The 115,343-nt window shown below is 36.1% G+C and carries 117 protein-coding genes, 1 pseudogene and 1 riboswitch (2 of these 119 cut by a window edge); of the genes and pseudogenes, 34 read left to right on the top strand and 84 right to left on the bottom strand.

Translation table 11 applies throughout. The features are described 5' to 3' along the window. Positions 1–1,494, bottom strand: partial view of a serine hydrolase domain-containing protein gene (locus tag SM124_RS06715; RefSeq protein WP_322445938.1) — the 5' portion only. It extends 90 nt beyond the left edge of the window; 1,494 of the gene's 1,584 nt are visible here — the first part of the coding sequence; its start codon is at positions 1,492–1,494; its stop codon lies beyond the left edge, outside the window. 194 nt (positions 1,495–1,688) lie between these two features. On the opposite strand from SM124_RS06715, the gene SM124_RS06710 reads away from it, so the two are divergent. The 4 genes from SM124_RS06710 to SM124_RS06695 all read left to right on the top strand — a co-directional run bounded on the left by SM124_RS06710 (position 1,689) and on the right by SM124_RS06695 (position 5,431). Further along, entirely contained in the window at positions 1,689–2,243 is a 555-nt protein-coding gene (locus SM124_RS06710; RefSeq protein ID WP_322445733.1) for a sigma-70 family RNA polymerase sigma factor, read from the top strand. Next, the gene (locus tag SM124_RS06705) at positions 2,233–3,621 is read left to right on the top strand and encodes a DUF4179 domain-containing protein (protein WP_322445732.1); all 1,389 of its coding nucleotides are present in this window, start codon (positions 2,233–2,235) and stop codon (positions 3,619–3,621) included. The genes SM124_RS06710 and SM124_RS06705 overlap by 11 nt, the downstream gene beginning before the upstream one ends. 82 nt (positions 3,622–3,703) lie before the next feature. After that, entirely contained in the window at positions 3,704–4,615 is a 912-nt protein-coding gene (locus SM124_RS06700; RefSeq protein ID WP_322445731.1) for a tetratricopeptide repeat protein, read from the top strand. Positions 4,616–4,747: 132 nt separating this feature from the next. Continuing rightward, positions 4,748–5,431: a YfjL-like protein gene (locus SM124_RS06695; RefSeq protein ID WP_322445730.1), complete on the top strand. Its 684-nt coding sequence runs from the start codon at positions 4,748–4,750 to the stop codon at positions 5,429–5,431. Positions 5,432–5,474: 43 nt separating this feature from the next. Here SM124_RS06695 and SM124_RS06690 read toward each other — a convergent pair whose 3' ends face one another. From SM124_RS06690 to SM124_RS06665, 6 genes are all read right to left on the bottom strand, one after another. Beyond that, the gene (locus SM124_RS06690; RefSeq protein WP_322445729.1) at positions 5,475–7,019 is read right to left on the bottom strand and encodes a hypothetical protein; all 1,545 of its coding nucleotides are present in this window, start codon (positions 7,017–7,019) and stop codon (positions 5,475–5,477) included. Further along, on the bottom strand, positions 7,012–7,569 hold the full coding sequence (locus SM124_RS06685) for a sigma-70 family RNA polymerase sigma factor (RefSeq protein WP_322445728.1): 558 nt from the start codon (positions 7,567–7,569) through the stop codon (positions 7,012–7,014). Before SM124_RS06685 ends, SM124_RS06690 begins: the two co-directional genes overlap by 8 nt. 353 nt (positions 7,570–7,922) lie before the next feature. Next, a complete protein-coding gene (locus SM124_RS06680) occupies positions 7,923–8,078 on the bottom strand; it encodes a DUF3934 family protein (RefSeq protein ID WP_322445727.1) in 156 nt (51 codons plus the stop codon). A 41-nt stretch (positions 8,079–8,119) separates the two neighbouring features. Next, positions 8,120–9,415 carry a serine hydrolase domain-containing protein gene (locus SM124_RS06675; protein ID WP_322445726.1) on the bottom strand — a complete coding sequence of 432 codons (1,296 nt, stop codon included), beginning with the start codon at positions 9,413–9,415 and terminating at the stop codon, positions 8,120–8,122. After that, complete coding sequence (locus SM124_RS06670; RefSeq protein ID WP_322445725.1) at positions 9,412–10,005, bottom strand: TetR/AcrR family transcriptional regulator; 594 nt, start codon at positions 10,003–10,005, stop codon at positions 9,412–9,414. The genes SM124_RS06675 and SM124_RS06670 overlap by 4 nt, the downstream gene beginning before the upstream one ends. A 123-nt stretch (positions 10,006–10,128) precedes the next feature. Further along, positions 10,129–10,839 (bottom strand): aspartate/glutamate racemase family protein, encoded by a 711-nt coding sequence (locus tag SM124_RS06665; RefSeq protein WP_322445724.1) that lies wholly within the window; start codon positions 10,837–10,839, stop codon positions 10,129–10,131. A 104-nt stretch (positions 10,840–10,943) separates the two neighbouring features. Between SM124_RS06665 and pdxR (SM124_RS06660) the strand changes: the two genes are divergently transcribed. Then, the gene (pdxR, locus tag SM124_RS06660; protein WP_322445723.1) at positions 10,944–12,341 is read left to right on the top strand and encodes a MocR-like pyridoxine biosynthesis transcription factor PdxR; all 1,398 of its coding nucleotides are present in this window, start codon (positions 10,944–10,946) and stop codon (positions 12,339–12,341) included. A 46-nt stretch (positions 12,342–12,387) separates the two neighbouring features. Here pdxR (SM124_RS06660) and SM124_RS06655 read toward each other — a convergent pair whose 3' ends face one another. The 7 genes from SM124_RS06655 to SM124_RS06625 form a co-directional block, all read right to left on the bottom strand. Continuing rightward, positions 12,388–13,533, bottom strand: coding sequence for a hypothetical protein (locus SM124_RS06655; protein WP_322445722.1), 1,146 nt, complete (start codon positions 13,531–13,533; stop codon positions 12,388–12,390). A 90-nt stretch (positions 13,534–13,623) separates the two neighbouring features. Beyond that, on the bottom strand, positions 13,624–14,889 hold the full coding sequence (locus SM124_RS06650; RefSeq protein WP_322445721.1) for an ABC transporter permease: 1,266 nt from the start codon (positions 14,887–14,889) through the stop codon (positions 13,624–13,626). After that, a complete protein-coding gene (locus SM124_RS06645) occupies positions 14,886–15,764 on the bottom strand; it encodes an ABC transporter ATP-binding protein (protein WP_322445720.1) in 879 nt (292 codons plus the stop codon). The genes SM124_RS06650 and SM124_RS06645 overlap by 4 nt, the downstream gene beginning before the upstream one ends. Continuing rightward, positions 15,765–16,526, bottom strand: coding sequence for a hypothetical protein (locus tag SM124_RS06640; protein WP_322445719.1), 762 nt, complete (start codon positions 16,524–16,526; stop codon positions 15,765–15,767). Beyond that, positions 16,501–17,073, bottom strand: a complete 573-nt coding sequence (locus SM124_RS06635; protein ID WP_322445718.1) for an RNA polymerase sigma factor — start codon at positions 17,071–17,073, stop codon at positions 16,501–16,503. The genes SM124_RS06640 and SM124_RS06635 overlap by 26 nt, the downstream gene beginning before the upstream one ends. A 195-nt stretch (positions 17,074–17,268) precedes the next feature. Then, on the bottom strand, positions 17,269–17,769 hold the full coding sequence (locus SM124_RS06630) for a hypothetical protein (protein WP_322445717.1): 501 nt from the start codon (positions 17,767–17,769) through the stop codon (positions 17,269–17,271). A gap of 26 nt (positions 17,770–17,795) precedes the next feature. Further along, on the bottom strand, positions 17,796–18,344 hold the full coding sequence (locus SM124_RS06625) for a hypothetical protein (RefSeq protein WP_322445716.1): 549 nt from the start codon (positions 18,342–18,344) through the stop codon (positions 17,796–17,798). Between the two features lie 84 nt (positions 18,345–18,428). Between SM124_RS06625 and SM124_RS06620 the strand changes: the two genes are divergently transcribed. The 3 genes from SM124_RS06620 to SM124_RS06610 are packed head-to-tail and all read left to right on the top strand — an operon-like array spanning position 18,429 to position 20,926. After that, on the top strand, positions 18,429–19,031 hold the full coding sequence (locus SM124_RS06620; RefSeq protein ID WP_322445715.1) for a TetR/AcrR family transcriptional regulator: 603 nt from the start codon (positions 18,429–18,431) through the stop codon (positions 19,029–19,031). Between the two features lie 32 nt (positions 19,032–19,063). Beyond that, positions 19,064–20,011: an ABC transporter permease subunit gene (locus tag SM124_RS06615; protein ID WP_322445714.1), complete on the top strand. Its 948-nt coding sequence runs from the start codon at positions 19,064–19,066 to the stop codon at positions 20,009–20,011. Next, the gene (locus SM124_RS06610; RefSeq protein WP_322445713.1) at positions 20,012–20,926 is read left to right on the top strand and encodes a peptide ABC transporter permease; all 915 of its coding nucleotides are present in this window, start codon (positions 20,012–20,014) and stop codon (positions 20,924–20,926) included. Between the two features lie 36 nt (positions 20,927–20,962). Here the strand turns inward: SM124_RS06610 and SM124_RS06605 are convergent, their stop codons facing one another. Genes SM124_RS06605 through SM124_RS06595 form a run of 3 tightly spaced genes read right to left on the bottom strand, consistent with a single transcriptional unit; the run spans position 20,963 to position 24,652 of the window. Next, positions 20,963–22,105, bottom strand: coding sequence for a Ger(x)C family spore germination protein (locus SM124_RS06605; RefSeq protein WP_322445712.1), 1,143 nt, complete (start codon positions 22,103–22,105; stop codon positions 20,963–20,965). Beyond that, positions 22,102–23,562, bottom strand: coding sequence for a spore germination protein (locus SM124_RS06600; protein ID WP_322445711.1), 1,461 nt, complete (start codon positions 23,560–23,562; stop codon positions 22,102–22,104). The genes SM124_RS06605 and SM124_RS06600 overlap by 4 nt, the downstream gene beginning before the upstream one ends. After that, positions 23,528–24,652 (bottom strand): endospore germination permease, encoded by a 1,125-nt coding sequence (locus SM124_RS06595; RefSeq protein ID WP_322445710.1) that lies wholly within the window; start codon positions 24,650–24,652, stop codon positions 23,528–23,530. Before SM124_RS06595 ends, SM124_RS06600 begins: the two co-directional genes overlap by 35 nt. 161 nt (positions 24,653–24,813) lie before the next feature. On the opposite strand from SM124_RS06595, the gene SM124_RS06590 reads away from it, so the two are divergent. From SM124_RS06590 to SM124_RS06575, 4 genes are all read left to right on the top strand, one after another. Next, a complete protein-coding gene (locus SM124_RS06590; RefSeq protein ID WP_322445709.1) occupies positions 24,814–24,969 on the top strand; it encodes a hypothetical protein in 156 nt (51 codons plus the stop codon). A gap of 77 nt (positions 24,970–25,046) precedes the next feature. Beyond that, complete coding sequence (locus tag SM124_RS06585; RefSeq protein ID WP_322445708.1) at positions 25,047–25,889, top strand: pentapeptide repeat-containing protein; 843 nt, start codon at positions 25,047–25,049, stop codon at positions 25,887–25,889. 258 nt (positions 25,890–26,147) lie between these two features. Then, entirely contained in the window at positions 26,148–27,293 is a 1,146-nt protein-coding gene (locus SM124_RS06580) for a glycosyltransferase family 4 protein (protein WP_322445707.1), read from the top strand. 63 nt (positions 27,294–27,356) lie between these two features. Then, on the top strand, positions 27,357–28,442 hold the full coding sequence (locus SM124_RS06575) for a YheC/YheD family endospore coat-associated protein (RefSeq protein WP_322445706.1): 1,086 nt from the start codon (positions 27,357–27,359) through the stop codon (positions 28,440–28,442). Positions 28,443–28,524: 82 nt separating this feature from the next. Here the strand turns inward: SM124_RS06575 and SM124_RS06570 are convergent, their stop codons facing one another. After that, the gene (locus SM124_RS06570) at positions 28,525–29,241 is read right to left on the bottom strand and encodes a glycosyltransferase family 2 protein (protein WP_322445705.1); all 717 of its coding nucleotides are present in this window, start codon (positions 29,239–29,241) and stop codon (positions 28,525–28,527) included. Positions 29,242–29,510: 269 nt separating this feature from the next. Between SM124_RS06570 and SM124_RS06565 the strand changes: the two genes are divergently transcribed. Then, entirely contained in the window at positions 29,511–30,605 is a 1,095-nt protein-coding gene (locus SM124_RS06565; protein WP_322445704.1) for a polysaccharide pyruvyl transferase family protein, read from the top strand. Positions 30,606–30,745: 140 nt separating this feature from the next. On the opposite strand, the gene SM124_RS06560 is transcribed toward SM124_RS06565, so the two are convergent. After that, positions 30,746–31,681 carry a phosphotransferase family protein gene (locus SM124_RS06560; protein WP_322445703.1) on the bottom strand — a complete coding sequence of 312 codons (936 nt, stop codon included), beginning with the start codon at positions 31,679–31,681 and terminating at the stop codon, positions 30,746–30,748. Between the two features lie 44 nt (positions 31,682–31,725). Beyond that, positions 31,726–32,049, bottom strand: coding sequence for a nucleoside triphosphate pyrophosphohydrolase (locus SM124_RS06555; RefSeq protein ID WP_322445702.1), 324 nt, complete (start codon positions 32,047–32,049; stop codon positions 31,726–31,728). Between the two features lie 465 nt (positions 32,050–32,514). Between SM124_RS06555 and SM124_RS06550 the strand changes: the two genes are divergently transcribed. After that, on the top strand, positions 32,515–35,244 hold the full coding sequence (locus tag SM124_RS06550; RefSeq protein ID WP_322445701.1) for a putative bifunctional diguanylate cyclase/phosphodiesterase: 2,730 nt from the start codon (positions 32,515–32,517) through the stop codon (positions 35,242–35,244). Between the two features lie 115 nt (positions 35,245–35,359). Here SM124_RS06550 and SM124_RS06545 read toward each other — a convergent pair whose 3' ends face one another. Then, positions 35,360–35,947, bottom strand: a complete 588-nt coding sequence (locus tag SM124_RS06545) for a vWA domain-containing protein (protein ID WP_322445700.1) — start codon at positions 35,945–35,947, stop codon at positions 35,360–35,362. A gap of 94 nt (positions 35,948–36,041) precedes the next feature. On the opposite strand from SM124_RS06545, the gene SM124_RS06540 reads away from it, so the two are divergent. Both SM124_RS06540 and SM124_RS06535 read left to right on the top strand, forming a co-directional pair. Beyond that, positions 36,042–36,542 carry a hypothetical protein gene (locus SM124_RS06540; RefSeq protein ID WP_322445699.1) on the top strand — a complete coding sequence of 167 codons (501 nt, stop codon included), beginning with the start codon at positions 36,042–36,044 and terminating at the stop codon, positions 36,540–36,542. Positions 36,543–36,615: 73 nt separating this feature from the next. Beyond that, positions 36,616–37,686 (top strand): Gfo/Idh/MocA family protein, encoded by a 1,071-nt coding sequence (locus SM124_RS06535; protein WP_322445698.1) that lies wholly within the window; start codon positions 36,616–36,618, stop codon positions 37,684–37,686. Positions 37,687–37,740: 54 nt separating this feature from the next. On the opposite strand, the gene SM124_RS06530 is transcribed toward SM124_RS06535, so the two are convergent. The 7 genes from SM124_RS06530 to SM124_RS06500 form a co-directional block, all read right to left on the bottom strand. After that, positions 37,741–38,286 (bottom strand): GNAT family N-acetyltransferase, encoded by a 546-nt coding sequence (locus tag SM124_RS06530; RefSeq protein WP_322445697.1) that lies wholly within the window; start codon positions 38,284–38,286, stop codon positions 37,741–37,743. Between the two features lie 290 nt (positions 38,287–38,576). After that, a complete protein-coding gene (locus SM124_RS06525; protein WP_322445696.1) occupies positions 38,577–39,011 on the bottom strand; it encodes a hypothetical protein in 435 nt (144 codons plus the stop codon). An 11-nt stretch (positions 39,012–39,022) separates the two neighbouring features. Further along, the gene (locus SM124_RS06520) at positions 39,023–39,997 is read right to left on the bottom strand and encodes an ABC transporter ATP-binding protein (protein ID WP_407691379.1); all 975 of its coding nucleotides are present in this window, start codon (positions 39,995–39,997) and stop codon (positions 39,023–39,025) included. After that, positions 39,990–40,985 carry an ABC transporter ATP-binding protein gene (locus tag SM124_RS06515; protein WP_322445695.1) on the bottom strand — a complete coding sequence of 332 codons (996 nt, stop codon included), beginning with the start codon at positions 40,983–40,985 and terminating at the stop codon, positions 39,990–39,992. The genes SM124_RS06520 and SM124_RS06515 overlap by 8 nt, the downstream gene beginning before the upstream one ends. A 26-nt stretch (positions 40,986–41,011) precedes the next feature. Continuing rightward, entirely contained in the window at positions 41,012–41,863 is an 852-nt protein-coding gene (locus SM124_RS06510; RefSeq protein ID WP_322445694.1) for an ABC transporter permease, read from the bottom strand. A 4-nt stretch (positions 41,864–41,867) separates the two neighbouring features. Further along, a complete protein-coding gene (locus tag SM124_RS06505) occupies positions 41,868–42,818 on the bottom strand; it encodes an ABC transporter permease (protein ID WP_322445693.1) in 951 nt (316 codons plus the stop codon). A 124-nt stretch (positions 42,819–42,942) separates the two neighbouring features. Next, positions 42,943–44,547 carry an ABC transporter substrate-binding protein gene (locus tag SM124_RS06500; RefSeq protein ID WP_322445692.1) on the bottom strand — a complete coding sequence of 535 codons (1,605 nt, stop codon included), beginning with the start codon at positions 44,545–44,547 and terminating at the stop codon, positions 42,943–42,945. 568 nt (positions 44,548–45,115) lie between these two features. On the opposite strand from SM124_RS06500, the gene SM124_RS06495 reads away from it, so the two are divergent. Further along, on the top strand, positions 45,116–45,898 hold the full coding sequence (locus tag SM124_RS06495; RefSeq protein ID WP_322445691.1) for a formate/nitrite transporter family protein: 783 nt from the start codon (positions 45,116–45,118) through the stop codon (positions 45,896–45,898). 30 nt (positions 45,899–45,928) lie between these two features. Here the strand turns inward: SM124_RS06495 and SM124_RS06490 are convergent, their stop codons facing one another. The 4 genes from SM124_RS06490 to SM124_RS06475 form a co-directional block, all read right to left on the bottom strand. Continuing rightward, positions 45,929–47,638, bottom strand: coding sequence for a methyl-accepting chemotaxis protein (locus SM124_RS06490; RefSeq protein ID WP_322445690.1), 1,710 nt, complete (start codon positions 47,636–47,638; stop codon positions 45,929–45,931). A gap of 196 nt (positions 47,639–47,834) precedes the next feature. Continuing rightward, positions 47,835–48,695, bottom strand: a complete 861-nt coding sequence (locus SM124_RS06485) for an aminoglycoside phosphotransferase family protein (protein WP_322445689.1) — start codon at positions 48,693–48,695, stop codon at positions 47,835–47,837. Between the two features lie 87 nt (positions 48,696–48,782). Next, entirely contained in the window at positions 48,783–49,379 is a 597-nt protein-coding gene (locus SM124_RS06480) for a GNAT family N-acetyltransferase (protein ID WP_322445688.1), read from the bottom strand. 168 nt (positions 49,380–49,547) lie between these two features. Beyond that, positions 49,548–50,129, bottom strand: coding sequence for a hypothetical protein (locus SM124_RS06475; protein WP_322445687.1), 582 nt, complete (start codon positions 50,127–50,129; stop codon positions 49,548–49,550). A gap of 326 nt (positions 50,130–50,455) precedes the next feature. Between SM124_RS06475 and SM124_RS06470 the strand changes: the two genes are divergently transcribed. Beyond that, positions 50,456–51,163, top strand: coding sequence for a YqcI/YcgG family protein (locus SM124_RS06470; protein ID WP_322445686.1), 708 nt, complete (start codon positions 50,456–50,458; stop codon positions 51,161–51,163). A gap of 28 nt (positions 51,164–51,191) precedes the next feature. On the opposite strand, the gene SM124_RS06465 is transcribed toward SM124_RS06470, so the two are convergent. Further along, positions 51,192–51,764, bottom strand: coding sequence for a cysteine hydrolase family protein (locus tag SM124_RS06465; protein WP_322445685.1), 573 nt, complete (start codon positions 51,762–51,764; stop codon positions 51,192–51,194). A gap of 145 nt (positions 51,765–51,909) precedes the next feature. Between SM124_RS06465 and SM124_RS06460 the strand changes: the two genes are divergently transcribed. Continuing rightward, the gene (locus SM124_RS06460) at positions 51,910–52,155 is read left to right on the top strand and encodes a DUF2164 domain-containing protein (RefSeq protein WP_322445684.1); all 246 of its coding nucleotides are present in this window, start codon (positions 51,910–51,912) and stop codon (positions 52,153–52,155) included. 62 nt (positions 52,156–52,217) lie between these two features. On the opposite strand, the gene SM124_RS06455 is transcribed toward SM124_RS06460, so the two are convergent. Further along, positions 52,218–52,928, bottom strand: coding sequence for a nucleotidyltransferase domain-containing protein (locus SM124_RS06455; protein WP_322445683.1), 711 nt, complete (start codon positions 52,926–52,928; stop codon positions 52,218–52,220). Positions 52,929–53,145: 217 nt separating this feature from the next. Here SM124_RS06455 and SM124_RS06450 point away from each other — a divergent pair, with 217 nt between their 5' ends. Further along, positions 53,146–54,396: an MFS transporter gene (locus SM124_RS06450; protein ID WP_322445682.1), complete on the top strand. Its 1,251-nt coding sequence runs from the start codon at positions 53,146–53,148 to the stop codon at positions 54,394–54,396. 88 nt (positions 54,397–54,484) lie between these two features. Further along, positions 54,485–55,891, top strand: coding sequence for a MocR-like pyridoxine biosynthesis transcription factor PdxR (gene pdxR, locus SM124_RS06445; protein WP_322445681.1), 1,407 nt, complete (start codon positions 54,485–54,487; stop codon positions 55,889–55,891). A gap of 33 nt (positions 55,892–55,924) precedes the next feature. On the opposite strand, the gene SM124_RS06440 is transcribed toward pdxR (SM124_RS06445), so the two are convergent. From SM124_RS06440 to SM124_RS06420, 5 genes are all read right to left on the bottom strand, one after another. Then, on the bottom strand, positions 55,925–56,173 hold the full coding sequence (locus SM124_RS06440) for a hypothetical protein (RefSeq protein WP_322445680.1): 249 nt from the start codon (positions 56,171–56,173) through the stop codon (positions 55,925–55,927). A gap of 179 nt (positions 56,174–56,352) precedes the next feature. Next, a complete protein-coding gene (locus tag SM124_RS06435; protein ID WP_322445679.1) occupies positions 56,353–57,309 on the bottom strand; it encodes a hypothetical protein in 957 nt (318 codons plus the stop codon). Beyond that, positions 57,278–57,814, bottom strand: coding sequence for an RNA polymerase sigma factor (locus tag SM124_RS06430; RefSeq protein ID WP_322445678.1), 537 nt, complete (start codon positions 57,812–57,814; stop codon positions 57,278–57,280). The genes SM124_RS06435 and SM124_RS06430 overlap by 32 nt, the downstream gene beginning before the upstream one ends. Positions 57,815–57,986: 172 nt before the next feature. Beyond that, positions 57,987–58,169 (bottom strand): hypothetical protein, encoded by a 183-nt coding sequence (locus SM124_RS06425; RefSeq protein WP_322445677.1) that lies wholly within the window; start codon positions 58,167–58,169, stop codon positions 57,987–57,989. 60 nt (positions 58,170–58,229) lie between these two features. Further along, positions 58,230–58,424, bottom strand: a complete 195-nt coding sequence (locus SM124_RS06420) for a hypothetical protein (protein WP_322445676.1) — start codon at positions 58,422–58,424, stop codon at positions 58,230–58,232. 177 nt (positions 58,425–58,601) lie between these two features. On the opposite strand from SM124_RS06420, the gene SM124_RS06415 reads away from it, so the two are divergent. Next, positions 58,602–59,030: a hypothetical protein gene (locus tag SM124_RS06415; protein WP_322445675.1), complete on the top strand. Its 429-nt coding sequence runs from the start codon at positions 58,602–58,604 to the stop codon at positions 59,028–59,030. 51 nt (positions 59,031–59,081) lie between these two features. Here SM124_RS06415 and SM124_RS06410 read toward each other — a convergent pair whose 3' ends face one another. The 8 genes from SM124_RS06410 to SM124_RS06375 all read right to left on the bottom strand — a co-directional run bounded on the left by SM124_RS06410 (position 59,082) and on the right by SM124_RS06375 (position 63,582). After that, positions 59,082–59,438: a group I truncated hemoglobin gene (locus SM124_RS06410; RefSeq protein WP_322445674.1), complete on the bottom strand. Its 357-nt coding sequence runs from the start codon at positions 59,436–59,438 to the stop codon at positions 59,082–59,084. A 123-nt stretch (positions 59,439–59,561) separates the two neighbouring features. Next, entirely contained in the window at positions 59,562–59,900 is a 339-nt protein-coding gene (locus SM124_RS06405) for a hypothetical protein (RefSeq protein ID WP_322445673.1), read from the bottom strand. Positions 59,901–60,475: 575 nt separating this feature from the next. Next, complete coding sequence (locus SM124_RS06400) at positions 60,476–60,892, bottom strand: GNAT family N-acetyltransferase (protein ID WP_322445672.1); 417 nt, start codon at positions 60,890–60,892, stop codon at positions 60,476–60,478. A gap of 156 nt (positions 60,893–61,048) precedes the next feature. Continuing rightward, entirely contained in the window at positions 61,049–61,294 is a 246-nt protein-coding gene (locus SM124_RS06395; RefSeq protein ID WP_322445671.1) for a hypothetical protein, read from the bottom strand. 56 nt (positions 61,295–61,350) lie between these two features. Then, positions 61,351–61,542: a YwbE family protein gene (locus SM124_RS06390; protein ID WP_322445670.1), complete on the bottom strand. Its 192-nt coding sequence runs from the start codon at positions 61,540–61,542 to the stop codon at positions 61,351–61,353. A 54-nt stretch (positions 61,543–61,596) separates the two neighbouring features. Continuing rightward, complete coding sequence (locus SM124_RS06385) at positions 61,597–63,039, bottom strand: DEAD/DEAH box helicase (RefSeq protein WP_322445669.1); 1,443 nt, start codon at positions 63,037–63,039, stop codon at positions 61,597–61,599. Between the two features lie 50 nt (positions 63,040–63,089). Then, positions 63,090–63,275, bottom strand: coding sequence for a hypothetical protein (locus SM124_RS06380; RefSeq protein ID WP_322445668.1), 186 nt, complete (start codon positions 63,273–63,275; stop codon positions 63,090–63,092). A 106-nt stretch (positions 63,276–63,381) separates the two neighbouring features. Then, positions 63,382–63,582 (bottom strand): cold-shock protein, encoded by a 201-nt coding sequence (locus SM124_RS06375; RefSeq protein ID WP_322445667.1) that lies wholly within the window; start codon positions 63,580–63,582, stop codon positions 63,382–63,384. Between the two features lie 324 nt (positions 63,583–63,906). On the opposite strand from SM124_RS06375, the gene SM124_RS06370 reads away from it, so the two are divergent. Next, positions 63,907–64,311 carry an SET domain-containing protein gene (locus SM124_RS06370; protein ID WP_322445666.1) on the top strand — a complete coding sequence of 135 codons (405 nt, stop codon included), beginning with the start codon at positions 63,907–63,909 and terminating at the stop codon, positions 64,309–64,311. A gap of 76 nt (positions 64,312–64,387) precedes the next feature. On the opposite strand, the gene SM124_RS06365 is transcribed toward SM124_RS06370, so the two are convergent. Beyond that, positions 64,388–65,578, bottom strand: coding sequence for a GGDEF domain-containing protein (locus tag SM124_RS06365; RefSeq protein WP_322445665.1), 1,191 nt, complete (start codon positions 65,576–65,578; stop codon positions 64,388–64,390). A gap of 89 nt (positions 65,579–65,667) precedes the next feature. Continuing rightward, on the bottom strand, positions 65,668–66,234 hold the full coding sequence (locus SM124_RS06360; RefSeq protein WP_322445664.1) for a competence protein ComK: 567 nt from the start codon (positions 66,232–66,234) through the stop codon (positions 65,668–65,670). A gap of 720 nt (positions 66,235–66,954) precedes the next feature. Between SM124_RS06360 and SM124_RS06355 the strand changes: the two genes are divergently transcribed. Further along, positions 66,955–67,131, top strand: coding sequence for a Spo0E family sporulation regulatory protein-aspartic acid phosphatase (locus SM124_RS06355; RefSeq protein WP_322445663.1), 177 nt, complete (start codon positions 66,955–66,957; stop codon positions 67,129–67,131). An 81-nt stretch (positions 67,132–67,212) separates the two neighbouring features. On the opposite strand, the gene SM124_RS06350 is transcribed toward SM124_RS06355, so the two are convergent. Then, a complete protein-coding gene (locus SM124_RS06350) occupies positions 67,213–68,190 on the bottom strand; it encodes a M20/M25/M40 family metallo-hydrolase (RefSeq protein WP_322445662.1) in 978 nt (325 codons plus the stop codon). Between the two features lie 367 nt (positions 68,191–68,557). Here SM124_RS06350 and SM124_RS06345 point away from each other — a divergent pair, with 367 nt between their 5' ends. From SM124_RS06345 to SM124_RS06335, 3 genes are all read left to right on the top strand, one after another. Continuing rightward, positions 68,558–69,049 carry a sigma-70 family RNA polymerase sigma factor gene (locus tag SM124_RS06345; RefSeq protein ID WP_322445661.1) on the top strand — a complete coding sequence of 164 codons (492 nt, stop codon included), beginning with the start codon at positions 68,558–68,560 and terminating at the stop codon, positions 69,047–69,049. Between the two features lie 277 nt (positions 69,050–69,326). Continuing rightward, the gene (locus SM124_RS06340) at positions 69,327–71,015 is read left to right on the top strand and encodes a methyl-accepting chemotaxis protein (protein WP_322445660.1); all 1,689 of its coding nucleotides are present in this window, start codon (positions 69,327–69,329) and stop codon (positions 71,013–71,015) included. Positions 71,016–71,193: 178 nt separating this feature from the next. Beyond that, a complete protein-coding gene (locus SM124_RS06335; protein WP_322445936.1) occupies positions 71,194–71,499 on the top strand; it encodes a DUF3784 domain-containing protein in 306 nt (101 codons plus the stop codon). A gap of 46 nt (positions 71,500–71,545) precedes the next feature. Here the strand turns inward: SM124_RS06335 and SM124_RS06330 are convergent, their stop codons facing one another. The 4 genes from SM124_RS06330 to SM124_RS06315 all read right to left on the bottom strand — a co-directional run bounded on the left by SM124_RS06330 (position 71,546) and on the right by SM124_RS06315 (position 77,972). Then, a complete protein-coding gene (locus SM124_RS06330; protein ID WP_322445659.1) occupies positions 71,546–73,249 on the bottom strand; it encodes a methyl-accepting chemotaxis protein in 1,704 nt (567 codons plus the stop codon). A 249-nt stretch (positions 73,250–73,498) separates the two neighbouring features. Beyond that, entirely contained in the window at positions 73,499–73,720 is a 222-nt protein-coding gene (locus SM124_RS06325) for a hypothetical protein (protein ID WP_322445658.1), read from the bottom strand. A 123-nt stretch (positions 73,721–73,843) separates the two neighbouring features. Next, positions 73,844–76,459, bottom strand: coding sequence for a putative bifunctional diguanylate cyclase/phosphodiesterase (locus SM124_RS06320; RefSeq protein ID WP_322445657.1), 2,616 nt, complete (start codon positions 76,457–76,459; stop codon positions 73,844–73,846). Between the two features lie 283 nt (positions 76,460–76,742). After that, positions 76,743–77,972 carry an MFS transporter gene (locus SM124_RS06315; RefSeq protein WP_322445656.1) on the bottom strand — a complete coding sequence of 410 codons (1,230 nt, stop codon included), beginning with the start codon at positions 77,970–77,972 and terminating at the stop codon, positions 76,743–76,745. A 110-nt stretch (positions 77,973–78,082) separates the two neighbouring features. Between SM124_RS06315 and SM124_RS06310 the strand changes: the two genes are divergently transcribed. Then, positions 78,083–79,882: an ABC transporter substrate-binding protein gene (locus SM124_RS06310; protein WP_322445655.1), complete on the top strand. Its 1,800-nt coding sequence runs from the start codon at positions 78,083–78,085 to the stop codon at positions 79,880–79,882. A gap of 275 nt (positions 79,883–80,157) precedes the next feature. Here the strand turns inward: SM124_RS06310 and SM124_RS06305 are convergent, their stop codons facing one another. The 9 genes from SM124_RS06305 to SM124_RS06265 are packed head-to-tail and all read right to left on the bottom strand — an operon-like array spanning position 80,158 to position 88,063. Then, complete coding sequence (locus SM124_RS06305) at positions 80,158–80,484, bottom strand: Zn-ribbon domain-containing OB-fold protein (RefSeq protein WP_322445654.1); 327 nt, start codon at positions 80,482–80,484, stop codon at positions 80,158–80,160. After that, on the bottom strand, positions 80,484–81,623 hold the full coding sequence (locus tag SM124_RS06300) for a thiolase C-terminal domain-containing protein (protein WP_322445653.1): 1,140 nt from the start codon (positions 81,621–81,623) through the stop codon (positions 80,484–80,486). Before SM124_RS06300 ends, SM124_RS06305 begins: the two co-directional genes overlap by 1 nt. Further along, positions 81,620–83,095 (bottom strand): class I adenylate-forming enzyme family protein, encoded by a 1,476-nt coding sequence (locus SM124_RS06295; RefSeq protein WP_322445652.1) that lies wholly within the window; start codon positions 83,093–83,095, stop codon positions 81,620–81,622. The genes SM124_RS06300 and SM124_RS06295 overlap by 4 nt, the downstream gene beginning before the upstream one ends. Further along, a complete protein-coding gene (locus SM124_RS06290; protein WP_322445651.1) occupies positions 83,095–83,571 on the bottom strand; it encodes a PPC domain-containing DNA-binding protein in 477 nt (158 codons plus the stop codon). Before SM124_RS06290 ends, SM124_RS06295 begins: the two co-directional genes overlap by 1 nt. Positions 83,572–83,593: 22 nt before the next feature. Beyond that, complete coding sequence (locus SM124_RS06285; RefSeq protein ID WP_322445650.1) at positions 83,594–84,361, bottom strand: SDR family NAD(P)-dependent oxidoreductase; 768 nt, start codon at positions 84,359–84,361, stop codon at positions 83,594–83,596. 9 nt (positions 84,362–84,370) lie between these two features. After that, positions 84,371–85,720: a TRAP transporter large permease gene (locus SM124_RS06280; protein WP_322445935.1), complete on the bottom strand. Its 1,350-nt coding sequence runs from the start codon at positions 85,718–85,720 to the stop codon at positions 84,371–84,373. Positions 85,721–85,725: 5 nt separating this feature from the next. After that, the gene (locus tag SM124_RS06275; RefSeq protein WP_322445649.1) at positions 85,726–86,202 is read right to left on the bottom strand and encodes a TRAP transporter small permease; all 477 of its coding nucleotides are present in this window, start codon (positions 86,200–86,202) and stop codon (positions 85,726–85,728) included. Between the two features lie 18 nt (positions 86,203–86,220). Beyond that, positions 86,221–87,240: a DctP family TRAP transporter solute-binding subunit gene (locus tag SM124_RS06270; protein ID WP_322445648.1), complete on the bottom strand. Its 1,020-nt coding sequence runs from the start codon at positions 87,238–87,240 to the stop codon at positions 86,221–86,223. After that, the gene (locus SM124_RS06265; protein WP_322445647.1) at positions 87,227–88,063 is read right to left on the bottom strand and encodes an IclR family transcriptional regulator; all 837 of its coding nucleotides are present in this window, start codon (positions 88,061–88,063) and stop codon (positions 87,227–87,229) included. The genes SM124_RS06270 and SM124_RS06265 overlap by 14 nt, the downstream gene beginning before the upstream one ends. Before the next feature lie 329 nt (positions 88,064–88,392). Here SM124_RS06265 and SM124_RS06260 point away from each other — a divergent pair, with 329 nt between their 5' ends. Continuing rightward, complete coding sequence (locus SM124_RS06260; RefSeq protein WP_322445646.1) at positions 88,393–89,409, top strand: bile acid:sodium symporter family protein; 1,017 nt, start codon at positions 88,393–88,395, stop codon at positions 89,407–89,409. Positions 89,410–89,453: 44 nt separating this feature from the next. Here the strand turns inward: SM124_RS06260 and SM124_RS06255 are convergent, their stop codons facing one another. After that, positions 89,454–90,041 (bottom strand): hypothetical protein, encoded by a 588-nt coding sequence (locus SM124_RS06255; protein ID WP_322445645.1) that lies wholly within the window; start codon positions 90,039–90,041, stop codon positions 89,454–89,456. A gap of 354 nt (positions 90,042–90,395) precedes the next feature. Between SM124_RS06255 and SM124_RS06250 the strand changes: the two genes are divergently transcribed. Together SM124_RS06250 and SM124_RS06245 are read left to right on the top strand one after the other, a co-directional pair. After that, positions 90,396–91,079 carry a 5'-methylthioadenosine/adenosylhomocysteine nucleosidase gene (locus SM124_RS06250; protein ID WP_322445644.1) on the top strand — a complete coding sequence of 228 codons (684 nt, stop codon included), beginning with the start codon at positions 90,396–90,398 and terminating at the stop codon, positions 91,077–91,079. 73 nt (positions 91,080–91,152) lie between these two features. Continuing rightward, positions 91,153–91,836 (top strand): CPBP family intramembrane glutamic endopeptidase, encoded by a 684-nt coding sequence (locus tag SM124_RS06245; protein WP_322445643.1) that lies wholly within the window; start codon positions 91,153–91,155, stop codon positions 91,834–91,836. A gap of 248 nt (positions 91,837–92,084) precedes the next feature. Here the strand turns inward: SM124_RS06245 and SM124_RS06240 are convergent, their stop codons facing one another. From SM124_RS06240 to SM124_RS06225, 4 genes are all read right to left on the bottom strand, one after another. Further along, the gene (locus SM124_RS06240) at positions 92,085–92,645 is read right to left on the bottom strand and encodes a hypothetical protein (RefSeq protein WP_322445642.1); all 561 of its coding nucleotides are present in this window, start codon (positions 92,643–92,645) and stop codon (positions 92,085–92,087) included. Between the two features lie 215 nt (positions 92,646–92,860). After that, positions 92,861–95,221 carry an FdhF/YdeP family oxidoreductase gene (locus tag SM124_RS06235; RefSeq protein ID WP_322445641.1) on the bottom strand — a complete coding sequence of 787 codons (2,361 nt, stop codon included), beginning with the start codon at positions 95,219–95,221 and terminating at the stop codon, positions 92,861–92,863. 337 nt (positions 95,222–95,558) lie between these two features. Further along, entirely contained in the window at positions 95,559–95,918 is a 360-nt protein-coding gene (locus SM124_RS06230; RefSeq protein WP_322445640.1) for a Na-translocating system protein MpsC family protein, read from the bottom strand. Between the two features lie 135 nt (positions 95,919–96,053). Then, positions 96,054–97,316, bottom strand: coding sequence for an L-lactate MFS transporter (locus SM124_RS06225; protein WP_322445639.1), 1,263 nt, complete (start codon positions 97,314–97,316; stop codon positions 96,054–96,056). A gap of 516 nt (positions 97,317–97,832) precedes the next feature. On the opposite strand from SM124_RS06225, the gene fdhD reads away from it, so the two are divergent. The 3 genes from fdhD to SM124_RS06210 all read left to right on the top strand — a co-directional run bounded on the left by fdhD (position 97,833) and on the right by SM124_RS06210 (position 100,110). Then, a complete protein-coding gene (gene fdhD, locus SM124_RS06220) occupies positions 97,833–98,621 on the top strand; it encodes a formate dehydrogenase accessory sulfurtransferase FdhD (protein WP_322445638.1) in 789 nt (262 codons plus the stop codon). A gap of 67 nt (positions 98,622–98,688) precedes the next feature. Beyond that, positions 98,689–99,711, top strand: coding sequence for a GTP 3',8-cyclase MoaA (moaA, locus tag SM124_RS06215; protein ID WP_322445637.1), 1,023 nt, complete (start codon positions 98,689–98,691; stop codon positions 99,709–99,711). A gap of 159 nt (positions 99,712–99,870) precedes the next feature. Next, entirely contained in the window at positions 99,871–100,110 is a 240-nt protein-coding gene (locus SM124_RS06210; RefSeq protein WP_322445636.1) for a hypothetical protein, read from the top strand. Between the two features lie 25 nt (positions 100,111–100,135). On the opposite strand, the pseudogene SM124_RS06205 reads toward SM124_RS06210, so the two are convergent. The 16 genes and pseudogenes from SM124_RS06205 to SM124_RS06130 all read right to left on the bottom strand — a co-directional run. Then, positions 100,136–101,124, bottom strand: a pseudogene (locus tag SM124_RS06205) (ornithine cyclodeaminase family protein). Between the two features lie 348 nt (positions 101,125–101,472). Continuing rightward, a complete protein-coding gene (locus tag SM124_RS06200) occupies positions 101,473–101,943 on the bottom strand; it encodes a 2-thiouracil desulfurase family protein (RefSeq protein WP_322445635.1) in 471 nt (156 codons plus the stop codon). Positions 101,944–101,982: 39 nt separating this feature from the next. Further along, positions 101,983–102,447: a GNAT family N-acetyltransferase gene (locus SM124_RS06195; protein ID WP_322445634.1), complete on the bottom strand. Its 465-nt coding sequence runs from the start codon at positions 102,445–102,447 to the stop codon at positions 101,983–101,985. Positions 102,448–102,533: 86 nt separating this feature from the next. Then, the gene (locus SM124_RS06190; protein ID WP_322445633.1) at positions 102,534–104,858 is read right to left on the bottom strand and encodes an ABC transporter permease; all 2,325 of its coding nucleotides are present in this window, start codon (positions 104,856–104,858) and stop codon (positions 102,534–102,536) included. After that, positions 104,855–105,538, bottom strand: coding sequence for an ABC transporter ATP-binding protein (locus tag SM124_RS06185; RefSeq protein ID WP_322445632.1), 684 nt, complete (start codon positions 105,536–105,538; stop codon positions 104,855–104,857). Before SM124_RS06185 ends, SM124_RS06190 begins: the two co-directional genes overlap by 4 nt. A 77-nt stretch (positions 105,539–105,615) precedes the next feature. Next, the gene (locus tag SM124_RS06180) at positions 105,616–106,872 is read right to left on the bottom strand and encodes a sensor histidine kinase (RefSeq protein WP_322445631.1); all 1,257 of its coding nucleotides are present in this window, start codon (positions 106,870–106,872) and stop codon (positions 105,616–105,618) included. Then, complete coding sequence (locus SM124_RS06175) at positions 106,869–107,567, bottom strand: response regulator transcription factor (protein WP_322445630.1); 699 nt, start codon at positions 107,565–107,567, stop codon at positions 106,869–106,871. The genes SM124_RS06180 and SM124_RS06175 overlap by 4 nt, the downstream gene beginning before the upstream one ends. Positions 107,568–107,746: 179 nt before the next feature. Continuing rightward, a complete protein-coding gene (locus SM124_RS06170; protein WP_322445629.1) occupies positions 107,747–108,229 on the bottom strand; it encodes a hypothetical protein in 483 nt (160 codons plus the stop codon). A gap of 151 nt (positions 108,230–108,380) precedes the next feature. Continuing rightward, the gene (gene queE, locus SM124_RS06165; RefSeq protein WP_322445628.1) at positions 108,381–109,097 is read right to left on the bottom strand and encodes a 7-carboxy-7-deazaguanine synthase QueE; all 717 of its coding nucleotides are present in this window, start codon (positions 109,095–109,097) and stop codon (positions 108,381–108,383) included. Next, positions 109,090–109,566 carry a 6-carboxytetrahydropterin synthase QueD gene (queD, locus tag SM124_RS06160; RefSeq protein WP_322445627.1) on the bottom strand — a complete coding sequence of 159 codons (477 nt, stop codon included), beginning with the start codon at positions 109,564–109,566 and terminating at the stop codon, positions 109,090–109,092. The genes queE and queD overlap by 8 nt, the downstream gene beginning before the upstream one ends. A gap of 3 nt (positions 109,567–109,569) precedes the next feature. Beyond that, complete coding sequence (queC, locus tag SM124_RS06155; protein WP_322445626.1) at positions 109,570–110,229, bottom strand: 7-cyano-7-deazaguanine synthase QueC; 660 nt, start codon at positions 110,227–110,229, stop codon at positions 109,570–109,572. A 52-nt stretch (positions 110,230–110,281) separates the two neighbouring features. After that, positions 110,282–110,324, bottom strand: a riboswitch (PreQ1 riboswitch). Positions 110,325–110,476: 152 nt separating this feature from the next. Then, positions 110,477–111,733 carry a hypothetical protein gene (locus SM124_RS06150; RefSeq protein WP_322445625.1) on the bottom strand — a complete coding sequence of 419 codons (1,257 nt, stop codon included), beginning with the start codon at positions 111,731–111,733 and terminating at the stop codon, positions 110,477–110,479. 19 nt (positions 111,734–111,752) lie between these two features. Further along, positions 111,753–112,472 carry a creatininase family protein gene (locus tag SM124_RS06145; protein ID WP_322445624.1) on the bottom strand — a complete coding sequence of 240 codons (720 nt, stop codon included), beginning with the start codon at positions 112,470–112,472 and terminating at the stop codon, positions 111,753–111,755. Positions 112,473–112,532: 60 nt separating this feature from the next. After that, positions 112,533–113,669: a M20 family metallopeptidase gene (locus SM124_RS06140; protein ID WP_322445623.1), complete on the bottom strand. Its 1,137-nt coding sequence runs from the start codon at positions 113,667–113,669 to the stop codon at positions 112,533–112,535. 14 nt (positions 113,670–113,683) lie between these two features. Continuing rightward, positions 113,684–115,021 (bottom strand): amidase, encoded by a 1,338-nt coding sequence (locus SM124_RS06135; RefSeq protein WP_322445622.1) that lies wholly within the window; start codon positions 115,019–115,021, stop codon positions 113,684–113,686. A gap of 143 nt (positions 115,022–115,164) precedes the next feature. Beyond that, positions 115,165–115,343: the final stretch of an ABC transporter substrate-binding protein gene (locus SM124_RS06130; protein WP_322445621.1), read on the bottom strand. Its footprint extends 1,462 nt past the window's final position; the window shows 179 of its 1,641 coding nt (coding positions 1,463–1,641); its start codon lies off the right edge, out of view — the gene reads right to left on this strand; its stop codon occupies positions 115,165–115,167.

The following is a 115,343-nucleotide window of genomic DNA, read 5'->3' as shown; positions in this document are numbered from 1 at the left end:
ACCAACATGGCCATATTCCTTTGTGAGAAACTGATTACTTAATATTGCTTGAGCTTCTATATCCTGACCTGTCTGATAGTCTTTAATCATTAAAGTTGATGAATCCTTTATCCATACCTTATATGTTTCTATTTCGTCACTATAAGCACCTTCCAAGTTCTCCCAATCACTAGGATTCGGTTGATATCCTAAGGTAATGATTGAACAGTTTCTACTGTTTATCATAACCACTTTTTGTTGATCTGGGGTCAGCTCTGGGAAACCTATGATAAACTTATGGTCTCCATTTTCATTGATAGCAATATAGCTATCATCATTAAATGGTATTAGTTCATACTTATTGTCATTATGTTTTAAATATCCATTAGATATCTCCATGATTCCCCAGTAACCATGTAAATAAGTGCCTTCAAAGTCTTTCCAAAGAAATCTGTCAGTTACCTGAATCCAGTCTTCTTTTTCAACCTTTTCATCCTTTAGTAGTTCATCAACGATATCGTAACCTAATTGAAATGCTTGATCTCCGTTTGCTAAAACGATAACAGCCATTCCTTTTTCCGGTACAAGAATGAATTGACTCGTAAAATTGTCATTAAACTGACCATAGTGCCAGAATCTTTTGATTCCATCCTTTACTTCTTGAAAGAAGGATATTCCACATCCACCATTTGTTTTGTTATACCATTTTGCTTGCATGGTTCTCATTTCTTCAATAGAGGATTCTTCAAGAAGTCTTTTCCCATTAAACAATCCGTTATTTAAATGCAGCATCGCAAAATTACTCAGGTCCTTAATAGACGAGTATGCATATGAGCATGGATAGTTGGATGTATTTTCATATAACTCGTGAATGATCTGCAGGTTACCTTCTGCATCTTTGTTATGTGGTAGTGCCAATGGATAGGTCGCAGCTTTTAATAGACTGTACGTAGTCTGTTTCATTTCCAAAGGTTTATAGATAAGCTCCTCCATCAATGTTGCAAAAGGTTTTTGCGTTACTGTTTCGGCTACAAAACCTGCAATATTTACTCCATGATTGCTATAAGAGTATGCCGTACCAGGATAAAAGTGTTGTGTTAACGTTGGGACAACTTCTTTCATATAAAGATAAAGACCCTTTTCATCTTTATAGCCACTTGGCAACCCTCCTGTCGGTAGACCTGTTGAATGGCATAAAAGCATTCTCATCGTTACTAGTTTGGAGTATTCCTCACTATCTGTTGTAAACCAAGGCACATATGTGCGAATAGGTTCATCTAAATCGATTAAACCCTTCTCCACAAGCATCATAATCATCGTTCCTGTAAGAAGTTTACTGACAGAAGCAATTCGGAACAATGTCTGTTCACTTACATCTGCTCCCCATTCTTCTACGTTTGTCTTCCCAAAGCCTTTTGATAACCAAACTTGCTTTTCTTTGATAATCGTTACAGCTGTGCCAGGCACTTGATTTTCTTGCATATATTTATTAATCATTGATTCTATATTTTTCACAGTCAAAATAAAACAGCTCCTTTTTCTATCTGTTTGCTTTATTATTTTACCATTAAATTCAAATTATATGGAGGATTTTTGATAGAATGTCATATGGAGTCAATACTTTTTAAATCTATTACTTTTTAAAAAATTGAATTCCTAACCTAATGTCTTCTCGTCTAAATAGTGAATTGATAAGGAGGGCATATCAAATGGAGACTTCATTGAATGAGGATGCTTTGATTGAAATGAACATAGAAGCACAGCTAGAAGCCATCATGATTGAGTATGGAACGGAACTTAGTCTATTGGCTTATACATATGTAAAAAATGTAGAGACCTCAAAAGACATTGTTCAAAATGTGTTTATTAAATGCTATAAACATCTACATTCGTTTCAAGGACATTCTACTGTTAAAACGTGGTTATATCGTATAACCATTAATGAGTGTAAAGACTTTTTAAGGTCTGCTTTTTTTAGGAAAGTGATTCCTATTGGACTGATAAAGGATGAACAAAAGCAGGCAACCAACACTCCGGAAACAGCTTTGATATATAAGAGTAATCAACAGGAGATGTTGAATACAATTCTACTACTTCCACCCAAATATAGAGAGGTTATCTTACTTTTTTATATACAAGAACTCTCCCATCAAGAAATCATTGAAACACTTGGAATCAATAGTAACACGTTAAAAACAAGACTAAGTAGAGCCAAGGCACGGTTACATACGATTATGGAGGAGGAGTTTAAACATGGACAATAAGCTAAATAAATTAAAGGAAGAATTAAATAATCCAGAGATGCGTCAAGCCCTTACTTTTACTCAGCAAGACCGTGATATGGTATTTCAAGTGATTAAACAAAATAATACAGTTACTCATAATCACCCAAGGAAAAACCATATTAATAGATTTGCTATACCAGCGGTTGCAGCAAGCTTACTAATGGTTGGTTCTGTATCCTTCTCCCCTAATTTGCAAGAAACGTTAGCCAAGGTTCCTGGAATGGATTATCTATTCGAACTTTTTGCTGATGAAGGTGTTCAAAAGGCAAAAAAGGAAGAGTTATTCTATAAACTAAATGAAAAAGTAACTAGCAACGGAATTTCTGTAACCATTAACGAATTATTATATGATGGCAGTCGATTAATCATCCGTTATACCGCTGAATCTGACACTAAAATAGTTAGCGGTCAAAATGCCGCACCAGGAAATATGCTTTTAACTATTAATGGAGAGGAAGATAATTATAGCTTAGGTTCCACTGGGCACCATGAACAATCATCTAATAGGGAAGAACTTTTACTTGAAGTAAGTACAAGTAAATCGTTGCCGGACCAGTTCGAGTTGGGGATATCCTTTTTAAAGATTGGTGAAACGACTGGTGATTGGACATTTGAAATTCCAGTTAAGAAAAATGAGAAGCTGACCCATACGGTTAAAACGGATATTTCAGCTAAATATAACGAAACAGATACTACAATGACAGTTCAAGAGGTCAATTTTTCTCCTACTGCTATTGCAATTAAAACACAAGTGAAAAATCCTATATATTGGCATGATAGCATTCAAAAAATGGTATCTAAAAATGAAATAACGGAAGGAGATCCATTTATTACTTTTGAAGTGATTGATGACAAAGGTTATGTATTACCATATATAAAGGTGGATAATCCACTCCATTCCCCTACTATCATGGTTATGCCTTATGAGGACCTTTCGTATTTACCTGAAACACTAACCGTTAAGACGATTATTCAGCGGGCTTGGGGAGCTGCGCTTGAAGGAACACCACATAAGTTTGAAAATAAAAAACCATTGTTATCAAAAATACCTTATTTGGTCGAGCAAGAGCAAAATGCTGGTTTAATTGTATCAAAGGTTGAGGAAATAAACGCTGAGATACATGTACACTATGAAATAAAAGGAAATATGCATCTTAAGAGAAACTCCATTTATCTCTTAACAGAACAAGACAACGAGAAGATTACACCATACAATTATTCAGAAATGGATTACTATAAAAGAAGTCATATAGCCAAGTTTAAGGCAAACAAACCATTAGAAAAGCTTTTTATTGGTACAATGAAGACCGATTATCGAGAAATTAAGGAACTAGAAATAACTATTCCGATAAAATAAGAACATGGAGGGAGAACGTATCCTCCCTCTTTCTTGTGTATGTTAAAATGAGCTATTAAAGTAATGAAGGAGAACACCATCTTTGAATATAAATCAAAAAGCGATTGAGTTGTTGGAAGATAACCGATATGAAGAATCTTTACAACTATTTAAAGAAGCGGTCCAACATTCTAGAGATGTTCAGTCTTTAACAAATCTTGCTTGGATTTACTGTTATGAGGAGTACTCAGACTTAGAAGCACTTCCATTGTTAGAAGAAGTCATTTATATGAAGCCTCTGAGTTATTTTCCATATAACTTATTAGGGGAAGTTTATTTAAGACTTGAAAAGTGGGAGCTTGCTAAGGATGTGTTAGAAAAATCGATATCTATCCGCCCCACTATGACCGCTTATAATAACCTAGGTGTTTCTCACTATTACTTAGGGAATTTTCAAGAAGCAGCTAAGTTCTTTCTTTTAGGATCAGAACCTTCTGATTTTGCCCTGTATAGTCATGTTCTTTGCCTAATTAAAACGGGTGCGGTGACCAAAGCGAGAAAAATTCTCGATACCTTTTCAGAACAAGATTCCGAGTTTATTGGAGAAGTAGATCTTGCTGATTTATATGTTGAGCTAGGCTGCTTTCAAGATGCCATTACATGGTTTAAAAAAGGTTGGGCTCATTATTATAAGCAACCCAGTTGGATTAATCGTTATGTTTATTCTCTTTTAAAGCTACAGTTAAAAGAGAAAGCCCAAAAACTTTTATTTGAAGTAATCAATGAAAAAGTGGCTGAATTAAAAGATGTAAAAGAAGAATGTTGTGATGAGACCTGGACAGAAATCGATAAACAAGAAATGATGGATGAGCTTGCTGATGAAATTAAAGTATACGAAATGATGATTCAAAAGATCTTGCCAGGCTATATTCCCGAATTTGTTTTTACTCCATCCATTAAAACTGCCTGCTATCTTTTTGGTTGTAAGCGACATAATTATCCTGAGTACAAGTGATAGGCCTCTTAAATGGAGGTCTTTTTTCATATATGTGGATTTTTTTTCAAAAAAATCTTGTAAGCACCTTCATTTTTGGTGTAATATTACACTATAAATATATAATTACCATTTCCCTGAGAGGTGTTAGTCGTGAGTAAATTAAAATGGGTAGGCTTAAGTTTTTTATCGCTGCTGCTTTTGATTGGTGGTTTTCTTTACTCCCAATTCTTTGGACTTCCTTGGGAGAAAATAAAGGCAGAAAAGATTCTTACTGAATATGTAGAAGAAAAATATGAAATTGATGTGACTGTGCAAAAGTCGTTCTTCAATTTTAAAGATGGAAGTTATGGGGTTCATTTTATTTCAGAGGATAACCTAGCTTTTACAGCTGATTATGGTAAACACCGCCCACAACCGATATGGGATTACTACCCTGAAGCCGTTTGGAATCAACAAATGGAAAGAGAATTAGGTGCTACGGTAAATAAACTTTTTCCTACACATGATCGTATAGTATTCAGTGGAGCATACGGGGTAGGTCATGATTTAAAAATAGGGAAAGAGATTCCACCATTTGATGAAGTTAATGCCGAGTTTGACCTGTATGTTGGTGAAAAGTCTCTTTGGAGCAAGGAAAAAGAAATCGAAGTGTATCAATCCCTTTTTGCCCTTGTTGAGATTTTAAAGAACAAAGAGATCGATAACCTAAATATGATGATATCCTTTCATACAGAGGAAGATACAAAGATGTCACACTATATTCATGTAAATTCTAAGGACTTAAATAAAATTCACACATGGGAAGATATTAAAACCCTTCAAAATGAACAGTAAAAAAGACTTCCTATATTAGAAGTCTTTTTTACTCGGAACAATATTACTTTGTAGGTTCAAACCATTTAAACAGTTCCTGATGTTCAGTAAGATTAATTTGTTGAGTTAGTACTTCATATACATAATCTCCTGATTGACCAATATAATGGATGTCTTCTTCCCCTCCGACTTTTAACTCGTAGCCGTCCCACTTGATTCCATTTGACTCAAATGAGACCATTTTATCTCCTCGTTCTGTGTTAAATTCATTCCAGGAGCTAACCACAGAGTCCTTATGATACATTCGAACATATAATAGCTTGGGTCCGGAATGAACTTCCTTTTTATCACGCTTATAACTATACGTTAAGTAGCCATGTCGGTAATCCTGATACTTATGGTAACTAGCTGAGAACAGCTCCATTTCAGGATGAGTGAACTCATATAAAAAGTCTAAGTTCTTGCGTAGCACATTTAGTACAGTTGGGACTTCTTCAGTAAAGCCATCTGCATGCGCTAGGATTTCAACTTCCTTTTCCTCTGGATTGTCAAACTCTTGTTGACTAGGTACGTCTTTTTCGTACCCCTCTAAATTAGGAGTAAACTCTTTTGAATCTAAAGGTATATTGATATCAAGCCATTCAGGATGAAGATAACACGTTAAATTCCCCTTTGCATCATATCCTTCAAATTTTAAAAGAATCCCTGTGTCTTTATCAACCCAAAAACGGAATGTATTCATTTTGAGCATTCTTTCAGTTTTAGGGTTGATTTTCCCTTTTAAGACAATAGTGTTGTGTCCTAAAACTTCTTCATTTTGTTTTTCAATTTCCCAAAGGTCTTGTTCTTTCGTATAATTTACAGTCATAACCTGTGGAAACAGCGTTAGTGCAGCGTTTCCTATAGGTGGGTGCTCCCTTAAACTCTCTTCAACAATTCCTTCTTTATTTATTTTATAGACATCATTCATTGTGATGGTGCCTTTTTTACGAGTGAATTTAAATTGCTCCTCTTGATATGATTTTCTATCGTCATGCAAGTACCATATTTTCCTATTATTAATATACATGCGCATCCATGCATTTCCATTTTCATCGAGACTATTTACATATCCCCCAATACCAATTCTTTCATTTAAGCTAATTTTGAATTCGGTCGTGCTATGGCTTTCAGAGTCATCATAGAAAACATTATGCCAATCAAATTTTCCTGAAGCCGTTTCGAAATGGTCAATCGAATTTAATAGTTTCGTTTGGACTTCATCTTTGGACATGTCTTCATAAGATTCTTCTTTTTTCGGAGGTGTAAAGGCTGTTTCTTTTTCATTTATATGGTTTTCCTCTTTTTTACTTTCATTTGGAGCAGCGTTCTCTTCTGTTTTGAGTAGACCTAGTTTTTCAATCGTAAAATAACCAATACCCATTAAAAGAAGGCAGGTCACACTCATGCTCAAAATGAAGTCTAACTTCGGTTTAATATGAAATCGATTTTTCTTTTCTTGTCTTTTAATTGATTGTCTGACTTTTTCTTTATGTTCTTCGTGAAAGTCGATATCTTTAAGGACTGTTTCATTCATCTTCTCTTTTAAGTTACTAAACATATCATTCATTGTCTCTACTCCTTTCCAGCAAGTTCTTCAACAAATGACGGGCCCTATGTAGTCTTGATTTAACCGTTGGCATGTTTAGTTGCAGCAAATCAGATATTTCATTGTAGGACAATTCTTCGTAGTAATATAAAATAACGATTTCACGATATTTAACGGGTAAAGATAATATTTTCTCCGAAATTAGTCTTCGATCCTCTGAATCTAGTAGCTCCGATTCCGGGGTACTATTCGTTTTTTTTGTCTTGGAAAAAAACTCAGTTACTAAAATATTTCGATAAGCCCAGCTTTTTAATTTGTCCTTACACAAATTGACCGTAATACGGTAAACCCACGTTTTATAGGAAGATTCATTTCGAAAACCGTCTAAATTTTCATAGCACTTGATGAACACTTCCTGAGCAACATCCTCTGCTAACTGCTTTTGCTTCATATAATTAAAAGCTAAACGGGTCACCGTCCGGCCATATTCATTCATTAACCATTCTAATCTTTCTTCTTTACTCATGTTTTCATTAATATGACTCATTTGCTCTCTCTTTCTTTCAATCATAGGCCCCCATCACATCCTTTCGAAATATTAGACGAAGAAGTTTTGGTTTGGTTTTAAAAAATTTAAAAACCTATTATCTTGTTGGATAATAGGTTTTTAACAGGTCCTTTATTTGTGTACGTTTTTATAAACACTATTTTTAATTGTATCACATCATAGCTTGATGTGAGTGAAGATGGTGATTCGCAAAATTAAATGGTTTTTCGCAAGATTATCTTGGTTTTCGCAAGATAATTTAGATTTTCGCAAAATTAATCACTTTTTCGCAAAAAAGTTAGATGGTTTCGCAAAAATAATATAGCGAGGCCACTACAGAGTGCATTTGGAGATAAATTAATACTGGATAATTAGTTTTACTTTTCATTTTCCGTTGCCACTCGGTTTTTTACGCCTTTACTTACGTATGGTTTAGCGCTTTTTGCTTTGTTTGCGCTTTTTTGCCAACGATTCCAGCCTTTTTTACCGGTACCTTTCCCGGTTCCGCCACCCTTACTTTGTCCTTTTGCCATACTTCATCCGTCCTTTAATTCCATTTACAGTACAATCTGTATTATCTCCTATTTCTCTCTAGAAAAGTATAGTTTGTTTCCACACCCGCACAATTTTTCACTTTTACTAGTAAAGGTTCTCCACTCTCATCTATTTCAAACGTGTATGTATCGTTTATAAATTCACTTTTACATACTATAGTTGTGTTCGTAGCATTGACAGGTGTTAATCCAAATCGATAAGGAACTCCGTACATTTTCGGAATCGTTGCAAATAATCTTCCATTTGAATAATCAACCTTAACTGGAGCATAATCACCCGTTAACAACTCAAGTGACAAAGGCTTCTCTATACGATTAAAGTCTTCCATTTCCACATACGGTTTACCCAACACTATATTGGCAAGGGTTTCGCTAATATGAGTTACTGGCGTAATGTTCAAGTTACTTAACACAATAACGGTTAATTCTTCTTCTACAAAAATGGTAAAATGGTTCACGAATCCGTTAATATCACCGAAGTGACTAACGATTTCCCCCTCTTCTTCAACAAACCAACCATAACTGTATGGCATTCCATTTGCATGAAACATTTTGGCCTGCAATTGAGCATCAACCAGTTTATTTGAAAGCAGCGCTTGACTCCAAACATATAAATCCTCAACCGTCGAATAGATTCCGTATGTTCCTAATGGAAAACTCATATCAATGAACTCTGTATGTATAATTTCCTCCTGAATCGTATGACCCGTTGCAAGGTTTGGCACAATCGTTCTGCCATTGTCTACCCCGGTATTTTTCAGACCAATTACGTTAATGATATGGTCCTCAATAAATTTTGCATAAGTTTGCCCAGATGCTTTTTCCACAATGAATGTAAGCAAATGATAATTAGAGTTGCTGTAATCCATCTCCACACCAGGTTCAAAATCCAGTTCCATCTCAACAATTTCACTAATGATGTTTTCCAGTGTATTAGGAAGTCTCATCTTATGAGTCCAATAATCAGGGGCCGAAGTAAAGTTAGGAATACCCGATGTTTGCATGACCAAATTTTCGATACTGATTTTATGTCCATGTTTGTACTCTGGAAGAAATGCGTCAATGGTATCTTCTATCGACAACTTACCTTGCTCGTGTAAAATCAAAATAGCCATAGCCGTGAATGCTTTCGTTAGGGAGCCTACTCTATATTTTGTCGTTGACGTGCTGGGGATTTGATACTGATATGAAGCTTGACCATACCCTTTACTAAACAAAACTTCCCCTTTATATCCCACTAATACACTACCATTAAAATATTGATGCTTATCTAACTGATTCATATAGTTGTGAAGAGTTTCTTTGATTAAGTTCATGTTCTCATTCCTATTCCTAAAATTCTTTCTGCACTAACTTTAAATTGATTCATCTGTTCACTTGAGACATTTTCATTAAAGGTGAGACTAATTCCATTTAAGAAGGAAAAATAAGACCAACATGTGAGGCGGACTTGATCATTATGAATCATCCCCTCTTCCTGAACCTTTTTCACAACTTCCTCCAGAACATCAATATATTGGTCGGTATAAGAGTAAATTTGATTCACAATAGAACGAAATCTCTCTTTTTGCCCGAACACATACTGAACGAGTCTTAAGTAATCTGCTTGTTTCATATAAAAATCCACATGTAAATGTACCATTTGCGAGAGTTGTTCTAGTGAATTACCTGTAGTCGATTGAATGAGTCCAACCTGCTTTTCATAAAACCAGTGTTGTGGACCAATAACGGCTTTTTCAAACAAATCCTCTTTGCTACTAAAATATAAAAATACGGTTGCATGGCTAATTCCAGCTTTTTTTGCGATGCTACTAATCGTTGTTTTCGTAAACCCTTCTTGACTAAAACACTCAATGGCTGCTTTTAATATGTTGTTTTCCGTTTCTGGGGATTTCACTCTAGGCATATTTTTACCTCACACATTAATAAATAACTAATCAGTCAGTTATTTATAGAATATAGCAATTTTCTAGTTATGTAAATCCTTTCCTTCAAATCAAATAAGAGAAGTCTTGGTGACTTCTCTCACTCATTCATTTCTCACCACTAAGCTTTCTAACGCGATTTCGGCTACTTTAGTCGCATGAATCTTAGTCGTATCAAACAACGGTATTTGCGTATCCTTCTGACTGATTAAAAGTGGAATCTCTGTACATCCAAGAATAATTCCCTCTGCACCTTCTTTGATTAGTTTCTCAATTATTTTTAAATACTCCTGCCTAGACTCTTCTCTAATTTCACCTTTACATAACTCATCATAAATAACATCATGAACGATTTGTCGATCGTCAACATTTGGTGTAATTACTTCAATTCTTTCCTTGTTCAATAGTTCCTTATAAAAAGGTTGTTCCATTGTAAACTTGGTTCCGAGTAGGCCCACTTTTGATATATTTTGTTCTTTGATTGCTTCTACTACACAATCCACGATATGAACTAAAGGTACTTTACAGGCTTGTTGTACTTCATCTGCCATTAAGTGCATCGTATTCGTACAGATTATGATCAGCTCTGCTCCAGCATTTTCTAAACCCTTTGCAGCTTCTACCATTCTATCTGTCGCTTCTTCCCATCTACCCTCCCGTTGCAATAGAGCAATTTCTTCAAAATTAAAAGAATGAATGATACATTTCGCCGAATTCAATCCTCCTAATTGTTGTTGAACATACTGATTGATATAAGAATAATAAACACTTGTTGATTCCCAACTTAAACCACCAATTAATCCAATTGTTTTCATATCCTACTCCTCCTTGTCTATAAAACTAAGTTATCATGTTATACTGGTCTTATATAGGTCCAAAAATAATTAATTTTTATAGTACCAGATTAACAGGAGGTTATATGTGGTTTCAGATTGATCGATCAAATGATAAAACGTTAACACAGCAGGTATATGAGCAGTTGAGGCAGTTTATATTAAACGGAGATATGAAAAAAGATGAAAAACTCCCTTCTACTAGAGAGCTAGCTTCATCACTTGGCGTTTCCCGGAATATTGTTCTTGAGGTTTATGATCAGCTAGTTGCAGAAGGTTATTTAATCGTTCGCCCGAGAGCTGGTACATTTGTGGCACCTGGTTCTCTTTTTCAAACTAGTGGTTCCAAAGAATCTCTACAAAAGGAAGAGTTCATACATAACAAAAATCAAGATATCATTGACTTTAGAGCAGCCACTCCAGCGATGGATCATTTTCCTCGAAAAACTTGGGGAAGGCTCGCGAAGGACATTTGCTTTGATGTGCCTGATATGATTTTCGGCTATCAATCTTCTGATGGTCTCCCAGAATTAAAAGAAGAAATTTCTAGATACATTTTGCGTTCAAGGGGAGTCGTGTGTCAGCCACATCAAATTATGATAACCTCTGGAGCTACTCAAGCTTTGTCCTTAATTACGGAAATATTAATGAGAGACAATCAAAACGTAGCGGTTGAAGACCCCGTGACAGATGAAATGCGGACCATTTTCTCTTATCGTGGAGCCCATTTATGTCCCATTCCGGTAGACGATAAAGGAATTCAACCTGAGTTTTTATCAGAAGAGAGCCCACCAGGATTTGTTTTCGTCCTACCTTCTCATCAATTTCCAATGGGTGTGACCCTTACTATTCAAAGAAGAATTCAATTAATCGAGTATGCTAGAAGATGTAACAGCTATATTGTTGAAGATGATTATGATAGTGAATTTACATATGAGGGAACACCTGTCCACTCGGTTCAAGGGCTAGATCCTGAAAGAGTGATTTACGTTGGCACCTTTAGTAAAATTTTATCCCCTGCTCTAAGGATTGGATATATCGTCTTACCAACTGGACTAGTTGATGAGTTTAAAAAGTTAAAATGGTATACGGACCGACACCATCCATCTCTTGAACAGTTAATTCTTACACGTTTCATCAGAGAAGGCTACTTAGATCGACATATTCGAAAAATGAAGAGAATATACAAACAAAGACGAGAAGCTCTCGTGAATAGTTTAAAAAGACACTTTCCCGGTTGTACTATTTTAGGACATGCGGCTGGCATGCATTTAGTTGCGGAGTTTCCAAATGTCTCTTTTACCCAACAAATAATAGATTGGGTTTGTAAGCATGGTGTAAAAATCTATTCCGCTGAACAGTATTCCTTACTAAAGGGTTCGCACGAAAATAAAATTGTGTTAGGATATGGAAGTTTGTCAGTTGAGGTAATTGAAGAAGGTGTCAGAAGGATCAAAGAAGCTATGGTTAGCTTTAGTGGATAAAATTCAAAAGCCAGTTTACAGCAATTGTAACTGGCTTTCTGAAGGACTAAAGGATATCCACTCTCTTTTCCTTCCTCATTCTTAAGAATATAACGACCATTGTTAAACTAACCAAAGCGATATAGCTCGTTGGGGTGACGAACTTCGGTATATGCATATGCCCCATTAAATCTATCATGTACTTGTACAGCACACCTACGATTAGGAATGCTAGGGGAACTTGAGCTCCTATTACTGTTATATAATTTGGTGTTACTCTCGATAAATACGCAACGATTAGTGTTGTCATCAGTCCAAGAACATAAATGGCTAAAACGGTTAAAATGATATATTGCCCAAATGTTATATTCATCCAATATTCATAAAAATTCATATTTGAATTAATTTTAGAAGAAAAAAACATATTGGTGTTATTTTGACTATATATTGTGAAGAAGATAATTAACTGAACAGAAATTATGATAAAGGATGCTAATAAACTAGCAACTAATTTTTTATTAAATAAGGAGCGCCCAATTTTTGATGTGTATTGTAAATACTCTAGTTTCTTCCTTTTATCTCGTAAAAAAATGGGTGTTGTCATGACCATGATGCTTAAAAGAATAAGTGTAGTTTCATTGACAATTAATTGATTGTAATTGTCAAAAATATTAGTTGGAAATATGGATTTCATTGTCCCACTTTCCTTTAATTCTTTAATCTGCTCTAATTGGGCTTGATTAATTGGGTTAATGCCTAATGTTTCACTTTCCATGGAAAAGTCTATATTTTCAATTAGGTATTCTCTTGCTTGTAATTCCCAGAATAAATCCACTTTCTCTTCGAACATAATTTTATCAGAAAGTTTCTTAATATTTTCATTCGTTTCTATATCAATAGAGCTAAATTCTTCATACGTTTTTATACCAGTGTTTTTAAAATCTTCTCTTCCTTGAAGTAATTGATCAGCCTCTTTTACTCTTTCGTTGTATATTCCCTTAAAGTCTAAGTACTCCTCATCTTCTAGGGTATGACCATAGTCCTCTATCATTTTCGTTGTTACTCGGTAAATATCTAAGTCTGGCCTTCCATTTGGAAAATGAGTAATGTGAAAACTTAGAAATAGCTGATACATGATAAAGCTTAAAGTGGCGATGATGAGGACAATCTTCCAATTAAATATTTTTCTTAATTCATGTAAAAGTACGTTCATGTTATGAATCTCCTTCATTTATAGCTGTTTTCATAATGATTGTTTTCATTGGTATAAATAGCCGATTTTTCCGTTGAGTGTATAAGCCAATTATAAACTTTGCCTATTAAAACTTTTCATTACCAAAAAGCATAGAATAGATAGCAACACCGTCCAAATCATAACCGTTCCATATTCGTAATATTTAAAGGTAGTGAATGCCCCACTTTCCATAAACCATAGAAATGGGTTTAATATTAATGAAAACGGTGTGAAGTGAGCGATAAAAATAAGACTTGAATTCGGTTCGATTATTGTTGGAATCATAATAGATAGACCTAAAACAATCATAAACATACAAAATACTATATAACTATTTTTAATAAAGTTTGTAATAACAAAGGTCATAGCAACAAATAAAATCTGACAAATGTATATTAATACAACAGACCACAATAAATACTCTAAGACGGATAAGTCCCACCAGGATATATAAGGTTTATTATATTCGGTGTTAAAAGCGCTACTAATGGGTACATTCCAAACTTTTGAATAATCAAACACAAGGAAGTAGAGGAACAATGTCGTCCCTACAATAATCGTTGTGACAATCATTGACGATAAAATGGATACTGTAAACTTATCTCGAATTAGTTTTCTTCCTCTTTTAGTCGAGTAAGTGACATGATGAGTTCGGTTTTCAAATTCGTAGTTTTGTATAAATCCAGTCATTAAAACCACTAAAATCATTAACTCAAAGAGAATGAATCGAAATAAATCCTTGAATAGTAAAGAGTGCATTCGGTAAGCTGTACCTAGGAAAAATAAATTCTTATGTTCTTCATTTTCAATCATTTCCTTGAACCTAACATCTAGTTTCTTATATTGGTTCCGAACCGTCTCTACGGCTGACCCCGATATCCGATGCATTTTAATTTGAGTCTCAGCCACCTCAAGCATATCCATCTTCCTGTAAGACTCATCAATTCCTTGAATCATGCCTAAATAAGATTCTGTAATGAGCAACTGAGAAATAAGATTGAGTTCCAACTCCGAAAAAGTATTTATTTTTTCATAATTGACGTTAAAATACTGTGTTAATTCGGTTCCATCTTGGAAGGTTGTTTTGAATTTCTCTGATGTTAATTCATTCACCTTTCTTAATTGGTCCTGATAAAACTGAACAAATTCAGTTTCCATCTTGTCATCTATTTGATAACCAAAACGGTCAATCAGTTTATTGATGATAGCAAGATCCTTTCGTACAAAGGAGTGTTCATACATTAAAAAGGAATTAAACCCGATAAACAATATCATTAGTGTAAGAATAATAGGAGCGGAGAACACTTTTTTTAGTTCAAAAACTTTTATGTTCATAGAACATCATCCGTCACCATGTCTTGATAGATATATAGAAATACATCTTCTAGGCTAGGTGAAACCGAATTCCACGCTGTATTTGGACTAGTCTTAGAAATAAATCGTAGTTTTAAAGAATTCCCCTCTTGTTTCTCTGACAATGAGAAATATTGTTTACGAAAACTTGCTGCTTCAGGGTAGTCTATATAGGTTTCATAAACCATCCCTTCAATCATTTGGCATATATTTTGAATGGTATCTTTATATAAAAGCTGTTGATCCTTTATCATGACGATTTCATTCGCAATGGACTCAACGTCTGACACGATGTGTGTGGAAAGGATAACAATTCGGTCTCTTGCTAAGTCTGTTAATAAGTTTCTAAATCTGACCCTCTCTTTTGGATCTAGTCCCGCTGTTGGTTCATCAAGTATCAAAATTTTCGGATCGTTTAACATCGCCTGAGCAATTCCCACTCGCTGAATCATTCCACCAGAGAACTTTTTCATTTTCTTTCCTTTTACATCCTCTAATGCTACCAATTTAAGTAGCTCTTCTACACGATCTTTTGCTTTCTTTTTGTCGATACCTTTTAAAGCAGCAATATAAAGAAGATATTGAGTTGGACTATAGTTGTTATAAAACCCGAAATCTTGTGGCAAGTATCCTAATAAGTCTCGATACTGCTCATCCATTTCAATAATGTTTGACCCATTATAGAGAATTTCTCCTTTTGTCGGAAAAATTAAGGTACTTAGCATTTTTATTAAGGTAGTCTTACCAGCTCCGTTTGGTGCTAGCAACCCGTAGACTCCATTAGAGAATTCCAAATTAATATCTTTAAGAGCACAAAAGCTTCCAAAGTTTTTCGTTACATTTTTCACGACTAACATTTATAACACTCCTTCTGGATCTCGATAGAAAATTAGATTTTTTAAATTTTTCATGTAGAAGTAACCACAAGTTAATATAATCATTAGGTGAACAATAAACGGTATGTGGCTTAAAACAATGGTATAAAAGGGTCCACTAAAGATACTTAACATGATATTAATCCCTACCCATCCAATCATGACTGCGATTCTCTTTACCTGTGAACGGCTCTTCATGAAGACATATAAGAATAAAGTAGCTGAAATACTTAACGATGTAATTGAGATCATTAATGCATTTATGATATTTAAATCTGGATGTACAGCAAACATGAAACTGAGGACAACTGTATTAATCAAGACAGAGACGACACTAAATACAAGCATTCGGAATGCGGCTAGTTGATACAAATTGTATTTACACACCATCTCGACCTCAAAGGTGCTTTTGTTTCTAAGATTGATAAAGAATAAGAATGCCATTGAAAAGTACACAATCGGTGAAAAGATAAAGATATAAGTGTAGGCACTTCCTTCGATCAATTCTCTTTGGTCAAAACCTTGTAAGCCAGTAAAAAGTAGAACAACAGTAGCCAATAGTAAAAAGAATAGGATTTCAGTTACATCACGAAATAGGTATTTAAAGCCTAGTTGTTTGTACATGTTCATTAAATATGTAGGGAAGGATTCCACTGGTTTTACACCCTTCGCTACAATCAATTGAATTTGATTTTGGATGGTTAAATCATCCGGGAAGTCAATTGGAAGCTTTTCTTTTTGCATGGTTATCCTCCTCAATGGTTGATTTAACTCTCTTTAGCATCGAGTAATATTTCGTTTTAATCGTTGCTTCTGGCAGCTGCAGTATACTAGAAATTTCGTTAAAGGTGTATTCAGCAAAAAGTTTTAGACGGAATATTTGTTGGGTGAAAGTATCTAACTTGCTAACCACTTCCGTTATCTTCTCCACCTCTTCTTTCCGTTCAATGGAAAGAGTAAAATCTTCTTCACTCTCTACTTCATAATCTTCAATCGATTCAGTGAGGCGATCACTTTTATAATTTTTGGATCGATACCAATCAATGACTCTATTTGTTGCAATTCTGTATATCCAAGTTTTAAACGAGGACTTAGATTCATCAAAATGCTGAATGGAATGTAGCATGCTAATAAAAATTTCTTGCGTTAAATCCATGGAAAGCTCTTTATTTAACGTTTGTTTATAGACATAAGCATAGATTTCTTTGTAATAGGAGGACACCAATTGATTGGCAGCTTCCTGACTACCCTTTTTCTTGATTAATTGAATCCACTTAAGCTCATCCTTCATATTTCACGCTTCTTTCTTGCTAGGCTAGCCTCTCAAATATGTATTCGTAATTAACATGTAAATAGTTTTAAAAAATATAATAAATTTCTAAATCCGATTTTTTCCATCCCTAATAATAAGCTAGTTTGATTGCATAAAAAAGCACTTTAACAATTCTAAGTTAAAGTGCATACAAATTTATTAGTTTCATATAAACTATTCAAATTCCATTTGTTCACTGACTATGAATACCTGGTTAAATTCTTCTCCCTCTTTAGAAGAGTAGGATATTTCAAAAATGGCCATTCCGAATGCGTCCCTGATTTCTTGTTCTGTTAATCCTTTTGAATATAACACGATTTCTCGACTATATTTAGCGTCCCTTCGTTCGTCCGAGAGTTGCTCAGTCCAGTTACCAAACATGAATCGTCCATCACCTAGAGAGTTAATCATTTCGTTCCAAGTATACTCGTCAGGTACTTTAATTTTTCTCTCCTCTATCCCTTCTGCATTCATTTCAAAATTTATTATCATCTTTTTAAAATCATCTATAGTAGGATTTTCAATTCCTTTTGTACCAACAGACTTATATTCCTCTTCACTTAGATTTAACACTTGTGCGGTAAAAGTGATGTTTGGTTCTAAATGTTTACAGCCCACCAATAAAATAGTCATAACTATGATAAGGATAAAAGCTATGCCATTCCTCATGTTCACCTAACTCCCCTCCTCCCAACATGCCTTTATCCCTTCAAACGGACGGTTTCTTTTTTCGGAAAAAGAGTGTAGCTAAAGCTTACGATGAAATCAACTGCCAAAATGAGAGCCCATAGTGACATTACATTGAAAAGCTCCTCAGTTCGTTCCTTATCTCCTACAATTAGGATCATACTTAAGAGCATGACATTACCTACAACCCAGCCTAAGGCGTGTCGATACCAGCCCTGTCTTTCTCTTTTTGCATGTTCTCTTCCATGCTTTATTTTCTCTGGCGGTTTTGGACCATTTGCAAACTTATAAGCAAATCGAACATCTGCCCACTGAATCATTCGTTTTCCAAATGCAATGGTCATCCCAATATAATAGGCAGCAACTCCATGGAAAAAGGTTGCAGTTGCTCCGTTCTTTAAATCAATCACTGTAGCAATTATCAGAAACAAATCAATGACTGGAGTACACAAAAGTAGAAAAGTACTTAATTTCACTTGTTTAAAAATATATCTCGCTACCAATCCTGCTAAAACAAATATCCAAAAACCAATCTCACATGCAAGAATAAACCAGCCTATCATGTAAACTCCCCTTTTTAATACGACTGTACTAAAAACAATGTAACATAATTGTAAAAAATAGACAATACATGATATGATAAATCTATGCCAAAAATTGTTAATCATGAAAAACTAAAAGTAAAAGTAGCTGAAGCCGCTTGGAGAGTTCTTCGAAGAGAAGGATTAGAAGGAGCAACCGTTAGAAAAATTGCCGAAGAAGCAGGGATTTCCCCTGGTTCCATGAGACATTATTTTTCGACTCAATCGGACTTGATTTACTATTCTATGAACCTTGTTTCTGAACGAGTTAAGAAACGGATTCAAAATCTCAAATTTACAGGAAATCCTTCTCATGATGCTTGCCTGCTTCTATTTGAATTTTTGCCTATTGATGAAGAGAAACGTGCGGAAATGGAGGTTTGGTTGATCTTTAATATGAAAGCACTGTCTGATCCAACTCTTCAAGAATTGGTTGATAAAGTTTACTTAGAAACGAAGCAAGGAATTGCATTTATCATAGATGCACTCATCCAACACGGAATAGCTAGAGAAAATATGAATAGGGACGTTGAAATTCAAGTTCTTTATGCTCTACTTGATGGCCTAACTCTTCAGGGGATTATGAAACCTGAGATTGTTACACCAGAGTTTATTAAGAGAACGATAAATCATCATATAGAATCACTGTGTATAAAGAGGGCTGAATGACGTCCCTCTCATTCTTCAAAGGAGGGTTTAAAATGCATTTCGGAATTAAACTTCTCGGTGGATTTTTGTTTTGGCTATTCATTTCTTTTCTATTAATCTTAATGATTATGATTCCACGAGAAGCTTCCTATCAAAAAGTAAAGAACAGTCACCATTATCAAGGCGGATATGAATATTCTTTTGAACAGCACAAGGAAAATGTTATTACATATTTTAAGACGGTATTTGAACAAAAATCATTAGGTAAGAGTTCAATTGATGCTCCTGTTGAAAAAGAGATGCTTCACTACTTTAAACGAACCTTAACCATTATAATTCCAGCCTTTTTGTTAAGTTCTATTTTTGGTGTACTAAAAGGGATATATGACTACCGTCAAAGTATGACATGGAAAAATTGGACAGGAAACGGTACAACATGGTTATTTCAATCACTTCCTGACTTTTTTATCATCATTGCGGTTCAATATGGGCTGCTTTCGTTAATGGATATCGGCTTTCCTCATATTGACTTATATGGGTACGAGCATTGGTATAATATTTTACTACCTGTCTTTTTCTTGACCATCTATCCCCTCTCTTATATTGCAAGGATCACCTCATCTGCCATTGGTGCACAAGAAGGGAAAGATTACATTACAACAGCAAAATCAAAAGGATTGTCTGAACGCATCATACTTTATAGACATATGCTTTGGAATTGTTGGCCACAGATTATTAGCCAATTTTTAACGATTATGTTAATACTAATCTCTAGTTCTATTATTGTTGAATATTTAACTTTTTACCGAGGAGCTGGAAAACATCTAATAGATGCATTACAGCTTAAAAAGAGTTTTTTAGTAGGTCAGCACTTTCCAGTAGATCTTCCAACAGTTTCCGGATTTGCGTTAGGTTTCATGTTATTAGTGCTGGTTTCATTATGGATTCAACAGTCCATCTCTCACCTATTAATTGGTTCTTCTAGAAAAGGAGGATTATAAGTGTACTCTAGAAAAAATCCTCCCTTTATCATTGGATCATTATTATTACTTATACTACTAATCATTACTTTCGTTGGACCCTTTCTGCCGTTTATTGATAAAGAGCTAACACAAACAGGATACCTGTATTCAGAAGACAAGAAGATATTACCACCTCCCTTCTCACCGGGCGAGGAGTTCAGTTTTGGCTCTGATCGTAAAGGTAGAGACCTCCTGAGCGTTCTTGTACTTGGAGCAAAAGAAACGCTAATGGTGGTCATTATTATCTCATTCCTATGTTTTCTATTTTCTCTTCCCTTTGGGGCTCTGGCCGCACAAAGTAAGAAAATCGATTTTCTATTAACATGCTGGAATGTTCTATTTTCAAAGGTACCTCCTTTATTCTTTATTATTTTGGTTGCTAGTAATCCTTTCTTTATATTTTCTGAGTATCGCTGGTACTGGATGTTAGGGCTTATTTTAGTACTAGAAGTGGGAAGAATCTCTCATTTATTTCAACAGCAGATTTTGGATATTAAACATTCAGAAGTGATATTATCCGGGATTTCTGTAGGAACTAGTCCATTTAAATTGTTTAAACGATATTATTTACCTGAACTATTTCCTCAACTATGTTTTTCGTTTATTTTACAGTTAGGAAAAACCATGTTCTTACTTGGGCAATTAGGGATATTCTCCATTTTTATATCTCAAGAATTCGTCATGACGGGTGGGATCATTGGAGGTCCACCTGAATATGAAATGAGAAACGCTTCCCTAGCCTGGCCCACTCTTTTAGAAGGAATTTTGATTGACATTCATCAAGCACCATGGATCCCATTTTGGACATCTGGTTTTATTGCCTTAACCATGTTAGCCTTTAATTTCTTTGGTGAAGGCCTAAGAATACAAATGAAGTTAAAGCGAAGAAGGTAGTAATATAATATAGGTCTAAGAAAACAAATCTTAGACCTACCTTTCATACTTATAAGTGTTAAAGTGAAATACCTGTATTTTTACATCTACCTTTTTCAAAGTATCCTTTTTTAAATAAAATTCCCCTGATTTCTGAAGTTCGCGATATTCTTGAGGATGTTTGCGATACCACTTCTCACCTATATTTAGAATATCAACTTTCTTGTCTACTCCCGTTTCATAGATGAAGGTAATATTATTTTTGATATCCTTAGCTATTAATTGTTTTAGTTTGTTTATTGATACATCATCTAATTTTTCCACTAAATCCGTCTGTGCAGAAACCTCCATTGTAAATTGAGGAAATGTAGTCCCCTCTTCATATTTAATTTTCCTTTTTGGTGTACTATACTCAACAACTGCTATTAACTTACCCTTATCTGTTATCTTTCGTGTCAAGGTACTGTTTTTTTCTAATAACCAATTGACATATAAGGCATCACTCCAAGACAATTTATCAATATACTTTTGTTTTTGAAATAGAGCATATCCGTCTGCGTAAATAATTGGATAGGCTTTATCCGATTGCCAGCTTTCTTTATCGATCTTTATATTAGGCAATTTTGCTACTTCCATTGGTTCATAGTAATCCCTTAGAAAAGTCATTAAGCTCGTAGGCTTAATCTCGTCTGTTGTCAATTCTTCTTTACTTCCTTTAAATAGAACTGTGTAGATAGCAGGATAATTAAACAATGCTTTAATTTTTAGTACATCTTCAATTTTTTCTTCCGTTGTAAGGACGCGCAAAGTATGACGTAAAGACCGATTTTTTCCAATTTCCTGCATCACTTCTTTTGAACGATGTGTCATTATACTTTTGCTCACCAACAAAGTCTTAACGTGGCCAAAAAATAACGGTGGCTCCGATTTACTGTATAATTTACTTACCGCAAGATTAAGGGTTTCTCCTTTTGCTGAAGCAATAAAAATAGGAATTGGCTCAGTTGGTAAGGGGCCCTCCTGTTTTGCTACATTCGCAAAATCCAATGCTTGTAAATACACAGTAAATTCTTTAGTTTCATCATCATAGTCCATACCAATCGCTACAATATAGGTTAAATCTTGAATATTTTTTGAACCTGTACATCCAGAGAGCAAGATCACAGCAGTGAAGGAAATAATATAACCTATTCTTTTCATGGCTTACTACCATCTCTTGTCGGGTCTTTAGGACTGGTTGATGATGTTCTTGTTCGATACAAAGAGCGCGGCCCTTTTGTAAAAGACTTAATCACTTCTTTCAGGCTAACGGGTGCTACGGACCCTAGATAAGGTGTGCCAAAAGATGTTAAAGAAGAAAAATAAACGACAAGTAAAATGAATCCGATAATGACTCCAAATAGACCAAAGATTGTCGCTAATAGAAGGATGGCAAAACGAATGACTGTAATTCCAGCACTAAGAACTTGATTGACTAACGTAAAAGAAGATATATAAGTGATAGCAGCTACAACTAACATCGTTGGAGACGTCAAACCCGCTCGAATTGCCGCATCCCCTACGATTAACCCTCCAAGTACAGCGACTGTTTGCCCAATTGCCCTCGGAAGTCTAATCCCAGCTTCATTAAATAGCTCGAATAATAATAAAATAACAAACATCTCAACTGGAGCGGATAAGGGTAAACCAAATCTGGATGTGGAAATGGTGGCTACAAGTGAGTATGGGATTTGTTCAATATTGTAAGCAGAAAACGCAATCCAAGTTCCAGGTAAGAATCCTGAGACTGTAATGCCGACCATTCTCATAATCCTTTCTAAAGTTACAAAGGCAAAACTAATATAAGAATCCTCTGGCGATTTAGTTTGTAAAAGAAGACTGACTGGCGCAATCGTCACAGTTGGATTTCCATCGACCATAACAGCAAATCTTCCTTGGTTTAATGCTTGTACTACAAAATCTGGTCTCCCTGTATAGTCTACTGTCGGAAATAAAGAATAAGGCCGGTCCTCTATATAAGTTTCCAGGTCATAAATACTTGTTAATATATCTAGCTCAAGGCTATTAAGTCTCTGATGTATCTCGTCTAAAATTCTTTGATCAATAACATCATGTAAATACAAGAGAACGACCTTTGTACTACTTCTTTTTCCGATTGTATACTTCTCTACACATAGCGAGGAGGTGTTTAGTCTTCTTCTAACTAAAGAAATATTTGTTTTAATATCCTCAACAAATCCATCTTTAGGGCCTCTTATGGATGTTTCTAGTGCTGATTCTTCCGGCTTTCGTTTAGGAAGATCCGCTACATCAATACTTAATAGCAAGTCCTTAATAAAAAATATAACCTTACCTTCAAATAGTAGCGTTGATAATTCTTTCATCTCTTTATCTGTAACATTCTCTGCTTGAAAGTATTGCTTAAGTCTTTCTTCAATGGATCCACCCTTTTGCATCCCAAGCCTTGGCAAAATATATTGGTCTAAATACTGCCCATTTATCAAGCTTTCAAAATAAAGTAGCCTAAAGGTTTCCCCTCCTGTTTGGTGTTCCTTACTCAAAAAATCTTGACTCTTTGTAAACTCAGCTTTTAATTCTTCTACTTTCTTCTGCGTACTTTGTTTAGGTTGTCGACTCCATTTTGTTATTTTTGGCATTATGTTCATCCCTTTTCTTTAGTACGAATACAATCAATGCTGCAAGGGCTGTTTGGGACAAAAATATCATCATGATTCCAGGTAGAAAATATAGATAAATAAATTTGTAAAAGTAATAGGTTTCTACTTTAATCAACAAGGAACTAAATAAAAGTAGGAACAAGACAGTGACAAGCTTGATATTTAAACGTTCTCGTTTGTTTTTGGCAAAAAATACACCTAACAAAAACATAAATAAACTAATTCGAATTAACCCCCCGCTAAGCCACTGATATAGAGCAAAAAAATCTAGATTAGAAATGTACTCACCAATATTCAGAATTCTCCACTGTTCGTAAGCCGGATATCTAAAATGCTTGGATTCTATCGGACCAAATTCCATAATAGACGCTGTTAAAGGTCCGAAAATTAACATCGTTAAGAAAGTTAATAAAATAAATAAGTGTTTAAATTTTATGGGTTCTTGTGCAAAAGGTTGGAGGAGAAGAACGATATAGACCTCAAATAAACCAGCTAATACGTACATGACACCCTTAACAACAGGTAAATATCCATCTGATATTACGGGAAAAAGTAAATTGGGATCCTTTACACTTGTATTAACAACAGCAATCATGATCCCTAGCAGTACAACTAATGGTAAAAGAAAGCCACTAGAAATAGCCATATATTTGATTCCAGAGAGAGTAATAAAGTAACAAGCTGAAATAATTAATAAATTAATAACAATTACAGGTGTCTCAGCTAAAAAATACGCACTCAACCATATCACCAAGTCCCTTACCGTAATATAGGTACTAGTAATGAGAAATAAGATGATAGGTGCAGTAAAGAGATATGAGACAACTCTTCCAAATCGATAACGGATCATTGGAAAGAAGCCACCATGGGAGCTATGTTTAATGATGTAGTGAAGGAGCCATATAAAGATGATAGCAATCGGATAGGCAATTAAAACACAAATCCAACTGTCTCTTCCTGATGCCTTTAACAAATTTGGAATTAAAATCACGTGATTTAGTAAGCCTGTTGATAAAACTAACAATAAAAACATTTGTCTTGGAATTAATATTTTAGTTAGATTTTCCATGTGTTCTCCTGGAATATTTGATATTTTTTCAATATTATTTCAATATTATTTCCAAGACCAGAAAAAACATGTTTTACTTATGAAATGTTGAAATTATTGTTGAAAAATAAGGAAATAGAGGTAGAATTTAAATAAACAGCAGAAATAAGGAGACAAAATAAGTGAATAAATCATTGATTAGTAGAATATGCCTTGCGTTAGCTTTACTCATAACAGTATATAACTTCTTTATAACCGACACCCCAACTAATAGTGCAACGGGTGTTGTCCTTTTACTCTTAATGATTCCAAACATTTTAACTGTATTAAAAAATTAAGAATTCATATAAAAAACTACTACTTATTGTAGGTAATATTTAATAGAATTTAAAATGTTTTAAAGGAAGTGTACGTTTTGACTAATCAAGTATTACATGTTGATTCTATTCCTAGTCATTTACGTTCGGATTGTGAGAACTGTTTTGGTTTATGTTGTGTGGCCTTACCCTATGCTAAGTCTGGGGATTTTGCCTTTGACAAAGACGGTGGTACACCTTGTAGGAACTTACAGTCGGATTATCGATGCGGAATTCATACAAAACTACGTGAGAAAGGTTTTAAAGGTTGTACCGTTTATGAATGTTTCGGTGCAGGTCAAAAGGTTTCTCAAGTAACATATAAAGGATTGGATTGGAGAGAAAATCCAGAGAGTTCAAAAGAAATGTTTGATGTGTTTCCCATTGTCCAACAGCTACATGAAATGCTTGTATATTTACAGGAAGCTCTTCAATTAGAAGTCACACACCCTCTTCATAAAGACTTACAAAGACTGTTTGAAGAAACGGAACAATTAACTGAACGAAGCGCTTCATCTATTCTGGCTCTCGATATCCCTACCCACCGAGCGAACGTTAGTGATTTACTTTCAAAAACTAGCGAGTTGGTAAGAGGCAAGGTAAAGAAAGATAAAAATCAAAAAACGATTAAAAAAGGAACAGCCCTTTTAGGAGCAAATTTAAAGGGTGCCTATTTGAGAGGCAGCAATTTCAGGGGTGGATTACTCATTGCATGTAATCTACAAAATGCGGATTTAAGAATGTGTGATTTTCTTGGTGCGGATTTACGAGATGCAGATATAAGTGGCGCGAATCTACAAGGAAGTATATTTCTAACTCAAGCACAAATCAATGCAGCTAATGGGGACAAGAATACGAAGCTTCCTAATTCTTTAAAAACTCCACAACATTGGTTGAATTAGATCATCGTAGTCTATTATTTTTGAAATAAAGCCTTGAATCTATGATGAATGGATTTAAACCTTTAATTTCATAAATAATAGACTCTTCTTTTTTTATTGCTTTTTGTAATACACAAATACCCAGTCAAATATTAAGTACAGTTAGTCTGAAACCTATTTTTCAATAAAATAGGTACAACCCCTAGTACTTATTACTTTATGAAACATATTGTTAATAAGGAGCAGTCTAATAATACTTACAAAAAGGAGGAATCGTTTTTGAAGATTGCTATCATTAGTCCGGGGTTGTATTCTGTTCCTCCTGTTATAGGAACATCCGTTGAACATGTCATACAACATGTTGCAGAACGACTAAAAAAAAATAACCATGTCATTGTCTATACAAAAAAGTGCCCTCAATATCCAGAGTCTACATCAGAAGGAAATCTCCTTTACAAACGCTTCCGATTTTATAGCCCGAGTCTTTATTTACAACAAGTGATTAAACATATCCAAGAAGTAAAACCAAGTGTAATTATCATCGAAAACCGCCCCTCTTATGTTATGCAATTAAAACGTGCTTGTCCTAAAATTCCAATCGTATTAAATATGCATTCAGATGCTTTTTCTTTGCCACCTCATATTCATAAAGAGGATATGATTGAAGTATCCCGGAATGTTGATGCACTCATAACCAACAGTAAAGCAATGGAAACATATTTTACGGACAAATATCCAGATTTTAAAGAAAAATCGCACGGAATTCATTTGGGAATTGACACAACGCCGTATGAAAAAGCAGGCACAGAGATAGAAGAGATTAGACGGTGGAGAGAAAAATTAGGATTATCGAGTGAAGATCCTACTTTATTGTTTGCTGGAAGAATAATAGAGAGAAAAGGAGTTCATTTGCTTCTAGAAATTATGCCAGCTCTGATTGAAAAAATCCCTCGTCTAAAGTTACTTATTACAGGAAGTCCTAAATATGGTCAGAATATTGATACATCTTATATGAAAAAGATTAGAGCAATGACAGAGCCTATAAGCAATCATATTGTGTTCACAGATTTTGTAAAGCCAAACCATATGCCTTACATTTATCAATTAGCGGATATTGTCGTGACTCCATCCATATTAAATGAAGCTTTTTGTTTAGTGAATTTGGAAGCAATGGCCTCTATGAAACCTGTTATATCCACTAATAATGGAGGTATACCAGAGGTAGTAAAGCACGGGGAAACTGGAATTATTATTCCTCTTGAACATCCTAAAGAAGATTTATATCATTCTATTCTCTCTTTGCTTGAATCAAATTCACTTAGAGAAAGGTTTTCTAAAAATAGTTTTGAACGAGCAAAAGAATTCTCTTGGGAACGAACGGCGATTCAATACCTACATGTATTTAAGGGTTTAACTACTTTTTAGAGTAATAGATTCGCTTTGATGTAGTTATTATGTCCAATTTCCCACAAAAATGGAGGTAATTATTTGAAAGATCCTAAAGTTGGTATTTTAATTGATAGTAACATGTATAGAATGTTGAAAACTGGAAAGGACTTCTATGAGAAGTTTTCTTTTTACGAAGAAGCCGCCAATGAAATAGATTTAGACATATGTTATTTTCGATTAGAGGATGTTAATTTTGACTCCTGTACAACAAGTGTTTTAATACGAAACAAGGCAGGGTTATTAGTAACAAAAGAAATTAAAATCCCAAAAGTTATTCATAACAGAGCGTTATTCTCTACCCGTTTAGCAAATGGGATAATAAACCTATCAAAAATGGGATACTGTATATTTAATGAAATGAATAAGATTGGTAAATGGAAAGTACATTCATTACTAATGAAAAATCAGGATTTGCTCCCACATCTTCCTGAAACGGTTTCTGCTAATCAAGAAAACTTAGTTAGAATGCTAGAAAAATATGAGAAAATCATTATTAAGCCCATTAACGGGGGGCTTGGTCGTGGAATTATAAGCATTAGCAAAAAGGAAGATCAAACTTGGATTGTTCATTATAACCAGCAAAGAGGTAAACCTTTTGAGGAAATCGTATTTTCCAATAAACTTCCGAAAATTATTACTGAAAAATTGAATCGCGGATATATCATTCAACAGAGAATCCCGTTGGCTACCTATAAGGGGAATCCATTTGACCTAAGAGTTTCCGTTCAAAAAAATGGACTGGCTATTTGGCAAGTAACTGGAATCGTAGCAAAAGTGGCTAGTCCTGGAGGGTATGTAACAAATGTAGCAAGAGGTGGAGAATGCATCAGTTTTTCAAAGATTTTAGAAGACTACCCTCATCTTGATGCAAAGACAATATTAAGTAGAATAGAAAGATTATCCGTTAAAGCAATGCAAGTTTTAAGCAGCCATTACTCTAACCTTGCTGATGTTGGTTTAGATATTGGCATTACGAATGAAGGGTTTCCAATGTTTATTGAGTGCAATGGACGAGATTTAAGATATTCCTTCGGGGCAGCTGGTATGCATGATGTCTGGAAGGAAGCTTATGCAACACCCATTAGATATGCCCAGTATCTTTTAAATATATCTGAAACGATGTAAAAGCTCGGGTAGATTTAATTATATGTAAAAAGGAGTTTGTTGCTGGAATGAACCCAGTGTGCAAACTCCTTTTTTTTAGATCTTATTCAAGAATATCTTTATCGACGATTTTTTTAAAGTCATCAGTAAAACCGATGTGTCGTGATGTTCTATTCAAATAGCTGCTGCGTGGCTTCCACGTATGATCGCTTGAGTCCCATCTAAAATACGTATAATTATATCTACTAGTCGAAAAAATACGATAGCCCTTTGCCCTTGCATTATCCTGAAATGTCACATCTTCCCCCAATGATCGATCAAGAAAAGGAACTTCCTCCATTACTGATTTCTTTGCAATAATGGTTCCTCCTAATACGATTCTAACCCGTTTAGATTCGTAACCTGGGAATCGTAATCTTAGTTCCTTTGTTTTTTGAAAATACATATAACCGGTTCTCTTCCCTATAATATCAGCATTTGTACGTTCAAACGCTTGTAAGGCTTCTTGTAGATATGCACTTCCATAATAATCATCATCGTCCCACTTAGCTACATAGCTTAGTCTCGCTTGTTCTCTTCCAAAGTTCAAACAATTTCCGAGGCTTGTTTCTTCTGGTAGTTGGAACACCCGGACATTTTTATACTCACTTGCCCTTTTCTTCCACTCATTAATATCTTGGGAATCATTGTTAAGAACAATAATTAATTCCTTTTCTTGTAATGTTTGATTTGCGTAATTAGCGAAAATATTGTCCATGTATTTCATTTTATTCGTACAAGCAACTATGGAAATGCCATGATCATTTTTCTCTTCCGTCATTTATTTGCTCCTTTCTAAGTATCGAAATCAAGAGCATGTCCTCTCTTTTATACTATTCAAGTTGCTAAGACTTGTTTGGTTGTTTACTATAGTTTTGCAAAAAATAGATTTATTTCTTAAAGATTCACAGTATCTATTCCAATAAAAAATAGTACTTAAAGTAAAGAAATTTTTCACTAATATGAATTGAATTCCATACTTGTCCAAACAAAAACAGTATTAGAGCCATATAATAATAAAGGATTACAAATGGTAAGGAGCGTGTAAGAGTGAATGTTTTGTATTTAGGTTGGCTTGGTTACAAAAATATTGGAGATGAGTTAATGTGGGATATTTTCCGCGAGAAATTCAATCAAAAAGTAGATATAACTAAGTACAAGTTAATTCCTTCCACAAGAATATTACAGGTTAGACTAAGAAATAACAAATACTATTTAAAGGATTTTGACAGTATCGTTTTAGGTGGTGGTTCATTACTTGTACCTGGTTATATCACTATTTTATATAATGCAATAAAAGTGAATAAAAATATTAATCTATTTATTTGGGGTAGCGGAATTGATTGGTTAGAAAAAAAGGAACTCGACAGGTTTTTATCAATTAACAGTGAGCAGAACAAATTAAAGAGGGAATTTAATCATTTTAAAGACAAACAATTCAAACATAAACTCCAAACTGTAATACAACATGCAAAATTCATTGGAGTTCGTGGTCATTTTACGTATGAATATTTAAAGTCACTTGGTTTACAATTAGATCATGTGAAGGTTACCGGTGATCCTGGGTTGTTAACCACAACGATCCCTGACAGTGTAGGAAATTTAAATTCAAAAAAAGTGGTTATCAATTGGGGAACGGCTAATCAAAATCTTTATGGAAAAGATGAAGAAGCTTTGGAGAATTCCATCGTGGATGTTGTTAACGAATTAATTACCAAAGGTTATGAAATCTATATTTACCCTATTTGGAACAAAGATATCGCTCCGTGTAAAAGCTTATATGAAAAAATAACCGATAAAAAAAATGTCCACTTAATTAATACTGTGCTCGACCAATATCAAATTCTTGAACTAATTAAAGATGCCAGATTTACTATCAACTTTAAATTACATGCAAATGTACTTTCTGCTGCTCGCGGCATCCCCTTTATTGCTCTTGGTTATCGATTTAAAACATTTGACTTTGCAAACTTCATCGGTTTGGATCAACTCGTCATCTCAACAAGTGACCCTAATTTTACGGAAAATATCTTAACGAAAGTTTCCTATATAGAAAATCAAGGGTCCTTACTTTTTAATGATATGTCCGCCATACAGCAAACGGTAGAGAATGATTTAGATCAAATATTTGAGTATTTTAGGTAGTCGTTTTTCTTGATTTCTTGATTGGTACTACACCCCATAAAAGTTAGAGTAAAAATCTAACTTTATGGGGAACTACCCTTCTATTATGTGAATCAAGACTTTTTTAATTTCTACACCTTCCCGGTAGATATGTATTTGTCTTAATAGGAAAAGATATCTTGAACGGTATTTTGTATCTGACCTATTTTAAATTCAATGATATGTTTTATCTCCTTTTCCGAGACAAACCCTTTAAAGTGTTTTTCCACTTCCCATGCCAGCATCATGAAAGTATGGTCCATGTATAGGTAATTAAAATCATCCAGATAATTTTCTTTTTCTATATGTATCCCTTTTTCAGTAAGTAGTTTGTAATAATATTCTTTAACGAATCTTATTAAATGAATATCATAGATATCTTGTAACAAGATAGTCATATCCCTTAATGGAGAGCCTAAAGCTGCCCACTCCCAATCAATTAAACAAACGGATTGATCATTTTTAATGAAAACATTGTCTAAATGGGGATCTCCGTGTGTTAGAACGGCTGGACATTTGACTTCATAATTTGAGTAAATTAGCTTAGATGCACTTTTCATTACTCCTTCCCATTCGTATTGAAACCAATCTAAATGTAAGGAACTTAATTTATCCAACTGCATGCAGCACCAATCATACCATTCTGTTGTCATTTGATGTTTTGGTAGTGTCGTAGTGGATAGATCTTGATGGGTCGAATGTAAATCTGATAGCGTATAGAGAATGTTCAGCAATGTAATTTTTTTATCTTCCATTGTAGATTGATGAAAGTTCTTTTTTAGAGAAGTGCCAAGGTCCTCCATTAAAATGGCTTCTGGTTCCATATTCCAAAGCTTAATAACCGGGACAAAGGAACTTAGTATAGGGAGGAGTTTACTGTAGATTTCAATTTCATTTTTTCGACCTGTTGAAAACTCTTTATAAATGAACTTTCTCACATGATTATTTTCATCCATGACTGAAATTCTGATTATATTACCCGCGTGTAAACCATTGATTATTTCTTTTCTTAATAATTTCCAGCGGAATTCTTTGAGTCTATTTTCTAATTCCGTCACATAGCCACCTCTTTCTAATGGTTACTTTTGGATATTCTCACTTCTCAGTCCTCAACTTCTAAAAGGTAAATTCTGTCCTTAAACCCACCTCTTTTTTCCGCTTTTTTCTTCCTAAACTCATCTACTTCATCAATACTTGAACCATGACTTTCAGCAAGAGCATGTAAAATCTCCAACAAGTCAGCTAATTCCCCTAAAGCTTCCTCACCAGTGGTAGCATTCAAGTATTCTTCAAGTTCTTCCTGACTCTTCTTCCTTAGTTCATAGAGAAATTCACTTTCATTTAGAATACTGGTAGTAAACCTTTTTCCGGATTTTTCAATTATTTCCGGGATACGGTCCCGAACTAGCTTGTTATAAACAGGCATATAAGTAATTCTCCTCCTTAAAAATACGAAAAATAGCTTTGAACTTCTACCCCAAGGCCATTTTATGACATCTTTATCTTCTTTTCACTACATAATTACAAGTTACGACACACAAGTCGCATATCATGTCAAGTCTTGCGCTTTCCCGAGAAATATTTTATTTCTCTAAAAATTCTAACAAATCCTTTGAGATAGTGGAAGGTTTTATAGTTTGTAGCTTTCTCTGATTCATGAGTTGTTGTTATTCTATTTCATTGCTAGTTTTCATTCAACTTTATTGTTCCGTTTGTTTTCGTAAAGTTTATAGTTTTCAACAAAATAGTCAGTCTACTCCCATTCCGTACCCATTATTATTATTATTATTATTATTATTATGATTAATTACCCAGACACCGTTGAAAGATTCCAAAACAGACGATAGAATAGTACTATATTAATAGAAAATATAGGAATTCGGGGATTACTATGAAACTTAATAAAAAAGCTCCCATTAATAAAATTATTATTAAATCGGGGATTGTTCTTAGTATTGTTGGAATTATTCTTATATCGATTTTTTATTTTACCGAACGGAAGGATAGGAATGAGAGGCAATGGCAAGAGGCTAATGCAATTGCGGACATAGTTAAACATTCCATTCAGACAAATACAGAAACGGTGAGACGCAATGAGGCTTTAGTAGATTTATCTCTTTATCATGTGTCTACTGCGATTGCTCAAGAGCTGGCGGGGAAATCTATTGAAGAGATTACAGATGAGCAACTAAGAGATTTAAAAGACAAATGGGATTTATATGATCTCTCTCTCTTTATTCCTTATAATGATCATTTTAGGGTAGCCAAGTCTACTGACTATAAGGAATTGGGTTTAAATACAAAGGACTGGGGATACTGGGATACTGCGTTACAACAGCTATATAACTTAAAGAGTGTAACAGTCAATAAAGGACGAGCAAAGAAGCATTTTTGGGTAGGACCCGTTTCACGCTCAGAAATCAATAACCAATTTTTTAAATATGCCTATTATTATGATGGAACGACAGACTTTATCATTAATCCTCTTAAATATGCTGGTGATTTAAACCGTTTTATATCCCACTCTAATACAAATAATTTGATTAATAAAATTATAGATAGCGAGCATCACCATGTAAGCGAAATAGCGATTATTAATAAACAAGCTTTTTTATTCCCGCAAGAAACCATCATTGAACCGGAAAAAGATTTAGCCATTTTAGGTGGTACCAATCATTATGCAATAAAAGAAGATAACCCAATTATTAGATCGATTTTAACCGAATCTCAAACGGTAACCACGGTAGTAAACGATAAGCCCATTAAAAAAGTTTATGTACCAATCACTAAAAATCAAGTTCTTACAATTGTATTAGATCTTTCTGAGGAAAGAGAAAGAGAAAAGAAATTCTTATCCATCTTAGTTACGATTTTTGTCTTTACCTCATTTACAGTTTATATCTTGTTACATTTAACAAATCGAAAAACATTGAGTGTACTAGAGTCAGATTTCGTTCGACTTCAAATTGCGGAAGAGTTTAAAAGAACAATTGAGATTTTACCTGAAGCGATCTTTAAATTAGAGAGAGATGATCAGCAGCGAATTTCAATGACCTATAGTGAAGGTAGGCTAATGGAGCAGCTTAATATTAGCACTTCTAAGGTTAAAGGAGTCGAACTAAAGAATCTTTTTAACGAGAGATTGTACCAGTCTGTTTTACCTAGTGTTCTCGAAGCCTTTGATGGAAAGCCAACTGAGACAACCATTACTTTTCAAAACCGTATTTACGACCTTGTCATCAAGCCGACTACTAGCTGTGATCAAGTGACAAGGGAGATTGCAGGCTACGCGGTTGATGTAACCGAGAAAAAAGATAGTGAACAGAAGATTGAATATCTTGCTTATTACGATGATTTAACGGGGCTACCCAATCGTAATCACTTCCAAATGAAAAGCGAGCAATTTTTAAATCAGGAGATGAACTTTGCCCTTTTCTTTATTGATTTAGATAACTTCAAGACTATTAATGATACACTTGGCCATAATGCGGGAGATGAACTGTTAATTTTGGTCGGAAAGCGCATTCAACAAGTGGTACCGAAAGAGTCCTCCTTCTTAGCTAGGATGGGTGGAGATGAATTCACGTTAATGATTGATTCTTTCGAGGACCGAAGTACCATTATTGGAATAGCTGAACAAATTATTGATGCCTTAAGGATTCCATTCATTTTTGATGATAAAAGCTTTTTACTTACCGCTAGTATTGGTATTAGCCTGTATCCAGAAGATGGTAGTGACTTAAATACCCTCTTAAAAAATGCGGATATTGCCATGTATAACTCAAAGGAAAATAACAAAAATGGATACTCCTTCTACCAGTTTTCTATGGGTGATGAGACGGAACGGAATATACTACTTGTAAATGATTTGCGAAAAGCAGTCTTGAAAAATGAGTTATTTTTACTGTACCAACCTCAATATCATATGTTAGGAAAACATATTGATGGAGTGGAAGCCCTTGTTCGATGGAATCATCCTAAGTATGGAGTTATTTCACCATTAGAGTTTATTTCATTAGCAGAAAAATACAATATTATTGACGAGCTCGGTGAATGGGTTTTGAAAACCGCTTGTATACAATTTAATCAATGGAAAAAAGATGGATTAATACTTGATAATATCGCGGTTAACCTATCAAAAAAGCAGTTATTAAATCCAAATTTGATTGTGAGAATAAGGGACATATTAAAAGAAACCCACTTCAATCCTGCTCACTTAACACTTGAAATAACCGAATCTGCAACCGTTGAAAATGTAGCTGAAATCACGGAGGTTCTACATAAAATCCGGGATATGGGCATTACGATAGCAATTGATGACTTTGGAATTGAGTATTCCTCTTTAAGTTACTTAAAGCTTTTACCAATCGATTATATTAAAATTGACCGAGCCTTTATTAACGAAATGGAGCAAAATGCAAAATCAGAAGGTATCGTAAAGCTAATTATCGAGTTTGCCAATCAGCTGAACTTGGATGTTATCGCAGAAGGTGTGGAAACGAAATATCAAGCCGATATGCTTAAGCAATTTGAATGTGAGAAACTTCAAGGTTACTATATTAGCCCACCTATTAAGAGTAGCGAATTGAAGGAGTTTGTTTTTGATAAAGTGAAAATATAAACAGGAAAGCCTACAAGAAAATGAGTCTTGTAGGCTTATTCTAGTCTGGAATCTCAGTGTTTCACCATATTGTAATTATAAACAGATAAGGCCAGCTCTTGCTGACCCTTTAGCATTATAATAAATTCCGCTTCTCCATCACCGCTTCACTAATCACATTATACATCTCCTCTACTCCCTTATTCGATGCTTCAAAGTGATATGCATTTTCTACTTCAATTCCAATTTGGTTCGCTTCTTTTGCGGCGTCTATATTTGCCCCCATAAAGATAAATTCCCAGCTGTATTTTTCTTTTTGGTGTTGGATGAGTTCTTTTATTTTTGTGTAGGTGAATTCTTGACTTGCATTTTCCATTCCGTCTGTTGTGATGACAAAGATCACTTTCCCAGGTCTCTCCTCTTCCTTTGTTTTTGACAATCTGTGACCAACGTCTAGAATGGTTTTTCCCACTGCGTCAAGTAAAGCGGTGCAGCCTCGAACATAATACTCTTGATCCGATAGAGTAACATTGTTTGCACTAACACCATTCCATAGTACCTCATATTCATCATCAAATAGGACAGTGGTAAGGATTGTTTCTCCCTCTAGCTTGCACTGCCTCACAATAAATGCATTAAAGCCACCAATTGTGTCGTCCTCTAGCCCTGCCATCGAACCGCTTCTGTCTAGTAAAAAAATGATTTCCGTTAACTGCTTATTCATGTTAATAAACCTCTCTCTTCGTTATGCTATAATATTAGCTAATATTAGCCATCATTTGGTCGCCTGGAAAGCGACATTTTTGGAGGTCATCAACTTGCTCGAAAAAAAGATATTGGAAGAATTAAAGAATTACATAGAGCGTCACCAATATATAGATGATCTTGTCGTTTATAAGTCAGCGGAAGAAATAAATTACTCTTTGTCCGAGAGTATTCAATCGATTGAATTAGAGGATTTTATTAATCATCATCGCAAGCCCACTTTGAAACATGTTTTGTTTCAGTTTATTGATGAAAAAGGTGCAAAGGATTCGGACATTTATAAGAAAGCTGGGGTTGATCGAAAGCATTTTTCTAAAATACGTTCGAATACTGACTATCGTCCTGGTAAAAATACCATTATCGCCCTAGCTTTAGCACTTGAATTGGATAAGGATGAAACGGATGAACTGTTAGGCTCAGCTGGATTCTCTTTGTCGGATAGCGACACGACTGATTTAGTGATACAGTTTTGTTTAGAAAGAAAGATTTATAACATTCATGATGTGAATCAGGCATTGGATTATTTTAGTTTGAAGCCTTTGACTAATTTTTAGAGGAAATCCAGACTGCACATCGAATATATTTAGAGAGTCGAAGTTTCTAAAATTAAATCGAGGTGTTACATAAATGGAAAACAAGAAGATTAGAGTAGGAATTATTGGGACTGGATTCGGTGCAAAGGTTCATGCCCCTATTATGCAAAGTCATCCTGGTTTTGAAGTAGTGGCTATTTCAAGCGTCCATCGTGGAAATGTTGAGGAGCTTAAGCAAGAAAACGGTATTGATGCAGTGTATGACGATTGGAGAAAGATGCTAGATTCAGAATCCATTGATTTATTGTCGGTTGCATCTGCTCCTTATTTACATCATGAAATGGTCATGGAGGGCTTTAAACGTAACCTTCATGTTTACTGTGAAAAGCCAATGGCGTTTGACGCTAAAGAGTCTCAAGAAATGCTAGACTTAAAAAATGAATCTGAACGTTTTGGCTTCATTAACTTTGAATTTAGATTTTTACCTGCTAGACAGAAAGTGAAAGGGATTTTATCAAGTGGAAAACTTGGTGAGCTTTTACATGTACATTATAAATGTAATTACACTGGCTATCTTTCATTGGCAAATCATAAACGCGGCTGGCTTGGCCAAGAGCAATTTGGTGGTGGGATGCTTGGAGCGATTGGTTCTCATATGTTTGATTCACTCATGTGGTGGACGAATGATGCAGTGAAGGAAGTTTATGGGCAGTTACCGATTCACGTTCCTTCCCCAAAGGATCAGTCTGAGGTTCGTACAGCTGAGGATTCATTCCAGACGGTTGGTAAACTAGGATCAGGAACATCTTTCTCTGTTGAGTTAACATCGGCTAGTCTTCATAAAGCAAATCAGTGGAGATTAGAAGTGTTCGGAACAAATGGTACACTCGTGATGACGGATGATCAGCATGTAGAATTAGCAATTGGTGATGATGAGTTAACAGCTGTGGAACTCTCTCCTCGTTTAGAAGAGCCTGCTGACCTTTCACCTAGAGCACTAGGTTATTATCAAGCTTTTTATCCAATGTTAGATGGAGTTTATGCGACGTTGACAGAACAAAAAGTGGCTCCACATGTTGCGACATTTGAAAATGGTCATCAAGTTCAATTAGTGTTGGATGCTGTTCGTTTATCTGCTAAAGAAGGTCGAAAGGTAAGTTTATAATTGGTGAAATCGCGGGAAAGCAGTCTTTCCCGCTTTTTTTATGTATGTGGGGATTTAATCATGATATCTTCCCATCATGATAGTGCTATAATAGTTACCGTCTGATAGAAGTTTGTCTCTCTTTAGTACGCCTTCAATTTCAAAGCCTAGTTTTTCGTATAATTGAATAGCTTTTTCGTTGGTTTCAAGTACAGCTAGGGAGATTTTCTTAATACTGTTCGAGTCTGCCCAGATAATTGTTTCTTTTAGTAGATTTTTGCCTATGCCATATCCCCAATAATCTTTTAAGACGCAAATTCCGAATTCAACTTTATGTGCTAGTCTTTTTAAATTGCTCCCCGCACATCTTGAAAAACCGACAATACGACCATCCACTTCAGCCACTAAAAATAAATTTGTAGGACTTTCCGAGTCAGTTTGAATAATTTGTTCAAAGCCGTGTACGTCTATAAAGCCTTCTCCCGCTTCCCGGTCCATGTTTTCCGTTTCCCCGTCGATTTTTACTCTAACTTTGGATAATTGTTCGGCATCTACATGGATGGCTGATCGGATAGTATAATCAAGGCCGTTTATATTGAATTTTTGTTGTTTTATGATCATAATGGACTCCTTTCATTGGTAAAATAAGCCGATTTCTAGGCATACTTGTTTTATTATAGTTTGGTAGATGAGTGGATACAATGGAAATTTGTTGATTTCGAAGATTTGCTAGCGTCTGAATTGACCGGGATCCCTTATATCCGCGTTTATTGCAATACATCCGCGAAAATCTTCATATATCCGCGCTATTTTACCTATATCCGCGAAAAATTAAATATATCCGCGTTCGTTTCATTATATCCGCGAAACGACAAAAACGCTGTTTATAACAGCGTTTTCAGATTCTATCACTATACAGGTTTAGTCAATTCAATTTTTATATGATGTTCCTCATCTACTACTTCTTTCTCAATAATCTTCCAATTGATTGAGATGAGTCCCTGTAGTTCAAATAATTGTGTTTTTGACAAAATAATTCCATCTAAATAAGTCCCGCAATCCTCGAAGTTCTCCACTCCAAATTTAATTCCTAGGAGTGACTTCAACGCCCCTTTTGTAAGGAAAGTAATTTGGTAGCCATGTGTAATCGCTCGTACTAAACGGTCTTTTTGGTTTTCATAAAATTGTATGAAGGTTTGCCAATCTGGAATTCCCTCTCCAAATTGATAAAAATTCTCTATCTTTCCTTCTTCTAATAGACCAAGAATACCTTCATTAGATAGTCCGTGTTTACGGATGATTTCGATCATAATTGCATGGTTTAAAGCTAACTTTGCTTTTTCCATCAAACTCACTCCTAGTTATCAAATAAGTGACAAGCTACTTGATGCCCACTTTCTACTTCGATCATGGATGGTACAACTTCAGCACAGATACTCATGGCATGTGGACAACGAGTTCGAAACTTACACCCCGATGGCGAGTCAAGAGGACTAGGTACTTCCCCTTTTAAAATAATTCTCTCTCGCTTTTCCTTTAAAGTGTCCGGTTCTGGTATCGCTGACAATAAAGCCTGTGTATAAGGGTGTAACGGATTCGTATACAGTTCATCGCTACTTGCAATTTCAACGATATTTCCTAAATACATCACTCCTATTTTAGTAGAAATGTGGCGTACCATGGAAAGGTCGTGAGCAATAAACAAGTATGTAACACCTGTTTCTGCTTGAATATCTTCAAGCATATTAATAACTTGAGCTTGTACAGAAACGTCTAGTGCTGAAATTGGCTCATCGCATAGAATAAAATCTGGCTTTACAGATAGTGCACGTGCAATACTCACCCTTTGACGCTGACCTCCACTAAATTCATGAGGATATCGATACAGGTGGTCTTCCTTTAAACCGACTTGATTGAGTAAATCTAGTATTATTTCCTTTTGCTCCTTAATAGACGGAGAACCATGAATCTTTAACGGCTCACTAATCAGTTCAAATACATTCATCGTTGGATTTAGTGAAGCATAAGGATCCTGGAAAACAGCTTGCATGCGGCGTCGATACTTTTTCAAGTCTCTTTCCTTTAATGTTGCAATATCTGTACCATCAAAGAAAATATTTCCGCTAGTCACATCATGTAGGCGGATAATACTTCTCCCAACAGTTGATTTCCCACATCCAGATTCACCGACGAGACCAAATGTTTCTCCTTTATTAATGGTAAAATTGACCCCATCTACAGCTTTCAAATGTTGCTGTCCTCTATTAAGAAATCCTGTTTTCATAGGATAATATTTTTTCAAGTCTTTTACTTCTAATAGGGTTTCACTCATGATTTGCACCATCTTTCTTGCTTTCATCCTGCAGCCAGCACATGGTCCGTCGTCCGATGCCCACTTCGAAGTATGGTGGCATTTGTTTTTCGCAAATAGACATGGTGTACGGACATCTTCCTGCGAACGGACATCCTTTTGGAGGATTTAATAGATCAGGAGGTGAACCTTGTATCGGAATGAGTCTTTCTTTTACCCCTTCTGATTGTTTCGGAAGTGAACCTAATAAGCCTTCAGTGTAAGGATGCTTTGGGTTTTGAAAAAGGTCTTTAACAGGCCCTTCTTCCATAATCATTCCGCCGTACATGACCATCACGCGTTCACAGTTTTGAGCAACCACCCCAAGGTCATGTGTAATCAGCAGTAAGGCCATGTCTGTTTTTTCCTTTAATTCATTCATCAAATCAAGAATTTGTGCTTGAATGGTGACATCTAGTGCTGTTGTTGGTTCATCCGCTATCAATAATTCAGGACTACAGCTAATTGCCATTGCGATCATGATGCGCTGCTTCATTCCCCCGCTGAGTTCATGGGGATACTGTCTTAAACGTTCTTCAGGTGAAGATATGCCCACCTGTCTAAGCAAATCCACAGCAATTTTGTCAGCTTCCTTTTTCTTCACTTTTCTGTGACGTATAATCACTTCTGTTAACTGCTTTCCGATTCGGACAACAGGGTTCAAAGCTGACATGGGGTCTTGTGAAATAAGGGCAATTTCATTTCCACGAATGGAACGGAGCTCTTTATCGGATTTGCCAATGAGATTCTCACCATGTAAAAGGATTCTTCCTTCTTTAATTTTTCCAGGAGAATGGATAAGAGACATGATGGATTTTGCCATAACACTTTTGCCACTTCCTGACTCCCCAACGATCCCACACACTTCCCCTTTATTCAGATGGAAGCCGACACCCCTTACTGCCTGGACTTCACCTGCCTCTGTAAAAAAAGATGTTTTCAGATTCTCAATTTCTAATAATTTGGTCACTTGATTCACTCCTCTCTATATCAAGTTTATTTCTGTCCGTTTGCTCCTTTTGGTTCAAAAGCAACCCGTAGTACATTACCAAGGACGTTAAAGCTAAGAACCGTGAACAAGATTAGGAATCCAGGGAAAAGTGTCAAATGCCATGCCTCACCTATATACCCTTGGGCATTGTTTAGCATGCTTCCCCATGATGAATTCGGTTGTTGGACTCCAAGACCAAGGAAGCTTAGAGATGATTCCATTAGGATCGCGGTTGCAATATTTAACGTACCAGCAATAATGATGGTTGAAGCAATATTAGGAATGATATGTTTTACAATAATAAAGAAAGAAGATTGTCCTGATGCTTTTGCATACATAACATACTCTCGCTCTTTGACTGACAAGGTTTCCGAACGAACAATCCTTGCTATTTCCATCCAAGTCATCAGTCCTATAATGAGTACTAAAGTTGTAATTCCCGGCTTCATATAAGCGTTTAATAAAAGCATTAAAAAGAAGGAAGGAATCGACATGAGTAACTCGACAAATCTCATGAGGATGTTATCAATCCAGCCACCGAAATAGCCTGAAATAGTTCCAACTGCTGTACCAACCGTTATTGCAACAGCCATCGCTAAAAAACCAACAGCAAGTGATACTCTCCCTCCGTACAAAACCCGGGTAAAGTAATCACGCCCATAATCATCAGTTCCAAACCAATGACCGCTACTAGGAGCTTGTAGTTTATCTACAATTGACATTTTATTCGGGTCAAAAGGTGACAGAAAAGCAAGCAAGGAAGCAATACTAAAAATCACTAGAGTAATTAAGGCCATGAGAGCATACTTGTTTTTGAACAGTTCTTTTTTTACATTATTCCATCTTCTCTTGTTCATTTCCTCACCCCCTCAATCGAATGCGTGGATCTACGACGCTGTAAAGTATATCTGCTACTAAGTTACCTAGCACAAGCATGATGGAAGAAAACAGCGTAATCGCCATAATCACTGGATAATCAAAGCTAAAAATCGATGTTACTCCAAGTAAACCAAGGCCTGGCCATGAAAAAACAGTCTCTGTTATAAATGCTCCACCAACGAGTGACGGAATGGATAGACCAATAATCGTTATTATCGGTAACAAGACGTTACGGAGGACGTGATTGTACAAGACTCTTGCTTTACTAGAACCATATGCATATTGTATTTGAACATAATCTTCCTCAAGCTGATGAATGGTGCTCGATCTTATATATCTCATATAAACGGAGATATTTTGAAACGCCAGTACGGTACAAGGTAAAATTCCATGCTTGAGGATATCCAAAATGGAGTCTTCGCCAACAGTTCTCATCCCCATGCTTGGAAGTAGCCCCCATTTTAGAGAAAACAGATAGATTAATAGAAGGGCAAACCAGAAACTCGGAATGGAAATACCAATGTATGAAATAAAGTTTGCAATGCGGTCAAAAAAGGTATTCTTTTTAACAGCTGTAAGCATTCCTAATGGGATAGCAATGACTAAAGATACAAGGAGTGACGCACCCATTAATCCAATCGTTGCTGGTAAGCGTTCAACAATCATGTCTAGAACTGGACGTTTACTAATAATTGAATAACCTAGGTTTCCGCTTAAAGTATTTTGTAGCCACATCATGTACTGAATATGGATGGGCTGATCTAGCCCTAAGCTTTTGCGAATTCGCTCGACGTCATCCGGATGCATGTCTGGCGTAACAAAACTCTGTATCGGATCACCTGGTGCTAGTTTAATAAGTAAAAAGGCTATGATGGAAATCATGAATAAAAGCGGTATGGCATTTAATAGTCTTTTTAAGATGACTTTAATCAAATCGTGTCCCCTCCTCATTTTTTCCAAAATATGTATTTGGCATGAAACAACTTTTAGTAGGAAAACAATAATTTCGAAAAAAGGCAAAAAAGCTGATAGCATATCAGCTTTTTTGCCTAAGCTATTATTCTAGTTCATAAATTTTTGATAGATCTTCTACCATTGAAATTGGGATTGGAGTTGCTTCTTCAATCCCACCAAACTTCTTATCTACTGCAAGAATCGCTTTTGGATAAGCAAGTGGTAGGTATGGAACATCTTGAGCAACTGTTTCTTGAATTTGTCTGTAAAGCTCTTCGCGTTTCGCTTTGTCGGTCTCTACAGAAGCTTTTTCCCAAAGTTGGTCAAACTCAGCGTTTTTATAGCGAGCGAAGTTGTATGGTGCATCGCTTTGGAATAATGTTTTATACACATCTGGCTCAGATCCCATGATGTAACCACCAAAGCTGATATCATAATCTGTTGTAGCCATGTCTAAAGTCTTTTGTCCATACGCACTTGGGTCCATTGGAGTTAATTCTACTTTCAAACCAATTTCTTGAAGCTTTTGTTGAGAATATAATGCAAGGCTTTCCATGATTTTGTTGTTGTTTGCATAGATGATTCGTACTGTATGACCTTCTTTAATTCCACCATTTTTCAGTAATTCTTTTGCTGTGTCTTGATTGTAATCGTAAGTGGTTAAATCTTCTGTATGATACATTGTATCTGGTGTTAAAACAGATTTAGCCGGAACAGCAAATTCAGAAGAAACGAATGCTGCTTGAATTAGTTCATTCTTATCTAGGGCATGAGCAACTGCTTGGCGAAGCTCTTTACTTTGAACAGCTTCACTATTTAAGTTAAATGCCATGTAGAAAAGTCTTCCTTCTGGGAACGTGTGCATGTTTAATTTCCCTGTGTCACTTAACTTCTTGTGATCTTGAGGGTCAATTAATCTCATGTTCACTTCACCATTTTGAAGAGAAATGTTTGCAGTATTTGGATCTTTAACAATTCGGTAAACGATTTGGTCTAACTTTGCTTTTCCGTTAAAGTAATCGTCAAAACGCTCAAGGATTACGTATTCATCCGTTTTGAACTCTTTAAATTTGAAAGGACCAGAACCGATTGGTGATTGGTTCTTCGTGCTCTTCATTAAGTCAGCCTCGTCTTTGAATACGTGCTCTGGAATTGGAAAAAAGTCTGTTAAAGCCCCTTCAAAGGAAGCACTTACTTGCGGTAACGTCAGTTTCACTGTTAAGTCATCCACTTTTTCAGCTTTTACTGGCTTACCTCCAAAAATTAGGCTTCCACGGATTGAACTGTTTTGTTTTTCATCTAAGATTGAGTTAAATGTGAAGACGATATCATCAGCATTGATACTTTCTCCATCATGCCATTTTAGGTTTTCTTTTAATTTCAAAGTCCAAGTTAATTGATCTTCAGATGGTTCGAAGCTTTCAGCAAGAACAAACTTCTTCTGTCCACCATCTCCCATGAAATATAGTGGTGCATATAGTGCCTGTTGAATCGTTAATGTAATACGGTCATTTGCATATAGCGGGTTCATCACTTGCGGATTGTCTGTAACCGCAATGGTTAATTTACCGCCTTCTTTTGCCGTTCCTTTGCTTTCAGTACCCGTATCTGTGGTTGTTTTTGCTGGCTCCTTCTCACCAGAACAAGCTGCAAGAGCAAGCACCATGGCTAAAAGTAGCATCGGTAATACTAGTAATCTCTTTTTCATTCTGTTTCCCCCTTTGATTCTCGGCTGTTTCCGCTGTTGTATGTATGTAGTTTTTATATACGAAAAATAGCCTTCTATGAAAATCGGTTAATTCCGACTTTTCCTATAAGGAATAATCTAACACTGACAAATAAGGAAGTCAATGGAATTGCCTCGCGATAAATGGGAAATGAAATTGTTATTATATAGGGAATTTTATGAAGAATCGGATTTTTTTATTTGAATCTACTATTATATTTAGATTTATTAGCTAGTTTATGACGTGGCAGCTGTTTTTAGACTAGTCCCTAGTACATTGAAAAGTCAATTTGGTGAATATCCGCGTTTATTTCAATATATCCGCGAAAATTTTCATATATCCGCGCTATTCTTCATATATCCGCGATAAAACGAATATATCCGCGGTCTTTTCATTTTATCCGCGAACGCTAAAAAACCGTTGAACTACAGATTCAGCGGTACTTTACAAGCATTAAACTAGCTACTTAAATTTAATAGATAACCTACATAAAAAAGGAAATTAAGCTAAATATAAGTATAGTTTCTTTTATAGATTGGTGTGAGTATTATGGAGATTAAGACGTTGCTTGAGGTTGAAAAGCTGGCTTTGAAGAAACAGAAGGTGTATGACACAAATCCGGTTCACTATATCCTTCGGGCAGCTTTGGCTAGTATGTTTATTGGGTTTGGGGTAATTGTTGCTTTTAAAACAGGTGGATTTTTTTATGTGACTCAGTCACCTGCTGCTTACCCGATGGCTGCCCTTGCTTTTGGTGCAGCGATTATCTTAATCGCCTATGGCGGTGGGGACCTTTTTACGGGTAATACTTTTTATTTTACCTATACTGCTCTTAGAAAAAAAATGTTGTGGAGTACCGTATTTAAACTATGGACCTATAGCTATATTGGAAACATTCTTGGGGCTATGGCGTTTGCGTTTTTAATTTATACGACCGGTTTATTTGATGATCCTTCTGTGAATGGATTTTTGCTTTCCGTTGCTGAAAAGAAAATCCATATTTCTACTTTTCAATTGTTCTTTAGAGGAATACTTTGTAACTGGCTTGTTTGTTTAGCCTTTTTTATCCCGATGGCCTTAAGAGAAGAAGGAGCAAAACTTTTTGTAATGATTTTGTTTGTATTTTGCTTTTTTATCTCGGGATATGAGCATAGTATTGCTAATATGTGTACGTTTGCGATTGCTTTAGTATTGGAGCATCCGAATACGATTACCTTTGGTGGTGTCATACATAATCTAGTACCGGTTACGATTGGTAATATTATTGGTGGGAGTTTTCTGATGGGTTGGATGTATTATTATGTAAATAAACCTTTTTTAGAGGAGAAGTAAGGTGCATTTCGCAGCCTTACTTCTTATTCATTATACTTTAAAAGCAGTTATTAATTTTTGCAGCTGCTCTGCCATTTTACTAAGTGACTCAGCAGATGCTGTGATTTCTTCCATTGTAGCTGCTTGTTCTTCTGAGGCTGCTGCTATGCTTTGAGTGTTGTCATTATTGTGTTTTGAAATGTCCGCAATGTTAACAACAGAAGCAGTAATTTGTTCTGAACTTGCTGACATTTGTTGAGCTACGGCTGAGACTTCTTCAATTTTTTCTACAGCAGCACTAGTTACTTCAACAATTCCTCTAAATGCTTCTCCAGAATTTTGAACGGCAGATATCCCCTTATGTACTTCTGTATTTACTTGATTCATAGACTCCACCGATGTTGATGAATATTTTTGAATCTCTTGAACTAGATTCGTTACTTTCGATGTGGATTGAGCCGTTTGTTCCGCTAATTTTCTTATTTCTTCGGCAACAACAGAGAATCCTTTTCCATGTTCGCCTGCTCTTGCTGCTTCTATTGAAGCATTTAACGCGAGTAGGTTGGTTTGATCCGCAATATTCATAATTAATGTTAAAATATTGCTAATTTCTTTTGAACTTTCTTCCAGAGCTCGAATAATACCTATAGAGTGCTGAACAGAATGATCAATAGTGGTCATTTGTTCAACCGCACTTTCAATGATTTTATTCCCCTCGATTGCTTGTTGTAAAGTACCATTGGCTGCTTCCGCTACCGTATAGGCTGACTCGGCCACTCTTCCAACACCTTGGGCATTTTCCTCCATCGCTCGAGCAGATTCCATTGAGTTTTCAAGTTGTTTTTCCGTTCCACTAGCAATCTCTTGAATGGACATTGTAATTTGATTAGTAGAGTCGGCTGTTTGTTCTGCACTTGCAGATAATTCCTCTGCGGATGCAGTTAATTCTTGTGAAGTTGACGAAATATTAGTGATTAGAATTTTTAAGTTTTGAATCATTTCTGTAATCGAATGTGCTAAAACCCCAACCTCATCTTTTGTTTCTATATGAAGTTCTTCCGTTAAGTCCCCTTTGGCTACATTCGCAGTTACCTTCGTTAATTTGTCAAGCGGTTTCGTAATAGAACGAATGATGAATATACTTAGTCCAATCGCTAGTATGATGGCTACCGCTAGGGTTACTAACATTAAATTATGAGCAGATTCTGCCCTTTCTTTGGCTTCTAAGTTGCTATCGTCTGCTAGCTTCTGAGTTAAATCGTTTAATTCTTTAGTGATTTCATTAATTTCTAGTATCACCGGAAAGATTTTTTTACTTTGTTCATAAGCCTCTGCTTGTTTATTTTGGAGAGCCAATACTAAAACTTTTTCTCTTTCCGTACGATAGACAGTTATGTTGCTCTTTAAATCTTCGAACAGTGACTTTTGGTTGTCCGTTAGTTCAAATTTCTCGAAACTTTCTATCAATGCGTTATTCTCAGCGACTGTAGTATCAATGTGAGCAATAATTTGCTGATTTTCACTATCAGAAGTTTCTAAAATTATTCTAAATAAATCACTTTCAATTGCTCGGATATTTGTACTCAATGATGATAACGTTCGTATGGGCTTCAAATTCTCCTCATACATCGTATCGAGTGCTTCGTTAGACCTCTCTAAATTATATGTACCAATAAACCATATTCCTAAAGATGATATTAAGAGAATAACTACTAATATCATTAATTTGGACCTGATCTTTAGGTTATGAAATAATTGCATGGTCCTCCCCCTTTTCCTTTGTTCCACTTCATTATGATTCCTGCCAGGGGGATATAGAATTAGGGAATTCCCTATGATTTCGACAAAAACTCCCTATTTTTTCAAAACATTTCAAATAATTACTTCCCTATACTTATGAATTATCGGTTAGAAACATAAAAAAGAGGCACCACCTTGGTATCCCCCTTTTATCATTCTAACTCACATTCTTCAAGATGTTCTTCCAGTAATCCCATACAGTTAGATAGTCTTCCAAATCGTTTGGGTGATGCAAAATACTCCTAGCTATTCGGATATATAAACCTATTAGAACCTCTTCAAATAAAAATTCATCATTCTTTTCCCAATTGTTTAAATAATGGGCCGCTTTTTGGATGGTATCCAACGTTAGATCATCGGGTGACGACGAGCAATAGGCGTAAATGAAATCGTATTGAGGTGGACCTATAAGTGGAGTCGGGTCAATCACTCCGCACAGTTTATCATCTTCAAATAGGAAATTATGTATACCACAGTCCCCATGCAAGAGATAGGGTTTTGGAAGATTTCTCTTCGGATTATCGATCAACCTTAAAATAAGTTGAAAATCCTCTTCTGATAGGTGATGGTTAATAATTTCTTTTGCTCTCTTTACCTCTGATAACAAAAATTCTCTCCAAGTAGTTGATTGATCATCTGTCCAGCCAAATCCTGAAGTGGTAGGTAGCTGTTTATAATGATTAAGATAATTTTCCGCCAAATCAGCTAGCAGTTCCTCTTTACTTATATTATTAACATTCGTGGAACCACTTTTGAATTGATAAACAATATATTGATAGGAAGGTACAACATAAAGTAAGTTTGGTAACATTTCCATTTCTTCATAATAGCTTAGAAACATCGCCTCTTCCTTTAAAACGTTCGCTTCATTAACTTTAATGACATATTGGGGTGTATCCTGTTGATACAGGATAATGATTTCACTAGATGTTCCCCCTTTTAGAGTTTTAAATGTTAGCTGACTGGATTGTATTAAATTTTGCTTGGATAAATGTTTAATGATTTTCGGAATGTTCATGTTTTTCCTACTTTCTATACCACTACCAAAAAAAGTTGCTATTTAGCAACTTTTTAAAGTTCTATTCTAAACGTTGTTGCTCAATTTTTATTGGTTGAATATCTCTTGTTTAGACTGTTTTTGTGCTGAATACTCTTCATCGATGATGGCGTACATTTTTAAGTCTTGATGTTTCCCTTTGATAAACATGCCTTTTCTGAGTGTACCCTCGTAAGACATGCCCGCTTTCTCCATTACTCGTTCGGACCCGATATTTTCTACAAAACATCTAGCTTGAATGCGAGCTAGATCCATTTTTTCGAAGCCTAATTGTATTAATGCTTTTGCCGCTTCTGTTGTAATCCCTTTCCCCCAATAATCCTGGTGAATAACATAACCGATTTCGGCCGTTTTTTGTTGAGGTTGCCACCATACGAAATCAATCGTACCGATGAATTGCCCGTTTTCTTTGTACTCGATTCCCCATGGAGCTACTTTCCCTTGCTCATACTGATTCAAAATAAATTCAATAAATCCCTTTGAATCCGCAAGAGTTTGATGAGTATTCCAAGTTACATATTTAGAAACTTCTTCGTTTGAACCGTAAGAGAACATGTCCTCTACATCTTCTAGTGTAATTTTTCTTAAAATTAGCCTTTCTGTTTCTAATGTTGGTAGATTTTCGTAAATGTCTTTAATTTCCATTCCTGCCACCCCTGTATATGTTAGTTATTCCCATTATAATAAAGTTTTTTAAATGGTAAATATATTTTTCTAGTAATTTAGTAAAAGTTGGTCTAGTGGGACATTATAAAAAAACGAAATAACAAGAAATAGGGTTATATCTGATATCAGATACAACCCTTCCTAATGCTATTCCTCAAACCTAGCATTTCTAAAAATGAATCTATTGAGATGTCTCATTCCAATCATGCATAATCTCATCCAAATCCAGCTATATAGAATAGACAATACCAATGTGCCAAGGATAACGGTTCCGCTCACTTTAGAGGTAACAGAAGGCCCCAGAATCGGAAATTGAAATATGTATAGAAGTGCAAAAATTCCTAGGCTTAAAGTGATTCCACCCATTAAGGTGACCAATATTCCTTTCTTTAATAGTTTGAACGCTATGCCTAAACCTACCCCTAGCAGCCCTGTGGTGAAGAGAAACACAAGTACTTCAGTTGGCTGGATAATAACCAGTAGAAGAGTCGTTAGAACATAAGTAAGAATGCCAATACGAATAGAAATAATCGTAGCTAGGATTATGGGTCCTGTAGTTATTGTACTAAAAATATATCCAACACCAGCAAATAATCCTGCTGATTGTAGAATGGCTGCGAGCGCACCTAATAGGCTGCCTAATACAAGCTTGGTTGTTTTGGAATAGGCTTGGTTTGTGAGTTCATGATGATTCTTACATGAGTGAACCATTCTCATGATTGTGCTCATTTGCATCCCCCCCTTATAGGTTACTCCCTCTTTTGTAGCGTTTATTCCCATTAAAATTTGTCCATTAAATATTTTATTATTTTTCCTCTTGTTTTACGGGAGATATAATTCCCAAGGAGATTGGACTTCTTATCGAAATCATTTCAGCGTTCTTTCTAGTACTTCTTCACAGTTTTGACGAGGTTATATTCACTTCTACACACAGCCCATTTACTATATGGACATTCACCTACTTAGTCCTAAATTGAATATATTGTAGGAGCGATTAAGGGGGGATTATTATTAAAGGACTATATTTAGATGATATCTCCAATAGGCAAAGCCTAATGCAATGGGAACGAGCAGCCTTGGAGAAATTCGAACTAAAAATGACAAACAAAGAGAAGCCATTCCCTTGTATACCCGCTACAATTGGATTTTCCACGAACCATTTGCGTTATGGATTTATAGGCGACCCAAGGGAATTTTCTTCGATAGAACTGCTTGGTGAACTGTTAACCGAGTACACTGAAGCTTCAAGACAATTTGGTAAGTACACATCTCTAGTTATTTTTTATGAAACCCCTGAGGATTTAAGAAGGCTAAATAGCGTAGAAGAATTTGAACAGCTTTTTTGGAAACAGCTAAGCGGATTGAGTAAAATTGATGATTTAGAATGGCCAAAGGACATTCCTACCGACCCTCACAATCCAATTTGGGAATTTTGTTTTCGAGGTGAGAAATATTTTATGTACTGTGCCACCCCTGCCCATGTTAATCGTCAAAGTAGACATTTTGACCATATGATGCTTGCCATCACTCCTCGCTGGGTGCTGCAGGAGTTTAATAAATCTAAATCTTACGCTAGTCGGATAAAAAAACAAGTACGAAAAAGATTAGAAAATTACGATAACGCCCCGATTCATCCACATTTAAACAGCTATGGAGAAGAGGATAATTTTGAATGGAGACAATACTTTTTACGAGATGATGATACTTCCCTTTCGAAGTGCCCTTTTCACCAATTCCACCATTTATTTAAGAAAAAGGAATGAAAATAGCGCATGAAAAATCATGCGCTTACTATGATTGCTTTATTTGATTTAAAATTTGATCTGTTGTTAAAATGGTTGCAAACTCTTTATGCAATGCAGCGAGCTCTAGTTCTTGAACTGTATCTGCTGAATGAGTTTTATTGTTGTGATCGGTAATCTCGAATGCGGCAATGGCATCTGAAACTAAATATGTATCAAATCCTAAGTTGCTGCTCATTCGAGTGGTTGTGGAAACACAATGTTGTGTGGACAACCCTGTGATGATTACAGTTTTAATTTTCTGCTCACGCAAGTAGGATTCTAGTGGGGTTCCAATAAATCCACTGTTCACATTTTTCGGGAACACCTTTTCATTTGGGTTAGGTTTGATGATGTCCTTCATCTCAGTTGCTTCTTTGTTTTTATGATTTAAAGGTGAATTAGGCAGTAAAGATAAATGCTGGGAGTAAATGACTTCCCATTTTCGGTTCCGCCATTCCGACAAAAGTCTAGCCATATTTTCCTCCGCCTGGGGATTATTACGTTTTCCCCAATACGGATCATCAAACCCTTTTTGGACATCCAATATTAATAGTGCTGGTGGTGTCATAAACTGACTCATGTGGTTGGTCTCCTTACATATTAGTATCATGTTTATTTTGTGTATATTTTTTATTTAGAGACACACATTTTCAAAAAAATATAGCCTAGCAATATAAAAATTTGATGGGTATAGTACATATATTACCTTTTAAGGAGTGTCACTCATGTTTATGAAACTTACGAAAGAACAGCAACAACTGATGATATCTGATATACAGACTTTCTTTTTACAAGAAAGAGATGAGGAAATTACGGAATTTGCTGCGGAAAGAGTACTGGACTTTGTGAAGGAATCTCTAGCTCCTCACTTTTACAATGCGGCTGTCTCAGATGTGAAACAGGTTGTTGAGCTACAGTTTACTGCGATTGAGGATGAAATTTTAACTTTAGAACGTCCGGTAAAGAGATAGAAAGAGGAGGGCTTAAATCAGCTCTCCCTTATTGAACCTTGGCAACAGCAAGTACATAGTGCTTACTTCTTCCCTAATGCATACCCTTCGAATAATCGTCCTCCATATGGTTCTAACACTTGGTCAACTAGTTCAGTGATTTTATTTTTATCACCGGTTTTATAAAAAGTATCAAAGGCCTCCACAAAATGCTCTGCAAATTCATGATTGAACTGTTTTAATGAGCGAATTATCCACTTCGATGCACCAATCCACTGGCGGTTAGTCCGTAATACAAATTCCGATGTAAGTTCAGCAAGTGTATTCGCAATAAAGATTTCTTCAGCTCGGTCCTTCCCCCCTATAAAATCGTACAATGCATCAGTGATGAAATATCGCTTTGTATCAATTGTTTCTTTAGACCACTCCGCTGGACCATTCTCTAGCAAAGCTGTCGATTCTTTTTTTATAGATTCCAAAATCCCAGAATCTTTCAATATCAAGCCCTCTGAAACCATTCTTGGCAATGAGGGTCTTGCCCTTTCACAGTCACTTTCAAAAAAAGCTTTATATGATGTCAGATTATGGACGAACAGCTCTAGCGGCCAATCAAAAACGATGAAAGATTCTCGATAAGAGGTCGGAATATTTTTATCAAATACAACAATATCTAAGTCAGATGTTTCAGTCGCTTCTCCTCGAACGACACTGCCTGCAAGTAATGCTCCATGGCAGTTTGGAAAATACTTGTTAATAAAACCCTGTGCTACCTCTTCTGGTTTTAATTTATTCATAGCTTCTCCCTCTAATCCTTACTCTATTAAACTTTCCCCAACTAACAGTGTTTATTTACACATTAACATAAATCACCACTGTTGTTTCCACTGATTTACCAATCTTTTATGTAAGGTTATAATAAAGCTAATCCATTTTGACCCGGAAAATTAGAAATGATCTGTACCGTGACAATATAGCTCCTGTTTTTTATCCTTCAATTAGGAGGGATAAAAGATGTCAAATCACATCCAATATAGTGAGTTAAGAAAACATAAAGATTTTATTTTCGTGTTACTTTCTAGTACTTTATCTAGCTTCGGTTTTGTATTATTTCAAGTGGTGTTATTGTGGTTAGCATATAAAATGTCTTCCAATACGTTTGAGGCAGCTATTGTTGTACAGAGTACCGCATTACCTTACTTGTTGTTTGGTCTTGTCGGAGGAGTTTATGCTGATTGCTTAAACCGAAAAAAGATTTTCATCTTTAATCAATTAGGGACGGCCATCATGATATTAATGATTTTAATAATGTTTTTATTAAAGTGGGAGTCGATTTATTTACTTGCTGGAGCTTCTTTTTTCATCGTAACATTTCGATGTTTTTATAGCCCAGCCATTCGAAGCATGATTTCTGTGACATTACCTGAGCCTTTATGGCCAATAGGAAATTCAATCTTTCAATTAAGTCTACAGCTTTCAAGATCCCTTGCACCCATTGCATCAAGTTTCCTCATCACTCATGTTGCTCCACCATGGATGTTCGGTATTTTTTTACTTTTAACCATTCTTCCTCTAATGTTTATATTACCAATCAAGATTAAGCAAGAAACAAGGAAAGAACCTATAAAAGTGTTACAAGAATTACAGGGTACTTTTAACTTTTTGAAGACGAAAAAACCACTATTGTTATCTATTACAAGTTTTGGAATAGTACTTATATTTTTTACAGGTATGGAGAGGTTAGGCTTACCTATTATTTCCGACCAAGAATTGGAACTTGGGGCTAAAGGATTTTCTGTGATTTTAACTTTATTTGGAGTTGGCAGTGCCCTGGGAGCTGTATGGCTTGGCAAATGGAGCATGAAATCATCATATTCTATTTATATTTTGATAGGTTGTATCGTATGGGGATTAGGCTTAATGGGAGTTGGACTATCTCCAAATATATATATTGCTGGAGTCTTTGCATTTTTAACAGGGGTTGCTGAAGCCTTTATTGATCTACCAATGATCCTAATGATTCAGACATCAACTCCTGACGATAAAATTGGAAAAGTGTTTAGCGTCTTGTCAACTGTTGCCTTTTTAGGCGAAGCTGGGTCAATGTTTTTGGTAGCTTTATTCATTGAACAACTAGGTATTCAGATTAGTTTTATAGTCACAACTATACTAATTTTTGTCGTATGTACGTTTACTTTATTCTATTTAGTAAGCTATTCACGTAACAATCGTACTAACCAGGAAAATCTTCAAGCCGATTTCTAAAAGTATTTTTCTTCTTTAATTTTTTAGCTGATTTAATAGCATTAACAAGTTTAAAAACAAAAGAACTAAATTTCTTGGGAGCACAAGGATGAAAGAATTACTACTAGAAGTTAATCGAAATTCTGATATTCCATTGTATATACAAATATATAAGCAAATTAGATTGAAAATTATGGACGGTTCTATCAAAGCTAAACAAAGTCTTCCTTCGATTAGAAAATTGTCAGAACAACTTCATGTAAATAAAGCTACTTTAGAGTCCGCTTACGGCGAATTAGTAACAGAAGGATTAATAGAAAGTAGACCTAGAAGTGGATATTTTGTATTGGAAGTAGACGTTGATTTTTTTACTTCAAAAGAACATACACAGAAAGCTCCATTAAAAACACAAGAACCCTTCTATCCGTATGACTTTCACTTAGATGAAATTGATACTCTTAACTTCCCTTTATCTACTTGGAGAAAAATCACTCATCATGTTTTAAGTTATGAGGAAGATATATTGTATCGCCTAGGTGACCCACAAGGGGAACTTGGTCTACGCGAAGAAATTGCTCACTACGTAAGCCAAACGAGGGGAGTGAATTGCGTTCCCAATCAAGTCGTGGTTGGGTCCCACTCACAAATTTTATTACATCTGATTGGGCAAATTCTTTGTTTGCATGGAAAAACAGTTGCCGTTGGAGAACCAGGATATTCCCTTACAACTAATACTTTTGAAAAAATGGGGTGTCAAATTGCTTCTGTGCAAATGGATAAGGATGGTTTCAAACAGGAAAATTTAGATTCAGTTCACGCAAACATCGTCTTTGTTTCACCTTCCTTCCAGTTCCCACTAGGTTCAATGATGACCATCCAAAAGCGAATAGAGTTGTTAAAATGGGCTACTGAAAGAAATGCCTTTATAATTGAAGATGATTATTTATCCGAACTAAGATATAGTGGGGACCTCATTCCTTCCCTTCAAAGCTTGGACCAGGAAAATCGAGTGATTTACATGGGGACTTTTCACCGTACACTTTTACCGTCAATCAGTATAGGATATATCATCTTACCTTCGAATCTATTAGATGCATATTATAAGAATCACTTTCATTTCCAGCAAACGACCTCTAGAATCGAACAAAAAACACTTGAATTATTTATGAAACTAGGACACTATGAAGAGCATCGATTTAAAATGAAAGAACTTTATCGAAAAAAATACATCGCTATGGTAAATGCTATTGAAACTTACTTTAAACAGAAAGCAATAATTTTAAAAGGAGAAACAGGTCTTCATGTTACTGTTGAGGTTATAACTGAGATTAATGAAGATGAACTTATTAGAAGGGCTAAGAATGCCGGAGTGAACTTTACAGCTTACAGGAATACATGGTATAGAAAAGATTTGTACACACATACAAATCCTACTTTCTTACTTGGCTTTGGTGGTATGACCGTGGATCAAATAAATAAAGGGGTCGACGTTCTCTACCAAAGTTGGTTCAACTAATCATATGTGGCAATTCTTTTAAGAATTGCCCTTTTATTCAATGTAATTTTTTATCCAGTCTTTCTCTAATGTATTCCAACCTAATGTAAAAAAAATTACACCTACCAAAATTGAGATTGCCCACACGATTATTAATTCCATGAAATGAACGTCAATTTGAAACGAAAAGAGAAAAAACTTTACGATATAATAATCCATTACTAAAGGGATGGACACAATGAATCCGTATTCTAAAACAAATCGCTTTTTCCCCATTTTCCTGATTTTACCCCATTTATTCATGCTGTCCTCCTAAAATCAAGCTTGATTCTTGATTTTAGTTTATTGATTGATTTTACAATTTATAACAATATCAACTGACGTGTTACTTCATTATTAATGTTCAAACTATTTTGCTGCTTACCTTTTTCATATCATCCTATAATAAATAAAGCACCTGGAATGATCTCCAGGTACCAGGATTATTGATTTATTGGTCTTCTTACTTCTAGCTTTCCAGAGTTGTTCAATACTTCAACCTCATAATGACCGCTTTTTAAAAATGTAATGTTTCCAGTATACATGGTTACTACCTTGTTATCTTTTGCTCGAATGAATTCATCTTCTTTAGTAAAGGTAAACTCTTGGCTGTTTTTTTCTTCAGGATGATAAAGTTTCAAGGTTACTTCTAAAGGCAAATCAGCCCCTTCTACTTCTAACTGTAGTTTTTCATATTCCCCTGCAAAAATGTCCATTTTTGAGATTAGTAAGGTTGAATCTTCAAAATTCAAATAAGATTCCTTTACATATACAGGATATTGAGCAAAAATTTCCTCATCAATTAAATAAGTCAGTTCCCATTCTCCATCACTAGGGAAAACTGGTAAGCTGGAGACAAGGTGGGCATCTGCGTTATAGAGTTTTCCAGCTAAAGGCCGATCTGATAGTAACAGTTCATCCCCCGTTTTCTTGTGTTTAGCCGTTAATGTTAGTTTTTTACCTGAAAGTTTATCTTGTTCTCCCCATAGAAAAATAAACACTTTGGAGCTTCCACGCTCGTCATTTGCGACCCATTCTTTAGGTCCCATTATACTAGCCTTCTCAGGGATTCCGTAGTTGTAATCCGAACCAACCGGATTCATATTTTCATCGAGAAGAGCAAAATAATCCGCTTCCTGACTCTCTTGATTTGGCACCAATGAGCCTTGTTTTTGCTGATCGGGAAAAACTTGAGTCAAATATACCACTGGAAATAGTATAAACACCGCTGCTATAGCAGCCCATACACCAGCTTTTTGAAAAGAAAACTTCCGTTTGGTTTTCGTCGTTCGAGCTTCTCTTATTTTCATTATCGTCTCGTGTTTTTTATTCGCTTCCATTTCAAATTGTGGTAACTCCTTCATTTTTTTAAGAAGATCTTTGCTCGTCAAGTGTTCCATTTGAACCCTCCTCCTTCATAATCAGATTGAGTTTCTTGACCGCTCTGTGAAAGGTTACATTCACTTTATTTACACTCCACCCTAGTACATTAGCCGTTTCTTCCGATGAAAGTTCGGCGATTCCCTTAAGAAGCACCACTTCTTTATAGCTTTGTTTCAAACTAGAAATAGACTGATATAGATATGCATACTCTTCTTCCATAAGTAATAACTGATCGGTAAGTGTTGATTCATTTTCATTTTGATCAGCTATCAGCGTTCTTTTTACTTTTTCCCATAGACTCTTTTTCCTAAAATGATCAATTGCTGTATTCCTTGCAATTGAAATTAACCAAGTTCTAGGATTCGCATCACTTCTATATGAATGAAACGCATTAAATGCACGTAAAAATGTATCCTGAACAAGATCCTCCACATCTCTCATCCCTGTATAATAAATAAGATAGTTTAAGATATCTATTTCATATTCATAAAACCATTGCTCTATTTGCCGGCCGGCATCCATATTCCTCTCCCCCTTCCAACAATAAGACGAAGTATCTTCATTAATCTTACAGTTTTTTTATTATTTAGCAGAAAAAAATTTTAAGAATACAAAAAAACTGCCCTAGATTAGATGGAGGGCAGCCAAATATTAAGATAAACTTGCTGTTAAGTTCGATTAAAAAGACAACTAGTTAATTCAGCTTTCTTAACACCATAAAATTCGCTATGGCACCAATCGCTCCAGACACTACGAAAACAACTGTAATAAATGATATATAAGCAGCAGGTGGCAGCTCTATTAAACGATAGATTCCCACCAAACAGAGAAGTAAACTCCCAATCATACCAATTAATGCTCTTGTTTTTTTATTCATATTCATCACCTCTAAACGGTATACGTTTACATTTCATACATTTAAGTGTATAGAAAGGTTTCAGCTTTTTTTATAACTCCTATTCCTACCAAATAACCAAATTGAGATTATAACTATATTGATAATACCCAAACTTAAAAAGAAAATAGCTAAAACTAACTTCTCTTCCGTCCACCAGTTGTAGGATTGTAGAAACATAATGATAGCTAGAAATGCAGATAGATAGATTTGGAATGTTGATAAATTTTTATGCATTAGTGATAACCTCCTCTTATATGTTTTACTATTTCCTTAAAAGGTATTTTCTCACTTATTTACTAGTTCTAGTTAGAGCCCTTTTTGGACTATTTTACCACATAGATTCAAGGGAATATTTTTTAGTTGAAACTTTTAGAATTTTTTTCCGTCAAATACGAAAAGGAGGTGTCTAGTTTGAGGGGATTTCTTGTATGCTTTATCGCATTCATGTTCATTTCTGGATGCTCAAATGTATATGACCCTTTAGATCAATTCGTAAAGGTGGAAAAACAAGTAGGTACGGAGGAGAAGTATGAGGAGTTTAGAAGGATAACGGAAAAGAAAAAAGTTGAACAAGTTAGACAAATTCTTTACAAAGATACAAAATGGGAAGATGCTAAAGTGAGTATGTCTCGCCCCCACAATTTCCAAGTGAGCTTTCATTCTAATAATCCTAATGTTGAAGCCAAAAAAGTATATTTCTATATTTGGATAAGTCCTGAAAAGAATCGGCTAGAAATCAGTACCCATCTGTCAAATCAATATTCACAATTAACTGAAAAACAATCTTCAATCCTTTACGAGTTATTAACTGGTGAAAAACTCGTTGATTTAAATAAATAGAAATGACTCCTTTCATTATGTAAAGGAGTCATTTTTTTAAACGCTATGTAATTATTTATAGATGATGTCATCTTTTAATGTTGAAATCTTTGTTAATACTTGGTCAATATCTGCCTCACTTACTCCAAAATGTGCTAATGCATCATGAAGATGTTTCGCAATTGAGTTGAAGTGTTCTGGTTGAATATTCATTCCTTCATGTGCCTTTGCCATGGATGCTCCACCGTACTGATTTGGGCCACCTAATGCAAAGCTAATAAATTTCGTTTGGTGCTTTCTTTGCTTTTCCATATCCGTATCTTTAAAAAAGTGATTAACAGACTCATCTGCTAAAACTAGCTCATAAAAGTAGTCTACCACTTTAGAAATTGTACCTTCTCCACCAAATTTTTCATATAAATTTTCCATTTAATAGTCCTCCTCTGTTGTGTTTCTCACTATTCTCATAGGTATTATATTATGTAACTGTTTTCCTTGTTGTGATGTAAATCACATTAACAGTATTTTTTCCAAAAAAATCGACAAATATCTTTACTGTTTTTCTTTTATTTTCTCTCGAATACTTTCGAGCTCTTCTAATGATAGTTCACCTAGTGATTTTTTTATTTCTTCCTCAATTTGCTTTCGATTTCTTTCTCGATATTGGTCCCACCATTCTCTTAACCCTTCTGTATTCTTCAAAAGATATTCGATGTCAATTTCTTCAACCTCATCATCAGAAAGGTATTCCATGACTACTCCTAATAACCGATTTAATTTTTCTATTTCATCTTCATTGTGAACAGTGGAAGCTGGTTTTTTAGTAGTTTCTTGTTCAAATGTTTCTATTTCCGGCTCATCCATATTCGCAGTTGCAGGCTTTCTTGGCATAATTACTCTCCTAACGAAAAGAATCCTTAAATGTATTAGCTATTATAACCAAATGTTGGAGTAATCATGAGGAAATCATGTATATACGAGGCTATAGATGTATGTTTACTTCTATTTAAGTATAGTCTTTTTTAGGATATCATCGATTTGAAGGGTGATATCATCACTTTATTATATATATCATCGAATCTTCTACATATATCATCGAATTTTTCGAAATATCGTTTTTTCGACATTTTTCGCCGAACAACCAAACAAAAGAGCAAAAGTATTTACTTTGCTCAAAGTATAAATATATATCTTTCTTTTTTCTTGCAACCACGATTTTACCTTTATATTTACCAAACTTATTGAAGAAGTTTGGTTTCCCAACATTTTCAAAATATCTATTCCATTTGAACATTGTTAGAAATATTTTAAACGTTGGCTTGTAGTTTGACTTTTCTAATCCTAGTTTTTGTAAAATAATTTTTTGGTTTTACCACTACCAACAGAACCGATAATATGAATCTTTTTCGGATTAACTTTGTACACAGCTATCATCCTCACTTTTTAAAAAATTCCAGATTACTATTCTATGAGTTACACAATACCCACTCGTTCAAAACTTCTCCCTCTTCTAAAAGAACCCATCCATTCTTACGATAAAATTGGTTGAAGTCTGATTCTACCGGACATTTTGCATGGATCGGCATTTGGTTAATTTGTTTGAGCATTTCTTTTAATAAGCCTGTACCACGGTAACTTTTTTGTATAGCAAACTGATAAAGAGAGATGTTCTTAGTTGTCTTTTTCTCGTAAAATCGAACAGCACCGATGATTGCGTTGTCTTTCATTGCAACCATCATTTGTTTTCTTCTAACGGATGCGCGTATTCCTAGAGGACAGAGAAACTCTTGGGAGTATATCCCACTGTTCGAAATATCCATATTATCTTTAAAAAAGGACTCTACTTGTCTCGTAAGATTCGACTGAGCTATAACAATCTGCATGGAAACACCCCTAAACAAAAAGCGAACTTGTGTTCCTATAATTATAACCCAATTTTACCCATATATTCAAGAATAAAAGTAGGTTGACTCCTAATAAAGATTGTATAATAAAAAACATTACTGTTTTCAGTAATGCTCAGTAAAAAAATTTTAAGATTATTCTGGTTCACCCCAATTTATAAAGGGTGAAATAAAAACAACGTCTTTCCTTCCGTCCATTTGATTATAATCAACGACTTTATATCCTAGGCCTTGATATGCTTTTGTGCCACCATCTTTGTACATAGCGGTTTTTATGGCGAAAATGGGAGGCTTATTATTTTTAGCAAGACTAAAGTCTACGGTGAAAAATATTAGGGGCAATAATAAAATGATTAATATATATGTACCTTTTTTCTTCATAGTCCCTCTCCTTTTATAATATAGACTATTTAATAGAAGAAAAAGTTACTAAATGTTTATAATATCTCTTTTACTCTCCCTACGATACCGTCTTCAAGCATCACTTTGATCCCATGAGGGTGATTAGGGGAGTTTGTCAGGATTCTAGCAACCATCCCCTCTGTTAATTTCCCTGTACGCTGGTCCTGTTTTTGAACGACTCTTACTTTTGAACCTATTTTAATATTTTCTCTTTTTGTTCCAAGCATGTTGATACCTCCCTTTTAAAAGGATGACTACTGGTTGTAATCATCCCCTACGATTTATTTTTTTGCCGGGCTAACTTTTAGCTTTTTCCCTTTTATAGGGGTATTTTCTAAGGCTTGAATAACAACTGAACCTTTTCCATTTAGTATATCAACGTAAGTTAAGTTATCTTTTATGGTGATAATCCCTATATCGTCTGCCGTCACTCCTGGAATTTTTGCAATGGTCCCAACAAAATCTACTGCCCGAAGCTTTTTATTTTTTCCACCATTAAAATGAAGTTTCATGATTTCTTTATTGATTCGAGCGGTTTTGTTATTTCTTACAACTCTGCGGCCACTGATTTTTTCTTCAAATGCTTCTCTTCCCTTTTCGACTTCCTCTTGCGTTGGAACCTCCAGCTTCGGAATTTCAAAGCCAATATATCTTTCGATGGCTCTCACAAATTTGTCTTCGAATGGAGTAGCAAAGGTAATAGCGGTCCCTTTGTTCCCTGCTCGGCCGGTCCTTCCCGTACGGTGAACATAGCTTTCTTTTTCCATTGGTACATCATAATTGACAATTAAGGTTACATTATCCACGTCAATTCCTCTTGCTGCCACATCTGTTGCTACAAGATAGCGGAAATTCCCCATTTTAAATCCATCCATAACAGCAAAGCGATCTTCTTGCTCTAGTCCACCATGAAGTTTTTCACAAGAATAATTTGCCTCGTCTAATTCAGCAAACACCGTGTCCACATTTTCCTTTGTTCTACAGAAAATGATGCAACTATCAGGGTTTTCAACAACTGTTACATCTTTAAGGAGTGCAATTTTATCTTCCTCTTTTACTTCAATTAGGTGATGATCAATTGTATTCGTTGTTACACCACTTGTTTCAATCTCAACATGAGTAGGGTTGTTCATATATTCATGGCAGAGGTTCTCGACATCTTGCGGGAGAGTAGCAGAGAACACCATGGTTACACGGTTTGTTGGGAGTTCTTCTATAATCGCTTCCACTTCATCTATAAACCCCATATTTAACATTTCGTCTGCTTCATCTATAATTAGGTACTTAATTTCATCTAAATCTAATGTACCTCTATCAATATGGTCCATCATTCTACCAGGTGTTCCTACAACCACATGAGTTTTTTGCTTGAGTTCTTCTTTTTGCTTTGAAAAAGGTTCCTTCCCGTATACAGCCAGTGCTTTTATACGCTTAAAACGGCCGATATTCGTTATATCTTCTCGAACCTGAACGGCAAGCTCACGTGTTGGTGTAAGGATAATGACTTGTGGCTTTTTTTCTTCCCAATTGATGTTTTCACAAACAGGAATCGCAAAAGCAGCCGTTTTCCCACTACCCGTTTGAGACTTTACAACAAGATCTTGATTTTCCAATGCTTTAGGAATTACTTCCCTTTGAACTTCGGTTGGCGTTTCATATTTTAAAATACCAAGGGCCCTTGTAATTTCTTCGCTTAGTTTATAATCCTCAAAGTTTACACTCATCTTATAACCTCGTTTATTAAATTTCTCACTATACTAGGACAAACCTATTTCTATTTTGAATCAAGTGCCTGATAGGCTGTTTGATACTTCCCTCCATCAGCTACTACTGAATGGTACAACGCTTTTAGTGCGAAATTCTTTTCTAATCCATGCTCTTGAATCATTTCTTTTAATCGACTCTGCAAATCCGGATGGTCTTTTACAAGCTGTTTCATTTGAGACTTGAAATATTTCATGGCAAGATATCAACCCCTTCTGTTTTAGTTTGTCATTTTTACCGAATAAAATGACCATTCTTTAAACACAAAAAAAGGACCCTATAAAATAGAGTCCCAAAAGCAATTATGCTTTGTTTACGTTAACAGCTTGAAGTCCACGTTGACCTTGTTCTGTTTCGAAAGTTACTTTTTGACCTTCGTCTAATGATTTAAATCCTTCGCCTTGGATAGCTGAGAAGTGAACGAATACATCGCCGCCGCCTTCCATCTCGATGAATCCGAAACCTTTTTCTGCGTTAAACCATTTTACTGTACCTTGTTGCATGTTTGTATCCTCCTGCGTGGAATTGTTCCACATTTTATTACTATTAATGCTCAATTAGGTATCAAAGGCGAAAAGTTTAAATACTCATTCATTCCTTACAGACCGAACAAAAATAACTTCTTAATCATAACAGACAAATCTACAAAAAGCAAATGCAATAAATCATTTTTAGGACGAGTGTAAAAATATATGATATGATAGACAGGTCAAGGGAAATTATGTAATGTTATTTTTTCAATAGTAAAAGGTGAGTTCCTATTGTAATAGTACTATTACATGGATAATATAAAAACAAACATACTGTGAATGAATAGGAGAAAAAACATGCTTGAGATAAAGACATCTACTGTCAGCGATGGTGAACATAATAGAGGAGTATTTGCGACGCGTGATATTAAAAAAGGTGAATTGATTCACGAAGCACCTGTAATTCCATACCCGAACGAGCAGCATGAGCATATTGAAAAGACATTGCTAGCTGACTATGCTTTTGAATACGGTATTAACCACACAGCATTTTTACTTGGATATGGGATGCTGTTTAACCATTCTTATGATCCGAATGCCACTTATGAAATTAACTTCGATAACCATACTTTTGATTACTACGCTTATAAGGATATTAAAGCGGGCGAAGAGGTTTTCATCAACTATAATGGTGAAGAAGATAATATGGATCCGCTTTGGTTTAATAAAAATGAAGAAGAATCGGATAAAGATGAAGAATAAATCTACGTTTAAAGGCGCTAACCTACTGAGGGTTAGCGCCTTCTTTTTTTTATAATACCCTAATAAGGATAACGCCTTAGATGGCTTGTTCATACTGACCCTGATAGACACGATTTCTACCGTTTTGTTTGGCAGAATAGAGCGCTTTGTCACATTCAATGTATAAAGTCTCTAACTGTGTATATTCAGTTGGAACAATCGTCAAAACTCCAATACTAAGTGTATAAGTGACAGGTAATTCTGCATTATCCATTCTTGTACATGTCCTTACTCTTTCGGCGAACTCCAGTGTTTTTTTCTCATTCATTTCAGGAAGAATGATGGCAAATTCATCTCCACCATATCGGCCGAATAAGTTTTCAGTGCCAACTAATGGGGTTATTCGATGACAAAGGTCCTGTAAAACTCGGTCCCCTACCTCATGACCATATTGATCATTAATCTTTTTAAAATAATCAATATCAAAAAGGAGTAAGGATATTGGTTTATTATTTTTTGCGCATGTTATTAGAAGATCTTTCGTATGTAATATAAAGGTTCGACGGTTTAATATGCTAGTTAGATCATCATAGCTTGCTAAACGGTATAATTCCTCATCCGCTTCTTCCTTTAATAATAAAATAAACCCTGTATTCCCTAAGATCATGACAAGATAGAGAGACAAGAAGGAAAAAGTTTGAATGATTCCCGGTGTGAAAATGCCCATTGTTTGATTGGATAGGAGTGCAGCTATTCCTCTAGCCGTCAAGAAAATAATCACTAATGAGTAGAGACAACCCATGATCTTTAATAGTAAAGTAGAGTTCTTTCTAGCAAATAAGTAATAAGCCGGAATCACGAGTACAATCGATGAACCAAAAGAAGCAAAGGCAACCCTTAAGCTTTCATTATTATTCATCACTATTATTAGGTGAAAGCCAACAACATTATTAATCGTAAAGAATACATACAGTCTTTTCATTTTATAGTCATACTTCTTTAGGTATTTCATAATGGAAATAGCTTCAAGAGAAGATCCAAGAAAAAGGAGAGTATTTGCCAATGAAATGGTAAGGATATCAGGTATCCCCCCACGTATTGTGATCAATAACCAAGCAATCCCCTGAAAACACTTTGCAATAAAAAAGGTATTAAAAACCGAATCTTTTTTATGGTTTCTCCAGTAGGAACTAATCAGGATAACTGTAAAAAAATGTCCTACAACAAGAGTAATAAAAATCGTCTTCATATCCAACAGTAAATCCACAACATCACCAAGCCTGTTCATTTAAGAAAATCCGAACAAATAAACCTCATTATAACAGACTTAGATAATATTGGGTGTTACTAAAATAGTAGATTTTGTGAACTTTTATATTACCCTTTATGATGATTTTCCTCCTCAGAAGTCATATAGGGATCATTATTATCACTTACACACATCATTCCTGAGTCTGGTAAAAATAAAAAAGTTCTTTTAATGTGACATCTGTCGTCGACAATGGTTTTCAGCTTTGCCGCTAGATTTCGTTTCGCCTCAAGTCTAGTGGACTTCATATTGACTAATATAGATTCACCGTTCTTAAAAATAACTTTACAGTGCTGTGCATCCAGTGGTATTACTCTAGCGATATGTGCCAGTGAGAACCAAGTGCATTCATCGTTGTCTGGGGAGTGCGTGGGGAACCAGTACATGTTTAAAGCAGCACAAATAACTATTGGCGGCATATGGTGTCTTCCTATAACAGATTTTGCTCCTTTAACCGCTCCTTCAAAAGATTCAGCAAAAAACAATAACGTATCTTCGATCAATTTTTTAGAAGATTTATCTACTTTATGCTTGCCCTTTTTATCAAACACTAAAGAAGTTAGATTCCCACATTGATCATAACGAGATGAAACCGCCATCGTATTCTTAGTAAGTACCCCACCGAATGTATTCATATTTAGTCCCCCTTAATAATTAAATATTTTGTCGAAACCTTTCTTTCCCAATAAGAGTTTTTATTTGAACCGAGTATTTCTAATAATTGCACTCATGCTTGTCTTATTCACATAGAACGGGTCACCTCTTTAATAACATGATATTCGTAATTAAAATTGATCTGTGATGGATGGTTGAATGATTTAGCATGAGGTCGTTACAAGTTGCAGAATGTAAGCGAAACAACAGGAGGGTTGCGTACCTAGATGGTTTAGGATGAGAGGATGATTCTGTAGACCTGATATTTTGACAAATATCTCACTCCTTTTACATTATTATGCAATAAACCTTATATTTAGTAAATTATAATTTCAAAAAAATTGATAGGTATATATCTATCCTGAAATCCCTATCTAATAGACTTATTGACAAGTAAAAAATTGTAGTTATAATTATATATTTCCGTATGTTGTTTTACTTATTTTCATAAGAATAAATGCAATATTATACATTCATTCAACCCTTTATTATGACTTTTTAAGCTTTTTACATAAATTCATAAAGTTTTCAATATTCCAAATATTACTTATAAATAAGGTAAATCAACATATTTCAAGTAAGGTTAAACTCAGGGTCCGAGTTGATAGGTTTACTAGATTGTCACAAATTTGCCTAAAGAGACACACTTTTTTTATTTATTCCCATTTATAATAGGAGAAAAGAATGGCAGGTGGGGAATAATGGAAGTCGCTTTAGATATAACACTGACCGATTTACAGCAACAAATCCAGCGTGAGAGGGAAGGTTTAATTCAACTTGGTCTTCAATATGGTCTGTTACACCCATTCACCATTCAAAAAAGTCAGGAACTTGATGTGTTGATCGTTCTCTATCAGAAGAAAGTTCTAAACCAATAATCTTTCCAACGAAAATAGTGGATTTTAATAGACGCAAAGAGGAGTGTCCTTCACTTTTATAGAAGGCGCACTCCTCTTTGTTTATTTTGCTGTACTAGTCTTATTCATAAATTTCAGAAGATCTGTTAATAGAATACTAAAAGTGGAAAGGTGCTCTTCAATTCGGCCAGGGAATTTTTCTTCAATAAAATCAATCGTGTCATTTGACGTATGCCAAATACTACCATGCTTCTCTGTTTGAGTGTATCCATCTTTGTCTCCAATTTCCCAGTTTGTTGCCTCGAAATAGCCAATCGGAATACCTTTATCTTTAAAAGGTGCATGGTCGCTCCAGTCACCCGTAGTACCTACCGGATAGTGTGGATTCAGGCCGGGATTCGTTCCGACATTCAACTTTTTCTTTTTAGCAATTTCAAGAGCTTGATCACGGATAAAACCGTCTTCACCTTCACTTCCATACACATACATATTATCCCCAACAGCAAGGCTGTCTAAGTTAATCATTCCTACCGTATTGTCGATTTCTGTTTTACTCATTTGGTTCGCATAAAAATTGGATCCTTGCAGTCCCACTTCCTCTGCTCCAAACGCAATAAAGACAATTGAATAAGGTGTTTTCACATTTTTCAGTACTTCAGCTACTTCAAGCATGACACCGACACCTGATGCGTTGTCATCAACTCCAAGTCCCTTGTCTACTGAATCATAATGGGCACCTACGATAATTTGTTTAGTGGATTTACCAGGTTTATATGCAACTATGTTTGAAGAATTGTAGGCTGTACCTCTTCTAGTATAACTAAATTCTTGAACCTCCGTTTTAAACCCCATACGTTCAAACTGACTCTTAATATACGTTTCTGCTTTTCTCTCATTCTCAGAACCGGCTACTCTTTTCCCAATCTCATAAGCCAAATAATTCATATGCTCATAAGCCATGGCACCATTTTTATGAACTAATGAGGGGTCATATGTAGTGGTTTGTGCTGAGACTCCTCCCAAAACTGAAAGTAGACCAAAAAGCATGGCAATCAGCGAAAATGATAACTTTCTTTTCATGCTATTCCCCTTTCCAACCTGAGATTACGTTACTCGACCATTATATTCTGTATCTTTAAAAAACAGACTGTTACATTCAAAACATGCCTATGACTTTCCTTTGGAAGGTGGTTAGCATTCTGTTATCCCTGTTTTTTTTGGTAAAGGTCTTATTTTTTTGCAAATAGTGCGAAAATGGCACACTTTTAAAAAAAAAACGTCTAAACTACCCTTTAATTTTTTCTTTTCTCCTAAGGAATTTTAAGAAAACTCTCCCCTTTTACGTTTAAAAAGTTCATTTTCTTCCATTCGTCTAAATCGTGTGAACTCGGTATGTTTGTCTTACCCGGGAATACAATAGCAAGCGCGCTTTCTAGAAGGAAGAGTCATGGAGCGTTTTGACCAGTTAGTAAGAGAGAATCAGGCGATGATTTATAAACTTATACAAAACTTGCATATCTATAAAAATGAGGACGAGTTTTATCAAATTGGCCTTATCGCATTATGGGAAGCTAAGGAACGTTATATTGAAGGAAAGAGTAAATTTTCTACTTATGCCTATTCGTTTATAAAAGGTCGGCTTCTGAATGAGTTGAGTAGACAAAAAAACCTTGAGGATAGAAATGTATACCCTACTGAAGAATTCTGGGAGTTGATTGAAGATGAGCGAGAACATAATGAAGTCAATAAAATAATGTCTTACTGTACTGGCTTAAATCTAACAAGGAATCAGCTTAAATGGGTTCTTTACACTGCTGTTGGAAACTTATCACAAATGGAGATTGCAGAAGTTGAGGGTGTGTCAGTCTCGGCCGTAAAAGCATGGCGGAAAGGGGCTGTTCAGAAGCTTAGTAATAAATACGGAAATGAATTTAATTAAAGTCATTTACCGTGGACGAATTCCTTACCATTAAAAATTGTGGTAAGGAATTCGTCTTTCTCATTGTTTTTCATGGATTTATCCAATCATTCAAAAACTTTATATTGCACCTTCTATTCATATTATGGTAAAAATGTATTGGGCACTTTGTCACATATTGTACAATTTTGCAGTGATAATTGTCACGCTTTGTCATTATATTTATTTTATATACCATCCCATCAGAGACAGACATAAGTATGGAACGTGAATTTCAATATGAAAGGAAGCAAAATCTATGAAACTTACTGTCATGAAGAAAATGTATATGGGCTTTTACTCCGTTCTAATATTAATGGCGGGGATTGCAGGACTTGGTTTCTATCAGGTGTCGAACGTGGATAATGTTTACACCGATTTACTTGAGGACCGAGTAAGTAAAATTAATCTTATTAAAGAATTACAACTGACTTTAAAAGACCAACAATATCATGCTCGTGGATATTTATTAACGGGCTTAGATCAAAATCTGGATACATATAAAGGGTCGATGGATCATTTTTCAAAAGCTGCTCAAGATTTACATGCTATTATTAATGTTGATAAAATGAATCTTCTAATTGAAGAACTTACTCTGAATCATGAGCAATACTCTGGTACTTTTTTACAAGTAGTTGAATTAAAAAAGCAAAATAAAAACGAGGAAGTCGCCACTGCTACTAAGAACATTGGACCTGTTGTACAGCGTATGGACGAAATCCTTCTTGAAATGTTGACCATTCAACAAGATTTAGTCGATAAAGGTAGTGAACAAGTTAATGGAGATGTTGAAAATACTAAAACTCAATTATTGCTGTTAAGTGTTTTGGCATTATTAACAGGTTCCATAATTGCCTTCTTTATCAGCCGAAACATTAGTCGACCGATAGTTCAAATATCAAAATCTGCTGATAAAATTGCAGCTGGTGACCTCACTAGTAACAATCTAGTTATAAAAAACAAGGATGAAATTGGTCATTTAGCTCATTCATTTAATGTTATGTCCAATAATTTAAGAGAAATTGTTAACCAAGTTAGAACAAACGCAGAGCATGTAGCTTCTACTTCAGAGGAATTAAGCGCTAGTTCTATTGAAACAACAAGAGCAACAGAACAAATTTCGAATTCAATTCAAGAAGTGGCGGCTGGTTCTGACAAACAAGTGGAAAGTGCTTTACAAGCAAACAGTATTGTAGTTGAAATTTCAAATGGTATGAACCAAGTAGCAACTTCTATCCAATCTGTTGCAGACACTACTGTAAGCGCTACTGAGAAGGCCATGCTAGGTTCAGAAGTGGTTACTCAAACAATCCAACAAATCAAAGAAGTTCATGAAACAGTTGACACAACTGCTTCTGTTGTTAACTCTTTAGGCAAAAAATCTCAAGAGATTGGTAATATTGTAAGCTTAATTACAGAAATAGCCAATCAAACCAATCTTCTAGCTCTTAATGCTGCCATTGAAGCAGCCCGTGCAGGAGAGCAAGGTAAAGGCTTCGCGGTTGTAGCTGATGAAGTTCGTAAGCTAGCCGAACAATCGGGGCAAGCAGCCGGCCAAATTAGTGGTCTTATTCAAGAAATTCAACATGAAGCTGATAAAGCCGTTTCTTCTATGAACGATGGAACACAATCGGTTCAACTAGGATTACAATCCGTAAAGGAAACAGGTGAATCATTTAAGGAAATTGTTAATTATATTGAGGAAATATCGAAACAAAGCCAAGAAGTTGCAGCTGTTGTTGAAGAAGTTAATGCGAGCTCACAAGGCATGGTACAATCAATGGAAGCAGTATCCTCTATCTCCGAACAAGCTGCCGCTAATACTCAAAATGTATCTGCTGCTGTCGAAGAACAAACGGCTTCCATGGAAGAGATTGCTTCATCTGCTGAATCATTAAGCAGAATGGCTGAAGAACTACAGATGACGATTAGTAAATTTAAACTATAATTTATAAAGTATTAGAAGCCTATACCTTAAGTCTTACAAGGTATAGGCTCTTTTCATTTTACTAGTATTTTCAATATTTAGCTCATAAAAGTTACAATGCAAATATAATATTTGTATTTTTTTCCAGATAATATCGTATACTTATTATATCTACTAGCCCGTTTCCATTTTTTAATTTATAAACTATCTAAGGAGAGGAAACATCATAAATCCTATTTTTATTTTCACTGCCCTTGTTTTATTTGTTTTAGCATTTTTCGTCGGTGTCAGGAGACAAACCTGGCTACTATCCGGCTATAATCAAAGTCGAGTTAAGGACAAAGAAAAGTTAGCAAAGCTTATTGGTTCCTATAGTTTTGTCATTGGTATGGTTATGTTAGGTGGTGCGTTTATTGACCATCCAGATACTCAAATCCTCTTTCCTATAATGGTGATTGGCTATGTAATCTTAGTAGGTTATGTAAATATAAAAATGGTTGAATAAAGAAAAACAGCAGAAGGACATTTACCCCTGCTGTTTTTCTTATCGATTAGAATCGAAACTTATTAAGTTCATTTTGTAATTCTCCAGCTAATTCTCTTAAAGTGGATGCAGAAGAAGTGACCTCTTGCATAGAGGCTAATTGTTCTTCTGATGCGCCGGCCACACTTTGTGAGTTAACAGATGTATTTTGCGCGATTTCAGCTAATGATTTAACGGTTTTATTAACTTGTTGAGCTGAAGTAGATGCTTGTACAGAGAATGTGGATACTTCATTCATTTTTTCTGATACGAGTTGAATCGATTGTAAAATTCGACCAAAGGCTTGTCCGGCTTCCGTAATGACGCTAGTCCCCACTTCTACTTCTTTAGTCCCTTGATCCATGGATTGTACTGCGGATTCGGTCTCTTTTCGTATATGGTTGATTAAGACGGCAATCTGATCGGCCGATCGTCTTGATTCCTCAGCTAGTTTGCGAACTTCATCTGCCACAACAGCAAATCCGCGACCGTGTTCCCCTGCACGTGCAGCTTCAATGGCTGCGTTTAATGCTAACAAATTGGTCTGTTCAGCAATACCTGTTATGACACCCAAAATTTGTCCAATTTCTTTTGAACGCTCTCCCAGTTCGGAAACTAAAGTAGATGTAGCCCCAACAGAAGTCTGGATGGATTGCATCTGGAAAACAGCTTTCTGCACAAGGGTATTCCCTTCTTCTGCTTGCTTAGTTGTTGTATGTGATTCTTTAGCAGCTACTTTTGAAAAATCGGCAATTCGTTCCATACCGATCGACATTTCTCTCATTTCTTGCGCGCTTTCATTTGCACTTTGGGAGGAGGTCTCCGCACCAAATGCAATATTTTGAATAGATGTCGTCACTTGCTCAGCTGAAGAAGCAGACTGTTCCGCTGATACCATAAATTGCTCTGAAGATGCGGCTACTTGATTGGATGTTTCAGATACTCTTTCTAGTAGCGACTTTAGATTCGCTACCATTGTATTTAATGCTAAAATTAATCGCCCGATTTCATCTTTTGATTTTACTTCTATCATTTTCCCTTGAAGGTCCCCTTTTGCAATTGCTTCTAATCCTTTCACGACAATCGCAATTCCTCTTGAGATATTTCCCGCGTTATACACCGCGACCACTATTGCTAAAATGATGGCTAAAACGGATGAAATAATGATAAACGTTTCTGACTGCTTTGCCTCTGTCTGTACCTCAGTCGCTTGTTTTTTAGTAATGTTATTTTGAAGTTCTACTACCTTGATCCACGCATCAATAGCTCCCTGACTATACGCAAGGCATTTTTCCTCCATCAAACGAATGGCTTCTTCTTTTCTACCACTATCGTATAAAGGAATAATTTCTTCGGTTACTAACTTTCTCCACTTAGTGGTCTTTTCATCTGCATCTTGTAGGCTAGCTTTTATTTGATCTGAAATTCTACCACTTGTAACGGCCTCTTCTAAGATTTTTTCTGTTTCAATCGCTTTTTCTGTTTCCGCTAAAAATTGTGTTTTAGAATCACTCCGGTTAAAGAGAATATAATCTCGAGCAATCTTTGCACGATTGGCCACGCTAAAGGTCATTGAATTAGCTGACTCTAAAAAGGCCATGTCATTCGAGGTGATATTCTCTACATCATCTGTTATTGAATTAATTGTTATGAAGCTATAACTGGCCATCGCTACTAAAATTAATAATACAATTGCAAATCCTGTTAAAATCTTACCTTTAATGCTTTTCATAGAACCTCCTAAGTGATGTTTTCTTTAGTTGCAAAAAAAGAAGATAATCTAGGACTATTTTTCTTTATTATATAGGAATCAGTTCCTATATCATACAACAGAATAGGAATAGATTACTATAGATTTTCATTATTTTCACTATATTTATAAAGTTTACCATTCGACAAATAAGACACATTTATGTAGAAACGTCCGTTTTTAACAAAAAAAACGCACATATTAGACGAATCTAACATGTGCGCTTTAATCCTACCTTTTCTTTTTCTTAGAGTTATCAACTGCTGCCAGCTTATTTTTATTAATGGTTTCTAAAGCTACTTGTACATTAAATTTGTTTTCCTCGATTTGTTCAACATTCGTTATTTTTCCTTTACGGCCTTTAATTCGAATGTCTTCTCCAACGGATGGAACCTGCTTACGTAGCTGATTTAATAATTGATTTCTGTTTTCATAATAATATACAACAAACATTTCTCTCACCTAACCTATATGTTTAGTATGTGGTACAAGCTTTCTTTCTATTAAAATATGGATGGATGGGAGAATTTAGAACCAATAATTGTACATAAAAAAAGCTTATAGACATTTACTCATCTACAAGCTTCTAATTTCTATATTTAATAAATTCATCATTTCTTTGTGTGAAACAGGCGGGCTGAAGAAGTAGCCTTGAAGTTCATGGGCACCAATTTGTTCAACTAACATTTTTTCCTCTTCTGTTTCAATACCCTCTGCTACAACATTTAAAGAAAGTCCTTTCGCTATTTCCAAAATTGATTTCACTAATAGGGCTTTCCTTTCATTTTGATCAATGTTGCTAATAAATTGGCGGTCAATTTTAATTTCGTCAATCGGCAATTGCAGAAGCTGATAGAGAGAGGAATAACCCTTTCCAAAGTCATCAATAGAAATAAGTACTCCTAAACGTTTTATTTTTTCAATCACTTGTGCAACATGAGCTGGGTTTTTAATAAATACACTTTCCGTAATTTCTAGTTTTAAATATTTGGGATCTAATCCTGAAATGTTTAGCGCTTTTTCAATCAAACAAGACAAGTAGTCTTGTTGAAAATGCTTTGCGGATAGGTTCACCGATACAGGAACTCGCAGCAGCCCTTCTTCTTGCCACTTTTTATTTTGTTTACACGCTTCAACAAGAGCCCATTCATCGATTGGTAAAATGAGTCCAATTTCCTCCGCTATCGGGATGAAGGTAGCTGGTGAAATGCTTCCTAATTCGGGATCATGCCAACGAAGTAGCGCCTCCATGCTAGTCACTATCCCACTTTGCGTTTTAGGCTGATAGTATAAGGCAAAACCGCCCCTGTCCACGACTGCCCGCAGAGCATTTTCAATTACTAACCTCTCTTTGAAGCGATTTCTCATAGAGTCATCAAAGAACTGCGCAACATTTCCACCGTTTTCTTTCGAGATATACATCGCGATATCGGCACTTTTTACAAGAGTATTCAAGTCCTTCCCATCATTTGGATACATACTAACCCCTACACTTGAGGTAATATACAAAGATTGTCCATGAATGGGAAAAGGAGTCTGGAATTCTTCAAGTATTTTATTTATCGTCCCTTCCACTTCGGTTCGATTTTCCACATGGTTTACAATAACAAATTCGTCTCCACCAAGGCGGAAAATTTCCGTTTTATCGTCATGTAACAGACTTAAACGATTCGCAGCCATTTGTAACAGTTCATCGCCTGCATCATGGCCAAGTGTATCGTTAATTTGTTTAAATTGGTTTAAATCAATAAAAATAATCGCAAGCTTACCGTTTTTCTCTGTCTCAATTAAGTTTTTCACGTACTCTTGAAAGTGAAGACGGTTCGGTAAATTAGTTAAGATATCATAATAAGCTAAATGATGGAGTTGATCTTCAGACTCCCTTAACTTATTCGTTTGTTTTTGAAGCTTCTCATTCATTTCATTACTTTCTCGAAATAACTCTTTTAATTTATCAGCCATCTTCATTAAGTTTTGCGTCAGCAACCTTAATTCAGAAACATGAGCTTGTGGCCATGTGATAGTTTCTAATTTTGATAGTTTCTGTGGTAATCCAGTCGTTGAGGTGGTTAATTGTTCTAGATGCCTCATAAAAATACGACTTACTGCCTGTACAAGAATTAATAAACATACAGCAAACAGAAGAGATAATTGAAGCTGATCTAGGAAGTAATTGAAAATCGGCATTTGATATTGACTAATCGGAAACGATATAATCATTGAAATTGCTAGATTTTCATTCGTGCTCTTATATAAATAGAACCCTTCACTCCATTGATTAATGAATATTTCATCCTCAAGGTCCTTTGGAACAGCAATTAAAAAGTCCAAGGAAACAGATTTTAATTCATATATTTCATCTAAAATAAAAGGTTGCTGTATTTGCATGTCTTCATTAGTGGAAGCCATCATCCGTTGATTCTCGTCAATAATTATAATATCCAGTTCTTCTATCCTATGACGTAGAACTAAGTCATTTAACTCGTCAACATGCTCATGAAGATGCTTTAAATCATCTTTGTTCCATCTTTCTAACTCTTTATTCAGATGATTTACCGTACTTTTTGCTTTTCTAATACTTTCCTCTTCATTAAACTCGTGTGCATTCCATGTACCAGCCGCTACGCTTAGAAAGAACGGTACTAGAATAGAGATAAACGTTAAGTGGGACAAAAATTGATGAATAGACACACTATTTTTATTAATTTTTTTAATGAAATGATAAAAAGGAAAGTACGCTAACAGCATATCGGCCATCAACACATTAAACAGTCCGTTAATGATCACCTTAGAAACCTCGAAATAAAGAGGCGCCCCTTGTAATGTATTCCAATGGAAAGTAATTAAAGCAAACAATCCAAAGGTTAACCAATAAAGGGCATCGACAAAAAACATTTTTGCTTTTTTTCTGTTCGTGAAAAAAGCACCTACAAAGATTAACTCTGTTAGAAAAATTAAACTATAGGCTATATTAGTATAATTATAGGAAATGACTAAAAATACAGATAGTCCAGACAGAATGGCTAATGGAAGTCCGTACAATCTTAGAATCAAGAATAAAAATACACTGGTAAAAGTAAATGTAATTCCATAAACAAACGTTAAGTTATAAGCAGAGCAAAAAAGCACCAACCCAATTAGGATGGCTAAAAGAAACAATTCATTCATTTTGATTTGTTTGATATTGAGCATACAAGACTCCTAATGGACGAAATATGTAAACATATGATTTTGCAATAATCATATATATTATGTAGTAAAAAGATTTATTTTAAATTTTAATATAGAAATATATTACAATATCTTATCATATGTGTCATTTTATGGATATATTTCTGTTACTAAAGAGGAGTTTTGACCTACCACAAGAGAACAGTTCTTCTAATGACGAGACTTTATAACTATTTAAACTATAAAGACCTTATTCCTGGTTAGAATAAGGTCTCTATTTATTATAAGTTTTATTCATACTGCCTTATTTATAGTGCCACAAAGGCGATTTTACAAAAAAAGCAAAGATGAGGATATTAAAGATCGAAGCAGCTAAAAATAGCCAACTCGGCTCCAGCCAATCGGCCACCCAACCTGCTGAAAAGATAGCAAATGGCATTCCAAGCTTAAACATAGACCCTGTTATTCCACTTATACGACCCATCAAATGTACGGGAGTGGTTTCTTGTCTGAATGTCCAAATGCATACAGAAAAAATCGTTAAAAACACCCCCTCTAAAAAGAGGGCAAATCCTAGTACATAAAGATTGTTTGAAAGGAACATTAATAAAAAGGCTAGTGATGTAAAAGGAATACTCCATCCTAGTAAATAACCTATGGACCAATTTTTCCGGAGTCTAGTGACTAAACCACTTCCCACTAAGCCCCCTAACCCTGCACATGAGAGCACAAGCCCGACTTCCGAATTGGATAATTGTAGGTCATCCTTCGCAAAGAAAATTACCACTGCATCTACCATACCCGTTGTGGAATTTATAAATATGACTAAAATGGTCATGAACCATAAAGGGCGGTTTTTTCTCAACTCTCTCCAGCCTTCTTTTAAATCTTCCCAAAGATTCGTGTCCTTTCTATCAATTTCTTCGTGGTGATCCAGAAACATCATAGAGACAAATGAAATTAAAAAAGCGGCTGATGTAAATATGAATCCTTGATGAATGTCTGACATCATAAGAATCATACCGGTTAAAGCGGGTCCCATAATCCCAACAAATGTTGTAACAAATGAAAAAGAAGCATTGGCTGGTGTTAGTAATTCATTCGGTAACACTTGCTTTACCATACTGAATCTCGCATTAAAGTAACCGTAGCTGCAAGTCATTAATAGAAACCCTGATAAATAAAATAGAAAGATGGGCTGAATTCCTAGTTCAATTAAACTGTAAAGAATGGCCAAAATAAGAGCCTGTAACGCCGTCATCCAAAGGGACCAACGTTTTTTGTTGACCCGGTCCACAATCACTCCAATAATTAGAGCAAATAATAGATTAGGAAGAAACTCAATACCTCTCATCGTCGACATCGTAACAGACGATTGGGTGAGTTCATATAAAAACAACGGGAGTGCAAGTTCATATACCTTACTTCCCACAGCGATAATCGTTCCTGAAAACAATAATATTAAAAAGTTTTTATTATTCCAAATAGATGGTTGGCTATGTGTAGCCAATATTTCTTTATTTACTACTGACATAAGTTTCTCCCCTTTTTTTAATTCCCTTAACATATATTTTTATCTTTTTAAACCATGAAAAAAAGTGTAAAGTGAAAATATCGAATTTCACCTTTTTTCAGGAGACATATATGTTAATAGAGGAACATTATTTAAATCTAAAAAATTATTATATGAATCAAATGATTGGAGAAACCTTTAACGTTAAATTAGATGAAATTAGTGATGCACTTGCCTGCACTAGAAGAAACGCAAATTTTCTCCTTTCTCGAATGGTCGAAAAGCAATGGATTGAATGGACTCCTGGTAAAGGACGAGGTCATTCTTCACAACTGGTTTTTCTTCAAGCTCCAGAATCTCTAATTCTAGAAATTGCTAAGAGAAAAGTATTACAGAATAATTTAAAAGGAGCCCATGAGTTTTTAGATTCAATTACTTGTGAAAACTCTGTTCTATCATCCTTTTCGTCTTGGCTCCATGCGCAAATGGGCTTTCAGGTGGAAGACTACAAACTCCATTCCATTGAACGACTCCGGTTCCCTTTTTATAGGCCGATTTTAAATCTCGACCCAGCCTTTTCTACAAGAAGAACTGAGTCCCATATTGTCACGCAAATCTTTGATACTCTAGTCTGTTACAACTCGAAAACACACTCAATAGAATCACATTTATGCCATCATTGGTTCACTAACGAGGAGCAAACCGTGTGGACGTTTCATCTAAGGAAAGGGTTATTTTTTCACGACGGTAAGCCGTTAACCTCTTTGGATGTAAAATATACGATTGAGAGAATTCAGAATCCGAGGACGAACTCCCCTCACCGATGGATGACGGAAGATATATGTAAGGTCACAACTCCACATGAACGTATAATTCAAATTAATTTAGTGAAACCTAACTCCATTTTTGACCATTATTTGAGTAGAACGACTTTTTCAATCGTACCGAAGCACATACCCAATTTTTCACCCGAGATGCCTCTTGGGAGCGGCCCCTTTTTTGTAAAACAAAATGACTCCTCTCGTCTCGTTCTTGCAGCGAATGAGAGTTATTTTAAGGAGAGAGCGACCTTAGATGTGATTGAAATTTGGGTTATACCGAACTATAACGGGATTGAAACCATGTCGTTTGAACAACTAATGCCTCTATCAACGAGCGGATTAGAAGAGAATTCCTCTTTTAGTGAGATTAAAAATGTGGAAATTGGCGCCAACTATATCGTTTTTAATATGAATAAAAGTGGACCACAGCATAGTAAAGATTTTCGAACGGCTCTTCAATATGTGTTAAACCGTAGACAAATGATTGCCGAATTAGGAGGTTTGCGAGAAACCCCGGCTTTTTCATTTATACCAGGTCAGGGGATTGCAACCATGGCTTGCGATCATCAATTAAAGTTAGCCCAAGAATATTTAGTTCGCTCAGGATATAAAGGAGAAAAACTTCTATTATTTACTTATGAAATGAAAATCAACGAAGATAATGCCAAGTGGATTAGGAAACGGGCATCAGAAATCGGAATTAATATAGAAGTGGTCGTACACTCCGCTCCTGATTTAGGAAAAATGGAGGTCATGCTGCAAGCTGACCTAATTACAGCTGGCGAAGTATTTGATCTTCCGGTTGATTTAGGACTCATTGACATGTTCCAACGTGGAAATTCGTTTGTCGGGGGATGTTTGGATTCTAGATTAAAAGATATAAAACAAAGCTTTATTGAGAAGACTCTTTCAATGAGTGATAGTGAAGATAGATTAAACACTTTACTAGAATTAGAAGCGGTATTATTAGCGGAACGTGTCTTACTGCCACTCTTTCATAGCAGGCAAAGTGTCTATCATCATGACTCCCTAAAGGGTGTAACGCTAAATCAGCTTGGGTGGATGAATTATCGGGACCTTTGGATTGATTATGGGGTTGGTGAAGATTAATACGGTTTGAGGATCCAGGATAGAAGTAAGCCAAGGCTATTTTGCGTTATTCCTAAGAAAAGCTACTTTCGCGGATATATGAAAATTCCCGCGGATAAATATAGCTAAGGTACCAGGAATTTATTTCGCCGATACCCTATTTCGTATAAATAAGACTCTTTCTCTACAAATTTATCATGGATAAACCTATTCTTTTCACAATAAATGCTTTAATTTTCACAAATAAGCGGGCGACACACAACCAAATACAATTAAAACAAAAACTGCCGGAGTCCCTATCCGGCAGCTTTTTCAACTCTATCAAACACATATAAATTTTCCTCATTGCTCACGCACGTAACTTGATCATTGATTTCTACTTTACCAGTCACTCTTCCTGTCACTCTTAACCCATCTGCAAGCTCCACCAACGCTACAGTATATGGAGCAAGATGGGCAAATTCACTTGAGGACACATGTATGGTTGTATGTGTGAAAACGGTCCCTTCTCCTGGAACTTCTGTTAAATGAAACTCCGTACTTTTACAATTGGAGCAAACCCATTTTCGTTGAACGTATTTTTTCTGACATTGTGCGCATTCATGAACGGGAATATGTGCCATTATGACCCCACCTTTTCGAAAATGTGAACGGTTGAGTAGGCTCCCGTTCCGCCAAGGTTTTGTGCTAATCCAATTCGAGCATTGTCAACTTGGTTACAGCTAGTGCCTCTTAATTGAGAGACTACTTGGTAGATTTGAGCCAAGCCAGTCGCTCCGATTGGATGTCCCTTAGATAGTAAGCCACCACTCGTATTTACTGGAACTTTACCCCCATGCTTTGTTAACCCTTGCTCAACAGCTTCCCAACCCCTACCTTTATCAAAGAATCCTAATTCTTCAATCGCTAACACTTCTGTCATAGAAAAGCAGTCATGAAGTTCTACAACATCAATGTCATTCGGACCTAATCCTGCTAGTTCATAGGCTTTATTGGCTGATTCACGAATGGCTGGGATGCTAAGTAACTCTACTGATTCCTGCATTTGAGTCGTTCCGGATGCTTGAGCGGAGGAACGTACAACCACGCCGTTTTCCCCTTTGGATAAAACGATTGCTGCTGCTCCGTCCGTTGTTGGTGAGCAGTCAAACAGCCCCAAAGGCTCTGTGATCATACGAGCGGACATGATTTCCTCGATAGATGTTGGCTTTTTAAATTGTGCCAAAGGATTCCCTAATGCGTACTCTCTATTTTTCAATGCAACCATCGCTAAGTGCTTTTTAGAAGCCCCCGTTTCGTAAAAATAGCGATTCGCTAGGTTCCCAAAAAATCCTGGAAATGTTAGTCCGGCATTTTTTTCATTTGAATCATTATCCATTGCCGCATTAATTGCCCGGGTAGTTTCTTCGGTTGACGCATGCTTCATCTTTTCTACACCTGCAACAAGCACATGTTCATACACACCATTTAGTACATTTAAATAAGCTTGACGAAAAGCAATTCCACCTGATGCACAGGCTCCCTCTACTTTTACCGTAGGAATAGGTCCTAACCCTAAATCATTCGCAACAATGGCTCCGAGGATTTCTTGATTTCCCAGTGATCCAGACATAAAATTCCCAATATATACAGCATCAATCTTTGGAAAGTTAGCCTCCTTTAGTGCCTCCACACATGCGTCCATAAGCAAAGCTTTCAGTGAACGGTCCTCATGCTTACCGAAAGCGGTCATTCCTAGACCTGAAATACTAACCTTTGTCATTGAGCCACTCTCCCTTGTTTCAGCTCTCTCTTTAGAATTTTTCCATAGCTGCTTTTCGGTAATTCTTCTACTATATGAATCTCTTTCGGTTTTTTAAAGCTTGCTAGATGATTTTTACAAAGCTCAAGTAGCTCTTCCTCATCCACGGTACAACCTTCATTTAATACACAATATGCAATCACCATTTCTCCCCATTTGTCATGAGGCATACCCACTACAGAGGTTTCCTTAATTCCATCATGAAGATTCAGAACTTCTTCAATCTCACGAGGGTAAATGTTCATTCCACCACTAATAATGACATCTTTCTTCCGGTCTACTAAATGTAGGTATCCATGCTCATCCAGCCAACCTAAATCACCTGTATAGAGCCAACCGTTGCGTAAAGTTTCTTCCGTTGCCTCTTGGTTACGCCAATATCCTTGCATGACAAGAGGACCTTTACATATAACTTCGCCCACTTCCCCTTGCTTTACTTCCAACCCTGCATCGTTTACAAGCTTCATTTCTACAAACGGTCCGGTTGCTCCGCATGATTCTAGTCTTCCAGCAAGCTCATTACGAGGCATCATCGTAATGGTCATTGGTGCTTCAACTAGTCCGTATGTTTCAATAAACTTAGGACCTGCTTTTTCAATTGCTTGCTTTAATTTACTAGCTGCGATTGGCGAGCCTGCCATATTAATAGATTTAATATGTCTCAGTTTATTCGCATCGAAGTTCTGGTCTTGAACCATTAAATTCACCATCGTTGGTACCATGAAAATAACAGAAACTTGATCTCGTTCAATATCATCTAAAAACTCCGTTGGGCTAAATTTGTTATAAACCACCTGTGTGAGCCCGAACATCCATGTAATATGTGATAAAAAGTTACTACCATGTGTGAGTGGTGCGACATGCCCAACAATATCTTCCGGAGTAATTTCACAAACCAATGCTAGTGATAACGCACTTGAAATCATGTTACGATGGGAAAGCATAACACCTTTTGGTTTTCCAGTCGTCCCAGATGTATACATAATCGCAAATAGATCATCTTCCCCCACTGAGAGCTCAGGAACGTCTGCATTCTGCCTTAAAAGCCACTCCTCGTAATCCTTCCCAACAAATATTCGATTACAATTTGTTTCTACGTTTTCAATTAACTCTTCATCACCAATCAGGATTTTCGCTTCCGCGTTCCCTAAAATATATTCAATTTCTTTTGGATGAAGTCGATAGTTAACCGGTACTTTTATAAATCCACCGATAGCTACGGCAAGGTCTAGCTCAATATGTTCCATCCGGTTTGACATTAAAATAGCCACTCGGTCTCCTTTTTTAAGCCCCTCCGCTTTTAAAGCCGCATATAATCGATACACTCTTGCTTGTAACTCACTATACGTAAATTGACGATTTCCATCAATGACAGCTACTTTAGTCGGATATCTCTTAAACACTTTATTTGCTAAGTGAGCAATGGTTTGCATTAGTTAACCTCACTTTCGTAAAAGTTGAATAACGGAAAGCCTAGTGGTTTATATAGTTCTCTTCTTGGTTGGATAGCATCTGTAGCAATAACAGTGAACTCAAGTGTAATGGCTACAATATTATCACCCTCTAAAAAATGGCCCCCGGAAATATTTTTCTTGTGATCTACAAATACACCGTGGAAATGGATGTCTAGTTCACCTTGTGAATCCACTCCAACAATTCCATTTCCAGATAAAAGCTCGACTGGGGCATCCCAAATAATCGGTTTGGAGTAAGCCATTTTGTTATCTTCATAATCTAATTGAACAATAGATAATTTAGCTAGGGAACCTATACATGAAACCGTTCCAGCCGTAATGTTATTTTTTTTAAGTTCTTTTTTTAATCCCTTAATTAAGTCTTCCCCTGGACCTAAATAGCCCATTAGAATTCCTTTTTCCTTATCAAAAACCGATTGTGAAGTTCGACTCATTGTTCTCCCACCTTTATAGTAGTTATCCGATTGCTGCTCCTCCACAAACTTTAAGAACCTGACCTGTTGTATAGCTTGCTTCTTTTGAAGCGAGATATAACACCGCTTCTCCGATATCCTCGGCTGTTCCCATTCTTTTAACGGCTTGCCCATCGAGATTATAAGCCACATCTTGAGTAATAGCCGATAAGACTGCTCCAGGAGCTACACTGTTACAAGTAATTCCTAGTGGGCCCACTTCTTTCGCTACCCATTTTGAAAAGGCAATCACTCCGCCTTTTGATGCTGCGTACCCCGGGCCTGAACGCCCTTTCATACTACCTGGTTCGAATCCAGACACGAGCCCTCCTACTAAACCTGATACCGAGCTAATATTAACGATTCTTCCGTATTGTTGATCTTTCATATATGGATAAATACATGCTTGTGTTAAAAAGAATGTGGCTTTTAAGTTCGTGTCCATATCACGGTCCCACATTTCCTCAGTCATTTCTTCCAAATCCAATCTTGAACAGGTTCCAGCATTGTTGACTAGAATATCTATTCGACCAAACTCTTCATATGTTTCATCCACTAGTTTTTTAATCGCTTTTGCATCTCTAATATCTACTTCAAAGGATAACGTTTTCACTTCAGGATTAATGGCAAAAATCTCTTTTATTGTTTCGTCACTTGATAGCAAGTCAACCAGCACCACATTAGCTCCTTCCCTAGCTAAAGTTTTTGCGCAACCTGCTCCAATTCCCCTTGATGCTCCTGTGATAATAGCCACTTGATCTTTTAGTCTCATAATTTCCTCCTATTTAACGCCTAGTAGATTCGGTAAAAATGTTGAAATACTCGGAACGTAAGTAATTAATAATAAAACGACAATGGATGCAACGACGAATGGAATAATTGCACGTGAAATTTTATTAATAGAGACATTCGCCAATCCACATGCTACATACAAATTGACTCCCACTGGCGGTGTAAATAACCCGATTGCTAGATTGACCGTCATAAATAATCCGAATACCGTTGGGTCGACTCCAAGGACTAACATGATTGGTAAAAGGATCGGAATAAAGATGTAGTAAGCAGATATGGCATCCATAAAGGCACCAGCAATTAATAGAATGATATTAACTAGTAGTAATATGACATACTTATTTGATGTAAAGCCGAGTAAACCATCGGAAATTTGTTGAGCAATTTGCTCTGTCGTAATTAAGTAGGCAAACACGGAAGCCGAACTGACTATGAACATAACAACCGCTGTTTGTGCGGAAGAATCAATGATAATTTTCTTAATATCTTTGATTTTTAGTTCCTTATAGACAAAAACCCCAATAATTAACCCGTAAAATACAGCGACAACAGCTGCTTCTGTTGGAGTAAAGACACCACCGTAAATCCCGCCCAAAATGATAAAAGGAATTAATAATCCCCAAATGGCATCATAAAAGGCTTTCCACATTTCTTTAGGACTCGCTTTTTCCCGTGTAGCTGATAATTCAATAGCAGCATTGGGCATGTTAGATAAAGTATCTTTTCTTTCTTTAATATCCTTCTTTCTTACATACATGGCAGCTAAAATAAAAGCTACTCCTAATAATAAGCCGGGGACTATACCAGCGATAAATAATCGTCCAATCGAAACGTTAATAACATCTCCAGCTACAACCCCAAAGACGATTAAGGCAATACTTGGTGGAATAATAATTCCAATTGATCCTGAGCTTGATAGGAGTGCTGCTGCTGATTCTTGTTTAAATCCGTTTTTCACTAGTGCAGGAATCAAAATGCCTCCTATCGCTGCAACGGTTGCAGGACCAGAACCAGAAATAGCAGCAAAAAAGATAGCTGTTAACACGGTTACTAGAATGATTCCACTCTTCTTATGGCCCACGCACACATCAGCGAAATGGATTAAGCGCTTTGATATGCCTGCATATTCCATAATTACGCCAGCTATTATAAAAAATGGAATGGAAAGTAAGGTGAATTTAGCGACACTCGTATACATAATGTCTGCCACTAACTCCATGGATGAGAAACCATAGGTGGAAACAATGGTAATTATGGAGGAAGCGGCTAATGAAATTGCAATTGGCACTCTTAGTAATAAAAGTAGAAAGAATAAACCAAATAGGATTAAAGCTGCCATTTCCATCATTCACTTTCTGCTAATAGATTTTTATACTCTTTTACAGTGGATTCAACCGCTCGGATGACACACAAGATACACCCAATTGGAAATCCTAGTGAAAACACCCATTGTTTCCATCCTAGAGATGGAGTGGTTTGATTGGTAAGTATTTGGAATTGGACCATCTTTACTCCGTAATAAGCAAAAATGGTAAATACGGTAATAACAATTGCCCCTACTAAAAAGATAAGTAATTTTTTAATAGGTAGCTTTGCTTGATCAAAAAGGAGGCTGAAGCCGAGGTGAGAACTGTTTTTCACCCCGACCGCCGTTCCAACAAAAGTAAGCAGTACAAACAAATTAATCGTAATCTCTTCCGTAAAAGCGAGAGAATGATCCAAAAAATATCTAGAAAAAACGTTAGCCATAGCAATTACACACATTGTTGAAGCACTGAAAATGAGTAACGTATTCTCTACCATTGATAATAATTTTGACATGGATATCACCTTCGTTAGTTATTTTTGGAAGGCATTCAGCAAATCTTCTCCCCAAACCGATTTATATGATTCATAGATTGGCTTAGAAACCTGTTTGAATTGCTCAATCTCTGCGTCAGTTGGATAGTAGAACTGCATACCAGCTTCTTTTAGCTCAGCAATTTGTTCTTCTTCTTTTTCACGTGCCAGTTCGATTTGATATTTATTTGCATTCGCTGCAGCTGTTTGGATGATTTCTTGATCTTCTTTGCTTAAAGAATCAAACTTCTTCTTGTTCATCCCTAAGATTAGAGGGTCATAAGAGTAGTTCCACATGGTGATATAGTCTTGTACCTCATTAAGCTTAGAAGAATGAATAACATCAATTGGGTTTTCCTGACCGTCAATCGTCCCTTGTTGAAGTGAAGTAAATACTTCAGAGAACGTCATCGTTGTTGGATCTGCACCAAATTCTTTCCATAAATCTGTATACATTTTGATTCCCGGAATTCTCACCTTCAAGCCTTTAATGTCACCAGGACCTTTGATTTCCACTTTACTGTTTGTTACTTGTCGGAATCCATTTTGACCAAATCCTAACGGTTCGACTCCAATTTCACGTAAAATCTTTTTCACTTCTTCTCCAGCTTCACCGTTCATCTTTGCATCCACATCATTTAAATCTTTAAATAAGAACGGAGCACTTACCACTCCTAATCTATCATTCAGAATCGAGTAGATAATAGTAGAATGATAACTAAAGTCGGTTGTTCCTTTTACTAGAAGTTCGACCCCTTTACCAGAGTCTCCACCTGACAACTGCTCATTTGGAAATACACTAATCGTGATTCGTCCATCTGTTTTTTCCTCTACTTCTTCAGCAAATTGCTCAGCTGCCAGAAACCATGTTGAGGTATTCCCAACTGTTACGGACATTTTTAAATTCATTTTTTTATCACTACTACCTCCACCTGAACTACTAGTACTGCTACATCCGGCAACAAGCAACATCATGATAACGCTTACAACTAAACCGAACCAAACTTTACTTTTTCTCATAAACAGGTCCCCTTTCTCTTCTCACGTATCCTAGTAAACTTGAAATTTCTCCTGCAATTCTAGCTCCTTTTGAGACAATGCAACTCACTTTCTCTTCCGTAAAACGATAAGATACACCAGCAATACAAAGGGCAGATACTAATTTATTTGTATAATCATAGATAGGAAAGGCTACTCCTCGAAGATATTCCTCCCATTCTTCATGATCAACGGCAAATCCCTTTTCTCTAATTTCTTGAAGCTCCTTTTTCATATGTTCTGGATTGGTAATGGTTCTTTCTGTGATGGGGGTCAGAGGCTGGGTAAGAAAATACTCTTCCCTTTCCTCTTCATTTAAATGAGCTAAGTACAATTTTCCACTTGCCACACTGTATAATGGAGCTGTTTTTCCTGGCTCCACAACAATCCTGAGCGCAGCTGGGCTTTCAATTTTATCTAAGTAATAGACGGTGTTGTTGGAGTAACCAGCAATTAATACGCTTTCATTCACTTCAAAAGCCAGTTGAGTTAAATAAGGTTTGGCAATTTCAATTAAGTTGAATTGTTCAACCGCCTTGGAACCGATTGAGTGAAACTTGGGTGTGAGTTGATATTTTTCCTGTTGATTTTTAGCAATATATCCGAGGTTTTCTAATGTAGTGACAAAGCGATGAATAGTCGCTTTGTTGCTGCTCATGAGGTCAATTAATTCTGTGAAGCTTCTAGGTTGATCGGCAATTTGTTCAATCAAGAAGAACGCCTTTTCAACGGTCTTAATATTTTGCTCGATGTAAATCCCTCCTCTCGGTTTCAAATAATGAAACTCAGGTTTCATTTTTTTCATTATAGTTTTTTGACTTCGAAATCGTCAATATCTTTTTAATTTTTAAAATTATCAAAATTTTAAATTTACTTTTGTTGAAAAATAATTTGTCAACAATGGTTGGTAAGTAGGTTCATAGAATAAAATAGATTTTTGCTTAGCTTTTCGTACTGGTTTAACAATATTAGAATGTGTTTAATATGATTAATTCACCCAATTCCGACAATTTTCTACCAGACCAAAATTATATTAATAATACTAATTTCCATTCAAAATTTTTTTCAAAAATATTACCCGTTTAAAATCTAGTGGCGTATTTATTGAATTTTTGTTAACATGGTTTCCATTAAATGAGACTTGAGAGAGGACTGATATCTTTGGATTTTCTGAATCACTTCATTTCTAAAAGATTACCATTTCTTATTTTCTTCGTTGGCATTAGCACTTATTTTTCACCCTATCATTGGAAGGTATACACATGGGTTCCGAGTGTCCTATTAGGGGTTGTTATTTTTTTCACAGGACTTTCTATGGACCTTAGCTCAATCAAAAATATACATAAAAAAAAGAAAGAACTATTTATAGCCTCTTTCTTAAAATGGACGGTAACGGTGTTTATTTCCATAGGCCTTGCCATGCTTTTCTTCTCAAATCAACCAGATATTGCTGCAGGTATGATTCTTTCTGGGGTTGTACCAAGTGCAACGGCTGCTACTTTATATACATTTTTAGCTAGTGGCAATACTTCCTTAGTGGTCTCTGCTTCATTACTCGATGTTTTTATCAGCCCAATTGTTACTCCCCTTTCCATGTTAGGAATCTCGAACTTACAAATTCAAATTTCTTTTTTTAGTCTATTAAAGTCTTTTTTTATCATTGTTTTCGTTCCTCTATCGATTGGATTAGTATTTCAACGATATCTACCTACTCTAGTAACGTACTCAAAATCCGTCACTAGACTAGGCTCTTCCTTAACATTACTACTCATTATTCACATGTTGGTTGGAAATAGTAGAGAGGCCATTTCCTCTGAGATTAAGGTAATTCCCTTACTTGCGGTCGTTACTTTTTTTCAAGTTCTTATTCCTATGATTCTTTCATACGTGATCGCACTTAAGCTCTCATTGACCAAAGAAGATGCACGCGCCATTCTATTTCATGTAGGTTTATGTAACACCGCTCTCGCTGCTATCCTTGCATTTGAATTTATAGGACCCCTTGCTTCCATTGCACCTATTGTTAACATGATTTTCAACCTATCGTTAGGAGCATTATTTGCTAACTATTTTGCCAGAAAAAATAGTAGTAGTCTTGAAATGAAGGGTGATATGAGGGCTGTTAATAAGATAATTAAAGGCATAAATTAACATAAATTGAGCGCTGATCCTCCCTAGATCAACGCTCTAAAATGTTATTTAGAATGATAGAAAAAGTTTACAAATTCTGGGTTAAACTGAGTCTCTTTAATAAATCCTTGTTCTACGTTGTTATATGTAAACGTTTGTAGGGTAAATTCAGCTGTACCTGTTTTTAATAATATGACCATTGGTGTTTCATCGGTCTCAATCACCCAAAATTTTAGTGTACCTAGTTGGACCCAGCCATCATAGAGCGGATAGGTTTGGTCTCCGTCTTTTACTACAAATAACCAATTATGGCCGTCATCCCAAGCAAATTCTCCTTTTTCGTCTTGCTCTGCATTTACATACATTTCAATCTGCTCTTCTTCCCCATCACCATCTAGGTCAAATGTAGTTTCATCGTAAAGAGATACAGGGTAGTTTTCAATTCCCCTTGCTTTAACCACTTCTTCTATTTCTGCTACGTCTTCTACTTTTTCTTCTTCTACGTTTTCTTTTTCTATCTCTTCCGTCTTCTCTTTTTCCGACTGGTCAGCTTTCGGTTTTTGTACTTCTGGTTCTCGCTGAGCCTCTTGTTGACATCCTACTATTAACAGTAGCATTGCAATAGCTAATATAATCTGTCGAACCTGTTTCACTAAAACTCTCCTCCTTCTCAAAAATAGTTTTTCTCATTGTAACATAATTAGGTGTTTTTTCTATATATAAGCATATGAAAAGCTCCCATTTAAACCATCCTTTAGAGGAAATTACCATTTAATTGTCGAATGATGTTAATAAGAACAAAAGCGCAAGCGCCTCGGTCAGCCCCGACAAGCAAATGTTCTTCAACCCTAAAAGTCAGGTTTTCGACTTTTAGGGTTGAAGGTTATTTGACCTCGAGGGGCTAGGCGCTGGAGCTGGACGGGGACACTCAATGTTAAAGAGTTATCCACAATGCGAAGTATTTTATTATTTCCTATACGATAAAAAATTGAGAGGGAGATTAAGAGATGAGCAAGATAGGTATTATTGGTGCTATGCAGATTGAAATAGATTTGATTCTTGACCAAATGGACGTTTTTGAGGAATTTCTTTTTGCGGGATTCCCTTTCTACACTGGTACATTGCATGGGAAAAGTATTGTTCTTACACGTTGCGGAGTCGGAAAAGTGAATTCAGCTGCTTGTACCCAAATCATGGTTGACCGGTTTCAAGTAGATTGTATAATCAACACTGGGATTGCAGGTAGTTTAGGTAAAGATATTAGTGTTTGCGATATGGTCATTTCATCAGATGTCACACACCATGATGTAAGGAAAGCTCAAATGAAAAATCTCTTTCCTTTTCAAGAGTCGTTTTTGGCCAATCAAAACCTAATTGAATTGGCTAAAAAGGCATGTGAATCTTCTGACTTAAAGCTTACCTACCATTGTGGAAGAATTATTAGTGGGGAATGTTTTGTAAGTGAAAGCCATTTAAAGGAGAATCTAATCCAAAATTATTCACCTGCATGTGTAGAAATGGAAGGTTCTTCGGTTGGGCACGTATCTTTTATTAATCAAGTGCCGTTTGTCATTTTAAGATGTATATCTGATAACGCAGATGAGGAAGCCTCTATTTCCTATGAAAACTTTGAAAAACTGGCCGCTTCCCAATCGGCTTTCATCGTTAATGAAATGGTCAGAATGATGTAAATTGAAAGAAGCTAAGAAAACATCTGTATCTAGATGTTGCTTTTATAAATTTTAAGTTCGTTAGGAGATTCTTATGAAAGCAGTACAGATTTGGAAAGCCCTAGCTATTCCATTTACCCTAGATCATTATTTTAAAAAAGACATCTTAGCTGGGTTAACTATTACATCGCTTGCGATGATTGGAATATGGGTAGTTAGTCTTTTCTTTGGATTAATTGAAATTACTGGTGTGGATTTTAAACTAAAAAGCTTTGCTTATTATACTGGAATTACCCTTTTATCTGCTGGGTACGAAGAGTTAGTGTTCAGATGCATCTTATTGACTATTTTAATAAAACTGTTTCAAAAACCATGGATTGCAATCCTGATTACATCTATCTATTTTGGATATGTCCATTTTGACAATGACCACGCAACAATATTATCGGCATTTAGCAATGGTCTTGGTGGGGTAATGTATGGACTTGCATTTGTCTACACTCGGAAAATTTGGTTCCCTTGGGCACTACATTTTGCATGGAATTATATACAAGCACCCATTTTAGGTTTTCCAGTAAGTGGTTTTGAAGTAGATGGAATTTTCAAGTTAAATCTGTTGGACCATACATGGCTTTCGGGAGGTTTATATGGTCCAGAAGGAGGAATTATTGGCATTACCTTTCGATTCATAGTGATAGTGCTTATTGTTTTGTGGGCTAAAAATTCTCGCGTTGAGATTCAGAAAAGTATCAACTCTATTAAAACAACACAAGGATAATTTTTAGACCAATTCAAAGTGTAAGGTACTGCGTATCCACTTATGCAGTATTAAAAAAGTAATTCGGAGTCGACTCCCATAAGTTCCCTACTCTTTCTTAAGGACTTTTTTAAAGAGATGGAAAAAGCCAACTTCACGGGGAGTCGGCTTTTTAAAATAAAATGTATTATAATAGTGAGTTTTAAATGTAGATATACATGTGGAATATACAATGAGGCAATAACTAGTGGTGGGTAAACTACTCAACATTAGTTCAAATATTCGTTAGAAACTATCTTAAACATTTCAGTATGCTGATCTAACCTATTCTCAACGTGCTTAAATCCACTTCTCATTTCAACAGATAACTTATCAACGCTTTCAGTATTTAGTCTTATACTAGTTAAGATTTCTTGTTGAATTGCTTTAAACTCCTTCATTTCTCTTTGACTTGCTAGCTGACTGACCTTGAATTCCTGCATTTCAATTTTTGTTGCTTGCTGACTAGCTCTCATTTCTTTCATTTCTACTTGGGTTTCTTGTAGGCTTACCTTGAACTCTTGCATCTCTTTTTGGGTTTCTTGTAGGCTTACCTTGAATTCTTGCATCTCTTTTTGGGTTTCTTGCTGACTAACTTTCATTTCTTTCATTTCTACTTGGGTTTCTTGTAGACTTACCTTGAACTCTTGCATCTCTTTTTGGGTTTCTTGTAAGCTTACCTTGAATTCTTGCATCTCTTTTTGGGTTTCTTGCTGACTAGCTTTCATTTCGTGCTGACTTTCTTTTAGCTCTTTGATCTCACTTAATATTTTCTTTAACAATACTTCCACATCATCCACCTCCATTTCTTGTTCTCAATCTTATCATACCTTCCAATAGTTAGCTATATAGCTACACGATAATATGATATACGTTAATCCTTTTACACCAAATTTTTCTTTGTTTAGAACTAGGTTAAAGCTACTTTATAAATGTACGTTCAACCAATAATTTGTACGGTCTACTTTTACCAAAAAAAAGATGGCAATCGCCATCTTTTTCCACCTTATGCTGGTGCATCAATTTCGTCGTCTTCAATTCTTCTTTCAAAATGCTGCACATCTTTACGTGAGTTGAATCGGTCTGCTTTTTCAAGAGTAACCGTAATATTGTAATCTGGTATACCAGCAAACTTTTCGTAGCGACCTCTTGGTAAAAGGAAGTTTCCTTCAGGGAAGTGAACTTGAACATTTCCACGTGAAATATCTACGAATTTTGCTCTCCCTTGGAATACACCGAATCCGTTATATATAACAATTCCTTCGCCCTCTGCAATACTTAGGTCATGAGCGTCCTCAGCGTTCATTAGTACATCATAACGATCTGCACCGTTTAACGGATCGACCGTGCTGTACACCATGGAATTAAATTGCTTACCACGACGAGAAGTAACAATGAATTGACCTTCTTTTTTACCAAGGTCAGGAATGTCGACACTAATTAAGTTTCCTTTTCCGTCTGGAGTTGGGCAATTGCCGTCTTCACATAACCAAGCTCCGCCCCATTGGAACACATCTCCCGCTTTTTTCAGGTGTTGAATACCCTCATAGTTTGGGTTGGCTTTAGCAATTTCATTTCGGATTTCTCCAGCATCTTTAAAATCTACTAGATGAGCGGTTTCTGGCTTCACTCGTTTCGCCAGGTCCACATAGATCTTCCACTCCGCACGAGCTTCTTCAATTCGATTTTTATTACCCTCAATTTCAGGGCTGAAGTAAACCATACGCTCGGTTGAAGTCGATGTTCCGCCACCCTCTTGCTCATAACGAGTTTTTGCAGGAAGCAAGATTACCGCTTCTTTTGCATCTACTAGAGTAGAAGTATTTAAGATAATGTCTTGGTGAACACGAATGTCTAGTTCAGATAACGCTTTTTCAACGAAATCAGGATCTGGCATCGTTTCTAGGAAGTTCCCACCAGACAAGTAATATAACTTAATTTTTCGTTCATGCTCCTCTGGTAAAAGGATATTTTCTAGAGTTACCCCAACGATATCTCCTTGCCATTTTGGTAATTCAAAGCCCCATAGTTTTTCAATACGCTCAATGTTTTCACCATAGAAATCTCCACCAGGTAAAACAAATGGATCTGCTCCCATTTCACCGCTTCCTTGAACCGAAGAGTGACCGCGGAACGGCATTAATCCAGCGTGCTTTCTACCTAAATGACCGCGTAATAAAGCAAGGTTCGCTACTTGTGAGATATTATCCGTTGCGAATGAATGCATCGTTAAACCAAGTGCCCAAGTGTACACAGCATTTTTACTTTTTGCTAAAATTTCTGCTAATTCGATAATACGTTCTTTTGTAATACCAGAAGAGTTAATGATGTCCTCCCAAGACTGCTTTTGAACCGTTGCCTTTAGTTCTTCATATCCATTCACATGCTTCTCTACAAAATCATGATTGATAGCAGAACCATGTTTTTTCTCTTCCATTTCGAACCAATGCTTCATAATTCCGTGCATAAACGCTATATCCCCACCGATGTTGACTTGGTAGAAATCATCAGCGATTTTTGTACCGAATAAAGCAGACTCTGGATTTGAAGGAATCCAGTATTCATCCATTGCTGGTTCTTTATAAGGGTTAACAACAATAATTTTTGTTCCTTTTTTCTTTGCTTCTAACATGTATTTACTAGAAACCGGAGAACTGTTTGATGCTACGCTACCCCAGAATAACAGGACGTCTGTTCCAATCCAGTCTAAATAGTTTGATGTTGAAGCCCCTACTCCAATCGAACGCTTTAGCGCTGTCTTAGAAGGAGAGTGACAAATACGACTCGCATTGTCGATATTGTTTGCTCCTAAGAATCGAGCTACTTTACCCGCCACATAGTAAGATTCATTCGTAATCCCACGACTTGTTAAGTAAAACGCATATTGTTTTGGATCTAGTTTTTTCATTTTAGATGCAATTAAATCCATAGCGTCTTCCCAAGTAATACGAGAAAATTTACGCTCTCCTTTTCTACGAATCATTGGATAAGGAATACGACCTAATTTACGGAGTTCCGTGCTATCGTATTTTCGAAGCTCATCAATATCTGCATGAAGGATCTCTGGTTTAATTGAACCAGCTGTGTTCAAACGCAGAACATTTAACCTAGTTGTACAAATATGTGGACCTGTTAAGGTTTGGTCGTACAATCCAGACACGCCTAGTGCACATCCGTCACAAACCCCTTTTGTTAAAATATTCGTTGCGTACCCGAAGTTATCACGGTTATCCCAAAGAGTTTTAAACGTATCTCTTATATGTTTTGGCTTCACTTTCCCCAGTCCAAACGGAATCGGACTTACCCAATGCTTCGGTGCAGGAATCGCCGATTTCTTCTGTGGTCCTGGATGCATTGTTTTTCCCATGTAAAACACTCCTAACAAAAATCTATTAATTCTATTATATGATAGAAAAATTAGAACAATCTAATTTTTCTTAGTGGTCAAAAGTAATTATTACTAAGCTTACGTTTTTATTCTTATCATGTAAAAAATCTTTTTTAAATAAAAATAACCACCGAAAACAAAAAGCAAAAAGCTTTCATGTTCAAACGGTGGTTAGTCTTTAGCAGGTTCGCTACCAAGTGCCAACAAATTGATTCATTATTAAGTTAGTATGATAGTTAAAAAATTGGCAGTAAACTTTATCTAATCAATCACTTTACACTCTAGCGAAAGAAAGCTGCTACATACTTTTGTGATTTCAATCCCTAAACTTCGCCTGTATATCTTCATCAAACACAAAGATGGACATTCCAAAGTCACGTTCGATATTGATGTCTACAAAAAGTTCAACAAACTTACATCCAAGAAATTCTTCCATTTCTACTGGTGGAAATTTGCGGTACATATCTTTTACCATTTCAGTTCGAGCCGATCGTAAGGCTTGCTTCCCTTCTGTTGCCGATGCCATGAATTTTTCTACCGGAGAAAGATTTCCCTCCATCTCGCAGATGGCCCAATTTTTACAAAAGGTTGTTGTGATTTTGCTTGGACCTTTACCCATATGCTTTTTACGAAAGGAACGAACCAGGTTACTGAATTCTGCTTCGTATTTATTCATCAAATCCTCCCACCATCTTCAGAGGTTCTAACATGTTAGGTATTTTATCATACGAAACATTAAATACAAAGCGTAATCTCTTAGCATTTGTTTCTATAGTTAATTAATTATTAAGAAATAATATTCTGATAAAATTTAGCTAGCCACTTTTTGCTTAGCTTCATTTTGTACGCGTAATTTTTGAATATCACGGCGAATTAAAATCGATACAATTAATGCTAAAACAAATAGCCCTGCAAAGAACGTTAAACTTGTTGAGTAACTTCCCGTTGTATCTTTCATCCACGCTGCAAACATTGGACCTGCAAGACCTGCGGCTGCCCATGCGGTTAGAATATAGCCGTGAATTGCACCAAGTTGTTTCGTTCCGAACATGTCACCGATAAACGCTGGAATGGCTGCAAATCCGCCACCATACATAGTATAAACGATAGCTAGCATGATTTGGAATAGAATCGCTTCTTTTGTTAATGGTAATAACATAAATAGTACAATTTGTGATGCAAAGAATATTGTATATGTGTTTGGACGGCCAATGTAATCCGAAATAGATGCCCATGCAATACGACCAAATCCATTGAATAATCCTAAAATCCCAACGAGTGCAGCTGCTTCTGCTGTTGTTAAACCAATACTTTCCTCAGCTAGTGGTTTTGCTGCTGATAAAATCGCAATCCCACAAGTTACGTTAATAAATAACATCAACCATAAATAATAGAAACGTGACGTTTTAATCGCTTCATTTGCCGTTAATTGGGCTAAGTCCTGTTGAACACGCGCTTTACCAGACTGAACTTTCTCCTTAAATCCTTCCGGTGCCCAATCTACAGGCGGTCTTTCTAAGTATAATGACGATAATGTCATAATAATAAAGTAAGCAGCACCTAAAATATAGAATGTGTTGGCTGTTCCAACTGATTTAATTAATGTATCCATAATCGGACTGCTAATTGCAGCCGCAAATCCGAATCCCATAATAGCAAGACCAGTTGCTAATCCTCGACGGTCCGGGAACCATTTAACTAATGTGGATACAGGAGCAATATAACCTACCCCTAGTCCAATCCCACCTAAAACCCCATAAGTTATATACAATAATGGCAATGAACCAAGGTTTACAGCAAGACCAGATCCTAAGATTCCTGCTCCGAAAAATCCAGCAGCTAATAGTCCAGCTTTTCTAGGACCATGTTTTTCTACAAAATGTCCAAGGAATGCTGCAGATAATCCAAGGAACAAAATCGCTAAACTAAAAGTAAATTGCACTTGCTTTGATGTCCATCCAAATTCTTCAATCAGTGGGTTTGTAAAATTACTCCATGCATAGACAGACCCAATGGAAATATGTATTCCAACTGCAGATGCAGCAATGAGCCACCTATTTTTTGTTTTCTTCATCCAGTCTTCCCCCTCATTCATATGAACTCTTCACAAAAAAGTGACGAGAACCTTTCAAAGCTCTTTTTATTTCCAAAAAAAAGCCGTAACAACAAAAAACCGCCAACCTCTCTACATGCAGATAGACTCCAGGCATGTAATAGAAAGATTGACAGTTAGTATCAAGCAGGTTTCGCTACTATCGGACCAACAGTGAATCGCTTTCAATTCAAGTAACATTTTAACCGACGACAGGATCGCTATCTCGAATCAAAATGTGACAGGTTTGTGAATAAAATGATATTATCACCTCAGACTCATCTGTGCAATACCTTTTTACAACTTTGTTTAGCACTAGAAATCTTTTCAAAATATTTTTCTTGAGAAAAAAACTAGAATGTGTTTAGATTTTTATATTCTAAAGAATAGATGGTTGTTATATTGAAAAAGTTGTGTTTCATAATCACAGCTCTATCCTACTCAAATAGTAACAACATCCATGAATAGAGCCTATTCTTATAAAATCAGGTGATCACAATGTTAGAAAATATGAGTGTCAAATACCCCATCACCAAGTACTCAGATGGAGAATTTACAGTTGTTGAGGATGTAATTGTTAATGAATTTCCGTTAACCATTTTTGTTAATGATTTAGAATTTGCGACGATGGTATGTACCCCTACTCATTTTGAAGAAATGGTGGTCGGATTTTTAGCATCTGAAGGTGTTATCCGTTCCTATAGCGATATTGATTCCATTCAGATCAATGAGGATCGTGGTTATGCTTACGTGAAGTTAAAAGTCGAAATGACGACAAGCCAAGAATATTATTCAAAGCGTTTTATTGGCTCTTGCTGCGGAAAAAGTAGACAATTCTATTTTCATAACGATGCTAGAACAGCAAAAACTTCGACCTCTACAACAACTATTTCAGCTTCTCAATGCATTAAGCTTATGAACGAAATGCAAAACAGCTCGCTCGTTTTCCAAGAAACAGGGGGTGTTCACAATGCCGCTCTATGTACTTCCGGAGAAATGGTGGCTGTTCGAACAGACATTGGAAGACATAATGCTTTAGATAAATTACTTGGATATAGTAAAATAAATAAAGTGCCTGTTCGAGACAAAATTATTGTCTTTAGTGGCAGAATTTCCTCTGAAGTGTTATTAAAAGCTGCTAAAATTGGGGTAGGAATTGTCTTATCAAAGTCGGCTCCAACAGACCTCGCCATAAAGCTCGCAAACGATTTAAACATTACGGCTGTCGGCTTTATACGTGGAAATTCTTTTAATGTTTATTCATGTCCTGAACGAATTATAGGTTAATGGTGTCAATCTTTACTTTGTATGAAAACATACAATCTCGATAAAATTAATGAGAAGGAGGGGTTTTATGAAACAGAAGGAACAAACCATATTCGATCATTTTAATCGCCCCCTTCGTGATTTACGAATTTCGGTGACAGATAAATGTAATTTTCGTTGCAGTTACTGTATGCCCGCAGAAATTTTTGGTCCCGATTATCCTTTTTTGAAAAGAGAAGAGCTTCTCTCTTTTGAAGAAATTGTACGACTAACAGAGATTTTCGTTCATTCTTTAGGAGTTCAAAAGATCCGGATTACAGGCGGAGAACCGCTTATGCGAAGAAATCTTCAAGACCTTATTAGGATGATAAACGAAATTGATGGTCTAGATGATATTGCGATGACCACGAACGGATCTCTTTTACCGAAATATGCTGAAGAGCTTAAAGAAGCCGGATTAAAGCGCGTTTCGATTAGCTTAGATTCATTGAGTGACGAAATTTTTGGTAAAATAAATGGACGTGGAGTCACGGTTCAAACCGTCCTTGATGGGATTGACGCTGCCGCACGTGCTGGCATAAAAGTTAAAATAAATATGGTTGTGAAACGGGGAATGAATGAAAACGAAATTATTCCCATGGCCAAGTTTTTTAGGGAAAAAGGTCATATTCTTCGTTTTATTGAATATATGGATGTTGGCAATACAAATCAGTGGAAGCTGGATGAAGTGTATCCGAAAAAACAAATCATTGAAGACATCAATGCTGTCATGCCACTTGAACCGATTGATCCGAATTATACAGGTGAAGTTGCGAGTCGATATCGATATGTAGGTTCAAATGATGAAATAGGCGTCATTTCTTCTGTATCAGATGCTTTTTGTTCCTCTTGTAACCGTGCTCGTTTATCAGCGAGCGGGATGCTTTATACTTGTCTTTTCTCATCGAAAGGCCATGATATTAGAGAACCACTTCGCTCCGATTTATCAGATGACGAACTAACGACTCTTCTTCAAAACGTTTGGAGCGGACGAAAAGACCGTTATTCTGAGGAACGTAGTGTAGCGAGCAAACATCGTAAGAAAATTGAAATGAGCCATATTGGTGGATAATTGGAAAAACCGCTTCATTATTAGAGCGGTTTTTTTGCTTTATTAATTCGTTCTCAGCAATCTACTAATTACTGTATTTAAGTATGCCCTATAGAATGCTCTGCATGTGGCATAACGCTTGTACAAACATCATATATTTATTTTAAAAGGAGACTTGCAATGAAAAAATATTTATATTTCCTCATGTTATTTGGAGTGTTTTTTCCTACTTTTCACAAAATTGCAATTGTCTTGGACAACATAAACTTGTGTTCCTCCTATTCTATTTTGACTAGTATTCAACTATATGGTTTAGATTCCATGAAAAATTTAATCATTTCTTCCCTTGCTGCTCTAACCTCTTATTTTTTTACGAATGTCTTTCTTGATTGGGATACTAAAAAGAAAGACCAACTATAGTGGTTATAGATGGCCATCCTAATTATTAAATTTCAACTTTCACCCCTACACCTTCCTGTATAGCTTTTTTATAAACGCTTACTGCTACCATCGTATCTAAATAAGCAGTACCCACGGACTTATAAAGTGTAATTTCATCTGGCTCACTTCTACCTTCTTTTTTCCCACATATAATCTCGCCAATCTCACCATGTATAGAATCTTCTTTCCAATCATTATTTTTCATTGGTACAAGGAAATCCCCTGCTTCATGTAGGGCACCTTCAAGTGTATCAACAACTATTTTACTGCTTTTCTTTAATGTTTGAACATCAATTTCTTGCATATGTGGTTGATAGGAACCAATTGCATTGATGTGTGTACCTGGTTGCAGCTGGGAACCATCAAATAGAGGTGTATTTGATTTTGAACTACACACCACGATATCGGCATTATTCACAGCAAGGTTTGGATTAGATTGTACAGTAATTTTCCCATTCCAATTTGGATACAAATGTTGAAGCTCTAGTTTTAAGGTTTCTGCTCTTTCAATCGTTCGATTGTATAAAATGATTTCATCGAGATCCCTTACAGCCATCATCGCTTTTATTTGCCCGATTGATTGAGCACCACAACCTAGAACGGCACATACCTTCGCATTTTCCCTTGCAAGATATTTGGTAGCCACTCCACTAGAGGCACCTGTTCTTAGCACCGTTAAATAAGAAGCATCCATCATAGCCACATGCTCACCTGTTAAAGCATCGGTTAGTAACATAATTCCTTGTAAAACCTTTCGACCTTCCTTAGCGTTTGTAGGGAAGATACTCACAATTTTTATAGCCGTATAATTCTCAGGTTCAATATATCCTGGCATATAAAGAGTTTCTGCTCCTAACTTTTCATGAGGACGGATATTCTAATTGGAGCAACTACCTTCCCTTCCTCAGCATATTGAAAGGCTCTTTCCACATCTTGAATACACTCTTCCATTGAGTAAATTTTTCTGATTGTTTCTCCGTTAAGTGTTAACAAGTCTATCCCTCCACTATCTGCAATTTGATTCAAACTAATACCTTATTGATAAATTATAATTCTGACAACAAAATTTTAGCCCTATTTTATGGGAAGGGGTTTTGAAAGAGGATTTCAGGACTGACTCTGTTGAAGATTTTGGTGTAAAATAATTTGATTAAACATTCTAAATAAATCCTACTGCTGTTGCCGATGCTAGGTTTGGTTCGAGGTTTACGCGAGGTTATCGTGACTATGATCCTTTAAAATATCTACCAAAAAACAATTAAAGACTTAAAAAAAGATTGTGAGAAACAGAAGTGGGTATAATAGACTCCTGTTTCTCCATGTTCTCGGTAATTCATATTTTTAAGGTGTCATCGACTCTAGTAATTGATTCATATTCCTTTCAGAATAAACTTCAATCCCATGTTTTCGAAGTAGAGCAGAAGTTACCCCGTCTCCGCTAATTAACGATCCGTCAAAATCTCCGTTATAAATTTTAGTACTTCCGCAAGATGGACTATATTCCTTTAAAATCACAGCTGTTGCCTTATATTGTTTAACTAACTCTAAAGTCTTTTCAGCACCGTCCAAGTACATATCTGTTACATCCCTACCTGACTTTTCAACTACTCTTGCTTTCCCATTAAGAACATCTTGGCCATTCCCACCAATAATTTCAGCGGGTTCCCTAGGTGTGGAAAAGCCACTTAACAGTTCGGGACAAATGGTTATTGCTTTACCCTCGATAACGAGTCTTTCAATCACACTGTGTAAAGAATGAGAGCCATTATACCTTACCTTTAGACCGGCTAAACATGAACTCACTACTAACAAAATTACACCTCATTCGTTTAGACTTTTCCTCGTAATAGGTTAGCTTAATAACAACCTATAAATAGACTCATTGTATTGATTACTACTGTTCTGGCTAACAAATCCGACACTTTCATATAAACGAGTGGCATGGATATTTTCTGGTTCTACCGTTAGTGAAATAATCTTGCATTTTGGATGCTTTTCCTTTATAAACTCTATTATTGTATGAAGTGATTTCTTCCCGTACCCCTGTCCTTGGTAATTCCTATCGATTTGAAATCCACCTATCCAATAATTTTTTTCACTATCAGGAGTATAGGTAAGATAAAATGATCCAATTGCTATATTATCTTCATTTATTAGAACATACGGATCCAAAGCCTCGTCCCAAGGCTTCAAATAAGCATACGCAATGGATTCGATAACTGTCGGAACAAAGTCCTTTTGGCTTTCGTTAACCGAAATTTTAATGGCCTCTTCCCAGTTAGAACTTGAGATTTTTTCTATTTTTAACTTAGACATTTTTACCATCCTTTTATGTAACTATCTAAATCTTACAATATCTAACAATTATATATCTTATTGTCCTCACTGTTCAATTAATATTGTTAGTTCACTAACTTTATAGACTCCATAATACTGTCACTTTTTAATGGCTTCGAGGATAGTAGTGAAGTGATTACACATAGAATAAGAAACGTTACGCTAACTAGTATTAAAACTAACATTGGAAAATTCCACTGAGGGAAAAATCCAGTAATAAACAGGTTAATGATTCTATATTGTAAATAATGAAGAATAAGCCCAAGAATACATCCAAAGCTACAGCTAAATAGGCCATAAAAAAGTCCCTCCCAAACAACCATGTTTCTAAGTTGGGACTTAGTCATTCCAATAGCACGGAGCACTCCAAATTCATTTTTTCTTAATAAATAAGAGGTTGATAGTGTATTATATATGCTAAAAATCCCAATGATACTAATAATGCAAATAAACCCTACCATTAAAACCTGTATTGTCTCAAAATCCCTTTCTATACTCTTCATATTTTCAAAGAGTGACTTGATTCTTCCTCCTTCAGCAAAATCTTTTAGACTATTATAGATCTCCGCATGATTCTTTTCATTTTCTTCAATTGCTAAGTCTAAGCGATGGTAGACACCTTCCGAGTGGATCGTTTCAAAATAAGTTGAATCGATAATAATAGCTGTCCTCTCACGGTCCCCTCCAACTGGATAATTCTCAACAATTGCTCCGACTTTTAATGTATAAGCTTGCCCTTCTGAATTCTTAATGATTATGGATTGGCCTGGTTTAGCGATAACATTCTCTTTGTCAGGTACCATGATAATGATTTCTTTACCGGATTCAATCTTCTCTAAATTTATTTTCCCATCCACTACATATGCTTCTGCTTTCCTTATCATCTCAGGATGATAACCGTAAACTTGTATATTTTTAGGTGCTATATTGTTTTCCTTTACTAATTCAACATTAGTATATTTTGAAGGAAACACATGGTTAATTGGGAGGAGCTTTTCCAAATCTCTTATATCTTGGTCTGTATAACCAGTCTTTTTGCTAATATAGTAATTAGCATCCCATAAATAATTTTTCCTCAATAATGCTGCAGGGTCTTGTGAAGAAAAGAATGAGAAGTTCAGAATGATAAGAACAATACCAATCGACATGGATAAAGTGGCACTAATAAATCTTGCGCGATTACGAGTGATATTTTGCCAAGCTAAGTGTGGACTTACACCTAATTTATCTAAAAAGTAGCTACGTACTCTCGCATTAGTTCCTTTAAAAGATGTACTAGTATCATTCATTTTCACTGCACTAATCGGTGAAACCTTACTTGCAGCCTTTGCAGGTCTGTAAACAGAGAAAATAATGACTATCAGGCTAAATAAACACGCTCCTACTAATGACGACACTGGAAGAGTAGGATTAATGGTCTCGCTAAAGAAAGAAATATATTGAAGTAATCGTTGAAGTAAAACACCCATACCTAATCCTAGAGGGATAGAAATGAAGCTAATCAGAATTGCTTCATTTAGTACAATATGAAGGATTTGTTTAGGTGTTGCTCCTAACGACCGAATAATCCCATACTGATGAATACGTTCCATTACGGTAATCTGAAAGGTATTATAGATGAACACTCCCATTACAATAAGATTGAAGATAAAAATAAATAGTGCTGAGTAGTCTCTACTTTTATAATCCATTAAAGCCTTATCTACGATTGCATTTACTTTAATCTCGGACTTTTTTAATATTGCAGAGGATGCTACTTCATCGATTAAAATGTTCAAATCAGAAGATTGATTTATGTATTCTTCATAAAATTGCACGTAAAGATGTTTATCTGCTTGTTTTAATATCTGATGCTTCTCTATTAAATAACCAATTGATACTTCATTTGCTTTTGAGTTAAGCTGATCTTTACTAACTCCAACAAGTTTAAAGGTGAGATTCTCTATTCTTATGGAGTCTCCCATTTTTAACATCCACTTTTGTGCTAGCCAATCCTCCAATACAATCTCATCTTCATTTTTAGGAAATCCCCCTCTTAACAAGGTCGTTTCCTTAAATATTTCCATGCCCGTATGATCTATACTCATTAATTGAATGGCTGCTTGGGCATCCTGCAGCCCAACCCGTTTCACTTTCGTTACACCTACCCGTTCGATCTTCTCATGAAGTTTCAAAATGGTTTCTTGCTCATGACTAGGGTTTTTGATGGAAAAGTGATAAAAGCCAGAACTATATTTTGTAGAATTATATATCGTTTCTTTTAAATTTGTTGTAAAAATTAACGTAAACGACATTAAACAAACGGATAAGGCGATTCCTATAATGGATAAAATTGTGCGTTTCCATTGCTTCATCATGTACTTATGGTTAAGAGAAGTATAATGCTTCATTGTTGCACTTCTCCTACCTGTAGCGCCAAACCGTCTTGAATGGTAATTATACGGTCAGCAAATTTTGAAACCTCTACATCATGTGTAATCATAATTAGCGTTTGATTAAATTTCTTTATCGATTGCCTTAATAAATCTAAAACCTCTAAGGATACTTTGCTATCCAAATTCCCTGTTGGTTCGTCAGCGAAAATGATAGAAGGCTTATTAGCTAGAGCTCTTGCTATTGCCACTCTTTGTTGTTGTCCCCCTGACAATGCATTAGGTAAGTGATGTCTACGATCGGACAAGCCTAAAAATTGAATTAACTCATTTATGTATTCTTTATCAACTACCTTATTATCTAATAAAATCGGAAGTACGATATTTTCTTCAGCTGTTAGAACAGGAATTAGATTAAATTGTTGGAAGATAAATCCGAATTTCCTCCTTCGATATATCGATAAATGATGTTCAGATAATTGAGATAAGGATTGTCCTTCAATGATGACTTCACCACTTGATGGATTTTCAAGTCCCCCTAATAGATGTAATAACGTGCTTTTGCCAGACCCACTTGCTCCTACAATCGCAACAAACATTCCTTTTTGTATAGAGATATTCGTTTCCTTTAAGGCTTCAACTTCCGTTATACCTTTGCCATATGTTTTTGTAAGATTAACCGTTCTTAAGATTTCCATTTTGTTCCCTCCTATTTCTCTATAAATAGGATAATCTTTAAACCTTACATTTAAGTGAAAGCAATCTTACATTCTTGTCATCTATCATGAAATAATGTAATGGTAAAAGTTGATCCTTTATTAAGCCCTACACTCTCTACTTCCATCCGACCACCATGCATACTCACAATAAGTTTTGATAGAGATAATCCAATCCCAGTCCCATCGCCCCTTGCTTTATTATTTCTGGCTTGATAAAAGCGATCGAATATATTGGGTAATTCTTCTTTCGTAATGCCCATACCTTGATCCTTGATTGAAATGGATAAATAATATGAGGTACATACTAAATTTATATAGATATCTGAATGGGAGGGACTATAATCAATGGCATTATTAACTATGTTTTTAATAGCCTCACCTAACCATCTTTCATCGTGATTAATCCATACTTCTTCTGCTCTTGATTCGTAATGAATCTTCATACCTTTAGCCTGAATCTTGTAATCTAGAGAACTAATTACCTCAAGTATAGTCCGGTTTATATTCAGAACCCTTTTCTCCAATTGCACGAGACCTGATTCCAGTTTTGAAAACTTTAGTAACTCTTGTATCAACCAATGAATTCTTTCTAATTGAGTTCTGCTTTTTATTAAAAAATCAGTTTCTTCTAAGGATGATAATTCGTTGATTATTAGGTCATGAAACATCATAGATGAGCTTAATGGTGTTTTAAGCTGATGAGATATGTCTTGTATTAAATTTTTTAATAAAATCTTTTCCTGTCCAAGCAAATCTATTGTATTCTTTAATCGCTGACTCATTTGATGAAATTGAAAATGTAGTAAAGGAAAATCCCCTTCTTCCTCTTTGATCATATTGGAGATATTATAATCGCCTCGCATGATTTTTTCTACTTTATAGGAAAGTGCTCTAATCTGACTATAGACACGATGGAAAATTCCAATGCTGACAGATAGGATGATTGTAAGGAAGAAGCATATCAATATGGCAAGACCAATATTGATTTTTAACATAGCTTCTTCTAAAAAAGGCTTGTTTATGTGAGAGATTGGATCTGTTAATCCATACTTTTTTACACTCTCTCTTCCGTCTTGCATTTCCTCCACAGAGATATTTTTAGTGTAAAGAGGCATGAGTGTTTCCTCTAGTTCTGGATGTTGTTCAAACACGACACCAAGTATAGCAACATTTCTTGCTTCCCATTCTGAATGAACACCACGAATAACAGATGAAGTGTAGATGGATACTATGAAGGCAAAAAATACTGTTATCGTAACAATTGAAACACTAAGAAGCCTAATTTCTCTATTCCGAACTAAAGAATGGATCAAGACCGTACACATCCTTCATCCCATATATACCCCGTACCTCTAATGGTTTTAATATGGATTGGTTTGGACGGATCTTCTTCTACCTTCCCACGTAATCTTCTAATATGAACGGACAACGTGTTATCATCAATAAAATTACCTTCAAGATCCCATAACTTCTGTAAAAGTTGTTCCCTAGTAAGTAACTGCCCTGGATTTTGCATAAAGATATGTAGAAGCTTAAATTCTGTTGTGGTTAGTTTCATATCTTGACCCGCTTTTTGTGCGGTTTGTTTATTCAAAGACAAAGTAATCGCTCCTGATGACAGTTCTTTTTCAGTCATTTGAAATACTCCTTGTGACCTTCTAAGCACCGACTTAATCCGAGATATTAGCTCCATAACACGAAACGGCTTTGTTAGATAATCATCAGCCCCCATATCTAATCCTCTCACGATATCAATCTCCTCATCGGCAGCAGTTAAGAAAATGATAGGTGTATGCGAAGACGCTCTCATCTTTTTACAAAAATTGAATCCTAGTCCATCAGGTAGGTTATTATCTAGTAAAATTAAACTTGGGTTAATTTTCTTCAGAAGTACATCAGCTTCATGAATGGAATTAGCAATATAAGTTTGCCATTGTTCTTTTTCAAATGCATATTGAAGACCATAACAAAGCATCTCATCGTCTTCTACAATTAGTATGGATACCATGATTGTTTCTCCTTAAGGTTACAAAATCAATCAGCAATAGGCGCTTACTCACTATGAGCAACGCCTAATCTTACTATATAGTAAACTATTTAATCCATTTTTGGAAACTGTTACTAAAAAACTTTAAAAGGGGACTGTCTCTCTTTATCCAACTAAAGAGGGACTGTCCCCACAAAAAATTATTCTTCCTCAAACTCAACATTATTCTCTTCTGCCAATTTCTCCAAATCCTTTTGATAACTACGAATGCCTTTTCTGGCCTCTGCCAGTTTGTCGTTCGCCTCTGTAATTAATCCAGTGTCAGCCTTTTCTAATGCATCCAAAATAATGATGAAGGCGGAGTGCTGCATATTAGCTGCATCGATGTATTGTTCATGCAGTTTTGACACTTCTTCTGTCTCTGGTTTAATTGCCTCAAGCTTATCGATAAAATCTCTGTACGTTGGTACAACTTCATCCTTAATCGTATTATAAGTTGTTTGATCGTCCGTGTAATTTGCCCCGGTGACACTATCATAAGCATCCATCGCTTTTGTTTCTAAGTCCGCTAAAGGTTGAATTTCCTCATTAATATAATTCAGTAAATCATCTTGTACCGGATTGCCAAAACACCCTGTTAAAATTACTAAACAGGTAAATAAGCCAAATAGCACTTTTTTCATGATAATCCCTCCCCAGTATCATTGTGACTTTACTATGTTATTACGGTTTCCTAAGAAAATAACTGTAATATAAAATAGGGATAAGCTCCTGTACCAAAAGAAAGAGGGACAGTCCCCCTTTACTTTAGTAAAGAGAACTGTCCCTCTAAAATCATACCCCTCGCTTGTTTCCCCAAATATAGGTGTGCAGCTGAGGGAGTACTTTTATTTCTTTTAATTCATGATCAGCCATCGCTTTATCAATAAGCCAAGTGTATTTATCTAGTAATCTACTGACTAGATCTCTGTCGTCAGTTGTTGTAATATCGTCATTTCCCACTTGTAAAAAGAAAGGAACTCCTGGATATCTCAGATGAACCTTTTTCGCATACTGGTAGTCTTCATCAATAAATACGACAACTTTTAAACTAACACTCATGTCCTTCAATTTCCCTAAAATATCATCCAAAACATCAAAGTCCGTGGTCATTTTTGAGCTTGGCGGCTTTGGAGAAATCGTCAGTTCATCAATCTTGTAAAACCAGTCTTGCCATTTGCTCCCCTGTGTCTCCAAACCAATTTTAATATTATTCTCCTTTAATATCTCAATCAGTCCATCTAAATTTTTCAATAAAGCTGGGTTTCCACCTGAAATCGTCACGAAGGAAAATCCATCGCCACCAAGCTCCTTCAACTGAGCCCAAATGTCTTCTGGTTCCATTTGCTGAATCAAGTCTTTCCCTGTTCCGTCCCATGTAAAAGCCGAGTCACACCAAGCACAAGAATAGTCACAGCCTGAGGTTCTCACAAACATTGTTTTTTGACCGATGACCATCCCTTCCCCTTGAATCGTTGGTCCAAAGATCTCCATTACCGGTATTTTAGCCATTCATCATCCACTCCCGTCTCGCTTCTGCATAGCTTGTAGGAGTTTCATAAAGTCTAACAAACTCAACTCGAGCTCCATCATATTGGTCGACACGTTTTTGCAGTGACTCTTCCATTTTTTCATATATCCATACCACCATATTTTCCGCCGTTGTATTCATTGGTGGCAATGTCTCATTTAAATATTTATGATCTAGGAAAATCTCAATCTCACTTTTCCAAATATCCTTTATATCACCAAAATCAATCATCAACCCACGGTCATCGACAAACCCGCTAATCCCGAAAATGACTCGATACGTATGGCCATGAAGATTTTTACATTTCCCTTCATAGTTGTGAAGGTGGTGTGCTGAGTCAAAGGTAAATTCCTTACTCACAAGTACACGCTTCGAATGATATTTTAATTGATCTCTTTTAATATCTTCATCAATCTTTTGGAGTTTATCTACGATGCGGAATCCGTACATATGCTAAAACCCCTTTCTTTCATTCAAGTAGTCTTCTAATCCTTTTTGACGCAGCTTACATGCTGGGCACTCTCCACATCCATCAGCAATCAAGCCGTTATAACAAGTTAACGTCTTTTCACGAACAAAATCAAAAGCTCCCAGCTCATCGGCAAGCTTCCACGTTTCCGCCTTATTCAACCACATCAAAGGCGTATGAATGACAAATTGCTCATCCATAGAAAGATTCAACGTCACATTCAACGATTTGATAAAAATATCTCGGCAATCAGGGTAACCGCTAAAGTCCGTTTCACAAACACCGGTGATAATATGCTTGGCACCTACTTGACTCGCTAAAACCCCTGCAAATGACATAAACAATAAGTTACGTCCAGGTACGAAGGTAGAAGGCAACTCACCATTCTCTCCATCCTTCACTTCAATATCACTTCTCGTTAATGCGTTTGGTGCCAATTGATTCAATAAACTCATATCTAAAATATGATGCTTGATTCCAAGCTCTTCTGTAATTTTAACAGCACATTCAATTTCACTATTATGTCTTTGGTTGTAATCAAACGTAACAGCAATCACTTCTTCAAAGCGCTCTATCGCCCAAAATAGACAAGTCGTACTATCCTGTCCACCGCTAAATACAACAACAGCTTTATCTTTTTTCATATTAAAAATCTCCCTTAAACAGAAAAAAAGCACCACTAAGAAAGCAGCACTGTTTTCCTTAGTTTTTTAAAGAGGGTAGCTAGAACCTCTACCGCCAATGCGGATTTTTATTAAGCTATCCATCATTCTATCACATTTCGACAAAATGTCATTAGAACTTTTTGTATTGCTTCACCATTTTATTCAAATTTGTTAGATTTATGAACGTAAAAACAGTCACTCCAAAAAGTGACTGCTTTCAACCAATCTATTTTTCTACTTTTTCCGGGCGAACCACAAATGGAACAAACTCCGTACCAATCAAATGTGAAATCGCATCAATAAACGTGACGGTCGTGTGTGGAGTATCATATAAAATCTTAAAATAATCCTGTCGTTTTTCAACAGGTGTTGCATCATAAGCTAGCCCTACCATCCAGCGTCCATAATAGTATGCTGGGTAATACGTTCGTTGAATCGGGTCAGAGAAAAAGGTGAAGGAGTTACCCGCTTCTACTGAATTCATACTCCCTTGATTCATCATATAGTCTAAAACTTCTTCTTTACTAGAATGTCCTAAGTTATACATGTAACAAGCATTTGTTTGATACATACGTTGTAAATCTAAATAGTCGCGTGCTAATATATATTGTTTTTTCGACTCTAAAGAAACTCCAGGCGTCTCTTCTTCTAGGACATCCCAGCCCAGGAAGTGGAGAGCTGTTTCTGGACCACCTTCAAACAATGCATTCGTTGGACTATTGATTAAGTAATAGGACGCTTCAAGGGGGAGTTTCCCTTGCTTGAACAAGTAATCCCAACGACAGTAGAAGGCTTGATGTCCAGGATAGGCTTCATGAGTCATGATTTGTGCTAAAATCGGTTCACTCCAAGGACGGTCAATATTGAAGGTTAAGTTTCCACGATAATTTCCCGTGTATTTTGAATAACCACTCCAAAACACATTTCGAATCGATTTAATTGAATCAATGCCATCTTCCTCTGGAAGGCCGATGACTCTCTCCAACGTTCCATGCTTACTTCTTTCCATAAATTTCTCCGCTACAGTTGTAACCACCTCAGGCTCAATCAGCGTATCTTTTCTCCAAGCTTCGCCCATTTCTCGAAGAGTTCCGGTGTATCCGAAATCCTTTAAACCTTTTTCGACTCTCTCTTTCATGGCAGAAATGCTATCATCTGTAATCAAAGTGGACGGCAGCTCTTGAATGTTTAATAGCAGTTCATCGTAGCCAACCTTGTCACCTTGTAAGCTTCTAGCAAAATAGCGGAAAGCATTCACCATCGAACGCATATATCTTCCTTCATGCCCCGGCGTCGAGTGAATAGCTTTTTCCACCTCTTCAATGGCTAAACCGATTTGATCAAAATTATCTAAAGTAGGCTTTACATCACTATAGCTCGCCGTGGCCACTTCCTGTTGATAAAGTTTTTGAGCTTGCTCATTCAAACTTCCAACAACATCAACCAACTTTTCTCCCGTTTCTTTCTCTGTCCAACGTAACATGTAAGCCGCCCCCTAAAGTTTAGTTTTTCTTTACGTTCCACATTTCTTCCATATCCTGTAACATTAGTGGCACTAATGCTTCATACAGTTTCTCTCCCTTGTCAGCAGTTGCTGTTCCTGCGTTTCCTAAGTAGCCGTCAGGAAAAATTTCTTTACCAAAGTTTTTATACTTCAACTTAGGGGAAATAGTAATTTCATGGTTACCTACTCCATCTGTTTCCGCCAAGCTTTCAGAAATAGCTAGAACTAATGATGTTTCATCTTCCCCTGCATGCCCCGGTTCAGGTGTAATGGTTTTAATCGTGTCTCGATAATCAATCCACCAGTTTAGAGTCAACACGGTCATCCCTAGATCAGCTAGTTTTTCTGCAATGATGTTTAATGCTGCGATGTTTCCACCATGCCCATTAAAAAGAACAATATTTTCAAAACCTTGTCGGTAAAACTCCTTCCCAATTTCAAACACATAATTTGAGAAAGCCTCCGCAGAAACGTCAATCGTTCCACCAAAAGATTGAAGTGCCCATGAGTGTCCGTATGCTACCTCTGCCCCAATCATCACCTTCTCATTAATTCTTTCATTGATTCTTCTTAAAAACTCACGAGGAATTAACACATCTGTCCCTAATGAGCAGTGGGGACCATGAGCCTCTACCATTCCAATGGGCAAAATAACTGTATCTACTCCGCTTTGTAGTGCCTCTTCAAATTGACGTAAATTTAAGTCCATCATGTACATCTTGAAATTCCCCCTTTTTTCATATACATCTAAAAGTGCAACTCAATATTGACTAAAGACTCATTTCATATTTAACTTCAAAGCTTCCGCTAACAGCGCAGCCCGGTAAGGTAAATTCGTCAGTACTACATGCTCATGATCCGCATGGGCTCCATCTCCTTGTGGCCCTAGTCCATCAATCGTAGGAATTCCCAAGCCTGCCGTAAAATTCCCATCACTTGCCCCACCAGATGATCCTTCCTTTAAATCATATCCATGACAGGCAGCGATTTCCTTTAGCTGCTCATACAATTCAACTACCTTATCATCTCGCTCTAATGGGTATCGGTTAATCCCACCAGTTACTTCCACAGTGGTTCCATCTAAAAATGGAGCACGGTCTAGTATCTTTCTCTCCACTTCTTCCGCTTGCTCCCTCGTTGTGATCCTTACATCAATTTCTGCACTCGCACTCTTTGCTATCACATTTGGACGGCTTCCTCCTAAAACCATTCCTACATTAATCGAAATGCCCTCTTCTTTGCTCGCCAATTTCTTTATATCCACCATTTGAAGAGCTAGCTCGTCAATGGCACTTACTCCTGACCAAGGGTCGATTCCCGCATGACCGGTGATTCCTGTAACAGAAATCGTAAACCACCCCACTCCTTTTCGAGCGGTTTTGACTGCTGCATCTGGTGAGATACTCGATTCAGGAACATAGACAATCGTGCTCTTAATAGCTTCTTCCTCAATACGCTGTCTCGAGTAGTTACTCCCTATTTCCTCATCAGAAGAAACAAAAAAGACAATTTTCTTTTTCCCAGTAATCCCAAACTCTTTAAGGGCTTTTAATGCCCAAAGTGTGGTGGTTAACCCACCCTTCATATCAAAGGTCCCCGGTCCGTATAGAAGTCCATCTTCCTTTTTAATAGGAAGTGCCCCTTCATTCCAAACCGTATCGTAGTGACCGATGATCAAGATTTGTTCCGTTTCTTCCCCAGTTCCATAGGTAAAACAATATTGATTCCCTACGTTTTCTTGAGGTACTACTTCTACACTGCCACCAATTAAGGCTTCAAACTCTTTTTGAAGTACTACACCACATTGATCGGCAAGTACTTTATTATTCGATGGAGATTCTGCTTCCACTAAACGAAGAAGAGTATCTTCCATCTCCTTTTGATGATTTTTCAAAAAAGATAATAGTTCTGACAAACGATTTTTCCTCCTTATGTACATGTTTCAACGAGGCTTGCGATTTGAAGTAGTTTCTCCTCCTCAAAATAACCCCCAACTAACTGCATCCCTATCGGAAGGCCCTCTTTAAAGAATCCTAGATTGAGTGTGACTGCGGGGTGGCCAGAGAGATTAAATGGTCCAGTAAAGGTCATTTCGTTTAAGGATTCATCTCCAATAACCGGATCCTCAGCTGGAGCAGGAAAAGCAACCGTCGGCATAAATAAGGCATCTACTTCCTCTAACACCTTGGAAACTTCTTCTCTAAATTCTTTCTGCTTCTTTAAGCCATCTAAATATTCAACTGCTTTTTGCTTTAAACCAAGGTCGATTTGTTCAAATGTTTGAGAAGCATACTCCTCTTTACGATGAAGCCAATGTTGGTGGATATGCGCTGCCTCTGGCAATAGAATTTTCATTAAATACTCTTCTGTTTCATTCCAGCTTGGAAGTTCAATTTCCTTCAACTTCCAGCCACTTTTCTCCATCCAACTTAAAGTTTTTTCATACACAATCTTAACTTCAGACTGGACCGTTCTTAAATAGGAGTCTGGTAAAATACCAATTACGACCTGGTCCAAAACAACTGAATAACCATACCCACTTTCTAGAGATGAATACGGATCTTTTGCATCATAACCAGCAATAGCCTGAAACACGGTGGAAAGGTCTTCTATATTTCTCGCAATAGGCCCAGCATGATCAAGAGACCATGATAATGGAAACACACCTCGTAGACTAACCGCTCCATAAGTTGGTTTTAAACCAGCCACTCCACAGTAAGAGGCCGGTATCCGAATGGAGCCACCCGTATCACTTCCTAAAGAGAAGAAACCTAGCCCGGCTGAAACTGCCGCTGCCGATCCCCCACTCGATCCTCCTGCCGTTTTTGAAACATCATGAGGATTATTCGTCTGACCATATTCGGGATGAACAATTCCATAAGCAAACTCAAGCATATTCGTTTTTCCAAGCAATACCGCACCTGTGGATTGTAGTTTTTCAACCACAAAGGCATCATAATCAGGTATGAAATCCTTTAAAATCAATGAGCCACACGTCGTTTTTAATCCTTTTGTGTAAAATAAGTCTTTTAGTGAATAAGGTATTCCGCATAAAATAGAGACTTCTTCCCCTTTTAAAAATTTCTCTTCCGCATTTTTAGCAGCTAACCTAGCCTCATTTTCAAACAAGGAAATAAACGCATTTAACTTCATATCTTCTTTCTCAATTTCATCCAATAAATCTTGAACCACTTCAACTGGAGAGACCTCTTTCTTTAGATAAAGAGTCGCCAATTGTGTGATTGACCCTTTCAAAATCTCTTTCAAACCGTTCACCTACCATTCCTTACTCCCCTAAAGCTAAAAGTTGATCTCCTTCGTTCATCGCAAGGGAAGCGACTAAAGATCTTACCCCACAAACGTGAATAAAAAGGCCGAAAAAGGTTTATCATTTTCGGCCGCTTAACTCATTAATCTTTTGTAATCTTATGGAAAGGAACATACCAAGTATTCATTGGGTTAATTTCATACCCTTTCACCCACGTTTTCTTAGCTGCTTCAACTGTACTTTGACCAACAAAGATGTAAGGTGCTTCTTCAGCCATAATCGCTTGAATTTCCTTGTAATTCGCTTCACGTTTTGCTTCGT

The organism is Robertmurraya mangrovi, assembly GCF_034427655.1.
In the GTDB taxonomy this organism is placed as follows: domain Bacteria; phylum Bacillota; class Bacilli; order Bacillales; family Cytobacillaceae; genus Robertmurraya_A; species Robertmurraya_A mangrovi.
Note: the sequence above shows the minus strand (reverse complement) of the source record. Positions and strands in the feature narration are given on the sequence as shown.

Excerpts from the sequence above, each read along its gene's own strand:
- SM124_RS06710 (WP_322445733.1), top strand. The coding sequence starts at position 1,689 with ATGGAGACTTCATTGAATGAGGATGCTTTGATTGAAATGAACATAGAA.
- SM124_RS06705 (WP_322445732.1), top strand. The coding sequence starts at position 2,233 with ATGGACAATAAGCTAAATAAATTAAAGGAAGAATTAAATAATCCAGAG.
- SM124_RS06690 (WP_322445729.1), bottom strand. The coding sequence starts at position 7,019 with ATGAATGATATGTTTAGTAACTTAAAAGAGAAGATGAATGAAACAGTC.
- SM124_RS06685 (WP_322445728.1), bottom strand. The coding sequence starts at position 7,569 with ATGATTGAAAGAAAGAGAGAGCAAATGAGTCATATTAATGAAAACATG.
- SM124_RS06680 (WP_322445727.1), bottom strand. The coding sequence starts at position 8,078 with ATGGCAAAAGGACAAAGTAAGGGTGGCGGAACCGGGAAAGGTACCGGT.
- SM124_RS06675 (WP_322445726.1), bottom strand. The coding sequence starts at position 9,415 with ATGAACTTAATCAAAGAAACTCTTCACAACTATATGAATCAGTTAGAT.
- SM124_RS06670 (WP_322445725.1), bottom strand. The coding sequence starts at position 10,005 with ATGCCTAGAGTGAAATCCCCAGAAACGGAAAACAACATATTAAAAGCA.
- SM124_RS06665 (WP_322445724.1), bottom strand. The coding sequence starts at position 10,839 with ATGAAAACAATTGGATTAATTGGTGGTTTAAGTTGGGAATCAACAAGT.
- pdxR (WP_322445723.1), top strand. The coding sequence starts at position 10,944 with ATGTGGTTTCAGATTGATCGATCAAATGATAAAACGTTAACACAGCAG.
- SM124_RS06655 (WP_322445722.1), bottom strand. The coding sequence starts at position 13,533 with ATGAACGTACTTTTACATGAATTAAGAAAAATATTTAATTGGAAGATT.
- SM124_RS06650 (WP_322445721.1), bottom strand. The coding sequence starts at position 14,889 with ATGAACATAAAAGTTTTTGAACTAAAAAAAGTGTTCTCCGCTCCTATT.
- SM124_RS06645 (WP_322445720.1), bottom strand. The coding sequence starts at position 15,764 with ATGTTAGTCGTGAAAAATGTAACGAAAAACTTTGGAAGCTTTTGTGCT.
- SM124_RS06640 (WP_322445719.1), bottom strand. The coding sequence starts at position 16,526 with ATGCAAAAAGAAAAGCTTCCAATTGACTTCCCGGATGATTTAACCATC.
- SM124_RS06635 (WP_322445718.1), bottom strand. The coding sequence starts at position 17,073 with ATGAAGGATGAGCTTAAGTGGATTCAATTAATCAAGAAAAAGGGTAGT.
- SM124_RS06625 (WP_322445716.1), bottom strand. The coding sequence starts at position 18,344 with ATGATAGGCTGGTTTATTCTTGCATGTGAGATTGGTTTTTGGATATTT.
- SM124_RS06620 (WP_322445715.1), top strand. The coding sequence starts at position 18,429 with ATGCCAAAAATTGTTAATCATGAAAAACTAAAAGTAAAAGTAGCTGAA.
- SM124_RS06615 (WP_322445714.1), top strand. The coding sequence starts at position 19,064 with ATGCATTTCGGAATTAAACTTCTCGGTGGATTTTTGTTTTGGCTATTC.
- SM124_RS06605 (WP_322445712.1), bottom strand. The coding sequence starts at position 22,105 with ATGAAAAGAATAGGTTATATTATTTCCTTCACTGCTGTGATCTTGCTC.
- SM124_RS06600 (WP_322445711.1), bottom strand. The coding sequence starts at position 23,562 with ATGCCAAAAATAACAAAATGGAGTCGACAACCTAAACAAAGTACGCAG.
- SM124_RS06595 (WP_322445710.1), bottom strand. The coding sequence starts at position 24,652 with ATGGAAAATCTAACTAAAATATTAATTCCAAGACAAATGTTTTTATTG.
- SM124_RS06570 (WP_322445705.1), bottom strand. The coding sequence starts at position 29,241 with ATGACGGAAGAGAAAAATGATCATGGCATTTCCATAGTTGCTTGTACG.
- SM124_RS06555 (WP_322445702.1), bottom strand. The coding sequence starts at position 32,049 with ATGCCTGTTTATAACAAGCTAGTTCGGGACCGTATCCCGGAAATAATT.
- SM124_RS06550 (WP_322445701.1), top strand. The coding sequence starts at position 32,515 with ATGAAACTTAATAAAAAAGCTCCCATTAATAAAATTATTATTAAATCG.
- SM124_RS06545 (WP_322445700.1), bottom strand. The coding sequence starts at position 35,947 with ATGAATAAGCAGTTAACGGAAATCATTTTTTTACTAGACAGAAGCGGT.
- SM124_RS06535 (WP_322445698.1), top strand. The coding sequence starts at position 36,616 with ATGGAAAACAAGAAGATTAGAGTAGGAATTATTGGGACTGGATTCGGT.
- SM124_RS06530 (WP_322445697.1), bottom strand. The coding sequence starts at position 38,286 with ATGATCATAAAACAACAAAAATTCAATATAAACGGCCTTGATTATACT.
- SM124_RS06525 (WP_322445696.1), bottom strand. The coding sequence starts at position 39,011 with ATGGAAAAAGCAAAGTTAGCTTTAAACCATGCAATTATGATCGAAATC.
- SM124_RS06520 (WP_407691379.1), bottom strand. The coding sequence starts at position 39,997 with ATGAGTGAAACCCTATTAGAAGTAAAAGACTTGAAAAAATATTATCCT.
- SM124_RS06510 (WP_322445694.1), bottom strand. The coding sequence starts at position 41,863 with ATGAACAAGAGAAGATGGAATAATGTAAAAAAAGAACTGTTCAAAAAC.
- SM124_RS06500 (WP_322445692.1), bottom strand. The coding sequence starts at position 44,547 with ATGAAAAAGAGATTACTAGTATTACCGATGCTACTTTTAGCCATGGTG.
- SM124_RS06495 (WP_322445691.1), top strand. The coding sequence starts at position 45,116 with ATGGAGATTAAGACGTTGCTTGAGGTTGAAAAGCTGGCTTTGAAGAAA.
- SM124_RS06490 (WP_322445690.1), bottom strand. The coding sequence starts at position 47,638 with ATGCAATTATTTCATAACCTAAAGATCAGGTCCAAATTAATGATATTA.
- SM124_RS06485 (WP_322445689.1), bottom strand. The coding sequence starts at position 48,695 with ATGAACATTCCGAAAATCATTAAACATTTATCCAAGCAAAATTTAATA.
- SM124_RS06480 (WP_322445688.1), bottom strand. The coding sequence starts at position 49,379 with ATGGAAATTAAAGACATTTACGAAAATCTACCAACATTAGAAACAGAA.
- SM124_RS06475 (WP_322445687.1), bottom strand. The coding sequence starts at position 50,129 with ATGAGCACAATCATGAGAATGGTTCACTCATGTAAGAATCATCATGAA.
- SM124_RS06470 (WP_322445686.1), top strand. The coding sequence starts at position 50,456 with ATGCAATGGGAACGAGCAGCCTTGGAGAAATTCGAACTAAAAATGACA.
- SM124_RS06465 (WP_322445685.1), bottom strand. The coding sequence starts at position 51,764 with ATGAGTCAGTTTATGACACCACCAGCACTATTAATATTGGATGTCCAA.
- SM124_RS06460 (WP_322445684.1), top strand. The coding sequence starts at position 51,910 with ATGTTTATGAAACTTACGAAAGAACAGCAACAACTGATGATATCTGAT.
- SM124_RS06455 (WP_322445683.1), bottom strand. The coding sequence starts at position 52,928 with ATGAATAAATTAAAACCAGAAGAGGTAGCACAGGGTTTTATTAACAAG.
- SM124_RS06450 (WP_322445682.1), top strand. The coding sequence starts at position 53,146 with ATGTCAAATCACATCCAATATAGTGAGTTAAGAAAACATAAAGATTTT.
- pdxR (WP_322445681.1), top strand. The coding sequence starts at position 54,485 with ATGAAAGAATTACTACTAGAAGTTAATCGAAATTCTGATATTCCATTG.
- SM124_RS06440 (WP_322445680.1), bottom strand. The coding sequence starts at position 56,173 with ATGAATAAATGGGGTAAAATCAGGAAAATGGGGAAAAAGCGATTTGTT.
- SM124_RS06435 (WP_322445679.1), bottom strand. The coding sequence starts at position 57,309 with ATGGAACACTTGACGAGCAAAGATCTTCTTAAAAAAATGAAGGAGTTA.
- SM124_RS06430 (WP_322445678.1), bottom strand. The coding sequence starts at position 57,814 with ATGGATGCCGGCCGGCAAATAGAGCAATGGTTTTATGAATATGAAATA.
- SM124_RS06425 (WP_322445677.1), bottom strand. The coding sequence starts at position 58,169 with ATGAATAAAAAAACAAGAGCATTAATTGGTATGATTGGGAGTTTACTT.
- SM124_RS06420 (WP_322445676.1), bottom strand. The coding sequence starts at position 58,424 with ATGCATAAAAATTTATCAACATTCCAAATCTATCTATCTGCATTTCTA.
- SM124_RS06410 (WP_322445674.1), bottom strand. The coding sequence starts at position 59,438 with ATGGAAAATTTATATGAAAAATTTGGTGGAGAAGGTACAATTTCTAAA.
- SM124_RS06405 (WP_322445673.1), bottom strand. The coding sequence starts at position 59,900 with ATGCCAAGAAAGCCTGCAACTGCGAATATGGATGAGCCGGAAATAGAA.
- SM124_RS06400 (WP_322445672.1), bottom strand. The coding sequence starts at position 60,892 with ATGCAGATTGTTATAGCTCAGTCGAATCTTACGAGACAAGTAGAGTCC.
- SM124_RS06395 (WP_322445671.1), bottom strand. The coding sequence starts at position 61,294 with ATGAAGAAAAAAGGTACATATATATTAATCATTTTATTATTGCCCCTA.
- SM124_RS06390 (WP_322445670.1), bottom strand. The coding sequence starts at position 61,542 with ATGCTTGGAACAAAAAGAGAAAATATTAAAATAGGTTCAAAAGTAAGA.
- SM124_RS06385 (WP_322445669.1), bottom strand. The coding sequence starts at position 63,039 with ATGAGTGTAAACTTTGAGGATTATAAACTAAGCGAAGAAATTACAAGG.
- SM124_RS06380 (WP_322445668.1), bottom strand. The coding sequence starts at position 63,275 with ATGAAATATTTCAAGTCTCAAATGAAACAGCTTGTAAAAGACCATCCG.
- SM124_RS06375 (WP_322445667.1), bottom strand. The coding sequence starts at position 63,582 with ATGCAACAAGGTACAGTAAAATGGTTTAACGCAGAAAAAGGTTTCGGA.
- SM124_RS06370 (WP_322445666.1), top strand. The coding sequence starts at position 63,907 with ATGCTTGAGATAAAGACATCTACTGTCAGCGATGGTGAACATAATAGA.
- SM124_RS06365 (WP_322445665.1), bottom strand. The coding sequence starts at position 65,578 with ATGAACAGGCTTGGTGATGTTGTGGATTTACTGTTGGATATGAAGACG.
- SM124_RS06360 (WP_322445664.1), bottom strand. The coding sequence starts at position 66,234 with ATGAATACATTCGGTGGGGTACTTACTAAGAATACGATGGCGGTTTCA.
- SM124_RS06355 (WP_322445663.1), top strand. The coding sequence starts at position 66,955 with ATGGAAGTCGCTTTAGATATAACACTGACCGATTTACAGCAACAAATC.
- SM124_RS06350 (WP_322445662.1), bottom strand. The coding sequence starts at position 68,190 with ATGAAAAGAAAGTTATCATTTTCGCTGATTGCCATGCTTTTTGGTCTA.
- SM124_RS06345 (WP_322445661.1), top strand. The coding sequence starts at position 68,558 with ATGGAGCGTTTTGACCAGTTAGTAAGAGAGAATCAGGCGATGATTTAT.
- SM124_RS06340 (WP_322445660.1), top strand. The coding sequence starts at position 69,327 with ATGAAACTTACTGTCATGAAGAAAATGTATATGGGCTTTTACTCCGTT.
- SM124_RS06330 (WP_322445659.1), bottom strand. The coding sequence starts at position 73,249 with ATGAAAAGCATTAAAGGTAAGATTTTAACAGGATTTGCAATTGTATTA.
- SM124_RS06325 (WP_322445658.1), bottom strand. The coding sequence starts at position 73,720 with ATGTTTGTTGTATATTATTATGAAAACAGAAATCAATTATTAAATCAG.
- SM124_RS06320 (WP_322445657.1), bottom strand. The coding sequence starts at position 76,459 with ATGCTCAATATCAAACAAATCAAAATGAATGAATTGTTTCTTTTAGCC.
- SM124_RS06315 (WP_322445656.1), bottom strand. The coding sequence starts at position 77,972 with ATGTCAGTAGTAAATAAAGAAATATTGGCTACACATAGCCAACCATCT.
- SM124_RS06310 (WP_322445655.1), top strand. The coding sequence starts at position 78,083 with ATGTTAATAGAGGAACATTATTTAAATCTAAAAAATTATTATATGAAT.
- SM124_RS06305 (WP_322445654.1), bottom strand. The coding sequence starts at position 80,484 with ATGGCACATATTCCCGTTCATGAATGCGCACAATGTCAGAAAAAATAC.
- SM124_RS06300 (WP_322445653.1), bottom strand. The coding sequence starts at position 81,623 with ATGACAAAGGTTAGTATTTCAGGTCTAGGAATGACCGCTTTCGGTAAG.
- SM124_RS06295 (WP_322445652.1), bottom strand. The coding sequence starts at position 83,095 with ATGCAAACCATTGCTCACTTAGCAAATAAAGTGTTTAAGAGATATCCG.
- SM124_RS06290 (WP_322445651.1), bottom strand. The coding sequence starts at position 83,571 with ATGAGTCGAACTTCACAATCGGTTTTTGATAAGGAAAAAGGAATTCTA.
- SM124_RS06285 (WP_322445650.1), bottom strand. The coding sequence starts at position 84,361 with ATGAGACTAAAAGATCAAGTGGCTATTATCACAGGAGCATCAAGGGGA.
- SM124_RS06280 (WP_322445935.1), bottom strand. The coding sequence starts at position 85,720 with ATGGCAGCTTTAATCCTATTTGGTTTATTCTTTCTACTTTTATTACTA.
- SM124_RS06275 (WP_322445649.1), bottom strand. The coding sequence starts at position 86,202 with ATGTCAAAATTATTATCAATGGTAGAGAATACGTTACTCATTTTCAGT.
- SM124_RS06270 (WP_322445648.1), bottom strand. The coding sequence starts at position 87,240 with ATGAGAAAAAGTAAAGTTTGGTTCGGTTTAGTTGTAAGCGTTATCATG.
- SM124_RS06265 (WP_322445647.1), bottom strand. The coding sequence starts at position 88,063 with ATGAAAAAAATGAAACCTGAGTTTCATTATTTGAAACCGAGAGGAGGG.
- SM124_RS06260 (WP_322445646.1), top strand. The coding sequence starts at position 88,393 with ATGAGACTTGAGAGAGGACTGATATCTTTGGATTTTCTGAATCACTTC.
- SM124_RS06250 (WP_322445644.1), top strand. The coding sequence starts at position 90,396 with ATGAGCAAGATAGGTATTATTGGTGCTATGCAGATTGAAATAGATTTG.
- SM124_RS06245 (WP_322445643.1), top strand. The coding sequence starts at position 91,153 with ATGAAAGCAGTACAGATTTGGAAAGCCCTAGCTATTCCATTTACCCTA.
- SM124_RS06235 (WP_322445641.1), bottom strand. The coding sequence starts at position 95,221 with ATGGGAAAAACAATGCATCCAGGACCACAGAAGAAATCGGCGATTCCT.
- SM124_RS06230 (WP_322445640.1), bottom strand. The coding sequence starts at position 95,918 with ATGAATAAATACGAAGCAGAATTCAGTAACCTGGTTCGTTCCTTTCGT.
- SM124_RS06225 (WP_322445639.1), bottom strand. The coding sequence starts at position 97,316 with ATGAAGAAAACAAAAAATAGGTGGCTCATTGCTGCATCTGCAGTTGGA.
- fdhD (WP_322445638.1), top strand. The coding sequence starts at position 97,833 with ATGTTAGAAAATATGAGTGTCAAATACCCCATCACCAAGTACTCAGAT.
- moaA (WP_322445637.1), top strand. The coding sequence starts at position 98,689 with ATGAAACAGAAGGAACAAACCATATTCGATCATTTTAATCGCCCCCTT.
- SM124_RS06210 (WP_322445636.1), top strand. The coding sequence starts at position 99,871 with ATGAAAAAATATTTATATTTCCTCATGTTATTTGGAGTGTTTTTTCCT.
- SM124_RS06195 (WP_322445634.1), bottom strand. The coding sequence starts at position 102,447 with ATGTCTAAGTTAAAAATAGAAAAAATCTCAAGTTCTAACTGGGAAGAG.
- SM124_RS06190 (WP_322445633.1), bottom strand. The coding sequence starts at position 104,858 with ATGAAGCATTATACTTCTCTTAACCATAAGTACATGATGAAGCAATGG.
- SM124_RS06185 (WP_322445632.1), bottom strand. The coding sequence starts at position 105,538 with ATGGAAATCTTAAGAACGGTTAATCTTACAAAAACATATGGCAAAGGT.
- SM124_RS06175 (WP_322445630.1), bottom strand. The coding sequence starts at position 107,567 with ATGGTATCCATACTAATTGTAGAAGACGATGAGATGCTTTGTTATGGT.
- SM124_RS06170 (WP_322445629.1), bottom strand. The coding sequence starts at position 108,229 with ATGAAAAAAGTGCTATTTGGCTTATTTACCTGTTTAGTAATTTTAACA.
- queE (WP_322445628.1), bottom strand. The coding sequence starts at position 109,097 with ATGGCTAAAATACCGGTAATGGAGATCTTTGGACCAACGATTCAAGGG.
- queD (WP_322445627.1), bottom strand. The coding sequence starts at position 109,566 with ATGTACGGATTCCGCATCGTAGATAAACTCCAAAAGATTGATGAAGAT.
- queC (WP_322445626.1), bottom strand. The coding sequence starts at position 110,229 with ATGAAAAAAGATAAAGCTGTTGTTGTATTTAGCGGTGGACAGGATAGT.
- SM124_RS06150 (WP_322445625.1), bottom strand. The coding sequence starts at position 111,733 with ATGTTACGTTGGACAGAGAAAGAAACGGGAGAAAAGTTGGTTGATGTT.
- SM124_RS06145 (WP_322445624.1), bottom strand. The coding sequence starts at position 112,472 with ATGTACATGATGGACTTAAATTTACGTCAATTTGAAGAGGCACTACAA.